The organism is Noviherbaspirillum album (assembly GCF_035916955.1).
GTDB lineage: Bacteria > Pseudomonadota > Gammaproteobacteria > Burkholderiales > Burkholderiaceae_D > Noviherbaspirillum > Noviherbaspirillum album.
The window spans coordinates 1-115,343 of the sequence record NZ_JAWIIV010000002.1 but is presented as its reverse complement, the minus strand read 5'-3'; the positions used below and the strand labels follow the sequence as shown (position 1 = coordinate 115,343).

Annotated in this window: 110 protein-coding genes and 6 pseudogenes (1 of these 116 running past the window's edge); 46 read left to right on the top strand and 70 right to left on the bottom strand. The window is 55.3% G+C overall.

Annotation, left to right across the window (positions count from 1 at the left end):
- Positions 1-586 carry the 5' portion of an LOTUS domain-containing protein gene (locus RY831_RS03345; RefSeq protein ID WP_326504917.1) on the bottom strand. 239 nt of this gene lie to the left of the window's left edge, so the window shows 586 of its 825 coding nt (coding positions 1-586); its start codon is at positions 584-586; the stop codon falls past the left edge of the window.
- 27 nt (positions 587-613) lie between these two features.
- On the bottom strand, positions 614-1,873 hold the full coding sequence (locus tag RY831_RS03340; RefSeq protein ID WP_326504916.1) for a tyrosine-type recombinase/integrase: 1,260 nt from the start codon (positions 1,871-1,873) through the stop codon (positions 614-616).
- 405 nt (positions 1,874-2,278) lie between these two features.
- Here RY831_RS03340 and RY831_RS03335 point away from each other — a divergent pair, with 405 nt between their 5' ends.
- Together RY831_RS03335 and RY831_RS03330 are read left to right on the top strand one after the other, a co-directional pair.
- Positions 2,279-2,572, top strand: a complete 294-nt coding sequence (locus tag RY831_RS03335; protein WP_326504915.1) for a hypothetical protein — start codon at positions 2,279-2,281, stop codon at positions 2,570-2,572.
- Positions 2,569-2,772, top strand: a complete 204-nt coding sequence (locus RY831_RS03330) for a hypothetical protein (RefSeq protein ID WP_326504914.1) — start codon at positions 2,569-2,571, stop codon at positions 2,770-2,772. The genes RY831_RS03335 and RY831_RS03330 overlap by 4 nt, the downstream gene beginning before the upstream one ends.
- A 49-nt stretch (positions 2,773-2,821) precedes the next feature.
- Here RY831_RS03330 and RY831_RS03325 read toward each other — a convergent pair whose 3' ends face one another.
- Positions 2,822-3,499, bottom strand: a complete 678-nt coding sequence (locus RY831_RS03325; RefSeq protein ID WP_326504913.1) for an SOS response-associated peptidase — start codon at positions 3,497-3,499, stop codon at positions 2,822-2,824.
- A gap of 629 nt (positions 3,500-4,128) precedes the next feature.
- Here RY831_RS03325 and RY831_RS03320 point away from each other — a divergent pair.
- From RY831_RS03320 to RY831_RS03305, 5 genes are all read left to right on the top strand, one after another.
- Positions 4,129-4,317, top strand: a complete 189-nt coding sequence (locus RY831_RS03320) for a hypothetical protein (RefSeq protein ID WP_326504912.1) — start codon at positions 4,129-4,131, stop codon at positions 4,315-4,317.
- Between the two features lie 55 nt (positions 4,318-4,372).
- The gene (locus RY831_RS33190) at positions 4,373-4,717 is read left to right on the top strand and encodes a helix-turn-helix domain-containing protein (RefSeq protein ID WP_367576079.1); all 345 of its coding nucleotides are present in this window, start codon (positions 4,373-4,375) and stop codon (positions 4,715-4,717) included.
- A 61-nt stretch (positions 4,718-4,778) separates the two neighbouring features.
- Positions 4,779-5,177, top strand: a complete 399-nt coding sequence (locus RY831_RS03315) for a helix-turn-helix domain-containing protein (RefSeq protein ID WP_326504911.1) — start codon at positions 4,779-4,781, stop codon at positions 5,175-5,177.
- A gap of 106 nt (positions 5,178-5,283) precedes the next feature.
- Complete coding sequence (locus RY831_RS03310; RefSeq protein WP_326504910.1) at positions 5,284-5,967, top strand: hypothetical protein; 684 nt, start codon at positions 5,284-5,286, stop codon at positions 5,965-5,967.
- A 29-nt stretch (positions 5,968-5,996) separates the two neighbouring features.
- On the top strand, positions 5,997-7,151 hold the full coding sequence (locus RY831_RS03305) for a Y-family DNA polymerase (RefSeq protein WP_326504909.1): 1,155 nt from the start codon (positions 5,997-5,999) through the stop codon (positions 7,149-7,151).
- A 119-nt stretch (positions 7,152-7,270) separates the two neighbouring features.
- On the opposite strand, the gene RY831_RS03300 is transcribed toward RY831_RS03305, so the two are convergent.
- The 6 genes from RY831_RS03300 to RY831_RS03275 form a co-directional block, all read right to left on the bottom strand.
- Positions 7,271-7,975 carry a hypothetical protein gene (locus RY831_RS03300; protein WP_326504908.1) on the bottom strand — a complete coding sequence of 235 codons (705 nt, stop codon included), beginning with the start codon at positions 7,973-7,975 and terminating at the stop codon, positions 7,271-7,273.
- On the bottom strand, positions 7,972-8,934 hold the full coding sequence (locus RY831_RS03295; RefSeq protein WP_326504907.1) for a hypothetical protein: 963 nt from the start codon (positions 8,932-8,934) through the stop codon (positions 7,972-7,974). The genes RY831_RS03300 and RY831_RS03295 overlap by 4 nt, the downstream gene beginning before the upstream one ends.
- 656 nt (positions 8,935-9,590) lie before the next feature.
- On the bottom strand, positions 9,591-10,076 hold the full coding sequence (locus RY831_RS03290) for a hypothetical protein (RefSeq protein ID WP_326504906.1): 486 nt from the start codon (positions 10,074-10,076) through the stop codon (positions 9,591-9,593).
- A gap of 101 nt (positions 10,077-10,177) precedes the next feature.
- The gene (locus tag RY831_RS03285) at positions 10,178-10,552 is read right to left on the bottom strand and encodes a hypothetical protein (protein ID WP_326504905.1); all 375 of its coding nucleotides are present in this window, start codon (positions 10,550-10,552) and stop codon (positions 10,178-10,180) included.
- Between the two features lie 123 nt (positions 10,553-10,675).
- The gene (locus RY831_RS03280) at positions 10,676-10,822 is read right to left on the bottom strand and encodes a hypothetical protein (protein ID WP_326504904.1); all 147 of its coding nucleotides are present in this window, start codon (positions 10,820-10,822) and stop codon (positions 10,676-10,678) included.
- A gap of 984 nt (positions 10,823-11,806) precedes the next feature.
- Positions 11,807-11,971 carry a hypothetical protein gene (locus RY831_RS03275; protein ID WP_326504903.1) on the bottom strand — a complete coding sequence of 55 codons (165 nt, stop codon included), beginning with the start codon at positions 11,969-11,971 and terminating at the stop codon, positions 11,807-11,809.
- Positions 11,972-12,544: 573 nt separating this feature from the next.
- On the opposite strand from RY831_RS03275, the gene RY831_RS03270 reads away from it, so the two are divergent.
- From RY831_RS03270 to RY831_RS03240, 7 genes are all read left to right on the top strand, one after another.
- Positions 12,545-12,955, top strand: a complete 411-nt coding sequence (locus RY831_RS03270; RefSeq protein WP_326504902.1) for a hypothetical protein — start codon at positions 12,545-12,547, stop codon at positions 12,953-12,955.
- A gap of 105 nt (positions 12,956-13,060) precedes the next feature.
- Positions 13,061-14,365, top strand: coding sequence for a TolC family protein (locus RY831_RS03265; RefSeq protein ID WP_326504901.1), 1,305 nt, complete (start codon positions 13,061-13,063; stop codon positions 14,363-14,365).
- The gene (locus RY831_RS03260; RefSeq protein ID WP_326504900.1) at positions 14,362-15,984 is read left to right on the top strand and encodes an efflux RND transporter periplasmic adaptor subunit; all 1,623 of its coding nucleotides are present in this window, start codon (positions 14,362-14,364) and stop codon (positions 15,982-15,984) included. The genes RY831_RS03265 and RY831_RS03260 overlap by 4 nt, the downstream gene beginning before the upstream one ends.
- Positions 15,981-19,154, top strand: coding sequence for an efflux RND transporter permease subunit (locus RY831_RS03255; RefSeq protein ID WP_326504899.1), 3,174 nt, complete (start codon positions 15,981-15,983; stop codon positions 19,152-19,154). Before RY831_RS03260 ends, RY831_RS03255 begins: the two co-directional genes overlap by 4 nt.
- 243 nt (positions 19,155-19,397) lie before the next feature.
- Positions 19,398-19,775: a copper-binding protein gene (locus RY831_RS03250; protein ID WP_326504898.1), complete on the top strand. Its 378-nt coding sequence runs from the start codon at positions 19,398-19,400 to the stop codon at positions 19,773-19,775.
- A gap of 120 nt (positions 19,776-19,895) precedes the next feature.
- Positions 19,896-20,051 (top strand): hypothetical protein, encoded by a 156-nt coding sequence (locus tag RY831_RS03245; protein WP_326505190.1) that lies wholly within the window; start codon positions 19,896-19,898, stop codon positions 20,049-20,051.
- A 23-nt stretch (positions 20,052-20,074) separates the two neighbouring features.
- On the top strand, positions 20,075-20,671 hold the full coding sequence (locus tag RY831_RS03240) for a copper chaperone PCu(A)C (RefSeq protein WP_326505179.1): 597 nt from the start codon (positions 20,075-20,077) through the stop codon (positions 20,669-20,671).
- Between the two features lie 211 nt (positions 20,672-20,882).
- Here RY831_RS03240 and RY831_RS33185 read toward each other — a convergent pair.
- Positions 20,883-21,231: pseudogene (locus RY831_RS33185) on the bottom strand (transposase); the annotation flags it as partial.
- An 872-nt stretch (positions 21,232-22,103) separates the two neighbouring features.
- On the opposite strand from RY831_RS33185, the gene RY831_RS03235 reads away from it, so the two are divergent.
- Positions 22,104-22,619: a ferric uptake regulation protein gene (locus RY831_RS03235; protein ID WP_326504897.1), complete on the top strand. Its 516-nt coding sequence runs from the start codon at positions 22,104-22,106 to the stop codon at positions 22,617-22,619.
- Position 22,620: 1 nt separating this feature from the next.
- On the opposite strand, the gene RY831_RS03230 is transcribed toward RY831_RS03235, so the two are convergent.
- Both RY831_RS03230 and RY831_RS03225 read right to left on the bottom strand, forming a co-directional pair.
- The gene (locus RY831_RS03230) at positions 22,621-23,571 is read right to left on the bottom strand and encodes a CAP domain-containing protein (RefSeq protein ID WP_326504896.1); all 951 of its coding nucleotides are present in this window, start codon (positions 23,569-23,571) and stop codon (positions 22,621-22,623) included.
- A gap of 222 nt (positions 23,572-23,793) precedes the next feature.
- Positions 23,794-24,921: a glycosyltransferase family 4 protein gene (locus tag RY831_RS03225; protein ID WP_326504895.1), complete on the bottom strand. Its 1,128-nt coding sequence runs from the start codon at positions 24,919-24,921 to the stop codon at positions 23,794-23,796.
- Between the two features lie 1,318 nt (positions 24,922-26,239).
- On the opposite strand from RY831_RS03225, the gene RY831_RS03220 reads away from it, so the two are divergent.
- A complete protein-coding gene (locus tag RY831_RS03220) occupies positions 26,240-28,246 on the top strand; it encodes a copper resistance system multicopper oxidase (protein ID WP_326505178.1) in 2,007 nt (668 codons plus the stop codon).
- Positions 28,247-28,623: 377 nt separating this feature from the next.
- Complete coding sequence (locus RY831_RS03215; RefSeq protein ID WP_326504894.1) at positions 28,624-29,394, top strand: copper resistance protein B; 771 nt, start codon at positions 28,624-28,626, stop codon at positions 29,392-29,394.
- 289 nt (positions 29,395-29,683) lie between these two features.
- Here RY831_RS03215 and RY831_RS03210 read toward each other — a convergent pair whose 3' ends face one another.
- A complete protein-coding gene (locus RY831_RS03210) occupies positions 29,684-29,902 on the bottom strand; it encodes a hypothetical protein (protein ID WP_326504893.1) in 219 nt (72 codons plus the stop codon).
- 13 nt (positions 29,903-29,915) lie between these two features.
- Between RY831_RS03210 and RY831_RS03205 the strand changes: the two genes are divergently transcribed.
- The gene (locus RY831_RS03205) at positions 29,916-30,488 is read left to right on the top strand and encodes a cupredoxin domain-containing protein (protein ID WP_326504892.1); all 573 of its coding nucleotides are present in this window, start codon (positions 29,916-29,918) and stop codon (positions 30,486-30,488) included.
- A 125-nt stretch (positions 30,489-30,613) separates the two neighbouring features.
- Here RY831_RS03205 and RY831_RS03200 read toward each other — a convergent pair whose 3' ends face one another.
- A complete protein-coding gene (locus tag RY831_RS03200) occupies positions 30,614-32,020 on the bottom strand; it encodes a heavy metal sensor histidine kinase (protein WP_326504891.1) in 1,407 nt (468 codons plus the stop codon).
- Positions 32,017-32,688 carry a heavy metal response regulator transcription factor gene (locus RY831_RS03195; RefSeq protein WP_326504890.1) on the bottom strand — a complete coding sequence of 224 codons (672 nt, stop codon included), beginning with the start codon at positions 32,686-32,688 and terminating at the stop codon, positions 32,017-32,019. Before RY831_RS03195 ends, RY831_RS03200 begins: the two co-directional genes overlap by 4 nt.
- Before the next feature lie 1,107 nt (positions 32,689-33,795).
- Here RY831_RS03195 and RY831_RS03190 point away from each other — a divergent pair.
- Positions 33,796-34,386 carry a four-helix bundle copper-binding protein gene (locus RY831_RS03190; protein WP_326504889.1) on the top strand — a complete coding sequence of 197 codons (591 nt, stop codon included), beginning with the start codon at positions 33,796-33,798 and terminating at the stop codon, positions 34,384-34,386.
- Positions 34,387-34,869: 483 nt separating this feature from the next.
- Here RY831_RS03190 and RY831_RS03185 read toward each other — a convergent pair whose 3' ends face one another.
- The 3 genes from RY831_RS03185 to RY831_RS03175 form a co-directional block, all read right to left on the bottom strand.
- Entirely contained in the window at positions 34,870-35,562 is a 693-nt protein-coding gene (locus RY831_RS03185; protein WP_326504888.1) for a copper resistance protein B, read from the bottom strand.
- Positions 35,563-35,610: 48 nt separating this feature from the next.
- On the bottom strand, positions 35,611-37,434 hold the full coding sequence (locus tag RY831_RS03180) for a copper resistance system multicopper oxidase (RefSeq protein WP_326504887.1): 1,824 nt from the start codon (positions 37,432-37,434) through the stop codon (positions 35,611-35,613).
- Positions 37,435-38,543: 1,109 nt separating this feature from the next.
- Positions 38,544-38,972, bottom strand: a complete 429-nt coding sequence (locus tag RY831_RS03175; protein WP_326504886.1) for a DUF2933 domain-containing protein — start codon at positions 38,970-38,972, stop codon at positions 38,544-38,546.
- Positions 38,973-39,456: 484 nt separating this feature from the next.
- Between RY831_RS03175 and RY831_RS03170 the strand changes: the two genes are divergently transcribed.
- Positions 39,457-39,786 carry a DUF4148 domain-containing protein gene (locus RY831_RS03170; RefSeq protein ID WP_326504885.1) on the top strand — a complete coding sequence of 110 codons (330 nt, stop codon included), beginning with the start codon at positions 39,457-39,459 and terminating at the stop codon, positions 39,784-39,786.
- 161 nt (positions 39,787-39,947) lie between these two features.
- Here the strand turns inward: RY831_RS03170 and RY831_RS03165 are convergent, their stop codons facing one another.
- Positions 39,948-40,874, bottom strand: coding sequence for an alpha/beta fold hydrolase (locus tag RY831_RS03165; RefSeq protein WP_326504884.1), 927 nt, complete (start codon positions 40,872-40,874; stop codon positions 39,948-39,950).
- Positions 40,875-41,152: 278 nt separating this feature from the next.
- On the opposite strand from RY831_RS03165, the gene RY831_RS03160 reads away from it, so the two are divergent.
- Both RY831_RS03160 and cueR read left to right on the top strand, forming a co-directional pair.
- Positions 41,153-43,588, top strand: coding sequence for a heavy metal translocating P-type ATPase (locus RY831_RS03160; RefSeq protein WP_326504883.1), 2,436 nt, complete (start codon positions 41,153-41,155; stop codon positions 43,586-43,588).
- 62 nt (positions 43,589-43,650) lie between these two features.
- On the top strand, positions 43,651-44,067 hold the full coding sequence (cueR, locus tag RY831_RS03155; RefSeq protein WP_326505177.1) for a Cu(I)-responsive transcriptional regulator: 417 nt from the start codon (positions 43,651-43,653) through the stop codon (positions 44,065-44,067).
- Between the two features lie 114 nt (positions 44,068-44,181).
- On the opposite strand, the gene RY831_RS03150 is transcribed toward cueR, so the two are convergent.
- From RY831_RS03150 to RY831_RS03080, 15 genes are all read right to left on the bottom strand, one after another.
- Entirely contained in the window at positions 44,182-44,697 is a 516-nt protein-coding gene (locus RY831_RS03150) for a protein-disulfide reductase DsbD N-terminal domain-containing protein (RefSeq protein ID WP_326504882.1), read from the bottom strand.
- Between the two features lie 68 nt (positions 44,698-44,765).
- The gene (locus RY831_RS03145) at positions 44,766-46,106 is read right to left on the bottom strand and encodes a hypothetical protein (RefSeq protein ID WP_326504881.1); all 1,341 of its coding nucleotides are present in this window, start codon (positions 46,104-46,106) and stop codon (positions 44,766-44,768) included.
- Between the two features lie 45 nt (positions 46,107-46,151).
- Positions 46,152-48,542, bottom strand: coding sequence for a heavy metal translocating P-type ATPase (locus tag RY831_RS03140; protein ID WP_326504880.1), 2,391 nt, complete (start codon positions 48,540-48,542; stop codon positions 46,152-46,154).
- 286 nt (positions 48,543-48,828) lie between these two features.
- Entirely contained in the window at positions 48,829-49,149 is a 321-nt protein-coding gene (locus RY831_RS03135) for a hypothetical protein (RefSeq protein WP_326504879.1), read from the bottom strand.
- A gap of 130 nt (positions 49,150-49,279) precedes the next feature.
- Entirely contained in the window at positions 49,280-49,618 is a 339-nt protein-coding gene (gene fdx, locus RY831_RS03130; RefSeq protein ID WP_326504878.1) for an ISC system 2Fe-2S type ferredoxin, read from the bottom strand.
- Between the two features lie 52 nt (positions 49,619-49,670).
- Positions 49,671-49,949 (bottom strand): heavy-metal-associated domain-containing protein, encoded by a 279-nt coding sequence (locus tag RY831_RS03125; protein WP_326504877.1) that lies wholly within the window; start codon positions 49,947-49,949, stop codon positions 49,671-49,673.
- An 18-nt stretch (positions 49,950-49,967) separates the two neighbouring features.
- Positions 49,968-50,714 carry a DUF305 domain-containing protein gene (locus tag RY831_RS03120; protein WP_326504876.1) on the bottom strand — a complete coding sequence of 249 codons (747 nt, stop codon included), beginning with the start codon at positions 50,712-50,714 and terminating at the stop codon, positions 49,968-49,970.
- Positions 50,715-50,805: 91 nt separating this feature from the next.
- A complete protein-coding gene (locus tag RY831_RS03115; RefSeq protein ID WP_326504875.1) occupies positions 50,806-51,438 on the bottom strand; it encodes a DUF305 domain-containing protein in 633 nt (210 codons plus the stop codon).
- A gap of 231 nt (positions 51,439-51,669) precedes the next feature.
- On the bottom strand, positions 51,670-52,017 hold the full coding sequence (locus RY831_RS03110; protein WP_326504874.1) for a copper-binding protein: 348 nt from the start codon (positions 52,015-52,017) through the stop codon (positions 51,670-51,672).
- Between the two features lie 22 nt (positions 52,018-52,039).
- Positions 52,040-52,483 (bottom strand): DUF411 domain-containing protein, encoded by a 444-nt coding sequence (locus RY831_RS03105; RefSeq protein WP_326504873.1) that lies wholly within the window; start codon positions 52,481-52,483, stop codon positions 52,040-52,042.
- 2 nt (positions 52,484-52,485) lie between these two features.
- Positions 52,486-53,004, bottom strand: a complete 519-nt coding sequence (locus tag RY831_RS03100; protein ID WP_326504872.1) for a cupredoxin domain-containing protein — start codon at positions 53,002-53,004, stop codon at positions 52,486-52,488.
- 35 nt (positions 53,005-53,039) lie between these two features.
- The gene (locus tag RY831_RS03095) at positions 53,040-54,437 is read right to left on the bottom strand and encodes a multicopper oxidase family protein (RefSeq protein WP_326504871.1); all 1,398 of its coding nucleotides are present in this window, start codon (positions 54,435-54,437) and stop codon (positions 53,040-53,042) included.
- Between the two features lie 13 nt (positions 54,438-54,450).
- Complete coding sequence (locus RY831_RS03090) at positions 54,451-55,869, bottom strand: TolC family protein (protein ID WP_326504870.1); 1,419 nt, start codon at positions 55,867-55,869, stop codon at positions 54,451-54,453.
- Between the two features lie 11 nt (positions 55,870-55,880).
- Positions 55,881-56,213 carry a hypothetical protein gene (locus RY831_RS03085; RefSeq protein ID WP_326504869.1) on the bottom strand — a complete coding sequence of 111 codons (333 nt, stop codon included), beginning with the start codon at positions 56,211-56,213 and terminating at the stop codon, positions 55,881-55,883.
- Positions 56,214-57,065: 852 nt separating this feature from the next.
- Entirely contained in the window at positions 57,066-57,395 is a 330-nt protein-coding gene (locus RY831_RS03080) for a DUF4148 domain-containing protein (RefSeq protein WP_326504868.1), read from the bottom strand.
- Positions 57,396-57,901: 506 nt separating this feature from the next.
- Between RY831_RS03080 and RY831_RS03075 the strand changes: the two genes are divergently transcribed.
- The gene (locus RY831_RS03075) at positions 57,902-58,633 is read left to right on the top strand and encodes a FadR/GntR family transcriptional regulator (protein WP_326504867.1); all 732 of its coding nucleotides are present in this window, start codon (positions 57,902-57,904) and stop codon (positions 58,631-58,633) included.
- Between the two features lie 688 nt (positions 58,634-59,321).
- A complete protein-coding gene (locus tag RY831_RS03070; RefSeq protein WP_326504866.1) occupies positions 59,322-59,954 on the top strand; it encodes a hypothetical protein in 633 nt (210 codons plus the stop codon).
- On the opposite strand, the gene RY831_RS03065 is transcribed toward RY831_RS03070, so the two are convergent.
- The 5 genes from RY831_RS03065 to RY831_RS03045 all read right to left on the bottom strand — a co-directional run bounded on the left by RY831_RS03065 (position 59,906) and on the right by RY831_RS03045 (position 64,716).
- Positions 59,906-61,072, bottom strand: a complete 1,167-nt coding sequence (locus tag RY831_RS03065) for an XRE family transcriptional regulator (RefSeq protein WP_326504865.1) — start codon at positions 61,070-61,072, stop codon at positions 59,906-59,908. The two genes, RY831_RS03070 and RY831_RS03065, sit on opposite strands and share 49 nt — an antisense overlap.
- Positions 61,073-61,405: 333 nt before the next feature.
- Positions 61,406-62,701: a type II restriction enzyme NmeDI-related protein gene (locus RY831_RS03060; protein WP_326504864.1), complete on the bottom strand. Its 1,296-nt coding sequence runs from the start codon at positions 62,699-62,701 to the stop codon at positions 61,406-61,408.
- Between the two features lie 1,160 nt (positions 62,702-63,861).
- On the bottom strand, positions 63,862-64,074 hold the full coding sequence (locus RY831_RS03055; protein ID WP_326504863.1) for a GDCCVxC domain-containing (seleno)protein: 213 nt from the start codon (positions 64,072-64,074) through the stop codon (positions 63,862-63,864).
- 5 nt (positions 64,075-64,079) lie between these two features.
- On the bottom strand, positions 64,080-64,358 hold the full coding sequence (locus RY831_RS03050) for a heavy-metal-associated domain-containing protein (protein ID WP_326504862.1): 279 nt from the start codon (positions 64,356-64,358) through the stop codon (positions 64,080-64,082).
- A 10-nt stretch (positions 64,359-64,368) separates the two neighbouring features.
- Positions 64,369-64,716, bottom strand: a complete 348-nt coding sequence (locus RY831_RS03045; protein WP_326504861.1) for a mercuric transporter MerT family protein — start codon at positions 64,714-64,716, stop codon at positions 64,369-64,371.
- A gap of 99 nt (positions 64,717-64,815) precedes the next feature.
- On the opposite strand from RY831_RS03045, the gene RY831_RS33390 reads away from it, so the two are divergent.
- The 3 genes and pseudogenes from RY831_RS33390 to RY831_RS03035 all read left to right on the top strand — a co-directional run bounded on the left by RY831_RS33390 (position 64,816) and on the right by RY831_RS03035 (position 66,162).
- Positions 64,816-64,944 carry a MerR family DNA-binding transcriptional regulator gene (locus RY831_RS33390; protein ID WP_437126206.1) on the top strand — a complete coding sequence of 43 codons (129 nt, stop codon included), beginning with the start codon at positions 64,816-64,818 and terminating at the stop codon, positions 64,942-64,944.
- Positions 64,886-65,209, top strand: coding sequence for a MerR family DNA-binding protein (locus RY831_RS03040; RefSeq protein WP_437126215.1), 324 nt, complete (start codon positions 64,886-64,888; stop codon positions 65,207-65,209). The genes RY831_RS33390 and RY831_RS03040 overlap by 59 nt, the downstream gene beginning before the upstream one ends.
- Positions 65,210-65,368: 159 nt before the next feature.
- Positions 65,369-66,162, top strand: a pseudogene (locus RY831_RS03035) (IS5 family transposase).
- 7 nt (positions 66,163-66,169) lie between these two features.
- Here RY831_RS03035 and RY831_RS03030 read toward each other — a convergent pair.
- Both RY831_RS03030 and RY831_RS03025 read right to left on the bottom strand, forming a co-directional pair.
- Positions 66,170-66,565 (bottom strand): response regulator transcription factor, encoded by a 396-nt coding sequence (locus RY831_RS03030; protein ID WP_326504860.1) that lies wholly within the window; start codon positions 66,563-66,565, stop codon positions 66,170-66,172.
- Positions 66,566-66,779: 214 nt separating this feature from the next.
- A pseudogene (locus RY831_RS03025) lies at positions 66,780-66,926 on the bottom strand (IS5/IS1182 family transposase); the annotation flags it as partial.
- Positions 66,927-67,207: 281 nt separating this feature from the next.
- Here RY831_RS03025 and RY831_RS03020 point away from each other — a divergent pair.
- From RY831_RS03020 to arsH, 7 genes are read left to right on the top strand one after another with little or no spacing between them, the layout of a single operon-like run.
- Positions 67,208-67,546, top strand: coding sequence for an ArsR/SmtB family transcription factor (locus tag RY831_RS03020; RefSeq protein WP_326505176.1), 339 nt, complete (start codon positions 67,208-67,210; stop codon positions 67,544-67,546).
- Positions 67,543-68,064, top strand: coding sequence for an ArsI/CadI family heavy metal resistance metalloenzyme (locus RY831_RS03015; RefSeq protein WP_326504859.1), 522 nt, complete (start codon positions 67,543-67,545; stop codon positions 68,062-68,064). Before RY831_RS03020 ends, RY831_RS03015 begins: the two co-directional genes overlap by 4 nt.
- A 3-nt stretch (positions 68,065-68,067) precedes the next feature.
- Positions 68,068-68,514 carry an arsenic resistance N-acetyltransferase ArsN2 gene (arsN2, locus tag RY831_RS33180; protein WP_367576076.1) on the top strand — a complete coding sequence of 149 codons (447 nt, stop codon included), beginning with the start codon at positions 68,068-68,070 and terminating at the stop codon, positions 68,512-68,514.
- Between the two features lie 8 nt (positions 68,515-68,522).
- On the top strand, positions 68,523-69,056 hold the full coding sequence (locus RY831_RS03010; RefSeq protein WP_326504858.1) for an arsenate reductase ArsC: 534 nt from the start codon (positions 68,523-68,525) through the stop codon (positions 69,054-69,056).
- 33 nt (positions 69,057-69,089) lie between these two features.
- The gene (gene arsB / locus RY831_RS03005) at positions 69,090-70,160 is read left to right on the top strand and encodes an ACR3 family arsenite efflux transporter (RefSeq protein ID WP_326504857.1); all 1,071 of its coding nucleotides are present in this window, start codon (positions 69,090-69,092) and stop codon (positions 70,158-70,160) included.
- Positions 70,161-70,164: 4 nt separating this feature from the next.
- Positions 70,165-70,596: an arsenate reductase (glutaredoxin) gene (arsC, locus tag RY831_RS03000; RefSeq protein ID WP_326504856.1), complete on the top strand. Its 432-nt coding sequence runs from the start codon at positions 70,165-70,167 to the stop codon at positions 70,594-70,596.
- On the top strand, positions 70,589-71,350 hold the full coding sequence (gene arsH / locus RY831_RS02995; protein WP_326504855.1) for an arsenical resistance protein ArsH: 762 nt from the start codon (positions 70,589-70,591) through the stop codon (positions 71,348-71,350). Before arsC ends, arsH begins: the two co-directional genes overlap by 8 nt.
- 58 nt (positions 71,351-71,408) lie before the next feature.
- Here arsH and RY831_RS02990 read toward each other — a convergent pair.
- A pseudogene (locus RY831_RS02990) lies at positions 71,409-71,606 on the bottom strand (IS3 family transposase); the annotation flags it as partial.
- On the opposite strand from RY831_RS02990, the gene RY831_RS33175 reads away from it, so the two are divergent.
- From RY831_RS33175 to RY831_RS02980, 3 genes are all read left to right on the top strand, one after another.
- On the top strand, positions 71,522-71,902 hold the full coding sequence (locus RY831_RS33175; protein WP_367576082.1) for a DUF5372 family protein: 381 nt from the start codon (positions 71,522-71,524) through the stop codon (positions 71,900-71,902). The pseudogene RY831_RS02990 and the gene RY831_RS33175 sit on opposite strands and share 85 nt — an antisense overlap.
- A gap of 210 nt (positions 71,903-72,112) precedes the next feature.
- Positions 72,113-72,574, top strand: coding sequence for a helix-turn-helix domain-containing protein (locus RY831_RS02985; RefSeq protein ID WP_326504854.1), 462 nt, complete (start codon positions 72,113-72,115; stop codon positions 72,572-72,574).
- 304 nt (positions 72,575-72,878) lie between these two features.
- Positions 72,879-74,927, top strand: a complete 2,049-nt coding sequence (locus RY831_RS02980; protein ID WP_326504853.1) for a recombinase family protein — start codon at positions 72,879-72,881, stop codon at positions 74,925-74,927.
- A 44-nt stretch (positions 74,928-74,971) separates the two neighbouring features.
- Here RY831_RS02980 and RY831_RS02975 read toward each other — a convergent pair.
- A pseudogene (locus RY831_RS02975) lies at positions 74,972-75,914 on the bottom strand (IS3 family transposase); the annotation flags it as partial.
- Positions 75,915-75,958: 44 nt separating this feature from the next.
- Here RY831_RS02975 and RY831_RS02970 point away from each other — a divergent pair.
- Both RY831_RS02970 and RY831_RS02965 read left to right on the top strand, forming a co-directional pair.
- Entirely contained in the window at positions 75,959-76,180 is a 222-nt protein-coding gene (locus tag RY831_RS02970; protein WP_326504852.1) for a hypothetical protein, read from the top strand.
- Between the two features lie 597 nt (positions 76,181-76,777).
- Positions 76,778-77,098: a hypothetical protein gene (locus tag RY831_RS02965; RefSeq protein ID WP_326504851.1), complete on the top strand. Its 321-nt coding sequence runs from the start codon at positions 76,778-76,780 to the stop codon at positions 77,096-77,098.
- Between the two features lie 251 nt (positions 77,099-77,349).
- Here the strand turns inward: RY831_RS02965 and RY831_RS02960 are convergent, their stop codons facing one another.
- Positions 77,350-78,144 carry a lysophospholipid acyltransferase family protein gene (locus RY831_RS02960; RefSeq protein WP_326504850.1) on the bottom strand — a complete coding sequence of 265 codons (795 nt, stop codon included), beginning with the start codon at positions 78,142-78,144 and terminating at the stop codon, positions 77,350-77,352.
- 345 nt (positions 78,145-78,489) lie between these two features.
- On the opposite strand from RY831_RS02960, the gene RY831_RS02955 reads away from it, so the two are divergent.
- From RY831_RS02955 to RY831_RS02940, 4 genes are all read left to right on the top strand, one after another.
- Positions 78,490-79,236 (top strand): CBS domain-containing protein, encoded by a 747-nt coding sequence (locus tag RY831_RS02955; protein WP_326504849.1) that lies wholly within the window; start codon positions 78,490-78,492, stop codon positions 79,234-79,236.
- Positions 79,237-79,736: 500 nt separating this feature from the next.
- Entirely contained in the window at positions 79,737-81,533 is a 1,797-nt protein-coding gene (locus tag RY831_RS02950; RefSeq protein WP_326504848.1) for a DUF3141 domain-containing protein, read from the top strand.
- Between the two features lie 41 nt (positions 81,534-81,574).
- On the top strand, positions 81,575-82,042 hold the full coding sequence (locus RY831_RS02945) for a hypothetical protein (RefSeq protein WP_326504847.1): 468 nt from the start codon (positions 81,575-81,577) through the stop codon (positions 82,040-82,042).
- A 470-nt stretch (positions 82,043-82,512) separates the two neighbouring features.
- Entirely contained in the window at positions 82,513-85,305 is a 2,793-nt protein-coding gene (locus RY831_RS02940; RefSeq protein WP_326504846.1) for a cation-translocating P-type ATPase, read from the top strand.
- A gap of 73 nt (positions 85,306-85,378) precedes the next feature.
- Here the strand turns inward: RY831_RS02940 and RY831_RS02935 are convergent, their stop codons facing one another.
- The 25 genes and pseudogenes from RY831_RS02935 to RY831_RS02815 all read right to left on the bottom strand — a co-directional run bounded on the left by RY831_RS02935 (position 85,379) and on the right by RY831_RS02815 (position 106,953).
- On the bottom strand, positions 85,379-85,804 hold the full coding sequence (locus RY831_RS02935; protein WP_326504845.1) for a universal stress protein: 426 nt from the start codon (positions 85,802-85,804) through the stop codon (positions 85,379-85,381).
- Between the two features lie 32 nt (positions 85,805-85,836).
- Positions 85,837-88,545, bottom strand: a complete 2,709-nt coding sequence (locus RY831_RS02930; protein ID WP_326504844.1) for a bifunctional acetate--CoA ligase family protein/GNAT family N-acetyltransferase — start codon at positions 88,543-88,545, stop codon at positions 85,837-85,839.
- A 55-nt stretch (positions 88,546-88,600) separates the two neighbouring features.
- Positions 88,601-89,656 carry an NAD(P)-dependent alcohol dehydrogenase gene (locus RY831_RS02925; protein ID WP_326504843.1) on the bottom strand — a complete coding sequence of 352 codons (1,056 nt, stop codon included), beginning with the start codon at positions 89,654-89,656 and terminating at the stop codon, positions 88,601-88,603.
- Between the two features lie 139 nt (positions 89,657-89,795).
- Positions 89,796-91,595, bottom strand: coding sequence for a DUF3141 domain-containing protein (locus RY831_RS02920; protein WP_437126205.1), 1,800 nt, complete (start codon positions 91,593-91,595; stop codon positions 89,796-89,798).
- Positions 91,596-92,437: 842 nt separating this feature from the next.
- Positions 92,438-93,142, bottom strand: a complete 705-nt coding sequence (locus RY831_RS02915) for a P-type ATPase actuator domain-containing protein (RefSeq protein ID WP_496196637.1) — start codon at positions 93,140-93,142, stop codon at positions 92,438-92,440.
- Positions 93,143-93,196: 54 nt separating this feature from the next.
- Positions 93,197-93,301 (bottom strand): annotated as a pseudogene (locus RY831_RS02910) (cation-transporting P-type ATPase); the annotation flags it as partial.
- Positions 93,302-93,412: 111 nt separating this feature from the next.
- Entirely contained in the window at positions 93,413-93,535 is a 123-nt protein-coding gene (locus RY831_RS02905; protein WP_326504842.1) for a hypothetical protein, read from the bottom strand.
- A gap of 52 nt (positions 93,536-93,587) precedes the next feature.
- Positions 93,588-94,844, bottom strand: a complete 1,257-nt coding sequence (locus tag RY831_RS02900; protein WP_326504841.1) for an MFS transporter — start codon at positions 94,842-94,844, stop codon at positions 93,588-93,590.
- Positions 94,845-94,848: 4 nt separating this feature from the next.
- Complete coding sequence (locus RY831_RS02895; RefSeq protein ID WP_326504840.1) at positions 94,849-95,373, bottom strand: hypothetical protein; 525 nt, start codon at positions 95,371-95,373, stop codon at positions 94,849-94,851.
- A 155-nt stretch (positions 95,374-95,528) separates the two neighbouring features.
- Positions 95,529-96,578 carry a YVTN family beta-propeller repeat protein gene (locus RY831_RS02890; RefSeq protein ID WP_326504839.1) on the bottom strand — a complete coding sequence of 350 codons (1,050 nt, stop codon included), beginning with the start codon at positions 96,576-96,578 and terminating at the stop codon, positions 95,529-95,531.
- 180 nt (positions 96,579-96,758) lie between these two features.
- Positions 96,759-99,260, bottom strand: coding sequence for a heavy metal translocating P-type ATPase (locus RY831_RS02885; RefSeq protein WP_326504838.1), 2,502 nt, complete (start codon positions 99,258-99,260; stop codon positions 96,759-96,761).
- A gap of 91 nt (positions 99,261-99,351) precedes the next feature.
- Positions 99,352-99,618, bottom strand: coding sequence for a DUF5676 family membrane protein (locus tag RY831_RS02880; protein ID WP_326504837.1), 267 nt, complete (start codon positions 99,616-99,618; stop codon positions 99,352-99,354).
- A 36-nt stretch (positions 99,619-99,654) separates the two neighbouring features.
- A complete protein-coding gene (locus RY831_RS02875; RefSeq protein WP_326504836.1) occupies positions 99,655-99,831 on the bottom strand; it encodes a DUF2933 domain-containing protein in 177 nt (58 codons plus the stop codon).
- Positions 99,832-99,904: 73 nt separating this feature from the next.
- A complete protein-coding gene (locus tag RY831_RS02870) occupies positions 99,905-100,159 on the bottom strand; it encodes a heavy-metal-associated domain-containing protein (protein WP_326504835.1) in 255 nt (84 codons plus the stop codon).
- 89 nt (positions 100,160-100,248) lie between these two features.
- Positions 100,249-100,542, bottom strand: a complete 294-nt coding sequence (locus RY831_RS02865) for a hypothetical protein (protein WP_326504834.1) — start codon at positions 100,540-100,542, stop codon at positions 100,249-100,251.
- A 38-nt stretch (positions 100,543-100,580) separates the two neighbouring features.
- Positions 100,581-100,832, bottom strand: a complete 252-nt coding sequence (locus RY831_RS02860; RefSeq protein WP_326504833.1) for a hypothetical protein — start codon at positions 100,830-100,832, stop codon at positions 100,581-100,583.
- A gap of 60 nt (positions 100,833-100,892) precedes the next feature.
- Positions 100,893-101,390 (bottom strand): TPM domain-containing protein, encoded by a 498-nt coding sequence (locus tag RY831_RS02855; protein WP_326504832.1) that lies wholly within the window; start codon positions 101,388-101,390, stop codon positions 100,893-100,895.
- A 2-nt stretch (positions 101,391-101,392) separates the two neighbouring features.
- Positions 101,393-102,253, bottom strand: a complete 861-nt coding sequence (locus tag RY831_RS02850) for a TPM domain-containing protein (protein WP_326504831.1) — start codon at positions 102,251-102,253, stop codon at positions 101,393-101,395.
- Positions 102,250-102,882, bottom strand: coding sequence for a LemA family protein (locus RY831_RS02845; RefSeq protein WP_326504830.1), 633 nt, complete (start codon positions 102,880-102,882; stop codon positions 102,250-102,252). Before RY831_RS02845 ends, RY831_RS02850 begins: the two co-directional genes overlap by 4 nt.
- 71 nt (positions 102,883-102,953) lie before the next feature.
- Positions 102,954-103,604: a methyltransferase family protein gene (locus RY831_RS02840; RefSeq protein WP_326505173.1), complete on the bottom strand. Its 651-nt coding sequence runs from the start codon at positions 103,602-103,604 to the stop codon at positions 102,954-102,956.
- Positions 103,604-103,867, bottom strand: coding sequence for a DUF2933 domain-containing protein (locus tag RY831_RS02835; RefSeq protein WP_326504829.1), 264 nt, complete (start codon positions 103,865-103,867; stop codon positions 103,604-103,606). The genes RY831_RS02840 and RY831_RS02835 overlap by 1 nt, the downstream gene beginning before the upstream one ends.
- A 26-nt stretch (positions 103,868-103,893) precedes the next feature.
- A complete protein-coding gene (locus RY831_RS02830; protein ID WP_326504828.1) occupies positions 103,894-104,367 on the bottom strand; it encodes a hypothetical protein in 474 nt (157 codons plus the stop codon).
- 12 nt (positions 104,368-104,379) lie between these two features.
- A complete protein-coding gene (locus tag RY831_RS02825; RefSeq protein ID WP_326504827.1) occupies positions 104,380-104,598 on the bottom strand; it encodes a hypothetical protein in 219 nt (72 codons plus the stop codon).
- A gap of 139 nt (positions 104,599-104,737) precedes the next feature.
- Entirely contained in the window at positions 104,738-106,249 is a 1,512-nt protein-coding gene (locus RY831_RS02820) for a sensor histidine kinase (RefSeq protein WP_326504826.1), read from the bottom strand.
- 5 nt (positions 106,250-106,254) lie between these two features.
- Positions 106,255-106,953: a response regulator transcription factor gene (locus RY831_RS02815; RefSeq protein WP_326504825.1), complete on the bottom strand. Its 699-nt coding sequence runs from the start codon at positions 106,951-106,953 to the stop codon at positions 106,255-106,257.
- Positions 106,954-108,471: 1,518 nt separating this feature from the next.
- On the opposite strand from RY831_RS02815, the gene RY831_RS02810 reads away from it, so the two are divergent.
- From RY831_RS02810 to RY831_RS02800, 3 genes are read left to right on the top strand one after another with little or no spacing between them, the layout of a single operon-like run.
- Complete coding sequence (locus RY831_RS02810; protein ID WP_326504824.1) at positions 108,472-110,499, top strand: hypothetical protein; 2,028 nt, start codon at positions 108,472-108,474, stop codon at positions 110,497-110,499.
- Between the two features lie 13 nt (positions 110,500-110,512).
- Positions 110,513-111,505, top strand: a complete 993-nt coding sequence (locus RY831_RS02805) for an AAA family ATPase (protein ID WP_326504823.1) — start codon at positions 110,513-110,515, stop codon at positions 111,503-111,505.
- Between the two features lie 3 nt (positions 111,506-111,508).
- Positions 111,509-113,068, top strand: a complete 1,560-nt coding sequence (locus RY831_RS02800) for a hypothetical protein (RefSeq protein WP_326504822.1) — start codon at positions 111,509-111,511, stop codon at positions 113,066-113,068.
- A gap of 1,086 nt (positions 113,069-114,154) precedes the next feature.
- Here the strand turns inward: RY831_RS02800 and RY831_RS02795 are convergent.
- Entirely contained in the window at positions 114,155-115,210 is a 1,056-nt protein-coding gene (locus tag RY831_RS02795; RefSeq protein ID WP_326504821.1) for a DNA-binding protein, read from the bottom strand.
- Positions 115,211-115,343: the final 133 nt, after the last annotated feature.

Genomic DNA, 115,343 nt, shown 5'->3' with positions numbered 1-115,343 from the left:
CTAGCGGGCTGGACTTGAGCCAGGCCAGCTCCATTAACCGTTCATGTTCACCGCTTGAGATGAGCTCCAACATGAGGCGTCGACCCTCGTCCAGGTGCCTCGCACTCTCGCGAAGGTGTTCGAGCATAGGGATCGCGTTCTCACGTTGCTGATCAAGGTAGGACAGCGCATCTTCTAGCCGTTCTTTTGAGTCAGGCTGCCAACGTGGCAGGAAGCCGTGGACGAGCTCGTTGCGAGCGTCCTTCATCAACTCCATGTCGCGCTGCAGCTTTACGATCACATCAGTCTCCGCGACAAGATGGAACTTGAAGCTCAGCCAGGCTACTGGACGATCTTCATCTGTAAGGTCGGTGCCTGCATCCTGAAGGAACTCCTTCCCATACTTCTCAACAAGAGAACCCATCATCGACCGGTTGATCGCTGTAGTTTCCTTCTGCAGCCGTTCTTGAAAGTTCTCGGGTTCCCCTTCCGCCTTATGTGTAGCGAGCACGTGCTTGAAGAGCGCCTCGATCTGCTGAAACAGCAATAGGTTTCGGCCAATGCGCCGAAGAACCTCGTCGTGGAGCGGTTTGAGATCGGAAGTCACCGTCAGCCTTAGGAGGTGATGACCATGCTATCGCTTCTGTCGGTCGCGTAGCTGGCGGATATGCGTCTCGCGGTCTTCGAGCGTCTGGTGCACATAGACAGCCTCAGTCGTCGCCGTCGACGTGTGCCGCAGCTGATCAGCCGTGATGCGAATGGGAACGCCGGACGCGGCCGCATGTGACGCCCAAGTGTGCCGAAGCCAGTGGGTCGATCCGTGCTTCAATTTGCCAAGCCATTGTTCATTCGTCAGCTCTACATGCCGGAGATACATCTCGGCGTGCTTCAGGAAGGATTTCAGTTCCCGATAGATCATCCAGTCCGTTATTGCGTCGTCCCGGTCCAACTTCGCGACGATCGGAAGGCGATCCTCACCGTGCTGAGGGCTAGGTGAAAGCCCCCGATGCGTTCTGTACCGGCGGAGTGCGGACATGGTTTCTGCATCGAGCACGACTGTTGCAGGCTTGTCGCCTTTGCCATGCACCTCCCAATACCAGACGTCGTTCGAACAAGCAATATGGCCCATCATCCCGCTTGCCAATTCCGCCCGCCGGGCAGCCGATCCATAAAGGAAATGGACGATAAAGTGAAGTCGTTCAGCGCGCGGGGCGGGCCACTTCTCGGCGGTCCAGAACGTGATCGTTCCATCTGCGTTCTGGCCGTCGGGGAGCGGGATCGGATCACCATTTTCGTCAAGAATCCATTCAAGCGATGGTAGTTGTTCAAGAAAATTCGTAAGCCACTTCCAGAGGTCCTCTTCGAAGAACCGCTTTGGAGGAAGTTTCACCCGCGCCGAATTACGATCCTTACCGCCCTTGAAGGACATCAGGACGAACGGATTGCCAGACAAGTACTGCGCGGACACCAGCCAGTTGAACATTCCCTTGAGAATAGTGAGCGCTTGGTTGCGCGAGGCATCGGACAGCGGTCCGTTGAAGATATTCCACCTGCTTGGCCAGTCTGAATGACGTACCGGATCTCCAAGCCAGCGTTCGAACTCGCGGATGTCATCCACCTTCAAGCTGGACATTGGCTTCTCACGGAAATACACCGACCAGACGAGGAGCCGATAGGCCTCACGGCGATATGAGCGTCTCGTATGGTCATTAGTGCATTTCGCTTCCAGCCAGCTTTCGATGGCGGAAACGTCGTCGTTCGCCTCGATTTGTTTTCCGCTCAAATGCGGATTGGCTCGATTTGTTCCGTAACTTCCATCAAGGGTAGCGGGAAGCTCGACCAGGTCGGCCGGTGTCGGTATAAGAAGCTCAGAACGACTCACGACGTCATTCATAGCCCATCTCCCTGTGTATGTCTGTACAGCCGCGACACCGGGCGGCAGAGTGATTCGTGTCCGTAGCGGACGGGGAGGGCGGCATCAAAAGCAGTCATTCGGTAGTTCAGGTTAGTGCGACTAGTAACAAGAATACAGCGGGAACGACCGTCATTCGAAAAAACTTCTTCCATAGCGATCGGTCCAAAAGCTATGTAAGTGCTGCACGGGGCGCGACTTCCTTTTTAGTGGTTTCCAAGTAGGCTTCTTCGTGACATCGAGCGCTAGGCCGGCGGCCGTAATTCGGAGTTGACGAGGCGCCAAGCCGTCCACAAGCCCTTGGGTGATACATGGCCTGCACTTTTTCAGAATTTTAGCCTCTCACCTGCCAAAATGATCATCAATGATGAATCAATGGAGAGATGAATGGGCTATATCAATCCGCTGCTCGATCTTCCCGCCGGTCGCGCGTTACTTGCTCTGCCAGCTGAGCAACGTGCACCACTGGAAGCGGTGCTTCGAGAGTTGCGCGAACAAGCAAATGACGAAGCTGAGCGCTCGTGGAAACGTCGCAAGGCTCCCATGGCGGCATACTGGCGGGCCGTATCGACATATGCTCGCCACACGGCCCATGCACTGAGCGAGGCGGCTCAGAGATGTAGGGTAGGGCAGAGCCAGCCAATCGACAGCACAGCAACTTCTGACGGACGCTCCCAATGACGATGCAGACATTTGTGAACGGTCAGTTGCGTGCCCTCGGTGGCTGTGTGGTCTATTCAATCATCGCTGCTGCCTTCATCGCCGGAGCGCGATGGATGCTTCCCTTGCCGTACTGGGGTCTCATGTTGCTAGGTGGCGTGACACATATCGTAGGCCGTGCGGCTTTCAACCTCGTCAAGCACGGGCCTGACCCAGACTGAGCGTCTCGTCTGATCTTTCGGCGCGCAAACGCCATCACTGCCGGAATCCTCAAGCGTCAGGCAGCGTTGGCTGCGCAGTGCTTTTGGTCTGCTTTGGAGCTTCGGCCGTGACCAGGCGATCCGCAGGATAAGGCACAAAGAAGCTGCTGGCGTCCTCAACCGCACTATGCAACCATTCGTCGTACCTTTCGGGCGGGATAATTACCAGCATGCGCTTCTCGTCGTCGGGTTTGTGCATACGCTGAAAAATCGGATGGCCGTCAGCGTTGATGGTAAGCATAGACATCGAGAGTAAAGGCAAGCCATTCGGTCCTTCTGCCTTGTATTCCCATATGCCTGCGATCCCTAACGGACTGCCATCAGCTTCCCTAATTTCATGGCGGACGGCCTTGCCGCTTTCATAGCATGGTTCGTAGATCCCGGTTGCAGGGACAATGCAAAACTGCCTCTTTTTGAATGCATTGCGAAAGGAGGGTTTGGCTGCGACCGTTTCAGTCCTCGCATTGTAAGTTTGCCGCGACAGCTTCTCCTCCGCCCAGTGCGGGACCATTCCAAACATCGCCAGGGCGCAGGCTCGATCGCCGGCTAAAGAATCCGTGCGGGGAGGGCGTATCATTGGTGCCATATAGCCCGGATAGGCTTCCGCCTTGTACTCGGTGTCCGGCGGCGCGACCGCGAACTGCTGTTCAAGTTGCACCGGCGTAGCAGGGCGATAATTCGAGCACATAGGGAGCGTCTCCTTAAGTCGGCTGCCTCGTTATTTTACTGCTAATACTCTGCTGCCTCCCGGAGACTTTCGCAAGCCTGAGCCATGAATGACCAAGCCGCGGCCGCCTGCGAACTGCAGATCACCGTCATGCGCGAAGGGCTGAAATTTGGAAGCCGAGTGCGCGGAAAGCACTAACACTTAGCCGAACAAAATCCATACAATATTGCCACCGAGGCATCGGCGACCGGTGTCGCCGTCGAGCCGCAAGGAGTCGCCATTTTCAAGCCCGCTTTCCCTCGCAAATACCGTTGGAACCCCTTACGTTCGAAGAAACGAAGCGGACTACGCCGTACGGATTGGAAGTTGAGATTCCTGCGCAAATGCTACGGCGGTGGTCGGCGCTTACGTTACATCGCCTTTGTAAGTTGGCCCCAGGCGCTGGCGGCCTTAGTGATGACCCAGGCAGCCATCGTCCAAACCATTGGCGACGAGCCCGGGACGTCATGGCTTTTCCCGGTGGCGCGGGGGGCGATTGTCTTATGGGGCATGAGTGTCTTCTATAAACGAGTACAGCGTGCGAAGCGTCTTTGGTGCATCCATATTCGCAAGATGCCATTGAGATGCCTCGCTACGAAGGGGAGCAGTTAATGAGTAACGGAACGAGGCAGTGGGCAGAGGTTTCCAATCGACGCATTCGTAACGACGTAGAGGCGTTGACGCCGGTAGAGCGTGAACACTTCGAGGAACGGGCGGGCATTCTGCAGCACTGTGGGGAATGCGAGAGAGCCGAGGCGGAGCAGCTTGCCTTGCTGCAAACACGAGCTGCATTCGCGTAAACAAAGGCCCGCCCAGTTCGCAGTCCGTCTAGGCACGGTAGGTTTAGAGGTTGACATGGCATCAATAGGAGATCGTATTAAACAGGTTCGCCTCCAGCGGGGCATGCGGCAGGGCGAACTCGCGCGAAGGGTTGGCGTTTCCCAGGCAACGCTATCCCAGCTGGAAAGTAACGGCAGCCAATCGACGAAAGTAGTAGCCAAGCTCGCAGCGGTTCTTGGGGTATCCGCATATTGGCTGTCAGAGGGGCGGGGCGATCCGCAGACGGGGGTCTCGGCGCCGGCGCAACAGCCCGTGCCAGTTCTACCATCACCTAAGGTTCTCAGGCTGGCAGAAAAGCTAGCCCGTTTGCCGCCGGAGAAGTTGGCGGCACTCTCGGTTCTTCTCGGAGTCGACTTGTGACGGTGACCAGCTCCATCCTCGGCAGCATTAGGTAGTCTGTTGGAATACGAAAGAGTGGACAATGACCGCTATGGACAGTGAAACAAGCGTCGGTGATCACCTCGATGATGCAATGAGAAAGGCTGGTTTCACCTCGCAGGCTGCGTTGAGCCGTGCTGCAGGCGTTCCCCAACCTACGATCAACAGAATCCTGAAGGGCACTGTCGGCAAGCGTGGACCGGAAACCGAGACGCTCAAGCGCCTTGCGCAAGCCTGTGGCGTAGGGTTCACCTGGTTAAATGAGGGGACAAGTCCGGAAGACCCGCGCGGCCCAACCCTGACCGATAGGCAGCTCGAGTGGTTACGTCTACTTGATGGGTTGTGCGCGGCGGATATAGAGGAGTTTAGCGGTTTGATCAGGCTCCGGCAGGCCCGCAACCTCGCAGTTATCGCCGAGCTTTGTCCCGAGAAGGCGAGGTAGCACCATATGGATAGGTGAGAGCAACCTCTCGTACATATGGCGCACGTGATTCGCCAGCCAGGGCTACACTTGGACAGAATGGTCGGATCAAACCAAATAGGAACGCATGATGGAACTATCGTCTTACCACCTACAACTCGCAATTACGGAAGCTTTACGAGCGAGCCGTGACTGGATTGAGCTCAGTCGCGATGAGATTCAGATCACGAATAGCTTGAAGTCCAGTATGTTCTGCACTCAGATAGGGAAACAACTTGCTCCTTACTTCAAGAACGGCACCACCAAAAGGCAAATTACGGTCAGTGAAGATAACGGCGAACGAGTGGGTGGAGAATGGTTACTTGATATTGTGTGGACCGAAGATGAACGTCGAGACGCAGGAGAGCATCGAGGCTTGATGCCGCGGCGCATTCGATGTGCCGTTGAATGTGAGAGCAGTACGTCGGGACATGAGTTCTTCAAGGATTTTGCGAAATTGCTGAATGTGCGTAGCAGTACCAAAATATTCCTTGGCGGCTTGAACCAACTTACGGAGGCGGCCGCGGAGGATTACATGGTAAGAAGAGTGAGGGAGGCCAGCCAATATGTCCGCGACTACGACGGTAACTCCGACGGCACAAACTGGTATATCGGCTTCTGGCCGTCACCGAAAGGCACCGTCACCTCGTCTTTATGGGACACCCTTGATAGCATGCCACACCTGACCAGGGCCAATGTCTACCACTATGACGTGCAAGAAAAGAAGTTTATGCAATACACGCCGTCCGTAGCAACAGCAGACCTGGCTTAGTGCCGATCGTCCACTTGCCGACCACTGCTATGCAAGACCTCGACGAGCCGCGTATCGCGCATCTCGATATGGACTCCTACTTTGTCTCTACTGAAATTCTGAGATATCCGGATCTCAAGGGAGTTGCTGCGGTCGTGGGTGGCGGCCGCGATCATCAGCCCAGATTAATGCCGGGCGGCTCACGGAAGTACGCACGTCTCAGAGATTATGTCGGCCGCGGCGTGGTCACTACGTCGACATATGAAGCTAGAGCATTCGGTGTCTTCTCTGGGATGGGCTTGATGAAGTCGGCCAAGCTTGCCCCCGATGCGGTACTTCTTCCTACGGATTTCGCACGTTACAAGCATTATTCAGTGCTGTTCAAAGACGCGGTTCGAGCGATAGCGCCGACAATTCAAGATATCGGCATCGATGAGATATACATTGACTTCAACGGCATACCTGGTGAAGTGCGAGCTATTGCTCAGCGCATCAAGGATGCGGTCAACGAGGCAACAGAAGGTCTGACGTGCTCAATTGGCGTCGCCCATTCGAAGCTCGTCGCTAAGATTGCAAGCGACCTGCAGAAGCCCAATGGGCTGACGATCGTACCCAATTTGGCTATCCCGGAGATGGTCTGGCCGCTGGCTGCGAGTAAGGTCAACGGAATCGGCCCGAAGGCCTATGCGAAGCTCACGAAGTTGGGCATTGAAACGATCGGCGATCTTGCCAAGGCCGACCCGGCGCTGTTGCAATCGACGTTCGGCCGGACCTATAGCGAATGGCTTCTTCGGGCCGCGAACGGGATTGATCGGCGCCCGGTGACTACAGAGCGGGATAGCAAGAGCATGTCACGTGAGACCACCTTTGGCTCAGATCTCCACCCCAAAACCGACCGCGAAAGGCTCGGGCAGATATTCACCGACCTTTGTGTACGCGTGTCTGAAGATCTAAAACGCAACGGATATGTTGGGCGTACCGTCGGGATCAAGCTGCGCTTCCAGGACTTTGAGACCGTGACGCGTGATTACACGATTCCGGATGTCACAGACAACGCCGTAGTGATTAGGCGAGCGGCAACTGAATGCTTAAAACGGGTCAAGCTATCGCAGCGGATTCGGTTGCTGGGCGTTAAAGTCTCGGGCCTTGAAAAGGCTAATGGTAATGAAGGGCATGCATCGCGACAGGCCAGTCTTTTCGATTAGTCCGGTCTTCTTTACATACCGGTTCCGATTCGGATCGCCGCTATCCAATTTGATACATCTTTGGACGCTCTTTTCTCTGGTTATCTCGCGCTGATCGGGTGCGATTGCAATGGCGATTATCAACACTGGGAAGGAGCTGCACGCCGCAAGACGCCTTCGATCATTCTCCCTACAAAGTCAATTCCTTCGGTCAATGCCATAGGGTTATCCGGCGCGTCAAATTTTCCGCCCGCATGCCGTGAATCAAGGCCAGCTGCATCGGTGTTTGCTGTGGCGGTAAAGCGGGTGCGCTCATTCTTAGAGCAAAATCCGGCTTTAGAGACCGGCATTTTTAGATACTCTTCGAGTTCCTCTAGTATTCGGTAAAGTCGCGGCCAAGTGCGAATGGGATCAGACCAGCTTAACAACGCGTTGTACAGATGCTTAGCGGTCTTTGCGGAAGACAAAAGTAATTGCGCTTGCGTTATCTCCGCGCCGGTGCCCCCGGAAAGGGTTGCGCTGGCCTTCACCCGAAACGATGCTGTCTGGATCGCCATGACGTGATGCGCCAGTCTATTTCCCGCTTCGTTTTCCCTATATAGAATACCTACCGATGGTTTGTTGATGCCATTCCAGAGCAAAGATATGCAACCGTAGAACTCATCGAGTCGTGCGAGTGCGAAATCACGAACCTCTTTCGCACTAACGAAGTGCTCGAAAGCTTGACCGGTAAGATAGACTTGGTCGCCCTCAGCAATGGCATACACATCTCCGTCTGGAAACCAGCGAGGAAATTCTTCTAAATCCATCATGGAGCCCGTCAGCGCCACCAGCCAGCGTTTCATTTATCTCTCCTTTCGGCTTCCTGAGGAACAAACGGCGTATCAACGACCTTAGTCAAATTCCCAGATTGGGAGGATACGGCTGGCAAGATAGGATGATGATGCGAGACAGCGTTCGACTGGTGCCATGCAACCCCCTGATCGTCGTTACTGAAGCAAGTGTTAATGAACTGAACGAGCCGCTGCATATCGAGTGACGAATCCGCAATGAAGTCACACGGGCGGACTCCATCCAATCCCGGTGTCGGCTGAGTCATAAGATTATGAAGTACCCAGCAGTTGTCCTGGCCGAACTTAGAAAAAGCTTTCAACGCTGCGCCCAGACGAGCAGGATCCACATCGAACTGCCATTGCGGATAACGGAAGCCACGCGACCGGTTCGGTGCTACGAGGGCATAGATTTGTTGTTTCTGCCGGCGGGTGTTGATCGTATTGTCGGATACGCCAGCATAGCTCGCAGCAGCTTGGAGCGTTAGATTCTCAGGCTTTTGCCATTCGGTCAGTGCGTAATCGACGCCACGTTGGCGTGCTGCGGCGAGAGGATCGGGACTTACTCCGCGATCGGCGGACGCGGTGCTCGCATCATGGTGGGTGCCGTCAACAGCCGAATAATGCTGAATAATCTCTTTGAGCCGACGGGAGAATGAGTCGAATTTTCCATCACGAGCTTCGCGGAACAGTTCTTCGATGACCTCGTAGTTCGGGACAGTGGATACAGCGTTTACACAGACCCGCGCGCTAATTGTCGCGCCGGCATCCCCGGACGCCAAGGCGCGACGGCTATCCGGCTTGTGCACCGGCAGCTTTCGAGCGCCAATAAGGACGTATCCGTATCGTGCGTCTGCTGCTTCTAGACCGGCATCCCCTCGTGTGGTATTGCGCCTGAGCGACTGACGAAGGGACCGCATTGGCTTGGAAGGTGAAATTACGCGTTGTGGTTTCATTCCTTCATCATAGTTCATGAGGTTCATGAGCACAAACTACTTTACCACCCGGATGCACCCGTCTTTCTAAACTTTCATCTACGATTATGCGCAGTAATCGTAGATCAATAGACTTTCTCCAAAGAAACATCGAACGCGTAGCGCGTTGCTCACGCGTCCCGCTCAGATAGGTGTGGATCGCAAGACATCTATCCTTGTCCATTATTGGGCCTGATAACGTACAAAGTGCAAGAATCGTTAGCAGCAAACTGATGGAGCAGGTATGAAATCGAAAGGCTCGTGCTCACTACTGAACGAAATTTGGCGCACCCTCGAGGCAGTATTGAATCATTTTCGCTTAATGGCTTAGGAATAGTAGAAAAGTTCGGCAGTCTGACTATTTAACCAAGTATGAGAGAAAATGGTCATGCAGCGGAATCAGTACTAGGCCTTGTTACCCGACGTAGCCCCGTAGATTGCAGGACCGGTAGGCAAAGATCGCGATTCAAGACCGTCAAGGAGGCCAGGTAATGTTTTCGAAGTGCCCTCCGGCCAGAGGGCAAACAGGCATTTAACATCGAGCCTATGAAAAAAGCCCTATAAAGGCCACTCGCTAAGACACTAGTAAGCTGTGAGCGCACTGCGTTCCGGTTATTTCACGCGCCATGCGTCGGTCATCGGAGGCTTGAAGGCGTTCAGCTTGCAGTCGATGTCTTACGCGTATAACGGCGATCCCGCCCGCGTCCCTCGGCATTGATATCGCCATTTTTCGCCAGAACGCTTAAAGCATTCGACAAGCGTTGATTCAGCTTTTTCTTGTCTTCGCTCGATGGGCGGATGCCTAGCGCAGCAACGGCTGCTTTGAAAATCTCTGAAGCCGATTGCGGAGTGTCAGTCAATAAAGACGGCCAGAAGTCCTTGCCGGTAGAAGGCAGCTTGGACTTGGCTGCCGGCGTCGTGGCTGCCTTCTGCTGGGTCCTTGCCACTTTGGGTTCCGCTTTCCGACCGACCGCCGCGCGGCCACGTTTTGTTCGTGAGTCAGTGACCGGCGCATCAATAGCGGCCAAGGTTTCCAGCACGTCCTCTAAACTTTCAACCAGCTTTGAGTAGTACATCATGCCTTGACGGGCCTGGTTTAATTCGAGCTGAATAGCCTTCGCTGCCGATCCAGTATTTGCCATGAAAGTCTCCTATCGAAATGGAAACACAGTTTAACAAGTTATGCCAGAGATTCAATTATGTAAAGCGAATAACGACAGTTCCGTCACTGTTGAAATGCAGCTCACTGTCCAGGATCGTGCAGCAATTCGCTATGGCTTTTAGCGCAAAAACGTAGTGTTTCAGGTGGATACGGTGAATGCGATTTCGTATCTGGCGGGGCGAAAGGGCGGCTTTTCATGCGCTTGCCTCTTTCCAGGCTGTCCAGCCTGGCGGGCCGGCGTGTGTCAACCGCTATGCCAGAGGTAGCCTTCGTATGATCATCGCTTCCGTCGGAAGGCACAAAAATAAAAGGCAGCGGGGACATCAATGCTTCGGCATAGCAGCGTAGGACAGAGGTGCCAATGTCCGGATTCTTCTTGACCTGTTTCGACAGGTTGGCCGTGAAATATTCACCGGTGAATAATTCCGACCGTCCGATGACGCCCTTAAGCGGCATCGGACACGCAGCACTAGGCCAACACTACTGAGCGTCCGACCGAACTATCTTTAGAGCATCGTCTTGTGAGGACTACTGCATTGCGAACGTGGTGAAAACCAAAAGGAAGGGACGGCGGGGCAGTCATACTGTAACTTTAACAGTAACAGTAACAGTAACAGTAACAGTAACAGTAACAGTAACAGTAACAGTAACAGTAATGCCAGTAACCTCCTGAAGCGAAAGCGAAAAAGGAGCCACTGGGAACAACAAATGCGCCAGAGCGCGCATCTATGACTCGGTCAACGATACCAAATTCGTTTCTTGCAGGTCCGCCAAACTGACGCAGCATTTCCCCCAGGTACTTCTCCAATACTGCGATCATTCTCGATCGCCCAGAATGAGCCGTCCTTTAATCCGTCCCTGCTGCACTGGTCGATATAGTCACGATCGAAGGCCACCCGCAGTGAGTCGATCCATGCGGTGACGTTCGGCATTCGTTCCCTGGCGTATCTGGCATTCCACAACAGATAGCGTCCGCACAGTGCGCTTGACGGCAGCACACCGGATGAGTTTTACTACCACCATCTTCCCGCCCTTCAGGAAGCGGCGTAGATGGCACGCCGGGTTACCCCATCGCGCTGCACGCTCTTGCCCTACGCATGGGGCAGTGAGCGGCGCCGTGGATAACCCTACATCTGCAAAGCCCCACTTAACGAAATCAAATTCGTGTTCAACTAAACGGGGCCACCTCTCTGGCGGAATGATCATCAACGCTTGCAGCAGCGTCTCGGCCGACTTATTAGCCTTACGGGGCCGCCTCGACTTCGGCGCATCTACCAGTGCCGCCGGTACGCTCCGCCGGCGGTACCGACTCACCCACTTATGCACGCTCTGCCGTGTCACTTGCTGGAGCAGCGCCCACTTCCACGCGCCCATTTTTGCCAAGCCCATATTCAAGCACGGCAAGCGTGCGTTTGTACACCCGCACATCATGCGTCTGATGCAAGGTCTCCGACAGCTGCCGATACTCCGCCTTTCTCAACTGTAACCCAACCATGGCAAGTCTCTTTTGCACACACCATTAGATGCAGCGGTCAAAAGTCATTCGGTTACCTGCTTAGTAAATTGTTTTCCGTTGCGATAATTTAAAGGACGGTCGCGGCAGATTTGATGCAAACCTTTGGAGCAAATATTGCCATGAGAAGAGCCTGTTAGCCATTGCACTCGCGGAGATAATCATTTCGATTAATTCAATTCAGGCATATCGCCGTATTATTCGCTCCCGAAAATCTGGTCGGCAATACCGAAGGCGATGCTCACTAAGCCTACTAAGCCGGCAACGACGCCGGAAGGGGTGGCATCAAATTTAACCGCCAGAGCGGCCAGGGAAATGGCAAGCAAGCCTAAGACAATCATTATTTTTGGTTCTTGCCGCATACCCTGCTCCAGATGGCGGTGGTATTAGACCATCTTGCTAACCGGAAAGAAATCCCATGTTCATGGGAACACACATAGAAGTCATCTGACGCCAGAGATGCATCGGAAACATGTGGAAATGCTAAAAAAAGAGATATTCAAATGCTGAATTGTATTTCTCAATGAGAAAACAAATCTGCGTTACTGCAGGGGGACATTGGTATTGGTGTTCACGATGATGGGAGCCTGATCAAGATACTAGAGACCAAAGCCGAATGAGTTGAGCAACCAGTGAAATTGATTTTTAGTATACTGATTTACTGGAGAGGAATTACGATGCCCCTTCATAGCTGAACACTAGACCTTGCAGCATGAGGCGATATGCTGACAGCCTGATTACAAGTTTGTAATGTACCACTCCTATGAAAAATTTCCGGTATAGTCGGTCACTGAATGTAAGGTGTTATAGATTCAGAAATGGACTCATATAGTTCGCCCAGTAATCAGAGCGCCATAGCGTCCTTCAGCGAAACAGGGTACCTGACAAACCATAGGTGAAATGCAGAGGCAAAAAAAGCTGTTTATTGTTGCGTAATGAAAAAACCACCGCCATCCCGATTTGTTGCTGCGCTTGTAGCGCTCTTCAGCGTACTGTTCATGCAGTTCGCTGTGGCCGCGTATGCTTGCCCGACATTACAACTCGGACGTGGCGGCGATGCAATGAGCATGGGTGCTAACGACAATACCATGCACGGCATGTCTGGCTGTGACGGCGTGGACGTTGAAAAGCCTAATCTTTGTCAGGCCGACAGTCATAAGGGAAAGCAGTCTCTCGACAAGCCGGAGCTCCCCAACGTGCCGTCCTTTGCACCGGCTCAGCTTCTGGCAGTGATAACGCCGCTTCACCTTTCTGTTCCTCCCAGTCCCGCTATTACCGCAGAGGGAACATTGGCGCGTACCACGGCGCCCCCGCTCTCCATTCGAAACTGCTGTTTCAGAATCTAATTCTTCAGATAGTGTAAATCGTCGCTGTGTCCGCATGGGCGGACTTAGTGCTATTCGTTGCTATCTGGAGATTTTATGACATCCCTTTGTACAGCGCACGCTTTAATGCGCCATGCGATTTGCGGCGTTTTTCCGCGACTCGCTCTCATTACCATTTTGATTGCCTCTTCCGGTACTGCGTTGGCAGCCGGAGCAACGCTGACGCTAGGCCAAGCGCAGCAACTGGCGGTCGAACGTTCCCGCCAACTACAGGCTAAGGAATTTGCTATTACCGCTTCGCAAGAAATGGCGGTAGCCGCAAGTCAGTTGCCTGATCCCATGTTGAAAGCCGGGGTCGATAACCTGCCGGTGAACGGAGCCGACCGTTTCCGGCTTGGTGCCGATTTTATGACGATGCGTTACGTCGGTGTCTCCCAGGAAATTACACGTGCGGAGAAACGGAAGTACCGTGCCGAGCGCTTTGAGCGGGAGTCGGACAAGGCTGCGGCAGAGAAGACGGCGACGATTGCTGAGATCCAGCGTGATACCGCACTGGCTTGGCTGGAACGGTTTTATGCCGAAGCCATGGCTGCGGTGATCGCGGAAAACGCGACGCAATCCGAGTTCGAGATTCAAGCCGCAGAAGGCGCTTACCGAGCAGGCCGCGGCAATCAGGCTGATCTCTTTGCAGCGAAAAGCGCATTGGCCACCTATCACGATCGTGCTAGTCAAGTAAACCGCCGAATCAGCAACGCAAAACTGGTCTTAGCCCGGTGGGTCGGCGCGGACGGTGGTTCGCAGCTGGCTGGCAAGCCGGCCATGGACACAGTTCGGCTCGACGCCGGCGCCCTCGATACCCAGCTTGCCCATCATCCACGTATCGCTATTCTGAATCAGCAGGAAGCCATGGCAGCGGCTGAAGCGAAGCTGGCGCAAGCCAACAAGAAGTCGGATTGGAGCGTGGAAGTCATGTATCAGCAGCGGGGCTCAGCTTACGACAACATGATCTCGTTCGGTGTGTCGGTGCCTCTGCAATGGGATCAGAAAAACCGTCAGGACCGGGAGCTTGCGGCCAAGCTCGCGATGGTGGAGCAGGTGAGGGCGGAACGCGATGACACGCTGCGCGCGCATGTGGCCGAAACGCGCGCCATGTTCAATGAGTGGGAAAACGGACGCGAGCGGCTCGCCCGTTATCACCAGGAACTGGTCCCGTTGGCCAAGGAGCGCACGCTCGCCGCGCTGGCGTCTTACCGCGGCGGCAAAGGGGGCTTGACCGATGTGCTGATGGCACGTCGCAACGAGATCGATGTGCGCCTTGAGGCGCTGCAGCTCGAAGCCGAAACGGCACGCCAATGGGCAGAGCTTAACTTCCTGTTTCCGGATAACGGCTTAAGCCATATCTCTGCAACCCAACCCAAGGAATTCAAATGAAAGCAAAAGTGATTGTGCTCGCGCTGGTGGCGGCCGGTGCGATTGGGGCCGGTGGCTATGGCTTGTATTCGGCCGGCATGGATCAAGGCATGAAAATGGCGTCGCCCGCAACGAGTGATGCTGCAACAGCAACAGCTGGTGCCGCCGGCAACACGGCGGGGGGAGGCTCTGTCGATCCGTCAAACGGGAAAAAAGTCTTGTATTGGCACGACCCGATGGTACCCGGACAAAAGTTTGACAAGCCTGGCAAGTCACCTTTCATGGACATGCAGCTCGTGCCTGTCTACGCCCAAGATGCTGGGGACGAAGGCAGCGTTTCGATTAGCCCAAGGGTGCAGCAAAACCTCGGCATACGTACGGCGGAGGTGACTAAATCGAACTTGTCACCGGCAATCGAGGCAGTCGGAAGTGTTGCCTACAACGAGCGCGACCTCGTCATGGTGCAAGCACGTAGCAACGGTTTTGTTGAGCGCCTGCACGTAAGGGCGCCGCTTGATCCGGTTCGCAAGGGACAGCCCTTGGTCCAGTTATATATTCCCGACTGGGTCGCTGCCCAAGAGGAATACCTGTCAGTAAAACGAATGAACGGTGCCGGCGCGGATACGTTTGTTGATGCGGCACGCCAGCGGATGCGCTTGGCAGGCATGACTGACGAACATATCCGTCAAGTGGAGACGACGGGAAAGGTCCAGGCCAGAATGACCTTAACCGCGCCTGTCTCGGGAGTAGTTGCAGAACTTGCGGTGCGTGAAGGCATGACTGTCATGTCGGGCGCGCCGCTGTTCCGCATTAATGGCTTGTCGACCGTGTGGGTCAACGCAGAGGTTCCGGAAAACGCCGCGGCACAGGTGCGCCCCGGCAACGTGGTCGAGGCGCGCACGCCTTCCTTGCCCGGAAGTGTATTCAAAGGAAAGATCAATGCAATTTTGCCGGAAGTCGATCCCACTACACGAACCATCAAGGCGCGCGTGGAAGTCGCCAATCCGAACAATCAGCTCGTACCCGGCATGTTCGCTACTGTTAATTTCACCCCTAATGCGCGCGAAGAAATATTGACAGTGCCTAGTGAAGCTGTGATCCAGACGGGCAAGCGCAGCGTCGTAATGATTGCGCAAGGTGACGGGAAATTCATTCCAGCCGAGGTGGAAATCGGTATCGAAACGGACGGCAAGACCGAAATACGAAAGGGACTCGAAGCAGGTCAGAAAGTCGTGGTCTCAGGGCAGTTCCTTATCGACTCGGAAGCAAGTCTGAAGGGAACCATCACGCGTATGGGCGAGGCACCCGCGGCCGAAAAGGGAGCCCAAGGCGGCAATTCGCTTCATCGTGGACAGGGCAAGGTTGAAAGCATCGACAAGGAAGAAATCGTCCTCTCGCATGAACCGATCCCCAGTTTGCAGTGGGGAGCAATGACGATGGGATTCAAGCTGCCGGCACAGGGACTGCCGAAAGGTGTCGCGGAAGGCGACAGCGTCACCTTTGAGCTTCGCCCTCTCAAGGACGGCATGTTTGAGGTGGCTTCCATTAGCCGGTCTGGCGCTGCCCCCGCGTCTGGCGCAAAAGGTGAGATGAAAGAAGGCATGAACATGCCGTCCAAGCCCGCAGGAGCCACAAAATGATTGCAAAGCTGATTCGATGGTCGATCGCTAATCGCTTCCTGGTGCTGCTGGCCACCGTCATGCTCACCGCATGGGGGGCGTGGTCGTTGATGCGTACCCCACTGGATGCGTTGCCAGACTTGTCCGACGTGCAAGTGATCATCCGTACTACCTATCCGGGCCAGGCACCACAGATTGTGGAAAACCAGGTGACGTATCCGCTCACCACGACCATGCTGTCAGTGCCGGGTGCGAAAACGGTACGTGGTTATTCTTTCTTTGGTGATTCCTTTGTCTATATCTTGTTCGAGGATGGTACCGACCCGTACTGGGCGCGCTCACGTGTATTGGAATACCTGAATCAGGTACAGTCCCGGCTACCGCCTCAGGCCAAGGCGTCACTCGGTCCGGATGCCACTGGTGTGGGCTGGGTCTATGAATATGCGTTGATTGACCGTAGCGGCAAGATGGATCTGTCACAACTGCGCGCGCTGCAGGACTGGTTTCTCAAGTATGAGCTGAAAACCGTACCCAATGTGTCCGAGGTGGCAAGCGTGGGCGGCATGGTCAGGCAATACCAGATCGTGCTCGACCCTGACAAGCTGCGCGCTTACAACATCCCGCATGGGATGGTCATTGAAGCGGTACAAAAGGCCAACCAGGAAACCGGGGGCTCGGTGCTAGAACTGGGCGAGGCAGAATACATGGTGCGCTCTTCCGGATATCTTCAATCACTGGACGATTTTCGCAAGATCCCATTGATGACCACCAATGCCGGCGTCTCCGTGCGCCTTGGTGATGTAGCGCGGATCCAGCTGGGACCGGAAATGCGACGCGGGATTGCCGAACTCAATGGTGAGGGCGAAGTCGCCGGGGGCATCATTGTCATGCGTTCCGGCAAAAATGCACTGGAAACGATCGAGGCGGTTAAGGTCAAGCTGGAAGCGCTCAAGCCCAGCTTGCCGGAAGGCGTCGAAATCGTGCCGACTTATGACCGCGCTGGGCTCATTAAAAGTGCGGTGGCCAACCTCCAGGAGAAGCTGATCGAGGAATTTATCGTCGTGGCGATTGTCTGCGCGATTTTTCTCTTTCACATTCGTTCTGCGCTGGTGGCCATCATCTCGCTACCGCTGGGCATCCTCGCTGCGTATATCGTGATGTACTACCAAGGCGTGAACGCGAACATCATGTCGCTGGGCGGTATTGCGATTGCCATTGGCGCCATGGTAGATGCCGCGGTGGTGATGATCGAGAATGCGCATAAGCATATCGAGGCATGGCACCATGCCAATCCGGAGAAGAAAATGACCGGCGACGAACAGTGGCGGGTCATTGGGGACGCATCGGCGGAAGTTGGACCTGCACTGTTCTTCTCGCTCCTCATTATCGTGTTGTCATTTATCCCAGTCTTTACACTGGAGGCACAGGAGGGGCGTCTGTTCTCGCCGTTAGCATTTACCAAGACCTATGCAATGGCAGCAGCGGCTGGCTTGGCCATTACCCTGATTCCCGTGTTGATGGGCTATCTGATCCGCGGACGTATCCCGGAGGAGCAGAAGAACCCGCTCAACCGCTTGCTCATCGCGCTTTACCGGCCTCTTCTTGAGGCAGTACTTCGCTTTCCGAAGATGACGCTCGTGGCCGCTGCAGTGATCGCTGCAGTGACGATCGTGCCGTTGACCCGACTGGGTGGCGAATTCATGCCGCCACTGAATGAAGGTGACTTGCTGTACATGCCGTCTGCATTACCGGGCTTGTCGGCCGGTAAGGTATCGGAACTCCTGCAGCAAACCGATCGCTTGATCAAAACTGTCCCGGAGGTAAAGACCGTTTTCGGCAAGGCGGGACGCGCCGAGTCGGCAACCGACCCGGCACCACTCGAAATGTTTGAAACCACGATCCAGTTCAAACCCAGGGATCAATGGCGGCCCGGCATGACACCCGACAAACTTGTGGAGGAGCTTGACCGCGTCGTCAAGGTGCCAGGGTTGTCCAATATTTGGGTGCCGCCGATTCGCAACCGGATTGACATGCTGGCAACCGGTATTAAAAGCCCGGTGGGTATCAAGGTCGCGGGTACGAACCTCCAGGAGATTGATCGAATCACCGGGGAAATCGAGCGGGTCGTGAAGGCGGTACCTGGCGTCAGCTCGGCTTTGGCCGAACGTCTCACGGGGGGGCGCTATGTCGATGTCAACATTAACCGTGATGCTGCCGCACGCTACGGACTGAACATCGCCGACGTGCAAAGCGTTGTCTCGGCGGCCATCGGCGGTGACAACATAGGCGAGACGATTGAGGGCCTGCAGCGCTTCCCGATCAACGTGCGCTATCCTCGGGAAGTGCGTGACTCGGTAGAGAAGCTGCGGCAGCTGCCGGTACTGACCGAGCGTGGTGCACAGATTCGCCTGGGTGACGTCGCCAACGTCCGGGTCAACGATGGCCCACCGATGCTACGCAGTGAAAACGCACGCTTGTCGGGCTGGATCTATGTCGACATCCGTGGTCGTGACCTGAGGTCGGTCGTGGGTGACATGCAGCAGGCTGTGGCAAAGGAAGTCAAGCTGCCTGCAGGGTATTCGTTGTCCTGGTCCGGCCAATTTGAATACCTTGAGCGTGCCGCCGCGAAGCTCAAGGTCGTTGTGCCGGCCACGCTGCTGATCATTTTCGTCTTACTGTATATGACGTTCGGCCGTTTTGATGAAGCCACGCTGATCATGGGCACGCTACCATTTGCCTTGGCTGGCGGTATCTGGCTGCTCTGGCTACTCGGACACAATATGTCAGTGGCAAGCGGCGTCGGCTTTATCGCGCTTGCCGGCGTCGCGGCCGAGTTTGGCGTCATCATGCTGCTTTATCTCAAGCATGCATGGGAAGACCGGCTCGCCCTCGGCAGGGCGGGCGAAGCCGATCTGCTTGATGCCATTCGCGAGGGTGCGGTACTGCGTGTGCGTCCCAAGGCGATGACGGTCGCAGTCATTATCGCGGGCTTAATCCCGGTCATGTACGGAACCGGAACAGGCTCGGAAATCATGCAGCGTATTGCCGCCCCAATGGTCGGCGGCATGATCACTGCGCCCTTGCTTTCCATGTTCGTGGTTCCGGCTGTCTATCTGCTGTTGCGGCGGCGGGAACTGCGTAAGGCACAACGTCATGCCCAGGAGGAGGACAAAGAACTCAAGGCAGCCTGATCGTTTTACCAGTGGCGACCGTGCGGTTGGCACGGCTTCATCAATTGCCTAGTCCATTGGCCATTACCATTATTTTCGCAAGGATATCGCAATGAAAAAACACTCAAAGCTGTGCCGAGATGATGCACAAAGCCAGCAAATAAGCGTAAATGACGATGTTTCGGTGGCTGGCGCCAAGCGATCCAGGCCTTGGCATAAATCTAATGCAGTAGCCGCCTCACCAACAATTTGAAGGAAACAACAATGAATCAATTTGCCAAGATAACACTCGCGCTCCTATTGTCCGCGTCCGGCGCGGCATTTGCCCAGTCAGGAAACATGAAAGACATGCCGATGGATTCCAAGTCACATGGCGACATGAAAGGCATGGACATGAAGGGACAGGGTTCGGACAAGCAAGGTGAACCGCATATGGCTAGCGCGACGGTCAAAAGCGCTGATGCAGCCAAAGGAACCGTAGCTCTTTCCCACGAGCCGATCCAAAGCCTCAAATGGCCCGCCATGACGATGAGTTTTTCGGTCAAGGACAAGGCGCTGTTTGAAAAGCTCTCCCCTGGCAACAAGGTGCAAGTAGAGTTTGTTAAGCAAGGGTCGGAGTACGTCGTCACATCCGTCAAGTAAGGCTTCGCAGTGCCATGTGTCGGTAGCTTTAATGTCAAGCGCTGACGCATGGCGCAGCAGTATTTCATGGTTTGCTCAGGATGACGAGGCTTTATGAACTTTATGGGCAGGTGGGTGCCGATGGAAGTGGTCAACATCACTTTCCTGCTATGGGTGATTGCCTCGGTGCCAATGCTGGGCTTTATATTTTGGAGCTTCTGGTGCCGCCGCCGCAAGCCTCGCGACCAACAGGCACAGCCAGGAGCGCGAAGACGGAAGAAGGGCGTCAAGCGTTGACCAGTTGGTCCTTACCAAGAACAGTGGTGGAGCTCAAGGAGCTCGGCCCAGAGCACACTGAATCGGCATGCCATATTGCGCGGGCACATCAACTCAAAAGAATATTCCTTGTACCACTTAACTGGCTTGGCGCCGGCCGCTGCCATGGCCCTGCTAGGGCTTTTCTGGAGCTTGGCGCCAGCGACAGACGGAGCGATTCCGGCCAAAAGCCAAGCCGTTTCGTCTCCTGCTCTCGTACGTATACCGGGACATGGGCTCGGGCAACAGTACCCGGACAGGCGGTAAGAGTGGCTTATCTCACCATTGCCAGTGCGGCTCCAGTGGCGCTCGTGGGCATAGAGACAGAGGCCGCAAAGCAGGTGCAACTACATAACATGCGCATGAATCAAGGCGTAATGGAGATGCGCGAGCACAAGGAGCTGAAGATCGCTGCGAATGGGGCGCTAGCGTTAGCGCCCGGCGGCATGCACCTGATGCTGCTAGGGCTGAAGAAGCCGCTGAAGGCAGGGGAGCAGATATCCCTTACATTCACCTTTGTAGATGAGACACACAGCGAAGTCATATTGACGGTCGATGAGCCCATCCGGCCAATCGTCCACGAAAAAAGGAAGCAGGCTTGAACGCGCTTATACATAAAGCCCTACTGTCTGGTTTTATCGTCCTGATCGCTCCTTGCACCAGGACCGAGCCGGTTGCCCAGAAATTGTCTCTGGTTGACATTACCGGTAGCCCTTGGGGCCGCGATTTTCGACTGACCGACCATCATGGTGCAGCGAGAAGCCGAAAATTCTACGCCTGAACGGTACTGTTAATTGGGGTACGGTCAGATTATTTCCCTCCATGGACCGCCCGCACGGACGAACTGTCGGTAACCACGCGCGAGAGGTCGACCGGATTGGCATTGCGTAGCTTGGTTGGCAGCACGCGATGCAGTTTGTCTCATAACCCCGGCCTTCTGCCTGTCACGCGCGCGGCGCCAACATGTCATGCCCGAGCCGCATCCCATTTCGCTGGGCAGCAACTCCCAGTGCAATCTGGATTGCTGGATGAACAGAATGCCGGTGAATACACGTCGTTCGTCCAGCCTCTTGCGCCCGGCTGACGACTTGTGCGGCGGCGGTGGCGGCAGTAAGGGCCGAACGATTTCCCATAGTTCATCATCAACCAGTTCGCGGGCCATGGCGTCTCTCCGAAGAACTTACCGGAAAAACCATTGGACCGTAGTTACTCGATTCTGTTAGACGCTCAAAAGCTTAGGGCCGGGCTCATTCCGAATCCGACACAACGAAAGAGCCTGTATGCAGCAAATTGCGCAGCCTGTCCCGGTGCAGCCTTCAGTGGCAGCGACAAGGGACCGTCAACGCTTCACAAGATGTACGACCCCCTCATCACGGAAATGCTGTGTTTCAATTGATGGTCAAGAATGAAGTGCGAGCACGTCATTGAATTTCTGAGGACATGAAACTGACACTAACTGTCACGCCCGATTTGACGGGGTTTCACCCATCCCTGCATATATTCGTGATGAACAATGCAAGGTCGAAGTAAGGTACATTCGATGTAACAGAGCGCAACCTTAACACTATCTAGGACCAGCAATGCAGTTCTATCGCGATTGGGTACCAATCGATGTAGTAGATTCCTACCTCATTCTTTGGCTATTAGTTACGTTGGCCATTCTTGGCGGACTCCTTTGGATGGAGCGCAAGCAGGTTTGGCGATGGCTAGCGAAAAGAGCGAGACAAACACCTTCGCCGCGACGGCGTGGCAAGAAGCACCGGTAACTAAGTCCGATTGCAACGGACAATGGAGCCGCAAGTCAGCAAGACATTGTGGGGTTGTTTCCACGCGTGGAATGAAAGAAGGACAGGTATAGTCCGATGTATCAGTCCCTCAACCGGTTTGGGCAAGGCGCCAATCTACCTGGCGCTAACCGGGCCTTACTTCAGCGGGATAATTGTTTGCATTACAATTGGAACCAGACGACGACGCCTGTGTTGCTATGTGACTGGCGGCCGACATGCAGGTTTCTTTCACCTGTGCAGGGTCGTGATGCAACCGACACCTTCCAGAACAATGGATATTCCAAAAGAAATTCGTGACTGCGGCCTAAGGGCAACGCTTCCAAGGGTGAGGGTGCTGCAACTGTTCCACGAAAATCCGGGTAAGCATTTCTCCGCAGATGACAACTATCATTTGCTTTCCAACGAAAACATTGACGTCGTGTTAGCGACCGTGTATCGGGTATTGCTGCAGTTCGCCGAAGCGAACATCTTGATTCGCCATACCTTCGATACAGATCGTGCTTTTTTTGAGCTTAACAAGGGCTCTCACCATGACCATATTATTTGTACCAAATGTGGCTGCGTGGAAGATTTTGTGGATGACGCTATTGAACAGCGTCAAGCGCTCATTGCCAAACAACATCGATATATTCTTCAAACGCATACGCTCACGCTCTATGGTCTCTGCGAGACTTGTACTCAGCCGGGTCATTGGGACAGGGTAGTGATCTTCCGGTGTTCCGTGCAACGGAACGGTTTGTCCAAATGCATGCACATTCGCTGAATCAGGGGCGCGTTACAAACGTCCAGAAGCGATTGATAGCGCGGTTATCAACTGAACCTCGGAATGTCACCTCGTAGGTCGTTGCTGGTGTGAGCGGCGTTAAAGGAATAATCGATGCTGCCGATTTTGGCGTGTAGGTATCCGTACTGGAGACTAATAATCGGACCGGAAGCGGGGCGCCTGCGCGCGGGTGGATGGTGAAGCTTTCGACCTGCACGGAGGCTGTGACGTTGGCGTGTACACTGATGGGATACCCGACTTCATTTTGTGAGGGTACCGGGTCGGGCAATTCATTGTCGCTCAGAAAATTCGTTGGAACCTGCTGCTGACCGTTGAAAGGGTATGTCACAACGGTTCCCGTAGCGAGCCCCCGGTTAAGCCCCACAGCGCCAAAGTTTGTGGTGAAATAGGTTGTCCCCTGTGCTGATGTCGCGGCTCCGGCTCCGGCTTCCTTAAACATCGGCTCGAAGGCCACAAAGCGATGGTAAATCGCGGCAATCAAGTCTTCAGCTGACCTGAATCCAGAGGTGTAGCTGGTACTGCTGATGATTTCCCCATACATATGGCCAGCCGTACCGAGTTCGTAACCGGCATTGGCGAGACGCTCGCTGAGCGTAGCCCCAGTAAAATTCACTGCCGTGCGTGTTTGTTCATGCGTGATGATGCTATTGGTGGCCTGGTATCTTGAATGCCCAAGAGCTGCGGTGTCAATCCGCGCGCTGCGTGTCACGCTGGATAATCCCATCTGAGTACGCCGGAAATTAAACCAGTTGAAGCCATCAGTGGCCGTGTCGCCGGTCGCTTGCGGCGCGCCCGGTTCAGAGGCAAGGACGTTCGATGAGACTGCTGTGCTGGCAGAGACTTCATCATTGCCGTTACCACCGCCGCAACCAGCAAGTCCGATGGAAAATAGAACAATAGGAATGATTTTTTTCACAATGGCAGTATGCACAGGTTAGCTCCAGACTTGCATCGGCACTTCAACGGATCTGGCCATTAGCCGCTAGCAACGATAGATGGCGGGGTATTGGCCAGCAGGGCATCAAACAGGTCGCAGTCATTCACATCAACCACGCAGGAATGTGTTTCGTCTGACTGCGACCGCAGCGGGTGGTTCAGGCCTTCGGCGACACAACGATGCGCAATCACTTCGAACTAAGACGAACCGCGGCCTTCAATGTCCGACTTTTTGAACAAAGCCGCCTGGAATGCCTGAAACTGCACGCCGACAGGCTTCAGCCATGTTCAACGCCGCCCGGTCATAGGAATACTCGCCCACGCGTTCGACACTATTGTGGGAAAACGTCCGCCATGTTTGTTCTTGAGTCAGGAGCAGAACCGCCCGGTCGATCCACTGCTCTAGATGCAGCGCACAGACATAGCCGTTCTCTCCATCCCGAATAAGTTCTCCCGCCGCACCTGCGAACGGCGTTGTAATGACTGGCAAACCCGCCGCACACGCCTCATTCGCGACCACACCCCAGACATCGCCCTGAGTGGGGAACAAGAAGATACGAGCGTTCCAATAGTAAGGAGGCAGGTCGGCGTGGGCGATGAATCCCTGGAAGTGCGCATCCACCAAGTCAGCATCGATGTCCGCGCAATGCCTAAGCAAAGCTTCTTGTTCGCCAGTGCCGACAAACAAGATACGAGTCTTACGCTGGAGTACGCGTGCGGTGCCGATTGCAACGCGAAGGGCAAACAGTGGATTTTTGATTTCTTCGATGCGCCCACAGAACACGAAATCAAACTCTCTGCGCACGGGGGCGTCTTTGGCAGCGAACAATCGGTTGTCGATGCAGAGCGGTACCTTGTAGCAGCGGTCTGACGGAACCCGATACTTGCGAAATAGCCTGAGCCCGCCATCGCTCGCGGCGAGAAACGCCTTTGATCGCGTAAAGACAAAACGCCGTATGAGGGTATGCATCGTGCTAAGGGAAAGCTCGGAGCGGTCGGTGCCGTCGGTCATTGGCACGTGTGGGATACCCTTAGCCAGCGCGTACGCAAGCGCGTACATATGCGTCGGGTTGAATCCCCCCGTAATAATGACATCAGGAGAGAACTTGCGTAAGGCCGAGATGACATCGATATTATTGTGAATGTAACGCCCACCTTTCTCGATCACCTTTTCACGAAGACAGATGTAGCCAAAATCTAGCGGAGGCAGTACCCACCGCCGGTTAGGCTCGCGAAGCGTACAAAGGATAACCTGAAGTACCACACCAGGCATTTTGGACAGAAGGCTGAATAGCGGTACACGGTATGGTGGAAGTTCATTTGTGACGATGGCAATACGAAGCATTGTCAAATTCCTGTTAGTAGACCATAAGGAAGCGCCGCTTTACATCGCCGGGGCAATGGCAGTGGTCGTCATAGAGATCCACCAGGTTGTGCAATTCTTTAACGTGGTAACGCGATGCACGAGACAATAAAAATCCCGCTCCCTCGCTTGAGATAAAAGCGGGGCGAACTATCGACTGCGCCGTTAAAAGGAAGTTGTACCCGGTGTAAGGACGCGCGATACACGCACCCTCACCGTTTAGCTAAGAGATGCTGCTCCATATCGCGCGCAAGGCGATGTGCCGGGCCGTCCAGTGGTCATAACGGCATAACGAGATCAATGAGCTTTTTTAATGCATAGGCCGTCATCACCTGAGAAGTCAGTATTGGCGGAATGATGAGCCGTACAGAAGAAGAGTGCATTCAAACAACGCCTTCTTCACTGCTGCACACACCCGGTCAACATGCAGCTGGCCGGACGTGCGGCAAATCTGAATGCGCGGCTACCACTGGGTCATGGCATTTGCTTTGAGTGGAGATCCCCAAAACGCGGGCGATAAAACGCCGCCACGACGCTAGCGTCCGCTGCGATAGGTCATGTCTTGCGAATTGCCATAGGCGCTAGGGCCGCCTCCTGTCGTCATGCTTGAACATCCCGCCACAATAAACGCAAATATTACCGCTGAGAATATTTTCATACGAATTCCAGTCACAAAGTTGATAGAGACGCTGGGCCGAAGCCCCTGAGCTTCTTCATTCTGGATCTTGAACATTACAGTCAGATGACGATGGGATTACATATTGCTAAGTTGTGCGCAAACTCTGACGAAGCATATAAACTTTTCAAGCTTTGCATCTGTCGATAGGAAGACACGCGGTCTGCATGATGCAGCATTGCACCATTGTCATAGGCCACGTGCTTGGAATGCGGATTGGAATGTGATGCACGAGGCCTGTGTGCGCATCCAAACTGCGTTCGCGTTCGACGTTAAGCAGACATTGCATAATGGAAAAGTGCTTCGCTTTGGCGCAGATGAAGCAAAAATTGCATCCACGGTTAGCGGCATGCGGGATGCGTATTCGGAGTCATAACGTTGCTTATGTTCACAAGAGAGCGCAACACCTCAGCGAATGCCATCAGTATTCTAGGCACCACGCATTGCGATTGGCGTTCGGTAGATTGGGTGTCAAAGGTCGGACGTTGTTGCGCAGCCACCCCCGCATACGCGGAGGAGAGTGAATTATGAAATAGCACGGAAGCCGGAGCGGTAGAGGTAGGGTTGAACATTAGAAGTCAATGGACGCTATTCATATTGCTTATTGGGGGATGCGTGAATCAAATGAAGAATGAGGGCGGGCTGAATCGACTGGGTCGGTCACGACGCCGTTTCGTTACGGGCCTGGCGGCAGGAGGGGCTCTGGCCGCGGTAGGACCATTCGGCCGGCTTGCATGGGCGGCCGCAGAGCCTGCAGGACTGAAGACCCTGCAGGGAACCGAATTCGACCTCACGATCGGAAGCACACCTGTCAATTTCACCGGCAAAGATCGTCATGGAACGACCGTCAATGGTGGTGTTCCCGGCCCGTTGTTGCGCATGCGTGAAGGAACGACGGTGACCTTGCGGGTGAACAACCGCCTGACCGAGGATTCGTCGATCCACTGGCATGGACTGATCCTCCCCTTTGAGATGGATGGCGTGCCAAGTTTTAGCTTTCCTGGCATTGGTCCGGGAGAGACATTCACTTATCAGTTCAAGGTTCAGCAAAGCGGCACCTATTGGTATCACAGCCATAGTCGGTTCCAAGAGCAAACAGGGGTGTACGGACCGATCGTAATCGATCCTGCAGGTCCGGATCCCATCAAGGCCGACCGCGACTACGTAGTCATGCTGAGTGATTGGACGGACGACGAGCCGGAATGGATTTTTCGCCGCTTGAAGCAGTCCTCCGACTTCTTCAACTACCAGATGCCCACAGTGGGAGATTTCTTCCAGGATATGCGGCAAATGGGTTTATCGAAGGCCTTCGAGAAGCGGCGGATGTGGGATCAGATGCGGATGAATCCTACAGATCTGGGGGACGTTTCTGGAGCGACATTTACGTACCTGACCAACGGCGTTCCCCCGGCGGGTAACTGGACGGCGATTGCTCGTCCTGGCGAACGGGTTCGGCTGCGTTTCATCAATGGTGCGGCAACGTCGATCTTCGATGTCCGAATCCCCGGTTTGAAGATGACAGTTGTTTCCACAGATGGTCAGAACGTTGAGCCGGTGACCGTCGACGAGTTTCGAATCTCGGTCGCCGAGACCTATGATGTCGTGGTCCAGATGCCGGATGACCGCGCCTACACGATTTTTGCGCAATCCATTGACCGTAGCGGCTATACCAGAGGAACGCTCGCGCCAAGGCTGGGGATGACGGCACCCGTGCCGGAAATGGACCCGAAAACATGGCTCTCCATGGTTGACATGGGCATGGGAAACATGCCGGGACATGATATGGGCGCGATGAATGTTCAAGGCAGCCCACAACCCTCGGCGGCGATGGGGCAGGCACATGCTCCAACGGCTGGCCAGCAAGCGGGTGCAGCTGGCGCTGGCGCAGCGTCGGCTCAGCAGGGGGGAAGCCACGCCACGCACGGCATGCCTGGTCATACCATGGGGAGTGCGGCGCCCACCGCAGCCCAGCCGGCCCAGTCCGGCATGGCTGGGCATGACATGTCGACCATGAATGCACAAGCCAAGCCGGCGCCAGCGCAAGGCGGGCATAACATGGCTGGCCATAATATGGGGGCCATGGCCGGCATGCAGGGACATGATATGTCCTCGATGGAAGAAATGACCATGCTGGGCACCGAACCGGGTATCGACTCCCGGTCAATGGCACCCTCGAAGTCGCTCAGTGATCCTGGACCGCGACTGCGCGATAACGGCCGTCGCGTTCTGACCTATGCCGATCTGCGCACGATTGGCGGGCCCATCGATCAACGCCCGCCATCTCGCGAAATCACCCTGCGGCTGACTGGAAATATGCAGCGTTTCATTTGGGGGTTTGACGGCAAAAAATTTCATGAAGCCGAACCGGTCTACTTCAAGTACGGGGAGCGGCTTCGGGTCAGGTTGATCAATGACTCCATGATGAATCACCCGATTCACCTGCATGGCATGTGGAGTGAGGTCGAGGATGAGAATGGCCAGTTTCAGGTGCGCAAACACACGGTCAATGTACAGCCCGGCAAGCAGCTGACGTTTCAAGTGACAGCCGACGCAATGGGTCAGTGGGCGTTTCATTGCCATCTTTTATATCATATGGAGGCGGGCATGTTCCGCAAGGTGATCGTCGCATGAGCCGCTACTTGCCAACCTATTGTGATGGTCGTCATCTGCGAGCGCCCACGCTGCCTACTGTCTGGCTAACGATCGGCTTGCTGGTCGGTACGTCCGCCAGCGTTGCGCAATCAACGATGCCTGGAATGGATCATGGATCAATGCCGGGCATGAACCATGGCGCCATGCCCGGGATGAACCACGGGCAGGCTACCCCCCCGGGGACTCCACAAAATGTGACACCGGGTCCTGCGGCGCAGCCACCGTCCGGCGGGCCAATGACACCGTCTCCATCACATGGAGCGCATCCCGGGACGTCGAATCCGCGTTCTAGCACGCCTATGCCGGCTGCGGGAGGGGAAAGTCGTCCTGCAGGGGCATCGCAGGGGATGCCTACCATGCCCATGCATGGCGAACACAACATGGCCACGCCGAGTCAACAGCAGATGCTACGTTCGTCCACCGTGCCCTCGGCGTCGCAATACAAGCGCAATCCAGACGGTTCTTACCAGATTCCTGGTTCGGAAATGGTAATGGCCGACAACGATATCTTTTACATGGTGTTGTTTGATCAGCTGGAGTATGTCAAGAGTCGGGACAGTAACGGTCTTGCCTGGGATGCTGAAGCTTGGGTTGGCCGAGACTATAGCCGCCTGTGGATCAAAACCGAGGGCGAACGGCTGGAAGGCCGGTCCGAAGGCACCATAGAAGCGCTCTGGTCTAAGCCAGTGGCGGCCTTCTGGGACGCACAGGTTGGCGTCAGGCATGACTTTGGGGCGGGGCCAAGCCGTCAATGGTTGGCATTGGCCATCCAAGGCGTCGCACCCTATTGGTTCGATGTCGAAGGAGCGCTCTACCTAGGCTCTGCCGGTCGGGTTGGCGCACGTTTCAAGACGGATTACAGTTTCCGGCTTACCCAAACGGCATTTCTCACCCCCGAAATCGAGGTCAATGCCTATAACAAGTCCGACCGCGCCCGTGGCATCGGCAGCGGCTTGTCGGATATCCAACTGGGCTTGCGGCTTCGCTACGAACTGCGCAGGGAAATCGCCCCATATATCGGGGTCACCTGGGGACGCAAGCTTGGCCGGACCGCAGATTTTGCACGCGAGGAAGGGGAGTCGCCGATTGAACGCCAGGTTGTCGCCGGCGTGCGTATCTGGTTCTAACGCGGTTTGGGGACTCCTTGTCTGCGCTGACGGCTTTCGCTTGTTGCGGCAGTCGCTAGTGACGACCTGGTCACGGGTTCCCCGTGGTTAGCCTTTCGCACGTCGTCGGCGGAAATACGGGCATTGGATCGGCATGCCGCCCGGTGCTCTGTAAGCGACAGCTTCAAGGCGTCGTACAAACCTAGCGGCGGCATGACACAACATCGATCCTGATGTGAAGAGCATAGGCCTTAAACGCCTACCAAATACCAGTCAAGTGAATACAAAAGGAGAACACTATGCAACTACCCTATTTTAAAACCTGTGTCGCCATGGCAGCCGTCATGCTAGTTGCCGGGTGTGCCAGCAGCGGACCGCAAGCGACGTCGCAGAACTCGTCCTCTGCATCGACGGCAAGTCGCGCTGGTACATCCACAACTGCTGCGTCGCCGTCCGTATCGACATCCACGACGGCTGCAGCCACCGGTATGCAGGGAATGAACCACGGGTCCGGCACCATGGCAGGCATGGATCATTCCTCCATGTCGAACATGAAGGGCATGGATCACTCTTCAATGGCCAACATGAAGGGCATGGATCACTCTTCAATGGCCAACATGAAGGGCATGGATCATTCCCAGCACATGCAGGGTGGCGGGACAAGCCATGGCGGCACTCAGTCGTCGGCTGGCGATCATTCCAAAGGGCATGGTAGCGGGGGGCACGGCTCATCAGCGGCAGGACGGCCCGGCACGGCAGCGCAGGTCACGCGGACTGTCAACGTCACCGCGCTTGATACCATGCGGTTTGATCCATCCACGCTGGCTGTGAAGGCTGGGGAGACCGTACGGTTTGTGGTGGTCAACAAGGGCAAATTGCCGCATGAATTTGTCATTGGCACGACAGAGGAACAAAAAGAGCATGAGCAAATGATGCAAAAGATGCCAGGGATGAAGCATGATGACCCCAACGCCATCACGCTGGCACCGGGAGAGACCAAGAGCCTGATCTGGCAGTTCGGCCAGAGTGCGAACGTGGAGATCGGCTGCCATATTCCTGGGCACTATCCAGCAGGGATGCTAAGCAAGGTGACGGTCAGCGGGAGCAATCGTTGACTTAGGAGGCGAGCGCAATGGGGTCTAAGGTATCCTGACCGCCCTGTAAAATGCTACAGCCGTAAGGTAGAGCCATTCGTACTCCGCGACCAATAGCTTTCATGGTCGCGGCATCGCTGACGGTATCAGGGATGGATCGGAAACAGTAGGGTAAAAGTTGTGATCTCGTTTGGCGTGCTGGAGACCATGGCTTGTCCGCCGTGAAGTTTCATGATGGACGCGACGATGGCCAAGCCGAGTCCGGTAGACGACGCGGAATGACTGCGCGCTTCATCCACCCGATAGAAGCGGTCAAACAGACGCGGCTGATGTTCGGCGGCGATGCCCTTGCCAGGGTTGCTGACGCTCACCAGCGTACTCGTAGGCTTCTGTTCAATAAATAGTCTGACCGTTCCGCCAGATGGCGTGAAGCGGATAGCGTTGGAGACCAGGTTGTTGACTGCGCGGCGGAACAGGGTTGGATCGGCATTGACGGTGGCACTACCGTCGACAGCCAAGCGGACACCGACATCTTCGGCAATCCCCTCGAAATAATCCGCGATGCGCTGCAGTTCTTCCTGGCCATCAAGAGGCTGCCGGTTGAGCGCCACCTGCGCATTGTCAGCCCGAGCAAGGAACAGCATGCTCTCAACCATGCGTGTCAGGCGTTCATATTCCTCCAGCCCGGAGCCCAGCAAGGCGACGTACTCGTCTTCGCCTCTAGGCTTGGAGAGCGCCACCTGCGTTTGCATTGTCAAGTTATACAAAGGGGTCCGCAAGTCATGTGCAAGATCTGCGGAAAATTGCGATAACCGTTGAAAACTTTCCTGAAGTCGGTCGAGCACCGCGTTAAATGATTGCACCAATGTTTGCAGTTCAGATGGGACGGCCCTGGCTTCCAGGCGCTTGTCCAGACGTCTCGCCGTAATGGAATGCGCCTGTTCGGCGACTGCTTTCACAGGCCTCAGTGAACGACGCACTACGATGAAGCCGAGCATTGCGGCACAGGCGGCCCCCGAGAGCACGGCGCCCAGAATATCTCTTAGATATTCATCGAGCAGCGACATCCGATCAGACGCAGTGCGGGCCACGATGATCTGGACTTGCGTCGCTGGATCGGCAAGCCGCCCCCATGCCGAAATCGTCGTGGCCACTCTACCAGGCGCATACTCCCACACCTTGAGTGCACTTTCGTCCGGAGTCTCATTCGCGGGAACCACCGCAATATCGGGAAGCGAAACAGCATCATTCTGGTTACGGACAAGTATTTGTCCATCGGCGGCACGCAAGAAAACGATCAGGCCATCGTGCCCGGTAGCGACATCAATAAATCTGTGCTGGTCCTGCCTGATCGCGCGCACTGATGGAGTTTCGATAAGAATATGCCGATACTGCTCGACCTTACCGATCAGTTCATGTTCATCTCGGGATTGCAGCTGATTGGCCAGCGAGCGGTACAGGTAGACACCCACCACGCTGAGCGTCAGTAATGCCGAGGCAGCAAACAGCAGCGCCAAGCGCGCAGTAAGCGAATGTGGCCAGAAGCGGGTCACCCGCGCTCCTCCAATACATAGCCCATTCCCCGCACGGTATGCACCAGCTTGTTGGGATAGGGATCATCGACCTTGCCGCGCAGGCGCCTTATCGCGACATCGACAACATTGGTATCACTATCGAAGTTCATATCCCAGACTTGCGAAGCAATCAACGATCGGGATAGCACCTCGCCCTTGCGTTTCGCCAGCAGATGTAACAGCGCAAATTCTTTTGCCGTAAGATCGATCCGCTCACCGGCGCGAGTCACGCGACGCTTGAGAACGTCGATTTCCATATCAGCAATTTTGAGCAACTCGGCGTCACGGATGGGACCGCGTCGAAGAAGAGTGCGGATGCGGGCGAGGAGTTCGGCAAAAGCAAATGGCTTGACAAGGTAGTCATCCGCACCAAGCTCCAGGCCTCTTACCCGGTCTTCGAGCTGGTCCTTTGCAGTCAGGAACAGTACCGGGGTTTCCTGTGATTTACGTAGTTCTTGGATCACCTTCCAGCCATCAAGGCCAGGAAGCATGACGTCGAGCACGATGACGTCATAGGTATCGGTTTGCGCCATATGAAGCCCATCGAGCCCATTTTGAGCCAGATCGACGATAAACCCAGACTCGGTAAGCCCTTTACGTAGATATTCCCCGGCTTTAACCTCATCTTCCACTACTAGAACGCGCATGGTTGTCCCTGTACATTGCAATCGGTTGCTGCATATTTTCACCGATAAACGAACAATCCCACATTACAAAGCTGTAATGTTGGCGTTCTGAAGAGAATGCCGCGGCCATAGGGCGCTTCCTATCGCTCGTGCACTCTGACGGAAGGGTCGCTATCAGGGGGTGGAACCTCGGCGTGGCTTTTTTTATATGCTAGACTAAAAGAATGAGCCGTTTTGCTAAGATGCTATGGATATGGATGCTCGTCCTTGTGCTACCCGCGCAAGCGATCGCGTCTGCCAGCAAGGGCTTGTGCAATCCTTCGCATCGCGTAATGGCGTCATTCCAACACGGGCAACGATTAGCGCATTCGGTTGACGGCACGATGCAGGCGCTGTTCGTTGAACAGGCCGCCATCGCAGCTTGCGACAAGGCCAGTTTCGGAGCAGGGCAGTTACAGGCTACCTCCATTGGCGACGGCATGACCTGTAGCGCATCTACGGTATGCTGCGCTGCCAGCGCCATGCCGCTAGCTCCGAGCCCATGGGCGCCCACCCTTGGGCACGTGGGCAGAGTTGGTGATGGCCCTATCTTCCTGTTTGCCAGTATCGTACTTGCCGCCCCTGAACATCCTCCGCGTCTGAGCTGAACCGAGTATCAAAGCCACTACAATTAGCTTGCCGGTTAGCATACCAACGGTGGGGAAGTGGTTGCAAGCGTTCGTAAAGGACAGCCTGTCGCTACGGAAGGTTGATGCCCACAGGAAGAAATCGAGCGCGCAGGCAGAGCCTTTGATTAGCAGCGAAAGTGGAAGACACTTGGCCTGCCACAGGTGACCAGGGTGGGTCTCTCCGAGGGTAAATAACATGCCGGAGCAATGCAAGCGTGGAGGCAAAACATCGAGATGCATCTGATGAGCGGTCCACAGTTACTGACTCCAAGGCAGACGATAAGACGGCTTGACCTATCGGGTATCGTCACGTGCGCCACCCAATGGTGGCTTGGAACGGCTAATTTGTCGACAGGGTGGCGTATCACCCCAGTACGACTACACGGGTATCTGACGGAGGATGAACAATTTCTAAGCATTCCGATCCTATTCGTCACATAACGAAATTCATGGGTCGAATATGAAGCCCGCAGCAAAGGGAGACTGTGCCGGGTCGCGAACATTCCGTCAAAAGACTGCGCCACATCGCGGGTCACCGGCGGCAGAGAAAGGCAGCATACGTATATCAGAGGCGGGGCAATTTGACCCTGTCCATTGCAACAGGGAGCTACGCAAGCATCTTCAATCCCTCTTTTTGGAGCAGATCATGACTATGTCAACCCAATCTCAAGCGCAGACTAATCCGCAAATGCATCAACACATGATGGAATGCATCCAGAACTGTCTGGACTGCGCACGCGCCTGTGAAATGTGTGCGGCTGAGTGTGTTCGAATGGATATGCCGGGTATGGCTGAATGCATTGCAGCATGCTTTGATTGCGCCGATGTCTGTTTGCTAGACGCGCGGCTAATGAGTCGCAATTCGCCGCTCCACTTCGACACGTGCGCCCTTTGCGCGCAGATCTGCAACACCTGCGGCGACATTTGTGAGCGGATGGGTGGTTCGCACTCAGGCCAGAGCGCGGCGGTGATGCAGGAGTGCGTGGCGGCATGCCGCCGTTGCGCTCAGTCATGCGAGGCCATGGCGTCGATGCGCACAGCGATGCATTAATGGAACCGTGCGGGGCACGCTGCCCCGCACACTTTTCAACCTATCGGAAATACTATGTTCTATACCGGCGGGTCGCTGCCTTCATCGATGTTGCCAATGTTGGGTGTGGTCGGTGGACTCATTCTACTGGCGCTGTTGGGCTTCTCTTACTATTTGCGCAGGCAGCATAAACGACCGAAACGCGCCGGGAAAAATTTTAGAAAGGCGCCGGCGCAACCCTCAGTCGCAATACGAAAGAAGAAAAGATAGCCCTTCTGGTCCGGCAATAAGGGGCCTTTGACGCCCCATCGTAGCCCTGCAGTAAGTCATCGCTGGTGCTATCTGGTTCATAGGGAAATCGGTCCTAAGGACGTGGCGCGCTGCGAGCATGAATATGGGCGATCTAGTTTGGCGGTTAAACAGCCAACGGCGGTTGAGCTGCGCAGACTTTTCAAAACAGTCTAACGGAAGCGATCTTGCATGGCCGGTCGTGGTCAACGTCGCTTAGAACAGCAGTCGAATGCCCAATCGTACTGACGAACTGCTGTTGCTTGCGCCTAGCGCATACCGCTTGCTGTGTGCAACCTCAATATACGGGGCAAAGGCGCGGGTGATCTCATAACGAGTATTGATTCCTACTTCATACGTTTCAACACCACGCCGCGTGTCTTCAACGCGAATGTTCGATCCCGACCAATCGGCAAACACAAAGGGACGGCAAATCAGGCGATTGGTCCAGAGCAGGTCGTACTCCGCGCGGGTACGGGCAAACACTTTGCCGTCGGAGCGCACGAACAAGGCCAGGTCGACATCGAATGCATAGGGCGCAAGGCCCCTGACTCCCAGCGCGGCATAGGTGTGCGATTCAGGCTTTCCCTGAAAGCGCAATCCGGTTTGCAGCTCCCAGAACGGGGCAAGATAGCGTCCGTATAGTGCTTGCACTTCCGCGTCATCCAGGCGACCGGCTTCCCGAGTAGCCTCGGCTTTCCAGACAAACCGGTGGTAATCGCCGCCTATCCACCCCTCCGCGCGGCCTGCTTGGATACTTTTGCTGCCACTGGCGCGGCCGGTATCAACCTCGATTCGGGTGGCCGAAAACAGCGGATTGCCTTCCATGGCCGTTGCTGACGTCACCACGAAGGATAGTGCGGCCACCGCGGCCAAATGACCTGCTCCAGAGAGGTATGCGTTTTTCATGAGTGGTTTTTTTTGCTAGCTATAAGGCAATGACGTTGCAGGGCGGGCCTATTTGACGATAACGGCTTGGACCATGCCGGTGGCCGCGTGGTAGAACAGGTGGCAATGAAACACCCATCCTCCTTGTTCATCGAATGCGGTATTCAGTGTGACCGTCTCGCCAGGAGTAACGATTACAGTATGCTTGCGTGGTAGGTATGCATCCTGGCCATTTTCCAGTGTGAAGAACGCGCCATGCAGATGCATGGGATGCTCCATCATGGTCTTGTTGGTGAGCACAAAGCGCAGTGGCTCGTCAACGCGTGCTTCGAAGAACGTAGCTTCAGAGAGTCTTTTGCCGTTGATCGTCCAGAAGTAGCGGTTCATGTCGCCGGTGAGATCCAACTGGATCGTACGTGCCTGCTCGCCCGCGTTGCGCGTTGGCTGCAGCGATCGCAAATCCTTGTAGCTCAGGCGCTCGCGCACCATGGCTGAGGCGGCGATTGCCGACACGGTAGCCGCATGGACGGACGTCGCCGCATGCGTTTCATGCGCCGTCACAGGCGCGGCCGGTGGCTGTGCATGGGACAGGTTGGCAGAAGCATGTGCTGAGTGGTCGGCGCTCGGGGCGGATGAGAGCGAAGCATGGGAACTACTGCCCGGTGGCTGTGAAGTGGCAGCAGGTGCGGCGGGCCGGCTGCCATGCTGAGCATGTTCGCCTTCACCGTGAACGCCTGCCATCTCGGACAGTTTGCGTACTGGACGCAGACCCAGCGTCGGGATAGGCGCTTCCATACCGGCTTCCGGAGCGAGCGTGCCACGTGCAAATCCGATGCGGGCCATTGTGGCTGCAAAGATCGTATAGGCACGGCGCTCCGTTGGTTGCACGATGACATCGTAGGTTTCGCCATTGCCAATACGCAGTTCGCGTACCTTGACGGGTTCCACATTCTGACCGTCAGCGGCCACTACGGTCATGTCGAGGCCGGGGAGGGAGACATCGAAGAAATTCATCGCTGCGCCATTGATGAAGCGCAGGCGCACCCGCTCGCCCGGGGCAAACAGTGCAGTCCAGTTGTCTTCGCTGCGCTGACCCTGCAGCAGGTATTGCCACTCCGGACCGCCATCACTGAAGTCAGTTGGATCCATGCGCATTCTGGCCCAGCCTAGTCGTTCCGTCCAGATTGCATGGCGCTCTTCTGCTGACGTGGCCGTCTGCAATTGCGCAAACAGTTCCGTGAGGGTTTGACGGCGGTAGTTGTAAAACCCGTCGGTCTTTTTAAGGTTGGCCAGGACGCGTGCCGGTGGGATATCGGTCCAATCCGACAACAGGATCACATAGTCGCGGTCATACTGGAAGGGCTCAGGCTGTGCAGCATCGATGATCAATGGTGCATAAAAGCCTGCCGGCTCCTGGAGGATTGCGTGGCTGTGGTACCAGTATGTGCCGCTTTGTCGCAGCTTGAACCGGTACTCGAATGACTCGCCTCCCCGCACGCCTGGAAACGTTACGCCCGGCACGCCATCCATTGCATTGGGCACGAGCAGCCCATGCCAGTGAATCGAAGTGGTTTCATCCAGGCGATTCGCCAACCTGACCGATACCTCGTCGCCTTCGCGAAAGTGCAGCAGTGGCCCAGGAATCGTCCCATTAAGAGTAACGGCTGAAGCAGGCTGCCCGGTAAAGTTGACCGGTGTGCGCGCAAGCGTCAGGTCGTAGTGCCGGCTGACAGGAATCGATTTGATATCGTCGGCGACGCGTGCGGTAGTGCCTGCTGCGGTGCGCCCGATAGGTAACGCAAACATCATCATGCCGGCAGCAGCACCACGCAGAAACGTGCGCCGCATGGGCTGTTCAAGTGTGGATTCCGAAGACATCGCATGACGTCGCATGTTGCATTCCTTTCAGTTGCTTACTGCAGCATTGTTGTAGACTTCGGAAGCAGGCGGCGGTCCGGTAACACGATGCATCCTGTGACCACTGACGGCAATGCAGCCCTACTGGAACAACTAGGCCTCCCTAGAGTCGTGCGAAGACTAATCGTCGGCAACCGAAATTTAATTGATCCAGGTCAAAAATATCAGGATGCTGCATTAACGCCACTGTGCAGCGCGTGCCCGTGGAAATGGCTTGTCAGCTCGCATTCATAATGCCGTTCTTTAGTTCGATTGAGCGTACTCGCGCAGGCAACTGGACTGGAGCTACAGGTCATGCGAACTCTGACCGATCATGCAGGAGCTCGGCAATACTTTCGTGGATACTCGCACGGGAAGACGCCGCGCTATGGGTCAATGGTCGGACCATCAGCGACGCCGGGATACATAGGCATAAAAGGATAAGCATCTTTGCCGGTAGGAGCTGTACAGCCGTGAATGGTTCTCTGGCTACGGTGTCGTTAGACGGGTCGCTCTCGATATTTTCGTGTGTGCGGTCTTCCTGTCGCTTAAGTTAATGAGATTGGTGGCTAGTCGTTCATGCGGTCGGGTGAGATTTGTATCCTCAACTCACCGGTCGGATGAGTCCTGAAAAGTGAGGCGGGTACTGCGCCGACCTCATTTCCGGGGCGCTCCAGGTCGATGTAGGCATTCGATCGCACCTGGAATCAGGCCCGCTACCTTAGAGGTGAAGTTGCCGGGACTTTTATACATAGATGCCGGTCGAGCCAACGAAATGCGAACCTATTATGGCAACGCTGAACGCCAGTGAGACCTATTCGCCCAGAAGCCTGGCACGCAAAAAGAGGGATGGCTATTCATGCCATTGTGGTAAGCCTGTACAGGCTTAGTGCTACACCGGCGGTGGTTATCGTAAGTAGCATACGCTGCCGGGTTTCCAATGCGTCAATGGGCAATATCGCCGCAGGCATCTAAAGCAACATGCATAACGCTCAACTACCAGCGGTAGGCTGGAGCCAGTATCACAGGCGCGGATCCGGTTTCGGCCGGCGCTCATGCATCGCTACCACAGCATCAGCATGGCACCTCCCTAGCACGTGTGAACTTCAATGCGTGTGTTGGTCGGAGGACTTGCCATTTGCGACCGGTTTGCTTTGCCCTGGCAGTGAGCCGCCGCCAGCTTCTGCATTCTCATGGCCGCCGTGTCCACCATGTCCGAGCAGGTGCATCAGTGGACACGCCAGAAGAATCAGGAATGGGGCAATTTCCAGCAGGTGTGCACCATGGCGCACGACCAGCCAGCTGACCGCCGCTGCCAATCCGAGCCAGAGCAACCATTGGTTGACGCGCGACCAGTTAGGGCGTGGAGCAGAAGAAGGGTGAGAGGGATTCCGGTTCATGTGGTCCTCGCGATAAGTGATAGGGCTACCGTACTGTGCTGCGATGGAGTGTAGAGAGGCCACCTTAGTATTTGATTGATCCATGTCAAATTCCTCCAACTGTGGAGCAACAGGCTCCCAAGCCGATTTATTCATGCATGTCACGCCAGCATGCTGGACATGAACCCCGTCCGCGCGGGTTGGCTGTTCAGGCACCCCTTACCGTTGGACGTCTTGCAACCGCAAGGGGGACTGCTCGAAAACGTAACTGGCCACCCGCTGTCTGCTTGCTGCACAGATGCTGCTGTGCCGCCAGCCTGTCTTCAATCATGGCATGTCGTTCCTGTTACTCGGAAGATGAGCCGCAACGTCAACGCGTGGGCGCGTCGCCCATGAGGATTTTCACTTTGTGGCATGGTACTACGCTGACGTGTTCACTCGAAGATTTTGAAATGATCACGCTACGCGAACCGTTAAGCAAGGAAGATAGCGATTGCCAATTGGTTGATGACCCAAAGCATTACGCAGTTGTAATCCGCCGGTCAGATTCGTGTTGCCCTCGGGTTTCTATACTTGCACTCATGGATCGATGCAGTAACGAAGCGATCCGGAAGTATCCCATTACCCATAGGAGTGCAAAATGAAATCGATCTCGCTGTCTGTTGCCGTTATTGTTGCTGTGCTGTCCGCTGGTGTAAGCTCCGCCGCGCTGGCCGACGATAAATGGATTGGCGATCAGGGCACAAACTGGCAAGAGCATATCCGCTCCACCAAAACACGGGCCCAGGTTCAGGAAGAACTCCGCCAAGCACAGGCCCAAGGACTCGTTCGTATCGGTGACGATTCATCCTATCCCTATCAGCCCAAGTTCGTCTCCTCGCGGAGTCGCGCGGATGTAAGGACCGAGGCGGTTCAAGCGAATCTGAGCAGCACCAGTGCTCTTAGTGAGCTCTACCGTGGCGGAAATTAAGTGCGCTGGCAGAGCATTAGGGCGTTTAGGAGTGCCATAGGTACTTTAAAGATGCAGGAGCCCGCCCTGCGCGGTTCCTGCAGTGGCGCGGAGATGCATTCCCGATATCAAGCGATTGCAAGCTCGGTATAGAAATCGTTCCGCAGAGGTTACATCGCTGGCTAGGTTGACTGGCCAGCATGCGACAGGTGCCAATCCTGGCCGGCCGGCTTCGATACAGTTTCCATGAATTCGGCGAGCGCTGCATTGAACGACTCCGGTTGCTCGACGTGGGGCAAATGTCCACAGTCGGGAATCACTACTAACTTGCCGCGCCGCAGTTGCCGCGCGGCGGCGATCCCATGGTAGCTGGGCACGACTTGATCGTCGGCGCCCCAGATCACCAATGTCGGAATCTCCAAGTCGAAAAGCCCGCCCAACAGCACCTCTCGTTGACCGGTCAGACCGAGTTGTCCTCGTACCGGGGCCACCACGCCGCCCATCACATGTCCTTGCAGACGGGCCAGACGCGATGCGTTGGCGTACCAGGACAGTGGGATACGCTGCGGCTGAGAGAAGGTGATGGACGCGAGTATCCACGTCCACTGTGTCGCACCCCACGGCGTTGTGCACCATAAACTTATCGCTTCGCCGACCATCGGGAGTGCGAGCATCACCAGCAGTGGATGTGTTTCCCGTCCGAGCGCCGCGCTGTCAACCAGACACAGGGCGACGACGCGGTCCTGCCTGGCGAGGGCAACGCGCAAAGCAATGAGACCGCCATGCGAGTTCCCCACCAGCGTCACTTGAGATAAGCCGAGCTCATCCAGAAAGGCCGCAAGAAAGTCAGAATAGAACGAGGGTGGGGTAATCGCTGACCCAAGCCTTTCACTTTCTGCGGCACCTAGCAGGTCAAGCGCATAGACGCGGTGCGAACCTGCCAGTACGGGAATGACATGCTGCCACGTCGCCCAATTCTCTTCTTGACCATGGAGAAGGATGACCGCCGGCCCGGCACCTGCCGTGACATAGTGCACATTCAGTCCTTTGACAGTTGCCCACTCTTGCCTGACATTTGGTAACGAAGTGTCCACAATGGTGCCAGTCATTACGTTTTCCCTGCACAACCGGACTAATATCGCGCATGTCGAAGAAGTTGCATTGCTTGACACGTTATTGCAGTTGATCAGGTACGTAAAGTGCAACGATATTTATCGCCAAATGTTGGTCGCGACCGAACGGTCCGACTAGCAGTTGGCGCTTACTCGGGCAGCATGGAACTTGACGCGCCGTACGTAGTTTCGGGAATAGAAAAAACACGGTATCAACCCTTGACCTTACCATCGTTGGAAGCACTATTGTTACGATAGAGTGTCAGGAGAATTTCATGGATAAGGCAGTCAACAACAAGGTCGGCATGGCGGACGTGTCTTTCAATGTGGAGGGAATGACGTGCGCCTCCTGCGTAGCGCGCGTCGAAAAGGCGTTGAAAGCTGTCCCGGGCGTCGAAATGGCATCAGTCAATCTTGCTACAGAAAAGGCGACGGTTCGCGCAGAGGCGGCAGTCGGAATGGACGTGCTTACCGGCGCCGTAAAGAAAGCCGGTTATGAGGTGCCGGACGAAGAGGTGTCGCTTGCTATTTCCGGGATGACCTGCGCATCGTGCGTTACACGCGTTGAAAAGGCGCTAAAAAAGGTGCCTGGCGTAACAAGTGCATCGGTTAACCTGGCGACGGAAAAGGCTCAAGTCAGGTCCACAGGTGTGGCAGTAGAAGCGCTTATTGCGGCGATCCAGAAAGCAGGGTATGAAGCAACATTGCATACGACAGAGCCGCCCGAAACGCCGCCAAGATCGGCCCTTCCGGGGTGGTGGCCTGTCGCACTGTCGTCTGCATTGAGCTTGCCGCTGATTACTCCGATGCTTGCGCTTCCCTTTGGCGTGAACTGGATGCTGCCCGGATGGCTCCAGCTGCTTCTTGCGACACCAGTGCAGTTTTGGCTCGGCGCGCGCTTTTACAAGGCTGGATGGAAGGCGCTGCTGGCGCGGTCTGGCAACATGGATTTATTGGTTGCCATTGGCACAAGCGCAGCTTACGGCCTGTCCGTGTACTTGTTGTTCGCCCATGGCAATCACGGCGAAATGCAGCACTTGTATTTCGAGTCCTCCGCGGTCGTTATAACGCTCGTGCTTCTGGGAAAATGGCTGGAAACCCGCGCCAAGCAACAGACGGTGGCGGCGTTGCGGGCACTGGGATCGTTGCGTGTGACGACGGCGATTGTCCGTCGAGATGGGACAGACATTGCGGTCCCGACCGCGCAGGTCAGGGTAGGCGATCTGGTCATCGTACGGCCAGGTGATCGTGTTCCGGTGGACGGTACCGTGCTCGAAGGTACAAGCCATCTCGATGAGTCGCTGCTCACCGGTGAAAGCTTACCGGTTGCCAAGGCGGCTGGCGACCCTGTGACGGGTGGCGCCGTGAATGCCGATGGCTTGCTGGTGGTGGAGGCCACCGCGGTGGGGGGCGCTACCATGCTGTCCCAGATAATTAAGCTGGTTGAAGATGCGCAAGCCGTCAAGGCACCAATCCAGCGTCTGGTTGACAAAGTCAGTGCGGTGTTCGTCCCCGTTGTGTTGTTGATCTCGGTAGTAACGCTCGTTGGCTGGGGCCTGCTGACTGGCGATTGGCAGCAGGCCTTGCTCAATGCGGTTGCCGTGCAGGTAATCGCCTGTCCGTGTGCGCTGGGGTTGGCGACACCCACTTCGATCATGGCCGGAACCGGGGTCGCGGCAAAGTATGGCATTCTGATCAAAGATGCGGAGGCGCTGGAAGTCGCTCATGCGGTTACTGCGGTCGCCTTCGACAAGACCGGCACGCTGACTGAAGGAAAACCGGCTGTGGTCGCGCTGGAATCCCCGAACCGCTCCGAACGGGAGTTATTGGAACATGCCTGGGCGGTGCAACAATACAGTGATCATCCGTTAGCCAAGGCAGTTGCTGCCGCGGCGTCAGAGCGCGGCATTGCGTTACAGGCTGCGGCGGATGCCAGGGCGCTTCCAGGACGCGGCGTACAAGCGCAGTTGGCAGGCGTCACGGTCTATCTTGGCAATAAGAGGCTGATGCAGGAACTTGGCGCACCGATTGCCGCCATGGAAGAGAGAGCCGGCGCTCACGAGAGCGCCGGCCGAACCGTCTCGTGGCTTGCAGTCAGCACTGAAACAGGCATCAAGGTGGAGGGTATACTTGCCTTTGGCGACACGTTGAAATCCACTGCGAAATTGGCTGTGGCCAGACTCGCAGACATGGGCGTGACATCGGTAATGCTGACTGGTGATAACCCAGGCAGTGCAAAGGCGGTGGCGGCGGCAGTGGGGATTCGTGAATTCCGTGCGGAAGTGCTGCCGGCCGACAAGGCCCACGTCATCGCAGACCTCAGGAAAGACGGCCGGCAAGTGGCAATGGTCGGCGACGGGATCAATGACGCGCCGGCGTTGGCGGCTGCGGATGTGGGCATCGCGATGTCGACCGGAACCGATGTGGCGATGCATACCGCCGGCATTACCCTGATGCGCGGCGATCCCGCACTCGTAGCCGCCGCAATTGATGTCTCGAAAAAGACGTACCGGAAGATTCAGCAAAACTTGTTTTGGGCATTTATCTATAACCTGGTGGGGATTCCGTTGGCTGCTTTTGGTGTGCTCAATCCGGTAATTGCAGGCGCGGCCATGGCGTTCAGCTCTGTCAGTGTTGTCAGCAATGCCCTGTTGCTGCGCCGCTGGAAGCCGCAGCCGGAGACAAACCGCGAAAGACGCGATCATTGGTGATGCAACACATCAATATGTAGAAATTGCGTCCCGGTCGGGACCAGGAAATAGAGGTGCATGCGATGAACATTGGGGAAGCTTCAAAAGCATCAGGAGTCAGTGCGAAGCTGATCCGATATTACGAAAGTATCGAGCTGATACCTCCAAGTGAGCGTACCGACGCAGGGTACCGTCGCTACACGGCGAATGACGTTCAGGTACTGCGCTTCATCAAGCGGTCCCGTGACCTTGGCTTTTCGATTGAACGCATCAAATCTCTGCTTGCGCTCTGGGACGACCGATCACGCAAGAGCGCGGAAGTCAAGAAGCTCGCCCGCCACTACATTGCGGAACTGGACCAGGATATCGAGAAACTGCAATCGATCCGAAGCCAGTTGCAGCATTTGGTTGAACACTGCCATGGAGATCATCGGCCGGACTGCCCAATTATTGAGGATCTTGCAGCGCCCCATTGGACGCCGCTTCCGAAACACCATTGATCCCGGCACTGGACAATCATTGTTGTCCCCGATTTGCTGGCTAGAGAAGCGAAAGGTAGGGCATCAGTGGAAGTGCAACTGCCAATGACCCCTCCTGCAACGGTTGCAGCGGTTTTACGGTAGGGTCAGGCTGACTTCCTTGTCGATGGGAGGGTAGCAGACTCCGGTCTTTTCGTTACAACCTTGGTATCCGGCTACCAGCGTCAGAGATTTCGCCGATGGCGCGCGGTCAAGGATGATTTCCGCCTGTGTCGGTCTCTCATAGGTTTCCATCCTGCCAAATGTGGGATCGTTCTTCACTTTCCCCGCTGGTAGCTTTACGGCTCTAATCGCTATACCCTTTGTATTCTTGAGCGCAAATCGGATTCGGTCCCGGTAGAGATAGTAGCCTGGAGCCGGTATCAATTCGGCAATCAGGGTGGTAGGGCCCGATACGGTGACTTTCAGCTGGAACGCCTTGTCAGGTTCGAGTAATTCCTCTTCTTTCGAGCTGGAGAACAAGCCCCCAAGCCGCTTCTGTACGTCCGCAGCAATTGATTGCTGGGCGAGACTATGCGATGCGGGCAGGAAGGTGACGAAGGAAAGAAACGCCGCATGCAGCCAGCGTTTGTTAGAGAGACGTAATGTCATCGTGTGTCAATCCAGATAGTGTGTACGGCGGACCTCAGGGTCAAGTGAAAGCATCAAGGACACCCCCGTCAGCAGCGGCTTTTGGCACAGCATGAAGCAGTTTGTGTCGACGCGTCAGCGCCCGACGGGGTCTCTCTGGCGACATCCAGCTCGGCGAGGCGATAGACCGGTGCAAATCCACCCCCTGGCGTACGGAAGTTTGTCGTTTGCCCTTGATACATGCGGGCTGCCATCCATGATATCTGCCCCTGATAGACGTAGCAGCGGATGTCAAATTTTAAGGATTCTACCTTGTCATCCGTCGGCGAAATGCGCTCACCCGGCGCCATGATGCGCTGAGCAACATAGTCACCCGCCAGAATGTCATGCCAGACGCGCTTGGTCAGCTTATCCCCGCGGTAAGCGGCACGACTGCCATAACCAGCGGACGGCTTAAAGAAAAGTTGACGGCGTTCTGCCCATAGGCGGTCGGCATGCGCCGGCATGACCTCCTCTGTTTTAAGGATATACTGCAATAACACGTCTTGCACTTCAGGAGGAACGCCGATGCTCGTCAGCCAATTAGCGTCGCTCAGGAGGGCCAGATTGCGCTTGTCAGCGTAGAGCGCGTGCGCTTGGGGGTGTGGGGTAAGGACCATGGCGTTTTGCAGATAGGCAGTTCGCAAGACCCCGCTTTCCGGGGCCTCCAGCATAAAGTCGGTCAACCGGTTATACACCAGGTCGACCGGCAAGTCGCCATGCATTAGCTTTCCATCACGAAGAATGAAGTCCGATGGCTCGGCAAGAATGGTCTTGATGCCATTGCGTTCGAACATCCTCTGGAATAGTAGGAATTCCGGATACAGGTACTGTTGGTGCAAATCTTTGTCAACAATAGCGAGGGTGCGCAACGGCTGTGCACGTTGCGAGCCGGCCCATTCCATGCGGAACATGTCGATCATGGATTGTTCCAGCGCCGCTGCCTGGTCTGTTGCTAATGCCATCGCCACATGATCGAGGCAACAACTGTGGTGTGCTCGCGCCATGACGGCATTGAGCATGGCTCCGCCGGCGTTCGTATTGATCTCGATGACACCAATCCGATCATCTGCGACGTGGAAGTCATAGCCGTAAAACACTCCGGTTGCACCACCGGGGTCATGGCGGGCGATATCGGGAGCATGCGCCAGCACATGCTCCCGAAAGCTGGGCAACGCGACCACGGTTTCCACTGCGGCGATGACGGCCGCCATAGTCGCCGCCTGCTTCTCCGAAATGAAAACGGGACGCGCTGAAAACAGGTAAGGGCAGCGCTCTTCAACCAAGGAAATTAGGTCGGGCGAGTCCAATTCCGAGATCAATGCCTGTTTCAACCCATCGGCATCGAGACTCACGCAAAAGCAATGACGATTTAACTGTTCACTAATCAATTGACTGCCTTTTCTACTCATTCATGGGTAATGATGGGACAACTGTCAATGCTGTCCTACCTGCGTTCCGGCGCCGCGTAAGCGTAATGCATTGGCAATAACGGAGACGGAGCTCAAGCTCATCGCGAGCGCCGCAATCATCGGAGACAACAACTGTCCCGTGAATGGGTAGAGCAGGCCAGCCGCCAGCGGGATGCCCATTGCGTTATAGATAAACGCAAAGCCCAGGTTCTGCCGCATATTTCTTACCGTGTCAACCGAGAGCACCCGCGCCCGGACGATCGCGCGCAGGTCGCCCTTGACCAGGGTGACATGGGCACTATTGATGGCAACGTCGGTCCCGGTTCCCATCGCAATGCCGACATTCGACTTCGCGAGCGCTGGTGCGTCGTTAATGCCGTCACCGGCCATCGCAACGCGTCTTCCTTCCGATTGGAACCGTTCCACCAGGGTCAGCTTGTCTTGTGGCTTGACTTCGCCATGGACCTCATCGATGCCAAGGCGTCTTGCAACCGACTTAGCCGTGGTCACACCATCACCGGTAGCCATCACCACCCTCAATCCGGCTGCCTTCAACGCGTCAACGGCTTCCGGTGTCGTCGCCTTGACCGGGTCTGACACCGCGAGCAATCCAACGAGTCGGCCATCGGCGGCAAGGTACATCACGCTGGCGCCTTCGTTGCGAAGCGCTTCGGCGCGGTCACCAAGAATACGCCAGTCGACGTTTTCCTGGTCCATCAGTGCCGTATTGCCTAATGCAAGGCGTCGTCCGGCGACTTGTCCGCGCACGCCTATTCCGCTCGACGATTCGAACGTTTCCGGCTTGTCCAGCGTCAGGCGGCGGCGGCGGGCTTCATCGACGATGGCGTGTGCCAGTGGATGTTCGCTTCCCTGGTCAATACTGGCGGCAATCTGCAGGACATCGGTATCGGTAAAGCCGGGAGCGGCGACGACCTGGTCGAAGGCCGGCTTGCCCTCTGTTAAGGTACCGGTTTTATCAACGATCAGCGTATCAATCTTGCGCATTTCCTCGATGGCCGCCGCATCCCGGAACAGGATGCCTTGCGTCGCGGCCCGACCGGTGGACGCCATAATGGACATCGGCGTGGCCAGTCCTAGCGCACAGGGACACGCAATGATGAGCACCGCGACCGCGTTGACAAAGCCATAGACCCAACTTGGTTCAGGCCCAAAGTAGCCCCAACCGAGCAATGTCAGGATAGCAATGCCGACCACGACAACGACGAAATAGCCAGCCACCACATCGGCGAGGCGCTGCATCGGTGCGCGCGATCGCTGGGCGTTGGCAACCATTTGCACAATCTGCGACAGCATGGTTTGCGAGCCAACCTTTTCTGCACGCATGACAAGACTGCCGCTGGTGTTAATGGTGGCGCCAATGAGCTTGTCACCCGCGCGCTTGGTCACGGGCCCCGGTTCGCCGGTCAACATCGATTCATCCAGTGCGCTTTCTCCCTCCTGCACTTCACCGTCGACGGGCACTTTTTCACCTGGACGCACGCGAAGCAGATCGCCGATATGTACATGGGCCAGCGGTACATCTTCCTCGGTGCCATCGGCGCGGATCCGCCGCGCGGTTTTCGGTGCGAGGCCAAGAAGCGACTTGATTGCTGCTGAGGTTTGCGAACGCGCGCGCAGCTCGAGGATCTGGCCCAGCAGCGTCAGGGAGATAATGACGGCGGCGGCTTCATAATATACGCCGACCCGCCCATGCATCTGGAATGTAGGCGGGAACAGTTCGGGCGCAATGGTCGCTACCACGCTATAGGCATAGGCCGCCCCGGTCCCGGTACCAATCAGGGTCCACATGTTCGGGCTGCGGTTTGCGAGCGATTGGCCCCACCGCACAAAAAACGGCCATCCGGCGTACAGGACCACTGGCGTACTGAGAACCAACTCGATCCAGCTTTGAGCGGGCAAACCTTGCGAAAAGATCCTGTGGCCGAACATCGCCAGTACGGTGACAATGACGGTCAGCGGCAGGGTCCACCAGAAGCGCCGACGAAAGTCGACAAGCTCCGGATTGTCTCCTTCCTCCAGGGACGGCATCATCGGTTCAAGTGCCATGCCACATTTGGGACAATTGCCGGGCGCTGGCTGCCGGATCTCCGGATGCATCGGACAGGTATAGATTGTCCCATCCGCCAATGGCTGTGCAGGTTCGGTTTTCTCCTGTTTCACATACGCAAGGGGATTGCCCTTAAACTTCTCCATGCATTTGGCACTGCAGAAATGATAGGCCGTTCCCTGATACTCGATCGTCTTGTCCGGATTGGCACTTACCTTCATCCCGCACACCGGGTCCGTGAATGGCTTCTCCGCGTTGACCGTCGAGACGGCGTCATCCTGTCCATGATGGTGCCCATGGTGACCGTGATGATCATGCTGATGGTGTCTGTCGGACTGTCTATTCATGGCCCCTCCTGTCAAACGGTGTTATTGGCGATCGAATAAATTACGGTTGTTGCCGGTAGCACTTGCGTTGCCGACAATGATGCATCCGTACCGTTCCAGCCGTTTCCTGGCGTTGCCGACGGTAAGGAGAGCCGCCGCGAGCGCGAGAGGACTCAGGTTTGCCGGCATTGCGCCCGGTATTGGCTTGCCGCATGTGGCATGGGGCGAGGCTACGACATGACAGTCCCGGGCATGCTAGCCTTCCGGGTACTAGGCACATTGGCATCCGCGGAAGGTACGGTCGCGGCTACTTACACTTGTCATCCATCATGGCCATGTGCTTTCTCCGCATTTCCGGCGACATGGATTTCATGTGCTCGTTCATCATGGCGTCCCGCTCCTCAGGAGTTTTCTTTGCCATCATGTTGTGATGCATCGTGCACATGGACTTCATATCCATCTGCCCCATCATTTCCGTGTGGCCGGCGTGCCCGGCAGAGCCGCCTTGGGACGCCTGATGGCCACCGCTGCCAGCAGCGTTCGGTTTATTTGGCGAGGCACAGGCCGCCAGGAAGCCGATCAGCATTGTCGGAACAAGATGGCGCACAATCTTCAGGTCAACATTCATGATGAAAGTCCTTAGTAAGTGGAGAATGGGCACTACGAAGTCAATCGTATGAAATAGCGCCTCCAATTTTCATGACCTAGGTCAACTTTTCCCGGAAGTGCATCCCATCTCAGCCCTTGTCGCACCCGTGCTATTCATTTTCCTTCGCATGGTTGACTGAATACCTGGGAATTTCGATCACAACGTCTTGCGAGTCCAGTCGGGCTTGGCAGGACAGACGCGACTGCTGTTCAAGCCCCCATGCCTGGTCAAGCATGTCTTCTTCGTTGTCGTCCAATAAATTAAGTGAATCGAATCCCTGCCGCACGATGACATGGCACGTGGTGCATGCGCCGACCTTGCCGCAGGCATGTTCAATGTCAACACCATGGTCGAGCAAGGCGTCACAAATGGACGTGCCGCCGACCGCTTCTAACGTTGCGCCGTCGGGCGCGTATTCGGGGTGGGGATATACCTTGATTGTAGGCATGCCGGACCTCTGTTGGCGGCACATGGTGGAGCGAAAAACACTCCACCATGGCCTACATGGTTGCGCTTGCAACGACTGGATAGCCAGCATCTGCAATGGCCGACGTCACCTTCTCGAGCGCGACGCTCGTGTCAATGCGGACCTTTTTCGCTTTCAGATCGACATCAACCTTTGCATTGCTGTCGACTGCGCGAACCGATCGGGTAACGCTGTTGGCGCATCCACCGCAGGTCATCCCTTCCACTTGAAGCTCATACATCGTGTTATCTCCATGTTGAATGAGATACCACTGTAGACCTTCCAGCGATAGGAAGGTCAAGTACTTTTTCAAGGGATTCAGGACATCGGGCTATTGCCTTGTCGATGTCGCGGTTGCGCTTGCTTGCACCCGTGCACCGGTAGTGGGTTGATAGTCACAGATCGAGAACTGCTTGCACAGCATATCCCGCATATCGTTGATTTCCCTCACCTGGCCTTGAACGATGCCTTCGCAATATTCCTTGAGCTCGTGGTGGTCAATATCGCGCTTTACTTGGCAGTCAAGGCTGGGGTGCAATGCTGCATAATGGTGGTTGCTAAAGAGTTGGAGGAAAGCCTGTTCGAACTGTGCACCGCCCGCGGTTTGTTCAAGAACCTGGATCAGTTGTTGTCCGTCGGTACGTACCGTGGGGGTATGGGTGGCACCGTACCAGTCTTTGAGCAACTTTTGTGCTTTCAGGATTTCTTCCCGCTGCATGCGGTTGGCCATGCGCGCCATCGACTTGATGTCTTCCATCCCTGCCTTGGGTGGAGTGGCGGCCGTACCCGGCGTTGGAGAAGTACCTTCCTGCGGATTGTTGACGGCCGGGTCGCGCTGGAGATCGGTGCCAGCGGCAAGCTCCGTCATGCGCAAGGCGGAGTAATGATGGTCGATGATGAAAGACAGATAGTCACGTTCAAACTGTGCGGTCTGCCCACGTCCAGGCCCGTCGGCCTGCGCAGGCGCCATCGCCAGTGCCACACTGGCCAGTGCCGTAAGCGCTATGCCCTTGATAAAGCGGCCCCCGCGAGGGCGTTGTTGAGGGCTGTTCGAATCCTGGTTGCGTTCATAAGCCATGGTGCAATTCCTTTGAAATGAGAGTCAAAACGATGCGGCCCAGGTCCTCCTTGAGCGTTTGACGCAGCTTTGTAGCTGCTCTTCTCCTGAATCACTTACCGGCGAGCTTCCATTCCTGCTTCCATTTCGACAATTGAGCGACTTCCTTCTTTTGTTCGGCGACGATCTTTTTGGCGAGGTCTTTCACTTCTTTGCGTTGCGCCTTGCTGGCGGCAGTTTGCGCCATTTTGATCGCGCCTTGATGATGGCGGCTCATGCTGTCAATGAACATTGAATCGAAGGTTTCGCCATTCGCCGCTTCCAGTTTCTCCATCGACATGCCCTTCATTGACTCCATCATGCCGGGCATCTTCATATTTAGCGCGTCGCCTTTGTCGGCGTACCACTCCTGCTTCCACTCCTTGATTTGCGCGATATCCTTTTCGTTAGACTCGATCATTTTCTTGGACATCTGTTTAAGTTCATCATGTGACGATCGCTTCTCGACAAGTTGCGCCATCTCGATGGCCATTTGATGATGTGCCGACATTGTGTCTAGGAACTGCAGATCGAATGGCGCTTTTTCGGCGCCGGGCGAGCTTTGCATCGCTGCATGATTCATTTGGCCGCCTGAATGCTGTCCGCCATGCATGCCCGCATGTGATGGCTCTTTCTTTTGCGAATAGGCAGGGGCGCTGAATGCCAGAGTGGTTGCAGCGATTGTGACGAGAGAAGCGAAACGCATAGATCCTCCTTGTACAAGATGTGAGATTCGACCGAAGTGCAAAATCGATAACATCTCGTAGGAGTACACACGACAAAATTTGTTCTCAGTTTGTCTAGTGTTTAAGCTTCTTTATTAAATCAATTTGGAGGGGATGTGAGGGCAACGGACGTGCACATGCCTGGATTGATCGATCCATTCACATGCACCAACGGAGGGATGCATTTGGATCCCTCCGCGTGACAAACGGCTTTACTGCTTGGCTTCGATTTGTGTCACTGTGAATTGGCCTCCTACTTTCTCGGCTACAAAGCTCACCTTGTCACCGGCCTTGACTTTGTCGAGCATGGCGGGATCCTTGACCTGGAACACCATCGTCATCGCAGGCATATCCAGGTTCTTCAATTCCCCATGCTTGATGGTGATTTTCTTGGCATCTTTGTCGACCTTCCGGATTTCACCTTCCGACATCGCATCGGAAGCCGCAGACGAGGCGCCCGACGAAGACGCCTGCGCTGCCGCATCCGAAGCGGCATATAGGCTGAACGGCGCAGTGGCCAGCACAGCGGTGAGAACAGCCAGATTCGCTATTTTCTTCATGGTACGTTCCTTTCGGAGTTCATCAGTTGTAATGCTTGTACACCGTGTAGCGTCCGTTAGCTTGCACCAGCAGGACGTCGTACGGATCCTTGCGCGGGCCTTCCATGCCGGGTGAGCCCAACGGCATGGCTGGAACCGCCAAACCCTTTGCGGTGGGCTTTTCCGCAACCAGTCGTTTGATTTCAGCTGCCGGCACGTGGCCTTCCAGCGCATAGCCGCCGACCAGGCCGGTATGGCATGACCCCAGGTCCTGAGGTATGCCGAACTTCTCCCGGTAGTCGGACGGGTTTGCAACATTCTGGGCCTTGACTGTAAGGCCGTTCGCCTGCAGGTGCTTCACCCATTCCGAGCAGCAGCCACAGCTCTCGCTCTTGTAGACTTCGACCACGGGGGAGGCGGCCGACACACCGAGATGCGCTGTGAGCAAACCCACCAACGCGGCCTTCAACATCAAGTGCCTTTTCATGTTTATCCTTTCGTTACTTTGATCTTCCCGATCATGCCGGCTTCGAAATGACCGGGAATCAGGCAGGCGTAATAGAAGTCGCCCGCCTTGGTGAACTGCCAAACCATTTCTTCCTTTTTGCTGGGGCCAACATGTGACATATAGGGTTCATCATGTTCCATACCCGGATTTTTCTTCATCAAATCGCCGTGCTTTTTCAGCTCGTCCATGGTGCCAAGCACCATCTCGTGCATGATCTTTCCCTTGTTGGCGACCACGAACTTGATCGTCTCGCCTTCCTTGACGGTGATGTCTGACGGGCCAAAACGCATCGTGTCGTTCATGTCGATGGTGATGGTACGAGAGACTTTCTTCGGGTCTCCCTGTTTTCCAAACGCATGCTCTTCCGTCGAGATGGGCGCGTTGGCATTGGGCTTTTTATGGGTTTCATCACCATGCGCATAGGCGATGGATGCGCCCGCCGACATGACGAGAGCCAGGAATGCTGCGGATACGGCGTTGATTGTGATTTGCTTATTCATCTGGTTTCCCTTGTATTGGAGTTTGGTAGATCGCTTTAGTGGTGGCCGCCGTTGCCGGATGGCTTACGTACGGTCATTTCAATGTTGGCGGTCTTGTTTGCCGACGGCATGGATTGCCCGCCCGCTGAGCCGCTGCGTGTGGGCGCAGGTGTTTCACCCTTCCACTCGTACGCAACGGTGCCTGCCGGGTGTTTGTACCAGCCCGGGTCCTTGTAGTCGCCCGGTTTCTGGTCTTTGCGGACCTTCACGACGGTAAACATGCCGCCCATCTCGACTCCGCCGAACGGCCCCTGACCGCTCATCATTGGGAGGGTGTTATCCGGGATGGGCATTTGCATCTCGCCCATGTCAGCCATGCCGCGCTCGCCCATGACCATGTAATCCGGTACCAGCTTGTTGATCTTCTGCGCAACACCGCGATGGTCGGCACCAATCATCGTCGGCACTTCATGCCCCATTGCATTCATCGTATGGTGCGATTTGTGGCAGTGAAACGCCCAGTCTCCAAGGTCCGTCGCATCAAACTCGATTGCGCGCATCTGGCCGACCGCGACATCGGCCGTCACTTCCGGCCAGCGGGATTCAGGACGGGTCCATCCCCCGTCAGTGCCTGTCACGACGAATTCATGGCCGTGCAAGTGAATCGGATGGTTCGTCATCGTGAGGTTGCCGAAGCGAATACGTACGCGGTCACCCTGACGCACATTCATCGAGTCGATGCCTGGGAAGACACGGCTATTGAAAGTGAACAGGTTGAAGTCTGTCATCGTGCTGGTCCGTGGCGTGTAGCTGCCCGGCTCAATGTCATAGTTACTGAGCAAGAAGACGAAGTCACGATCCACTTTCATGAAATTCTGGTTCTTAGGGTGGGTTACCCAGAAGCCCATCATGCCCATCGCCATTTGCACCATCTCGTCCGCATGCGGGTGATACATGAAGGTGCCCGGCCTTTTCGCCTCGAATTCATAGACAAAGGTTTTGCCGGACGGGATGCCAGGCTGGTTCAATCCTGTCACGCCATCCATTCCATTGGGCAGACGCTGGCCATGCCAGTGGATGCTGGTGTGCTCTGGCAGCTTGTTGGTGACAAAGATGCGTACGCGATCACCTTCAACGACTTCGATCGTCGGCCCGGGCGACTGGCCGTTATATCCCCACAGGTTAGCTTTCATACCCGGTGCCAGTTCACGAACGACCGGTTCAGCAACCAGGTGAAATTCCTTGACGCCATTGTTCATGCGCCAGGGAAGCGACCAGCCATTCAGCGTCACAACCGGGTTATAGGGGCGGCCATTGGGTGGTGCCAACGGTGCTTGTGTGGCCGCACCTTCCATGATCGGTGCCTCGGGCAGCGATGCTGCACCGACGCGGCTGACTACACCGGCGCCGACCAATGCAGTGGCGCCCCTGAAAAAATCTCTACGCGATACCATGACTAATCCTCGTTTAATGTTCAGCGGCCCCAGCCTCAGCGGGAGCAGAGCTGGAAATCTGTACGCTGCTGCCACCCGTTCCATTGATCGCGGCCTGCAGGTCCGTTTCCGCGATCCAGAAATCACGCTGCGCTTCGATAGCGGCATTGACGCTGCTTACCTGGTCGCGGGCATCTGTCAGTAGTTCAAAGACGCTTGCCAGCATCCCGTTGTACCGAAGCAGTACCTCGTCCGAAATCTTCTTGCGCAGCGGGACGACCTCGGTTTGATAATGCCTGGCTAGGTCATACGTTGTGCGGTAAGCGGAGTACGCCTCCCTTACTTGCGAACGTGCCCGGATGGCCAGATCGGCAGTGCGATTTACCGATTGCATGTACATCGCTTCTGCACGTGCCGTGCGCGCGCCGCTCCAGTCAAAGATTGGCAGTTCCAGTTCGATTTCATAGCCATTGGCCCGGGGTTCACCAGTCTCGCTGGTGTTGGCGTAACCGGCATCCAGCACATTGATGAAGCGAGTCGCCTTGGTCAATCCCAGCGCTCTTGCCGTGGCTTGGGCATCGGACTTGGCCATTTGTACGTCAAGCCGCTGTGACATGGCCAGTTGCTCCACATTAGCCATGTCGTTAGGCGCCTTCGGCAAGTCGGGCAGCCGGTCAGGGAGCTTGAATGAAGCATTAACGCCCCACAGACCCAGTAGGCGCGTCAGTTGCTCGCGAGCTGCAGTGGCGTTATGGCGTGCCCTGGCAACTTGAGCAGTAGCATCCGCAAAGAACACCTGTTCGCGTGCCTGATCTAGCTTGCTGACGTTGCCCACCCTGGCCAGGCGTTGGGACATCTCTGCGCCGGCATCGGCTGCCCCTTGCACCTGCTCCATGTAGAGCGCGGTTTGCTGCGCGGCGACGGCATTGAAGTAAGCACGGCGCGTGTCGGCGGCCAGCTGTACGGCTTGCGACGCTGTTTGCAACTTGGCTTGTTCGAAACGGCGCTTTTCAATACCGCTGCGAATTGGCATCGTCACTAATCCGATCAAATCGAACATGACACTACGCTCGATCTCGACATCATCGCCGCCGCGCATGCGACCAAAGGAGAAACTCGGGTTGCGCAAGCGTCCGGCCTGGACCAGGTCCGCTTCGGCCACGCCCAGTTCAGCAAAGGATACCTGCAGGCCCTTATTATTAAGCAATGCGATCTGCACTGCGGTATCCGGCGTCAACGGTTTCTGCAGCAACTGCCGTACCGTGTCCGATGTCGTGTTGGCCTCAGCACTAGGCTTTGAAAACTGAATTGCCTGACCGGTACGCTCCTTGGTCATGGTCGAGACCGAATCCAGCCCACCATCGTTCGAGAACGTGGCGCAACCGGTCAGAAAAACGGTCAGTACGGCCATTGCCAGTGTTGAACGGCGGGGAAATTGATATTGTTGGCTCATCGATTCTCCCCTTAATGATGTTTGCTGTGATCCATGGCACCGCCTTGCTTGGGTGCAGGGGCGTTGGCATTGGGTGAGGCCGCCGGGGCGCTGCCGGCATCCTTCATGTGCCCGGCGTGACCACCGATTCTTCCCATTTCCTCATTCGCCGACCGCCATACCTTGTCGGGTGTAGCGCTGTCGTCAGTCGACGCACGATAATTCTTGAAGGCAGACTCGTAAGTAACCGCAGCGGTCGGTGCATTGGCGTCAAGCGGGTTGGGCAGGGTTTGTTGTTGTTGTGCAGACGCTGCGACGGGTACGCATACCCATGCGGCGACGGCAAGCCATTGCTTGGATGACATTATTTTCCTCAAAATCGGCAGAACAAACGTGCGAAGGCACGCGAACATACAGGAGTGCAAGACCGAGCAAGCAGAAACGGCTTGTCGTTAGCGCTCTATGACGATTAAGCGGATAGGAGTCTAGGCGGGCGTTCCAAACCGGACGGAATAAAACCGGTAAAGGAGACCACAGGCGGGAAAACTACGGTTGTAGCGGTACTTAAAACGGGCGTCAATGAGACGGAAGGGGGCGGCGCAGTTGCGCCAATGCAGCAAGCGGCACAGGCGCTACAGTACGATGTTTTGTGCACGGGCTGCATGTCGGAGGCCAGATTGGCACTCGGCTCAGCTGCTTCGGCATCCGCCAGCACATGATTTCCCGCAGGGTGCGCATGATCATGCGGTGTGCCTTGAGCAGCGACATGGTGATGGTCCATTGCCATTGCCACAAGCGTCGGCGTGACATTATGGTGTTGCGGCCCACAAGACGCTTTGATGACGGACGCCAGGCCTTGAATCGGCATGGCGGCTATCAGTAGCCAAAGTACGAATGTCTTGAAGACGCGGGTCATGGGTTCAGTTTAGCACAAGGGGCTGCGTGATCTAAAGCAACTTTCAATGGGTTCAGTGTAAACCTTCCGGTGGTAGCAAGGTCAAGACAATTCGACAAAATGCAGCGCTTTTCCAAGTCATGCCGCAGCAAATGTTCGAAAGCATTTATCGATATTGGTTCTGTGGAAGTAAGCCCAACCATACGGACAGCCTACAGAAATCCAACGATTTAAGGGAGATGGCGCCTCTACGGCTAAAGTCCAAGAGGCTGCCAGGGAAAATGAACGAAGGGCAATACGCCCTTCATCAGCCGTGACGCTGTTAGCTGCCGAAGTAGATGGAGTCGAAAGCCGGATCTCCATTGCGATTGGCTTGAACGGCCTCAGCCCGTACCTCTGCACGTGTCCTGGTGTTGGCAGTGGCAGGCGGTTGCGGATAGTCGGCACTGTTGCTAACCCGCAGCGTTCCGTCCTTGCGGGCCTGTTCGACTTCTGCCCGTACCTCGGCGCGTGATTTGGTTGACTGTACATGTTCCAGCCAGTTACTACCACGATTTCCCAGCCATTTGTCGTCCGCAAAAGCACTGGTAGTCATTCCGCTGATCAATACCAAGCCAGTCATTGCCGAGATCATCAATTGTTTCGCTTTCATAGTGCACTCCTTAGGTAGTCAGTAGGTGGTGGACTGGTACGTCATCTCAATCCATGTCTGTAGTGTAGAAGCTACGAGGAAACAGTTAGGTGACGCTTGCATTACAACTTTGTAATGCGCAGCGCACTTGCCGATCACCGTTATGTCCACATAGGCATGCCGCTGTTGTGGTCCGCATAGCGCCACCAATGGACGCTTTGCACTGAAAGCGGTTTCGCTCTGCCTTTCTCGTCAGGTAGGAACGGGGTGATGAAACTTGCGTCTACGTAAGGGATGTCGCGCCTTCCTTGCCATGAACGGCAGGCGGTGCACTAGTGTTCCACCCTGAGCTTGCCGCTTGAAGACGGTCTGCTACTGTGAGTAGACGTAGGCCGTGGACGATATTCGCTGGTGCCGCTATCATGCGTGCAGCGACCAGACGCCTGAGTATGCCGTTCCTTGCTTCAATAGAACGCGAGTTAAGGCCGGCGTTGATTCGAACCGCATTGTGATAAGTCTCTTGAGTAATGGAATCCACATCTTCAGGCATGGCACTTGACACGCCACCCTTACCCGCGCGCCGTCCGAATTTAGCGGCGTCGGTGCAAAGTGCAATTGCCGAAGCTATCCGTAGCGGGCAATTTAAGATCGGCGAATTTCTGCCGACCGAGCATGCGTTAAGCATCATGTACGGTGTCTCCCGTCCTACCGTCCGTGAAGCCTTGGTCCGCCTACGTGCAAAAAGTCCTTATTTATCGCGCAGTGGTCACCGTACCCGCGTCGACAGGCATCCTGACCTAGACCGTTCGGCACTGACTTTTCAAGACATATCGTGCATTGAAGATTTCAAGCGGTGCTATGAATTCCGGCGCAATATCGAAGCAGGGGCAGCCAGGCATGCCGCACTAAATCGGGACGATGAGGATCTTGACAAGATCTGGCAGGCCTTCGACCGCCTGCATGGTCACGCTCTTGACGAAATGCCCGTCGACGCGGATTTCACATTTCATGTGGCGATCGCCTCGGCCTCCAGAAATCCGCTGTTTCTGACGGTACTGGAATCGATTCGAAATCAGACATTGTTCACCATGGACTTGTCACGTAAATTCTCGCGCCCACAGCAATTGCAAAGGATGAGAGCGGTCGAGGAAGAACATCGCCGCGTGGTTTCGGCCATTGCAGACAGTAAGCCGGATGCGGCTGACGCAGCGATGCGCTTCCATATCGACCAATCGACGGCACGCGTGCTTGGGAAGTAAACGTTATCGCGTTGATTGGCTCAGTCGTCGCCGAGACGAACTGTCGCGGGGCCAATCGGTGGCGGCACGGCATGGCAAGCTAAGCGAAGTAGGCGATGACAAGGAAGTCTCGCCCGTCTATGACGACGTAGTGCCGGGGAAAACCGGCCGGCATCGACGAGTAGGTTATGGGAAAACGGTCCAGCGGCACTAGGCCACCCAATATTTTTTATTTCGATAGACGGCCCTGAAGTAATAACAGCGCGTGAACCGGTGTGCGCCACTGAGTGGGACATATCGCTAAGCGTCTGGACTGCCTCTGCCATCGTGGTCGTGTTGCGGCCAGGACTGTCAACCAAAGCGCAGGTCAGAAAGGGATCGGTTACAGTCCTGTGGCAGGACATACGATAAGGCGATCGATTAACTTGGCGCGATTCTTGTGTCCATGCATACCACTGGCCGGCGCCCTTGCTTTCACGAGGGCGTCCTACTGCCTCTCTTTCGCGCATTGCCTAGACCCGACCAGGTTTTCATCGGCTTGGACCATCCAGTCGGTCCTGTTTGTCTCAACCTGCCGGATAAGGCGAGAGCGCATAGTGCCATCTTGCCGCAAGGGTCTTTGCCATCCACAGCGCACGAGCAACTGCTGACCGGCGGTTATAATGGTGTGCACCTCTACACACGCTAACACAGCGGAATCCGATCCGTAATGGCTGCTACTTGTTTCCTTCTCATCGACACCAATGCCTTTTTACGGTTGTACTTCTCACCGGTACTACCATTGCTGGGAGAGGTCATCGGCGGCTACAAGCTGATGACGCTCGAGTCTTTGGTTGGCGAGTTTTTGAGAAGCGATCGACTGAAGACGAAATATGCTTCCGTGGCTGTCGATCCCAAGCTGTCCGACCTGACGACAGCGCAAATGAAATTGCGGGGTACAACCAAATCGCGTGTTGACAAGGAAAGGCAAGAGTTGTTGCCGTATGCCCGAGCACTGGTTGACGCAGAGCGGCGCAAAGGAAACAACTTGACACCACCGACACGTGAAGACGTCGATCTACTGGCTACCGCCGTTGTTCTTAAGGGTGGATTGGCAACAGATGAAGGAGCGTTGCGGTTCGTGGCGCATGATCTGATGGAGGACCCGGATAGCTATCCGATCTCGCTATTTTCCAGTTTGGAGGTGCTGCACCTGCTTGAGGCAAACGGTCGCTTGACTGCAAATGACAGGCGCGCGACCGTACAGAAGTGGATACGTGAGGATGAACTCCTGCCGAAGAACTGGCGCAGCGATTACAAGCGGCTTTTTGATGAGCCTGTCAGCTCCATTACCGGCTCGTGAAGCTCGAGCAGGAAATGCGATAAATCGAGAGCAAGTCCAAGTTCAACGTTCAGCGCATTCGCGATAAATGCCGGCGAGCGGCCGCCTTCGCTGCGCTGCCACTGGGCGAGCGCGCGGAACACGGGGGTTTTGAAATGGTCTTCCGACTTGATCACATATTCAGCTGTCGACATCTCGCTCAATCCGAACACACTTTCCGTCACTGTAGGCACTAACGCTCGCGTCGATCGCCAGGACACCCAGAATCTCTTGTCAACCAAGCCTGTCGGCGGCTGGCCCAGGATCTCCGCAGCGCGGTCAAGTTGCTTGACAACGGTAACCACTGACAGCTCATGCCGGCCGGCGTACCGACTTGCCGCCTCCCGAGGCTGAGGGTGGGAGGTGATAAGCGCAAGTGCCTCGACTGCCGCTTCCATAGGAAATAGCAATTCTTGCGCGAAGCGCTCTGCAAAGTCCTCTCCGTCCTGGCCCTGCAGCGCATGCAGGGTGTAGCAGTGCCCAAGTTCGTGGGCGAGCCAGTAGTTGAAGTCGTCATTGCGCGCATTGAGATTGAATACCACCCAGGACGTCCTGGAATCGGGCAGGTACACGCTCAGCGCATTCTCATGGCCGTCCTTATCCTTGCCCCACAATACAGGAACGAGAAGCGAGCCAAAGTCGTGGTGGAGCCCTAATAGCTGCTCCCGCGTCAGTGGCTGGGTCATTGGAATGCCGATACGACTACGGATCTGACGCACGGCTTCGCGGATATATTCTTCTTCTACGCGCGGCGATTCAAGCACCGGAGGCGCGAATATCGGCGTTCGTTGGATGAAGGGCACGAGCTGCCGAAGGTGGTAGGCCAGGTCATTGGCCGCTTCAAATGCTTCCACGGAAACGGGGCGGTTATTGCGTGTGCGGTAGGCGACAATAGGCTCGGCCACGGCGGGCAAGAGCAACCGTTGGACTTCAAGCTGCAGAGCCTGGGCGAGGGCCTTGAGCTTGTTGGGTCGCGGAATGGACTCTCCAGAGAGCCAATTGGAGACAGATTCTTTGCTGACTTGGCATTCCTCAGCCAGAGAGACTTGATTAAGTCCCAGTTGCTGCATTGCTTTTTTAATAGTTGGAATGTTCAGCATGATTTGTTAATTCTATGCCGATATCGGCATAGAGTCAAGTTTCGTCAAGTTCGATCGATAAGCAGTCTTGACTCGTCTTAAACGCGCGCCAGTGATTAGCAATTACCGGCATGAATAAGAGTAGGCCGCCATTCTTCGTATGCGTCGTCTCCATCGGTATGCATGGTTGCGTTGAACGGAAATGACGGCGCCTTTCCATGATGCAACTCGCGGCGGTTATCAGCTGCGCCTCAATTGCACAAGGACCCTGCATGGAAGTTGCACGCGCAGGGAAGAACACCAGCAGCCGTGACAAGCCAAGCAGTGCACGGCTTCATCGAACGTAAAAAGACATCAAGTCGCTGACGAGGCAGCCATGCCGCGTCGTTGAAGTCGTTGAGAGATTTCGACTACAGGTTTTAGCCCATTCCCAAAACGAGCCATCGCGCCACGATGCTCGCGCAGTTCGCTATAGGGGAGGTAGCGGATATCAAGTTCGGATACGCGCGAAAACGCAGGCCGGCACAGTTGCAGCTCCACTTCGTCACGACGGTTATCCGGCGCCACCAGGAACAGTGTACTGTTTTTGCCAACTTCCGTACCGAGCGCGAGATCCAGCATCCGGACGATTCCCGAATAGATGGATGTGGAATGCTCCACTTCGAATGCGCCTGCCACATGATGGTCGCCCTTCGTCAGCCAGACAACGTCGATGAGTCGCACCGAGTCCATCCCCTTGGTAACCCCTTCTGGAAGCTGACCCAGGCATTTGTCACCGAGCAGGCCATCAAGATAACGGCGGCCTTTGTCGTTTGCGGCGACCCAGACATCAAACCCGAGGGCCAATCCCAGGTCTCGCAGCCAACCTTGAATTTCGGTATGGGTGGCATCGCTTTCTCGTGCCGCTTCCCATTGCTTTTGCGCAGCGGCCGATTCTTCCCTGACGCGCGCCAAGTCTGTTTCCCATGCGCACACAGCAGCGGCGTCATCAAGGCGGGGCGGGGCAGCATAACGGCCCGCCCCCACGTCAAACATCAATCCTGCAATAGCACCCAAGTCATTGGACAGCAACTTGCGATGTTCTTCATTCAGGCGAATCAAGCCTTCTCGCATTGAAAGGTAATGATCCCAACGGCCCAGCTTGACGTTGCCTCCAGTGACGGCATTGAATCCCTTCACGATGGCCGTGTTAAATGGCGGCACAAGGGTAGGATGAATAAAGTACAGCAGGTTGGCGACCGCCGGTCCAAGCCCTTTGATGGCCAACGCGTCGATGCGTTGGATACCTTCGATGATCTCTTCGGCCGTATTACAGCAGTCGCAATGATTGAGCAGCTGCGCAAATGCAGCCTGGTTTTTCGGATTCTCGTAGATATCGGGAATGCGCAGTTTCGGCTTCCAGAGGAACGCATGATCGGCCCCCTTGAAAATCTGGCGCTGTTCGGCAATTGAACCGACCAACGTCTCAAGCGAAGAGCCGCGGTAGGCATTGCCGAAGGTACCAGCCTGAATGTCTCGGACCACCTGGCCGATGCCGCGCCGGATCGAGCGGAAGTTCTTGACACGCTCCTCCCAAAGAAACCAGGTGTTATAGGTGCTATGTGTATCGGTCTTCCAATGTTCAATGAGTCTTGCGAGCGCGTCGCTCATCCACATTCCTTTTTGCTTTGGTCGTAGGCATGTATTGTAGCGATTTCTTCTTTAGTCGAAACGGCCTGATGTTGCGTTGGCAAGGAACGGCCGAGCGCCCGAACTTAGGGATCAGCCCCGTTGACAGCCGACGACTGACAGAACGATATGGGCGCAAGGTTGTTGGTTCAGTTTATATAACTTACAGCTATTGACAGGCAACGGCTATGAAATGGCGGCGCACACCATACTTGGCGAGTGCCTGAGATTTCAGTCGTCCTGTGTTCGGCGCCTGTGAGAGGGCAGATCTACTTCCTGGAATACAGCTCCCATGCCTACCTAAGGGTGCAGGACCAGGTCACGGTCTCCGGCATCGCCTCAGTACCCATACCGAGGGACGCATTCCTCATTTCCGAAACAGTGAAGACGTTGCGAAGGTCGCCCGCATTTCTTCCCGATGAGGTAGATGGAAGCATTCTTTAGCACGGACAACCGCGTTCAGGAAGGCACTGCGGTTCAGCCAAACAGGCTACACCATTGCACTGCGGGCGGACATGAATGGTAGATTCGATGCTATGCAAAAAGGCCCGCCGCGAGCAATGCTCGCCGCAGGCGATAAGGTCCAACCGGAAGGTTGGGAGGAGACATTAAGTAGATTAGTCCCTTTTTACAAAGTTCAAGGGCGTGCCACGGCTTTTTTCTTTCTACTAAACAATGCTAACGAAGGGAGCACTTTCCACTGGAGTAGGGATAACTTCAAAGTCATCGAACCCAATCTGATTCATGTAGTGATGCCCTTAGCTTGGGGTCGTTCCGCTTGGCCCACTGCTCGTCCGAGGCTCTTGCATGAGGCTATCCAACTAGCGTCTCACCTGGCATGATCGTTCTCTCCATCGGACTACTGTCTGTCTCTTTCTATCGGTTTCGTTGACAGCCATAGTTTCTGTGCGGTGCCAGCATAAAGGTGTGCAGCGCAGAACCTGATCTACTGATGGATCCAGATTTGAGCGGCAAATAGGCGCACGGGTAAACCCCCAGGTTTGGCAGCCTGGACCCGCATGGACGCCACCATGGCTGCTGTCTCGGCTCCTATCACGACAAGGTCATATTGCTTGGGCATGCACCATTTCCTTTCCGTTCGATGGTTTATCGAGTACCCGCGTCGGCAGCCTTTGGCTATGTCACCCGCAGCAGCCGCGCTGCTCCTGGATGGGCGGACACTTGACCGAGCCATAAGAGCAATACACGCAGCAGTCTCCGGCTTTCGGGCGCAACAGGGTCTTGCAGTTGCTGCATTCGTAGTAGAACTGGCAGGAATCCGTTGGCATAGTCTCCGGCTTGGCAAAGTCGCAGTACGGGCAAGTCAGTGTCGATTCAAGTGTAGCGGTCGTCATACCAGTCACTTCAGAGGAGTAGAGGGGAACCCGGCATTGGACGTTGCCTTGATCAGATCGGCAATGGTAGCCTTGTCAGTGTCATAGGTCACAGTTGCTACCTTGGTGCCGTAATCAACCTTGGCATCTTTGACGCCCGGCACATTGCCAAGCGCCTTCTTGATCGTGACGCTGCACAGCGAGCAGGTCATGTTCTGCAACTCAAGCGCTGTGGTAGCTGTTGCCGCAAAGGCGCTGGTGATGGGTAAGAGTGCGACGACGATGAGTTTAATAATGAAGCGCATGAAACTTCCTCTACAAGAATAATGGGGCGACTGTGGGCACCAGCAGGAGGCAAAGCGCCAGTACAACTACCACCCAGAAGATGATGCGCTGACGCTGCGCGATGGCTGGCGTAGCGCACGCAGCACCTGGCGCGCATGCCCCGCGGACCTGGTACAACTGGCGATAGGCCAAACCAAAGGCCAGAAGCGCGACACCGATAAAGATAGGGCGATACGGATCTAGGGCAGTCAGATTGCCGACCCACGCCCCACCAATGCCCAGCGCCAGCAACACAAGCGGCCCGACACAGCAGACCGACGCGCCAATTGCCGCCAACACACCCGCAAGAAGCGGTACCTTCGAGTTTAACTTTTCCATCCCGGAGTCCGATTGTTCACGTTGCGGATAGTATACGTTCCGTACTTGGGTACGGAATCAAGCAATTTTTGGACACGAAATGTAGATAGGAGTATTGCAATGTTGACAATAGGGCAAATGGCCAAACAATCCAACGTGAATGTCGAGACAGTCCGCTATTATCAACGCCGTGGGCTATTGCCCGAACCTGTTAAACCACCTCGGTGGACACCGGCGGTATTCGGATGAAGATGTGCGCCGGCTGCAGTTCATCAAGCGCGCGCAAGTGCTTGGCTTTACGTTGGAGGAAATCGAGAACCTATTACGACTGAACCAAGCGGTCTGTTGCAAGGAGACGCACGATTTGGCCGTGCATAAATTGACTGTCATCAACGACAAGATTGCGGACCTGCTGAAAATGCGGGAAGTGCTGTCAGAATTGGTGAACCAGTGTAATGCCGGAAATCAAGAAGGGGATTGCCCAATAATCCATTCGCTAGTACAAGGACGGTAGTACATCTTCATTACTGCGCTTTAAGCATTCCATGCATTTATTCTCTAGATTGCCACCTGGTTTATTGCCGTGGGCACCGCTCGCCAAGGAAAGGCCGTCGTTCTTAGAACGTTCGATATTTTTCTGTCCAGAGCGGGTTTGTGGTGACGTTGATCCGGAATGAGCAGAAAGCATTATCCAAGCGATATCAGTCGTGAACAGTTTGACCGTTTGTCCCTTGTATCAAAGCAGTCGCAAGGGTACCAATCCAAGGGGGCAGTTCGAACTTGTACGGCATCTTTTGCGCGATCCTATACCTGCCTAAAAAAGTGGCGACTTGGCGTGCTCTGCCATCCGACTTTTCGCCAGCGAGCTCGGTGCGTTACTACTTCGATTCCTAGACGCGCATTCCCGATGACAGTCACATGAGCCTGCTTGATCAGGCGTCAAAAAAATGTGGTGGAGCAAGAGCGCATGAGAAATGGCGGCCACCCTTGACGAGCTTTTGCATTGTGGATGCACAAAGCGTCAAGAGTACCGATACGGCCCGATACAAAGGCTATGACGCCTGCAAGAAGGTATCGGGAATCCGACATACAGTAGTCGATACACAAGGGCTACCACACGCCATAACGGTGACCATTGCCGATGCCAATGACCGCAACGGAGCCTTGCTCATATTCCTCTCCCATGACGACAACCCGACAAACGGACAGCAGGTGCTTGTCAATGGCGCCTACACCGGCGAACGGTTTGAAGATATGACACGTCAGATCCTCGATGCGACCGTACAGGTAGCCAAGCGCAATGAGTTGCACAAGTTCGAGGTGATTCCCCAACGCTGGGTATTCGAGAGGTCCTTCGCCTAGCTAGAAAAGTGCAGGAGGCTGTGGAAGAGCTACAAACGTAAACTGCATGCGAGTGCACAGTTTATCGTCCTAGCCTTTCTCGCTCTCCTGCTAAAAAGATACTGATCACTCTCTAAGCGGATTGATTGTATCCGGGCGATTTTATGGTGGCGCGCCGAACGGCATCGGCCAGTTCTTGCCCATCCACGGGTTTGACAAGGAAATCAACGGCACCGAGCGCGCGGACAGCCACTTCAATAGGCTCGCTCACCTTGCCAGTCACGAATATCGTTGGTGGAGCCCGTCCGTCCCGTTGCAAAATAGTTCGATAAAGTTCTATGCCGGACATCCCCCCGAGATCAATATCCAGCACCAGACAGCCTGTGAATTCCGGTTTGGTGGATAGATAGTCCTCGGCTGAAACGAATTCCTGTGTGACATAGCCATACATTTTCAGTACGCGAAGAAGCGCGCGGCGTACTTGAGAATCATCGTCGATGACTGTGACAAGGGCAGGAATTGAAGTCATGGCTCCTTGAATCCTTCTATAGAGTCTAACTGAGCGTTGTAAAACAGTCATTCGCACTATGGCACATATGAGCACACACTAACATGCATCGACATCAACTATGGATTCGCCTTTGTTATAGAAATTAGGGCTCTTATCCGTACAAGCTAAATAGTCATCCCAGAAAAATATGGAGCCATTAGGCTGGTGCATCAATTGATGGAAAGGAAGAGCCAAGCCGATGCAAGATTTTGCGCAGGTTGTGCCTAGCGGCACTAGGCATGGCGTTCATCGCATCACCTGTGACACCTTTGAGGAAGTTGCGGCCAAGGCGACCATCGGCCTTCATATGTCCGATTACCGGTTCAATTGCATTACGTCGCTTAAGCCGTTTTTTAGTTAAGCTGGTCACGCCTACCTTGCGGTTGTCCGCTCCACGTTGGGTAAAGACCAACGAGTATGTTGATGCGAACGCTTCCTGGGAGGAACCGGCTACTCTCCAAAGGGTATTTGAATATAGCACGGACCTATTTTGCCCTTTTGATGACTGACGTAGCGTTGAAACAGAGCAATACCAACTGGCTCCAAGAAAGTCACAAATTCCCCTTGATATCGGCAAATACTTCAACTACTATTGAATTCAATGATTCAACAGGAGTTGAAATGGAGGTGAAGAGCGTTATCGCTGCACTTGCAGCCCTTGCCCAAGAAACCCGCTTGGCTGTCTTCCGGCTGCTGGTTCAGGCGGGTCCGAGCGGCTTGGCCGCCGCGCAAATCGCTGAGGGTGTCGGCATTGCCCCGTCCTTGTTGTCCTTCCACTTGAAGGAGCTGCTGCATGCCGACTTGGTAACGCAGACTCGGGAAGGACGCTCGCTTATCTACGCGGCCAACTTCGAAGCCATGAATGGTTTGCTCGGGTTTTTGACCGAAAACTGCTGCGGCGGGAATGTCTGTTCTCCTGTCACCGTTTCCAACTGTTCCAAAGAAGGAGCTTGCTCATGAAACGCCTGCACGTACACGTCTCCGTCGACAATCTCGCCGACAGCATCAAGTTTTACTCTGGTATGTTTTACACGGAGCCCACCGTGGTGAAGACCGACTACGCCAAGTGGATGCTTGACGACCCTCGAGTAAATTTCGCCATATCCCAGCGCGGCGCACAGACTGGCCTGAACCATCTTGGCATACAGGTCGAGTCGGCTGCCGAACTCAGTGAGATGCAGTGCCGGCTCGGGGCTCTGCAGCCCGATGTGGAGAAGGAAGAAGGTGTGGCTTGCTGCTACGCCAAGTCGGATAAATATTGGGTGAATGACCCGTCAGGCATCGCTTGGGAGACTTTCCATACGCTCGACAGCATTCCGGTTTTCGGTGAGCCGGACAAGACCGCCACCCCAGCAGAGGCCGCTGCGGGCACCTCAGCATGCTGCATCCCTCTAGCCAAACCGAGTATCAAGATCTCGGCAGACGCACCGTGCTGTGTGCCCACGACCCAGAAAAGCACGACCAGCGCCTGCTGCTGAACCATGACTCCGCTTCGACTCGCCACGCCCGGAGACCTGCCGGCCGTTCTCTCTCTGCTTGAGGACGCCGGCCTACCATACCAAGACATCACGGCGAAGCATCTCGGTGATTTCCTAATCGCAGTGGGTGGCCGTTCTGTGCTTGGGATAGTTGGGCTGGAGCGGTACGGTGAAAATGCGCTCTTGCGCTCCCTCGTCGTACGGCCGGAAAGCCGTTTCACTGGACTTGGGAAACAATTAGTCGACGCCATAGAGGAGCATGCTCGGCGGGCGGGTGTTGGAACCCTGTTCCTGCTCACAACAACCGCCGCTGAGTTCTTCGCTCGCCGAGGGTACAAAGTCATCGAGCGTCGCGAGGCGCCGTCTGAACTACAGAAAACAACAGAATTTTCAAGCCTATGTCCGTCGCAGGCTGTTTGCATGCGGCGGAGCCTCAATCAGAAACCTTAGGGAAAATCATGACCGACAAAACCTTCAACGTGCTGTTTCTTTGCACGGGTAACTCCGCACGTTCCATCATGGCAGAAGCACTCGTAACTACTATGGGGCACGGGCGATTCCAAGGCTTCAGCGCTGGAAGCAAGCCCGGCGGCAAGGTCAATCCGTTTGCAATCGAACAGGTGAAAAAGACCGGTTACCCAGTCGACAACCTGCGTAGCAAGAGCTGGGATGAGTTCGCAGCACCAGGTGCACCTCACATGGATTTCATCATCACGGTTTGCGACAACGCTGCTGGGGAAGAATGCCCGATTTGGCCCGGTCATCCTGCCACGGCTCATTGGGGCTTTGAAGACCCGGCGGCCGTCGAAGGCTCGGATGAGGAAAAGCGGGAGGCCTTCGAGAAAATTTTCAAGCAAATCATGGCTCGCATGAATGCATTCGTCAGCCTGCCCTTGAAGACACTCGAAAAGAATGCAATTCAAAGCGAAATCAAGAAGATTGGTGATATGCCCGTCACTCCTGCACAAATTCGCCATACCGCCACGCCTTGAGAGGGGCGTGACACTATTAAAGTCTTTAAAAAAATGACAACGACTCACACTACTGCAGTTGCCGGCGGGGCTGCTCCGGCAATTGGATTCTTCGAACGCTACCTCACCGTCTGGGTAGCGCTTTGCATCGTAGCTGGCATCATCCTCGGCAAGGCATTTCCCTCAGTCTTTCATGGAATCGCACAGCTTGAGGTCGCCCAAGTGAATATTCCGGTTGGAATACTCATCTGGGTGATGATTATTCCGATGCTTATCAAAATCGACTTCGCCGCGCTTTCGCAGGTGAAGGGACACTGGCGCGGTATTGGCGTAACTCTCGCTATCAACTGGCTGGTAAAACCGTTTTCGATGGCATTACTCGGATGGATATTCGTCCGCCACGTATTTGCTGCATGGCTGCCAGCGGACCAACTGGACAGCTACATTGCAGGGCTCATCCTGCTTGCAGCCGCCCCGTGCACGGCAATGGTTTTCGTTTGGAGCCAACTCTGCAAAGGTGACCCGTATTTCACCTTGTCTCAGGTCGCGCTCAACGACGCCATCATGATTGTGGCGTTCGCTCCCTTGGTCGCGCTGTTGCTTGGTCTGTCTTCTATCACCGTGCCATGGGACACGTTGATTACGTCAGTTGGACTGTACATCATCGTCCCCGTCATTCTCGCCCAGCTTATTCGCAAGGCGCTCATAGCCAAGGGACCGGGTCACTTAAAACGCGCTGTCGGGAAACTCGGCCCGTTCTCTATTTCGGCGCTGCTTCTGACCCTTGTGCTCCTGTTTGCCTTCCAAGGGGAGGCCATTATCGAGCAGCCGCTGGTCATCGCCATCTTGGCAGTGCCCATCCTGATTCAGGTTTTTTTCAACTCGGGTCTTGCGTATCTCCTGAACCGAAAGTTGGGCGTCGCACATTGCGTCGCTGGCCCGTCCAGTCTCATCGGAGCGTCTAACTTTTTCGAGCTGGCAGTGGCTACGGCTATCAGCTTGTTCGGTTTCCAGTCTGGCGCCGCCTTGGCGACGGTTGTCGGCGTCCTCATCGAAGTCCCTGTAATGCTGCTAGTCGTTGGTGTCGTCAACCGCTCGCAAGCTTGGTACGAAGCAAAGGCATAATTCCATGGACATCAAGATTTACCACAATCCTAGCTGCGGCACGTCTCGTAACACCCTCGCGCTCATCCGGAATACCGGTGCCGAGCCGCAGATCATTGAGTATTTGAAAACCCCGCCAAGCCGGGAAGAACTGAAGGAACTGATTGCACAAGCCGGGTTGACGGTACGGGAAGCAATCCGGGAAAAGGGTACGCCCTATGCTGAGCTCGGCCTTGACAACCCGTTGCTGACTGAGGAGCAACTTCTGGACGCGATGCTGGCCAACCCGATTCTCATCAATCGGCCCTTTGTCGTAACCCCGGCCGGCGTACGTCTCTGCCGCCCCTCCGAGGCAGTGCTCGACATCCTTCCGTTGCCGCAGAAAGGTCCCTTCAACAAGGAAGCCGGAGAAGCTGTTATTGATGCTGAAGGCAGGAGGGTCAAAGGAAATGGATGACCTTTCCAACCTCCCCAACGTCAGTGCCCCACATCTCGACGTCCCAACGCAGGAGAAGCTCGACGCCGCGCAGGTATCTACGCATCCGCCCCGCATCCTGCTGCTATACGGTTCACAGCGTGAAAAGTCCTACAGCCGCCTTCTCACCTTGGAAGCGGAGCGGATTTTGCAGCATTTTGGCGCTGAAACGAAAGTTTTTGACCCCTATGGACTTCCTATGGTTGACAGCTGTCCAGCGGACCATCCTAAGGTTCAGGAGCTTCGAAAGCTGTCGGAGTGGTCCGAAGGGCAGGTATGGTGCAGTCCGGAGCGCCACGGTGCGATGACCGGCGTATTCAAGTCCCAAATCGATTGGCTGCCTTTGGAAATCGGAAGCATTCGGCCTACACAGGGGCGCACACTGGCCGTTATGCAGGTTTCCGGCGGTTCGCAGTCCTTCAACGCGGTTAACCAGTTGCGAGTTCTGGGACGGTGGATGCGGATGGTAACCATACCCAACCAATCGTCTGTGGCCAAGGCGTATCAGGAGTTCGACGATAACGGGCGCATGAGGCCGTCGTCCTATTACGAACGCCTGGTGGACGTCATGGAAGAACTCTACAAGTTCACCTTGCTTGTGCGGGATCGTTCGGACTACCTGACTAGCCGGTATAGTGAACGAAAGGAAGCTTTTCCGGAGCTAGCTACTAGCTTGGCAGCGGCCGCAATGAGCCACGAAGCGAGCCAGGACGAGACAAAAGACGAACTGGAATGAATTCAGAAAAGCGGTTTGCATTGACTGAGGTGTCCTGTCAATAATGGACACTCATGTTTCAGGCGGCTTGCATATACCTGAAGGCATCTGCAAACACTGCCGGTGCTACATAGCCAAGGCGAGAATGACGCCGCTGGCGGTTGTAAAAGTTCTCGATGTACTCACGAATGGCTGCCTTGGCATGGGCTCGAGTCGGATAGCGCTGATGGTGCGTCAATTCATTTTTCAGGCTGCCCCAGAAGCTCTCCATGGGGGCCTTGGAACAAGCAGTCAACTGCGCCTGTTAAGCCGGATCAAATCCGGCGTTTCCGGATAACACATCCCTATCACCCCCTCTTCGCACAGGAATTCGAGCTAGTTCTTCACGCGCAAAACTGGCATGAAGACCGGGCTTGGTTTCACGACGCCACCGGTCATCTGCGCTCCCTCCCAGCTATGTGGACCAGCTTGGTGGCCGAGGATCCTTTCAATATGGTGTCTGCTGGTCGGGCTGCATTTCGCGTCGAAGAACTGCTGGAACTGGTGAGTTTGCTCCACGAAGGCAAGTCATGATTCGGTTCTTCGGGTGTAAACTGGATTATGCCGTAAGTGATAACGCAATTACGTCCATGGCGTTACGTCGGCCAAGGGCTAGTCTTCGTCTATGCAACTATCATTACGAGCGAGAGGCTAGTAAATCTAAAGTGTCCGAGGTTGACATTGAACGATTCCGGGACATAATTGACTTTACACTGTATCGCTTCATCTTCTCTGGAGAAGCCCATGGCTGCAGACCGAGGCAAAGAACAGAAACGACGTGGATTGAAGCAACAATCGACCCTCAATCCCCATCCCGATGCTGTTACCCATGCGCTGTTCCAAGGCAACGATTTCTTCGATCCTCACGACCTGTTGCAGGTGAAGTACGAAATGCTACGTTTGGTCAGCGTCGAGAAGCGGCCGGTCAGCGAAGCCGCCAAGGCATTTGGCTTCTCCCGACCGTCGTTCTATCAAGCGCAAGTGGCCTTTGCACAAGGCGGGTTGGCCGGTCTGATTCCGCAGAAGCCTGGGCCGCGCGGCGGCCACAAATTAACGTCAGCCATTATGGAATTCCTCGTTCAGGCACGTATAGCCGAACCCTCTCTTCGCTTCGAACGATTAGCGAGTCTGGTACAAAAGACCTTCGGCGTACAGGTACATCCACGCAGCATCGAACGGCAGTTCTTACGCAAAAAAAAACCGTAATAAATTCTCCCCTGTCATTGCCTGACAGCGCATCTCGCAACGATGCATTGATCTCGCGTTACGAAGACTTGCGTCGGCAGGTCCTTGAACGTTCACGCTGCACATCCCGCGGTCAGGGGCTTGCGGTCTTGATACGTAGCGGGATGAGGATCTGGATGCAAACTTGGACTCAATGCCCTGTTGAGTTGCCAGCGCCCCCACGAGAACCTGTGGGTGATGAAGAGATGCTTCCTTCAGGAATGCGGCAAGATATAACGATGATCTTGGCAGGCATGGTCCTCTATGGTCATCAGGAGTTGAGAGTATGAACAGCGACCCACATCAAAAGGTCCAGATCGGCCACCTTAAGCGTGACGCCTATCTCTATGTGCGCCAGTCGACGTTGAGACAAGTGTTTGAGAATACGGAAAGCACCAAGCGTCAATACGCTTTGCGTCAGAGGGCTATCGCCTTAGGATGGCCTGAGGACCGAATCATTGTAATCGACAATGACCTTGGACAATCAGGCGCTTCATCAGCGGACCGTGAAGGCTTCCAGCACCTTGTTGCCGAGGTCGGTGTTGGACATGCAGGGATCGTGCTCGGGCTGGAGGTATCACGTCTCGCGCGCAATTCCACAGATTGGCATCGACTTCTTGAGATCTGCGCAATTACAGATACGCTCATCCTTGATGAAGATGGCGTTTATGATCCGGCCCACTTCAATGATCGGCTCTTGCTGGGACTGAAGGGGACTATGAGCGAGGCGGAACTGCACGTGTTGAGGGCACGATTGCAGGGGGGAATTCTGAGCAAGGCCAGGCGCGGAGAGTTGGAGATGCGTCCGCCCGTCGGGCTTGTTTACAATGCCGTAGGTGCCATCACCCTCGACCCTGATCAACAGGTGCAGCACTGTCTACGTTGGCTGTTCAGCACGTTCCGGCGTACCGGATCAGCGATGGCCACGGCGAGAATTGCCCGTCAAGAAGGATTGGCATTCCCGCGTCGGTGCGGCAAGGGAGTTCACAAAGGCGAATTGCTATGGACCGGTCTCGATCACAGCCAGGTACTACGCATCCTGCATAACCCAAGATACGCTGGCGCATTCGTTTATGGTCGCACCCATATGCGCAAAACAGTGGATGGGTCAAGCCATATGCAGCGCATGCCGCAAGATCAATGGGATACGCTGATTCCTAATGCACACGCTGGATATATTACGTGGGAAGAGTATGAATGGAACCAGAGACGCTTGCATGAAAGCGCACAGGCGATAGGCTCAGATCGGCGTCGCGGTCCGCCACGCGAAGGTCCCGCGCTACTGCAGGGATTGGTAGTCTGTGGACGCTGCGGTGGGCGCATGACGGTTCGCTACCATAGCCGCAACGAGCACCTATGTCCGGAATATGTTTGTCAACACGAAGGCATTGAGCATGCTGAACCCATTTGCCAACGTGTCTGCGGGGTTGGCATCGACCAGGCCATCGGCGAGCTACTCATTGAAGCAGTCAACCCGATGGCCCTCGAAGTGACGCTGGCGGTGCAGCACGAGCTTCAAGCACGCATGGAAGAAGCAGACCGACTACGTCACAAACAAGTCGAGCGTGCCCAGTATGAAGCCGATTTGGCTCAGCGCCGCTATATGCGTGTCGATCCTGACAATCGACTGGTTGCCGATTCCCTTGAAGCGGACTGGAATCAAAGATTGCGCTCCCTGGCTGAGGCACATGAGGAATATGGACGTCGCCATGAACAGGATAGGCGCATCCTTACCGACGAACAGCGTGCGAACATTCTGGCACTCGCCACAGACTTCCCGCATCTGTGGCGTGACCCGCGTACGCCAGATCGCGAACGTAAGCGAATGATTCGACTCCTTCTGGAAGATGTGACCTTGAATCGGGATCATCAAATCACCATGCAGATTCGTTTCAAAGGCGGTGCCCACAAGACGCTCAAGTTGCCTCTGCCAATGTCATCCTGGCAGAAAATTGTTACCCCTGCAGAAGTCGTCGCTCAAATCGATGAACTGCTTAACCACCATACGTACCTGCAAATTGCGACCATCCTTAATGAGCAAGGTATCGTCTCGGGTGCCGGCAAGCGCTTTAACCCTCATATGATTGCTCGACTTCAACGTAGCTACGGGCTCAAGTCGCGCTATGATCGGTTGAGGGAGGCTGGATTGTTAACGCTTGACGAAATGGCGGATGCGTTGCATCTCTCACCCACTCATGTGAAGATATGGAACCGCCATGGCCTGATTCGTGGACATGCTTACAGCGACAAGAACGAATGCCTGTATGAACCGCCAGGTAACAATCCACCACGAAAATCCATGGGCGTGAAATTCTCTCGGCGGCTTGCCGACTAGCAGGTCGTTACTGACCCGACTGGAGAGGTGTAGTATGAAACAAAAGCCTTGTCATGGCAGTTTCCTTTGCGTGACATAGACGCACGCATGCCGAACTGGCGTAACAACTGGCGATAGGCTTTCGCACAATATTGCGACGCGCGGTCCGAATGGTGAATCAGCCCGGCCGCGGGGCGCTTGAGTTCCTGCGTCATTCGCTCGCTCATGGCATATCCAACGATTTCGCAAGTGAACACATCCTTGACTCCGGCCACGTATAGCCAGCCCTCTTCGGTCGGCACATAAGTAATATCCACCAGCCACTGCTGGTTAGGTGCTGTCGGATCGAACCGCTGCTCCAGCAAGTTGGCTTCTACCGGCAAGTCATGTCGGGAATTCGTTGTTCTCTTGAACCGGCGCTTTTGCTTGCAGCGTAGTCCCAGTTCCCGCCGCAGCCGACCAATGCGGTCACGGCCGACAGCAAACCCCTGGTCCTTCAATTCCGGCTGCATCCGTCGTACGCCGTAGGTTTCCCGGCTTTGCCGATGCACTGCTCCGATCGCTACCTTCAGTCGCTCATCGGCCTGCTGGCGTGCACAGGGTTTGCGGTTGAGCCAGGCGTAAAAGCCGCTGCGTGATACGCCAAACACCCGGCATAGCAAGGCAATGGGGTAGTCGAGTCGCAGATGTTTCAGTTGCGCGTACCGGGCAGCGACTCCCGTGCAAAGTACGCTGCCGCTTTTTTAGCACTTCTTTTTCCATGCGTTCTGTGGCCAATTCTTTGCGAAACTTGGCGACCTCGGCTTCCAGCTCGACTACGCTCCGGCTTCCTGGCGCTGCAGTGCCTGCGCTGTTTCCACGCTTGGCAGCCATTACCCAGTTCGATAGCGTTCCCTTGGGCACGGTTAGCCGCTGCGCCGCCGCTTCCAGGGACAATCCCTGCTCCAGCACCAGCTTTACTGCTTCGGCCCGAAACTCGGGCGTGTAGCTTCTGATTTCTTTCTTCATGCCTTCTCCCATTTACTCAGTGTATCAAACGGGAGTGTCCACAAATGTCAGGCTACCTCACAGGTACAACCCAAGTTATTGTCTGGCCCAGTCTAATTGAAAAACAGAAGAGGGAAGTGCTCGATGCCACTCTGCTTACTGTCTATGGCGTGTGGCAGCGCGATGGTGCCTCAATGCACCTCATTGCCAAGAGGCTCGTTGATCACACAGCACTGCTTGGGGCGCTCAATACTTTGAGTAACAAAATTTATGGATATTTTGTATAGGCTTTCGTGCGCACTTACAAAACCCGGAAGACAAATGGAAAATCGGGCCAATTCAAGCTACATAAGAGCAAATTTTTCTTAAAGTCAAGAGTTTGCATTAATGTCCGTATAGCACCATCTTCTGTTAAATGCCAGTAAGGTAGCTGTAGCAGTTAGTTTTGAATTGCGTCAGCATAATCAGCAGCAACCATGATGCACTGGCTCCCCCAGTAGCGCTCAGTAAGCTCGTAAAGCAGATTAATACCAAACCATATTGGCGAGACAATTGTTGCGGAGAAGAGTAGATTCGTCCGACGAATCAGTATCCCGACTTTCCTACGTTTTACGTATTGCAGCGAGACATTTTCTATAGAATCGGCCATAAACGGCCTTTGAGATATATGCGAGGCGGATGCACGCCTCCGAACGCGCCATTGCGACGGCAGTCAGCGCCGAGAAGCCGAACAGTGCAGCGGGAACAGTGCAGCGGATTAAGCGATCGTTCCTAGCGTCCGCACTGTCAGAGCGTGATTGCAAGTAAGAACTTTAATATAAACATATCTATTTCTCTGGATAAGCTCATAGTGTTACGACATCCATTCCATCCGGGAGCTATCAATGAAGTCGACCATTCACCTAACCGCTGCATTTCCAGCCGTCTTGGTCATTCTCGCTTTAACAGGATGTGCATCTCGCCAAGACGCGCAGAATAGACAACACCAGGCTGACGCGGCAACTTCGACACCGACGGGGGCGTCAGGCGGTGGATCCACAGGCAACCAGATGTCGATGATGGACATGAAAACCATGTGCGACAAGCACAATAAAATGATGAGCGCGAAAACACCTGAAGAGAAGAAATCGATGGGCACGCATATGGAAACAATGTCGCCAGAGATGCGACAGAAACATATGACGATGATGGAGAAATGCAACTGATGCACGGGATAACGGCCCCATGAACGTCGCATAAATCGATGGCACTCGACGTGGTGCGAGCTCGGCGTCGCGGATATGCAGGCCAGTACGGCATACTCCGCATGCGGAGACGCGAATCAGTACCTCATCTGCCTCTGACACGGGTCGGTGCCATGCAACGATGCAGCAATTGGCCAGCGTGTTCGAGTTGCATTGCTTGCATGAGGCCGGGCTCGCCTGATCCAAAGTCATTCCAGGTTTCTTCCTATCCGTCAGGCGTTGAGGTCCGGTTCGCCAGTCATTGGCAGCATCAGCCGACGCGCTTCTTCTCGCATCGCTGCAATGGTTACATGGTCCATGCCGGCAGCATGGACGACAGGGCCGATATCCACTGCAACGGGAGCGCGGCGCGGCATCCAGGAACCAGAGCGCAATATTGTCCGTGCGCCGCCCAACGCGCCGATCACCACCGGCACCTCCGCCTTGGCTGCGGCCACGAAAGCGCCGGAGTGGAAGCGCCGCAGGCCTGCAATTGGGGTGAATTCGCCCTCCGGAAACATCACCACGTTTTCTCCGGACTTTAGTGCACCAATGATCTTTTCAATATTGGAAGACAGATGACGGGCATCCCCGGCGCGCAGCAGAAGCAAGCCAAGGGCACCCAACACCGGCCACAGCAGACCCTGCTTGCGAAACTGTTGACGCGCCGTGAACGCATATCCCGGTGATGACGGCAAGAGCGCTGTCAGGACAATGGCATCAAGAAAGCTGGTGTGATTGACGACCAGGATATGCGGTCCTGCCGGCAACCTGTCCAAGCCGTTGATCGAGAGTGGAATCCTGGTAGACCAAAAGACCAGTCTGGCAGCGGTCCGCGCAATCCGGCGACGAACGGCGACCTGTCTGGCCAGCACAATGAGCAAGCAAGCAGGCAGTGCCAGTGTAACGAAGATCGCCCACGCATAAATGCCATACGCCGCCCCGGCAATACGTCGCGTCAGATTCACGATGCGCAGTGACAGGGCTTTGCCTGCAAGATTAACTGTATTCAATCCATTCATCAGCATGACCTTCGTGGTTGCAGCTATCCGTAGCAGTCTTCAAAGTGCCCAGACTTCCTTGAAAGATCGGTCGTGCGCCTCGACATGTCGCACCATTACTTCAGCGTAGTAGGAGATCAGGCAAAAAACTTAACTCAGATCAAACAAGACGGAGTGCCGTGGCTCAATAACCTGAGCGGGCGACATTCAAGACCGCAGCGCTGACCTTCATAATCTTGATCTTGTTCAAGCGCTCAGCACAAATTAAGCAGAGGCTAAGGTGACGATCACGAAACGCCGATGCGCTCATTGAATGTGAGATTCAGGTGCGGCATGGGCAGCAGCCACCGCTAGTTCTGACAGAGGAGCATCATGAAAGCACAAGATGTGATGACCATGCAGCCAATCTGCGTCACCGATAACGCTACGTTGGAGGATGCCATTGCGCTGATGTTGCGTCATAAGATTAGTGGACTGCCTGTCTTGAACGATGCAGGACGAGTGACAGGCATGTTGACTGAAGGAGACTTGCTGCGACGCACGGAAACGCAGACCGAGCGAAAGCGGCCGCGCTGGTTGGAGTTTCTGATCGGTCCCGGAAAGCTCGCCAAGGAATTTGTACATGCGCACGGCCGGCACGTGAAGGAGGTCATGTCGACGCAAGTGATCGCGGCAGCTCCGGACACGACGTTGGATGAGGTGGTCAGGCTGATGGAAAAGCATCGCATCAAGCGCGTACCAGTCATTCGGGAAAACCAACTGGTCGGGATTGTCAGTCGTGCCAATCTTGTGCAAGCACTGGGTGCGGTGATTCATGAAATACCCGCGGCCAAATCCTCCGATAACGACATTCGCACACAACTGCTGGCAACGCTGGAGAAGACGACGTGGGCACCAACAGGCATGCTTGACATCATCGTGCGTAATGGTGTCGTGCATATCAACGGCGTCGTGACAAATGCGGAAGAAATCAATGCGTTGACGGTGGCTGCGGAAAATACCCCTGGTGTGAAAGAGGTGCGCAACGATGTGGCGTGGTGCGACCCGATGTCCGGATTGGTCATCGAGAATGAACCACCCGCTGTCCAGGCGCGTGACTCGCTGCAGCGCCAGGTCTGAGGGAAAGAGAACCCCAATGCCATTGATATTTACATCCTTATCCCGGACAAAGCTGGGTTGAACAAGGCCAACCCAAACAGCAGCCGCATGAGGACGCGCGCAATGGAACGGCCAAGTTACTGACCTTGTTCTGTCCAGGCAGTGGCGAGGTGCGTGCGCGTGGCGTCACCCATGCCACCGATGCGGTATTTCCTCCCTGGCTGCAGCGGAGCTGGCCCCGATTCTGGAACGCTTGCCCCAGCCTATGCCAATCATGGATGCCAGCGTGAATCACGCCGTGTGGAAATCTTGGCAGAGCGGATTGGAGATCCGCATTACGCTGCCAACGTTGCTGCCAGCACTTCGCCTGCTTCTGATTTTGGACAACCTGCAGGGGCACTGGACACCTGACCTAATAGGATGGCTGTTTGCACGAAGGACTGGATATTAAATAATGGTTAGCGAGTGACACGTTAGCATCAGGCAGCAACATTTACCTACAACTCCAAACTGGAATAATTATGCGAACAACTAGCAATAAGAAGCGGCTCTCGCCAGTCGCCAAACCTACGCTTGATAGACAAGATGTGCTGCCAGCCAGCCCGAAGGCTGATGCATCTTCAATCCCCGCTGTGGCCGTGACCAACCTTTCGTCGTCCTTGCCTGTCGCGTCGACTAGTTTGATCCAGGATGCCTCTCAGTACCAACTTGATTTCTTCCAGCGCAGCATCATGTTCTTCGATACGCTGCGCGAACGCGCCGATAACATGTTTGCACATGAAAGCGCCGGCATGCCGCCGCCACTGGACTTTGATTACGAAACCATTCTGGATGCACGGCATTTTGACACCCCAGCGAACTATGCACTGTTGCGCATCACGCGGTGTCGCGATCACTTTGCAAAAGAATATGTCGGCGAGGAGAAGCCACCAGTCATCATCATTGACCCCCGCGCTGGCCATGGCCCTGGCATTGGCGGCTCCAAGCATGACTCGGAAGTTGGAATATCCCTGCACGAAGGGCATCCAACGTACTTCGTCATATTTTTCCCTTTACCGTGCGAAAACCAAACCCTGGTTCATGTATTGAAGGCGTTGCGCCGTTTCGCTGATGAGGTCGCACAAAGACATGGTGGTAAATCACCGATCCTGTACGGAAACTGTCAGGCAGGGTGGGCAGCAATGCTATTGGCAGCCGATTGCGATCAATTAACCGGCCCTATCGTGTTGAACGGCTCGCCGCTTTCATACTGGTCCGGAGCGTCAGGCGTGAATCCGATGCGCCTGGCGGGAGGACTCATGGGTGGGATGTGGATGACTCATCTTTTGGCAGACCAGGGCAACGGCAGACTCGATGGTGCGTGGTTAGTCCAAAACTTCGAAAGTCTAAATCCGGCGCATACCCTATGGGAAAAAAACTACCGGCTGTTTTCGAAAGTGGACACGGAACGTGAGAGATTCATTGAGTTCGAGCGCTGGTGGAGTGGGTTTTATTTTTTGAGCCGACAGGAAATCCTGTCAATTGTCGAAAATCTGTTCATTGGAAATAAGCTTGAGCGCGGCAAGCTGCAACTTTCTGAAGGTTGCACGGTGGATTTGACGCGTATTCGTAGTCCACTGATCATCTTTGCCTCCAGTGAAGATGAAATCACGCCACCGCATCAAGCTCTTAACTGGATTCCTGCTGTCTATCCAAGTACCGCCGACCTGATAAAGGCTGGCCAGCGTATTGTGTATCTGCTCAATCACCATGTCGGTCATTTAGGCTTATTTGTCTCGGCGGACGTGGCTATGCTTGAGCATCGCGCTATTCTTGAAAGCGTTGATGAGGTTGAAGCACTGCCACCGGGCTTGTATGAAATGAAAATTATCAATCCGACCGGTGACCCGGATTCTCACAAACCACAATATGTCATCGGCTTTGAAGAGAGGCAGGTGGAGCAGATTCAGCATACCTTTCCTGAGAAGTCATTTGAAAACGTGCAAAGGCTCTCCGAGCAGAATGAAGTGTACTATCAAACATTTGTCAGTCCATGGGTGAGAGCTTTTGCCAATCCATTCAGCGCGGAAATGTTGAAATGGCTGCATCCGATGCGCGTCAGTCGCTACTTGTATTCCGAAGCACTGAATCCTTGGATGGTGCCTTTGAAGATGATGGTTCCCTTCGTCAAAGCCAATCGCGAACCGGCAAGCAAAGACAACATATTTGGAAACGCTGAACGCGCTACAAGTGCATCCATCGTGGCGGCGCTTCAAAGTTACCAGCAATCGCGAGACGCAGCGAGCGAGCGCTTGTTTGCCAAAATGTATGGCGAATGAATGTGGCCAAATTTAACTCTTGGCTTTCCCGGCAATTTTAGATGTCATTAATCATGGTTATGATGCCCCATCGATCCAAACCGTTGTCTTCAATCATTTTGACAATGGGTGGCGTCATCCTGATGGGTCTTGGTCTGTATTTCATATTCATACGGCCGCCTGTTTTACCAGAAGATCCACGCTATATGGGAACGACCTTGGAGCAAATTCAGGTAAATCTGCCCGGGCTGCTGGTGTGGCTCAAACGGGTATTCTGGGTCATGGGCGGGTTTATGTTTGCGTCTGGACTACTGACATGCCACGTCGCGGTAACAAGCTTTCGGTCTAGAACAACCGGCGCGGCATGGATAGTCGCTGGGACTGGATTGGCGTCCATTGGACTAATGTCGGTCGTGAACTTCATCATTGCGTCCGACTTTAAATGGCTTATCTTTATATTTACACTGCCCTGGGTTGTATCGCTAGCGCTTTACGCGGGCGAAGCCGACGACAGCACAAAATCAAGCTAGAAAGTGACTTTTCTGTGCGGTGACATGCCAGTATCCGTGTACGCTGATGGAAGGAGAAGTTGCGATTACAACCATACCGAAGACCTTGTCGGTGGCGACAATATCGACGGGAAAATGCCGTTCCGGATCGGTGAACCCGCAACTCACCTGCTGCTTCGGTATCAGCCTTGACGACAATGGAATGCGACAAGACCGGACGGCAGAGCTAGGGTCTGGCAACCTAATTAGACTGGGCGAAGAACGATACCCGTTCTCTTTTCTGCTCGACCCGCCCTCATTCTGGATCGCCAGACCAGACGCATGGCGAACGTAACCTAGGCAATCGTGGCGATACCTGTATTGTCCACTTATCGACAACATGTGTTTGCTAATGCACCCTTCATTGCGTCGTACGGCCTGTCTACATGGTACCGATTTCCGACGGGAAGCTGGGATGTCCTAATTTGCTAACCGTACACCCGGACCGAGAGATGACAATAACAAACACAATCGTGCATCCTTCCATCCACGAGATTGAGGAGGTCGCAAACGCTTTTGGAACAAACCTTGAAAGCGGCCTTTCGTTAGATGTGGCTTCCCGCCGGTTCACAGATGAGGGCCCTAACGAATTGCGCGCCGCCCTCCGGCAGCCAATCTGGCGACGGATACTTTCCCATTTCCAGGATCCGCTCGTCTACCTGCTGCTGGCCGCGGTGGCGATTGCGCTTTCTGCCTGGTTTATTGAAGGTCGGGTAGGGTGGCCGGTGGATGCCGTCGTCATCGGGGTGATCGTAGTCCTGAACGGGGTCCTCGGTTATATGCAGGAAGCCAAGGCCGAGAATGCAGTGGCCGCGCTGGCTCGGATGACCGCCGTTACGTCTGCAGTCATCCGGGAAGGACAGGTAATGCGCATACCCAGTGCGCAACTCGTGCGTGGCGACGTGCTTTTGCTTGGAGAGGGTGACGCCGTGGGGGCCGATGCGCGCCTGGTTCGGACTGCGTCGTTACGGGTCCAGGAAGCATCGCTCACCGGCGAGAGCGAAGCTGTGCTCAAGGACGCCGTAACACTGTCCGAACCGGTTGCGCTAGCAGATCAGATCAATATGGTCTTCAAAGGCACCGCAGTTGTTCAGGGTACCGCACGCGCCATAGTGACCGCAACCGGCATGGTGACCCAGATGGGGTCGATTGCCGGGATGCTCGAAGCCACCAAAGAGGAACTCACTCCCCTGCAGAAAGAGATCGCCCGAATCGGCCGCATGCTGGGCATAGCGGTCGTCATCATCGTTATTGTGGTGGTGGGAACTATCTTACTGATATCCGACATCCGTACCGCCGACGACGTCGTCGATGTTCTGTTGCTCGGCGTATCCCTTGCCGTGGCGGCGGTGCCCGAAGGACTTCCAGCGATCCTCTCAGTCGTGCTTGCCATCGGAGTGAGGCAGATGGCAAGGCATAACGCTATTGTCAAAAATCTATCTTCGGTGGAAACTCTGGGGTCGGCTACAGTTATCGCGTCGGACAAGACAGGCACGCTGACCCGCTCTGAGATGACCATCGAGCGCATCATGACTGTTTCGGGTGCAACCCATGTCACGGGCGTCGGTTACGCACCAGAAGGGCATGTCGAGCAGGATGGCATCGCGCTTGGCGTCGGTTCCTTGTTAGCAGAGAACATCGTCGTACTTAGCGGTGGCAGCCTGGCAAGCAACGCCGACCTGCGCAAAACGGAGAGCGGCGAATGGGAAATACAGGGCGACCCAACCGAAGCAGCATTTCTTGTCGCCGAGAAAAAGTTGGGCATCGCCGAGCGACGCAAACTGCGCTTCACACGCCTCAGTGAGATCCCGTTCACCTCCGAACGTAAGATGATGTCCACGATCGAGGTAGACCACGAGCATAACAATGAGATCGTTGTCATCACCAAGGGCGCCCCGGACGTACTTCTTCAGCGATGCACCCAAGCCCGCATTGGCGCCGATGTGGTCGAACTCGACGACGCGATCCGCAAACGCATCCTGGTTGACGTCGACACCCTTTCCGATGCCGCGCTGCGCACGCTTGCTGTGGCTTATCGGCCCGTTGCAACAGGTGAAGACCCGCAAGCTGAGGAAGTCCTGGAGCAAAAGCTTATTTTCGTGGGCACGGTAGGCATCATCGATCCGCCCCGCGAAGAAGCTGGCCAGGCTATCCGGGAGGCTCGCCGGGCCGGCATCCGGATCATCATGATTACCGGCGACCATCCGCGTACGGCGGCGCGCATTGCCACAGACCTCGGCATTGTCGAAGCCGGTGCGCCGGCGTTGACAGGACTCGAAATCGATAAGCTAGACGATGCCGCCTTCGCCGAAGCAGTTCGTACTACATCTGTTTACGCGCGAGTGGCGCCACAACACAAGCTGCGGATTGTCGATGCGTTACAAGCCGATGGGAACGTGGTTGCGATGACTGGTGACGGCGTCAATGATGCCCCGGCGCTAAAATCCGCCGACATCGGTATTGCAATGGGTGTTACCGGCACGGAGGTCACAAAGGAAGCGGCCAAGATGATTCTAGCCGACGACAATTTCGCGACGATCGTCGAGGCGGTGCGCCAAGGCCGGGGTATCTTCGACAATATCAGAAAATTCCTGCGTTACCTGCTGTCGTCGAACATGGGCGAGGTCTTAACCGTTTTCCTGGGCGTGGTAATGGGCGGCGTCATCGGTCTTACGGACGCGAGTGGGGCAGTGGCACTACCCTTGCTGGCGACGCAGATTCTCTGGATTAATCTTCTGACCGATTCAGGGCCGGCACTGGCAATGGGTGTCGACCCGCAGACCGACGACGTCATGGCACGCAAGCCGCGCCTGCTGACGGACCGGGTGATCGACGCGAAAATGTGGGCAAGCGTCATTCAGACTGGCCTGGTCATGGCGATAGTGACATTGCTGACGATCGATCTGTATTTGCCTGGGGGGCTGATAAAAGGAACCCAGAACATCGATACCGCCCGCACTGCTGGCTTTACGGTTCTGGTATTCGCACAATTGTATAACTGCTTCAACGCTCGCTCGCACACTGCAAGCGCCTTCCGCCACCTGTTTACAAATGGGTGGTTGTGGGGTGCGGTAGCATTATCATTGATGCTGCAAATCGCGGTCGTCCACCTCGCGTTTCTCAATGTTGCGTTCGGTACGGTTCCGCTGGAACTTGACCAGTGGCTGACATGCGCTGCAATTGCCAGCATCGTTTTATGGTCCAGCGAATTGCGCAAGCTATGGAGCCGTGCAATATCGGGCTGAGACTAAAAACGCGGGAGGATCCATCGGTCTTCGGGACCAAACCTCCGTGAGCCACCCTCGTCAGCGTTGACAGCTAGCGCACAATCAGTACTGGCACGCTGGCCGTTGCAAGTACCCTCGTTGGCATGGAGCCCATCCCCATGCCCTTTAGCACCCCATGACCATGGGAACCCATCACGATCATCTCAATGCCATGCTTGGCCACATAAGCTGGGACCTGCTCGGCGATGTCGCCGATCATGTAGTCGGCTTGATGAGGAATGCCTTTCTCGCGTAGTATGTTTTCGGCGGGCGCAAGCGCGGCCTTTGATTCTGCGTCGAAATAGGCATGGATGGCATCGTTACCGACAATAGATGCGGCGAGACCTCCGGGCACCTTCGGATGGATATGCAGCAGTTGCACACTTTCCTTTCCCTGGAAAAAGTCCAAGTGCGTCGCGACATAGTCGACCGCCTTGGCCGAACACGCGGAGCCATCCACAAGAATTTGAATTTTCATTGTCGCTTCCTTCATTATCGAAATATCGGCCCTTACTTCCGCTTTTGTATATCAGCGGTGTCATTACGCAAATCGAGCCGCAAGGCGGTAGTCTCACTATTGAAGTCCGGGCCAATGTCGAAACCGAATCGTTTTGCCAGTGTCAGCATACCGGCATTCTGCGTCAACGCTTCGCCCGTTATTTCCCTCGTGCCTCGGCTGCGGCAATACCGAATCAGTTTTTCCATCAACGCGGTACCCAAGCCTTGCGCCTTGACGTCGGACCGAACGACGATCGCGAACTCCGCCTGTATGTTGTCGGGATCTGCAACGACTCGCGCCACGCCGAGGGTTTCGCATCCACCATTTATCTTTTTCCTGGTTGCAATGAAGGCCATTTCGCGGTCGTAATCGATCTGCGTAAAGCGCGCCAGTTGCGATGGCTGAAGCGCGTGCATTTGGGCGAACATACGTAAGCGCACGTCTTCCGGACTTAGCGCGGAAAAGAAAGTAACATGTTCGGCTCCATCTTCGGGCTGGATCGGCCGTAGTAGCACCGGACCGCCTTGCCAGGTGATCCATTCTTCCAGTTCCTTGGGATAAGGACGGATCGCCAGACGCTCGAGACCAGTCGCCGTATCAGGCTGTCTGATCCGCACGCGGGCGTCGAGCGCAATCACTCCGCGCGCGTCGGTCAGCAGAGGATTGATATCGAGTTCGACAATCTCGGGGATATCGGAAACCAGATGGGATACCTGAATCAGGATACGGCAGACAGCATCGATGTTCGCAGCGGGACGATTGCGATAACCGGCCAACAGTTTTGAAACGCGGGTGCGGGAGATCATGTCGTGCGCCAGCACCATATTCAGCGGCGGCAGGCCGACCGTATTGTCGTCCATCACCTCTACCGCGACGCCACCCTGGCCGAACAAAATAACTGGACCGAAGACCGGATCTGTAGTCACCCCGATAATTAGCTCATGGGCCTCGGGACGTCGCGCCATTGCCTGCACGGAGAATCCCTGGAGCGTCGCTTCGGGTCGCAGCTCAGACAGGCGCCGGTGCATCGCTGTGGCTGAAGCCTGCACATCTTCAGCGGTTTCAAGGTCGAGCACTACGCCCCCGACGTCGGACTTATGCGAAATCTCCGGCGATAGGATTTTGACCGCTACCGGAAATCCGATCTCGCGCGCGGCGCTCACTGCTTGTTCTACCGTATGCGCGACTCTGGTTTCAACAACCGGAATGCCGTAGGCGGCCAGCATGGCCTTCGCTTCTGGCTCTGACAGCATGCTTCTACCCTGCGACAGGGCATCGCGCGCAACCGCTTGAGCCGCCGCGTAGCGTGGCGTGAACTCGGACGGCACGGAAGACGGAACCTGCATCATCAGTTCCTGATTACGCCGGTACTGGACAATTTGTATAAAGCCATGCACCGCATCTTCCGGCGTGTCGTAAGTCGGAATTTTCGCAACCGAAAAAATATCGCGTGCCTGCGCCACGGCATCACCGCCAAGCCAGCATGCGACAGTAGTCTGCGGGGCATCGCGTAGTAGTGGCGCCACGGCTTTAGCAATCACGGCTGAGGACACGACCGCGGTTGGCGCGTGGATGAAAAGTAGCGAATCCGCCTGTCGGTCCTGCAGCAGTACCTCGATTGATTGCCTGTAGCGTTCGACCGGTGCGTCGCCGATGATATCGATGGGATTCCCATGCGACCAGGTGGCGGGTAATATCGCATCCAGCCGTTCTAGGGTCTGCGGGCTTAGTTCTGTCAGTTTTCCTTGACTGGCGATCAGGGCATCGGTTGCCATCACACCTGGGCCGCCGCCATTAGTGACGATGGTCAGCCGCTCGCCAACGAGTGGTCGCGTATGCGCCAGAATTTCAACGGCGTCGAACAGATCCTTCGTGGAGAAAACGCGCAGCATCCCGGCACGGCGGATTGCAGCATCGTAGACCTTATCCGCGCCGGCCAGTGCCCCGGTATGCGAAGCGGCTGCTTTCGCGCCTTCAGGTGCGCGGCCTGCCTTGAGAACAATAACCGTCTTGCTGCGCGCCGCGCCGCGCGCGGCCGACATAAACTTGCGCGCGTGGCGGATATCTTCGATGTAAAGCAGAATCGCGTGTGTATCAGGGTCGCCGGCCAGATAGTCGAGCGTGTCTCCGAAATCGACATCAGCGCTATCACCGAGCGAGATGAATTTGGAGAATCCAATGCCACGCGACTTAGCCCAATCCAGCACGCCAGTGACTAGTGCGCCTGATTGAGACACGAACGCCAGCCTTCCGGGCAAGGCGCCGGTATGCGCGAAGCTCGCATTCAACCCCATTGCAGGAACCAAGAGGCCGACGCAGTTGGCCCCGAGAATTCTAAGCAGATAGGGTTGCGCTGCAGTCAGCATGGCATCCTTCATGCTGACCCCTTCCCGATCTTTTACTGCTCCCAATCCGGCGGTAATGACAATCGCTGCGCGAGTGCCGCGTTCCCCCAAGGCCGTGACGATATCCGGAATCGTCGCCGGAGGCGTGCAGATTACAGCCAGATCGGGCGCTGTAGGCAAACTTGCTACCGTCGGATACACGTGAAGCCCCTCAAGTGTTTCATACTTCGGATTGACCGGCATGATCACGCCGGCAAATCCTCCTCCAAGCAGGTTATGCAAGACAGTGACGCCGACGCTGTGCGGTTTATTGGACGCGCCGATCAGCGCGACCGAGTTGGGACTGAAAAGATGCTGCAGATTGCGGACGCTCATGCATGGCCTCTGGATGGTAGGAACAACATTGACGGCGCATATCTCGTTGCTGGAATCAGGGCGTGATTGCGATTTTCAATACACCGTCCCGCTGGTTTGCGAATAATTCATAGGCTTGTTCGATCTGATCCAGCTTGAAGCGATGCGTCACCATGGGTTTCAAATCAACGCGGCCGGAAGCAACCACATTCATGAGCCTGCGCATGCGCTCCTTGCCACCAGGGCAAAGCGTGGTGATGATCTTGTGATCGCCCAGGCCTGCGGCAAAAGCGTCGAGGGGCATTGAAATCTTGCCTGAGTAAACGCCGAGGCTGGAAAGCGTGCCACCCGGTTTAAGCGCACGCAGGCAATTCTCAAAGGTCTGCTGAGTGCCCAGCGCCTCAATGGCGACATCGACGCCGCGCCCGTTGGTCAGTCGCATGATCTCGGTCAGCGGATCTGTCTTCGTATAGTCGATGATTGCATCGGCGCCTAGCTTTTTTGCCACCTCAAGCCGTGCGCTCACGCCATCGACCGCGATAATCAGACTTGCACCCTTCAATTTTGCGCCGGCAGTAGCGCACAAGCCTATCGGCCCCTGCGCAAAAATTACGACCGCGTCGCCGATTTTAATTTCGCCATTCTCCGCACCGCCAAAACCGGTGCTCATGATGTCTGGACACATCAGCACCTGTTCATCCGTGAGTCCGTCCGGAATCGGCTCGAGATTAGACATCGCATGCGGTACCAGCAAATATTCCGCTTGGCATCCGTCTATCGTATTGCCGAAGCGCCAGCCACCGGCCGCTTTTCCGCCGCATTGCGATTGGTGCCCATCGAGGCATGAATGACACTGTCCGCACGGTGTAATTGCACCAACGATGACCCGTTGTCCCAGCAAATAGCCGGTCATGCCTGGACCAAGTTCCGCAATTACACCCACCGGCTCATGGCCGATCGTGCGGCCTGCTTCGACCGGAAATTCGCCCTTGAGTATATGCACATCAGTGCCGCAGATCGTAGTGGTGGTGATTTTGATTAACGCTTCGCCAGCTCCGGCAACCGGTATCGGCTTGTCGTCAAGCACAATCTTGCCTGGATGGAGGAATACTGCTGCTTTCATAGTGCGCATCGCCGCTCCCTTAGAATCCCGCATGACCAAAAATCCATATAGCCGACTGTGTATGTGAACGTTTTTGGACTCAACCCTCCGTCCCTGGCCAATGCATACGTGAACTCGTTCGGCCGCTTGCAATCAACCTTCATCCAGTTCACTTAACTCCATACAGTGTTGAAAATAGCTGTTCGCTGGCGCTATCTCTGGATTTTCTATAGCTGTCCAACGTTCTTGAAATCGATGCGCCGGCCTCTCCCTCCATTGCTACGAACTCGTTGGTTTCGTCGACAGGAAGGCGTACAATTGCGATGAAAGGCGCAAACATTTTCAACGGCCACATCCAGGGGTTGAGTTTTTCGGAAAACATCTTAGTGCCGATGCGCATAGGGTGCAGGCGTTTCAGAATTTCCGCACTCCAGGGATTGGCGAACGCAGTAATCCATGGACTGATCGTAGTCTTGTACAGCAACTCGTTCCATTCAGATACGGCTTGCACTTTTTCAAACGATCGCTCCGGATATGCATAGTTAATCTGTTCGACCTCGCGTTCTTCAAAGCTCACTGTGTACTGCGGCTTGCGGCAATCGGGATCGCCAGTCGGGTTGCTGATCTTCATCTCGTACAAACCTGGCTGAAGTGCGTCTAAGTCGCCGATACTTTCCAGTATCGCGCGGTGTTCCAATTTCGCCACGCTGGCCGACACAAAAATGCCTAAATGACCGACATGGGTGTTGAGGAGATAGACAATGCGTTGTCCTGCGTTCTTCAGATCAGCGGTGGTCGGGTAGACAGTCGGAATCCAGTTGAGCGCTTGGTGCGGCGGCGTGATGTTGTCGCTGCTGGACGCAAAGATCACAATCGGATTGCGAATGCGCGTTAAGTCGATATAGCAGTCAGTGCAAATTTTCATCGTCCCGCGCTCAAGCTTGTTGCCGATAAAAAGGTCTTCAATGATCGATAAAATCTCCTCCCTGCTCAGGAAGTGATAGCCGGTCCACCAGCGCTCAAATTCGAGGAAGCGTTCACGCTCGGTATCGATATGCGCGAATACGTTGTAGTTCTTGTCCCATAGCGTATTGGCCGGATTCAGGTTTTCAAAGTTTTGCACCAGCCAAGCGCCATCGAGCCGGCCGTTCCCCAGATCCGCCAACCAGTGTGCTAGCCAGCTTCCGCCCATTAAACCTCCGCCCAATCGCATCGGATTGGCATCCGACGCGCCAGCCCAGTACGAAAGGGGGGAACCGTTTAATACCGTCACTCCGCTCAAGCCTTCGCAATCTGCGGCGAGCAGCATCGAGGCCCATCCCGCTTGGCAGTTCCCGTATAGGACCGGTGCCTTCCCGTGATGCCGGTTGCTCACTTCCTCAACAAAGCGCCGCAGTGCATGCAATACGTCGGCTAGCGTCTGGTTCGGACTTGGCAACGGAAAGAAGATCACGAAATAGGTTGCATGTCCTTCATGCAGCGCCATGCCGACTTCAGAGTCGCGCTTGAAGCCGCCGAGTCCAGGGCCATGTCCGGCACGGGGGTCGATAATGATCACGGGCGGCTTGTTGTCATCGACGCAATCCTCGGCACGATCATCATCGCAGCGCGTGATGCGCAGCAGTGCGTAATTTGCAGGCATCTCGAAGCGTCTCGCGTCGAGTACCGTTTCATATTCGAATGCGAGCGGCGGTGGCATGCCTGCTTCGTCGTGCGCCATCATATTGTTAGCCCGTTCACGCAATATGTCGAGGAACAGTACGCTGCGCTGCCACCGATCGATCTGGTAGAGAAATGCCTGCTCGAGGAACGACACCGGTGCGGCACTGGATGGCATGGGTGTTTCCACATGCGGTACCTCGACCGGTTGCGGTACTGGCTGGGACACCGGAGTAGGATACTTCATCGTCTCGGCTGCAAACTTCTCCCTTTTCACCTTCATAACAATGGGTAAATTGTCAGTATGCATAATGAAACCTCATGAAATGGAAAACGGCCATATGGAATACCTCTGATAACCAACATTCGCGGAGTTGCAGCTGCTCACTTGTCAAGTATGTCTGCGACGGCACAACCGGATTCGGAGGGGGCAGGCTTGTTTTTCTTAACACCCGACCAGCTAGATCAAAAGTGGAACCGTCGACAGAGCAATAGATGCCGCTATCCAGTTTGTACCGAAGTCTGCGGACATCAAATGCAAACGAAAAGCAATACGCAAGCTAGATCTGTGTAGATTCCTATCTCATCGCGAGATTTAGGAATCACAGGACAATCCTCGGCGCTCAATAGATGCACGGACCATGTATGGGTGGCTTGAAAGTAGGGCAGTGGTGACTCACTTTCCGAACTGTCAATTTGTGCTGTTTGATCAGCTTTTTCGCGTCAACAAAGGCTCAGCGTAAAAACGCTGCCTGCTTCGGATAGCTTGTGCCCTTAACCTATAGAAATCACCGATCGCAGATTTAACTGTATCGCCGAAATGTCACGAAACTATCACGGCAATCTAATTGCCAAGATCGTACGCTATCGATAACGCTGCTTGAAGTTAAACACTTCAGTGGTGATGAGGCGCTCTCTGTTTAGCGCCATGTTGGTGGTGGCCGCCCGAGGCAAATGAGGGGGCGTAATTAGCAGAAGCGCCTCACTTGTCGCCTCCATTTGGGAACAGCACCTCTTGCGCGAAGCGTTCGGAAAAATCCTGACGCTTATAGGTGCCGATTCCGCGGGAAGGTTCCGCCATTGCACCCGATCCTCAGCGCGTGGGCAAGAGCCTTCAGCTTATTGGTGATCCCTCCCGGAATTAGTACCGTGCTAAGGTAGAGTTTTCGGCTCCTTTGACCGTACCCCAAGCGAGAGCACCACCGACAAAATTGCCGGCAATCCTTCAGGCACGGCCGCTACCGCCAAGGACACGCCGAGCAGCAAGACGGGGATGACGTCGGCGACGCTGCGGATTTTAGACATCAGCAAGATGGTTCCCACCATCACCACGGCAATGATGACGATCGCGATGCCCAGCATGCGCCCGATGCGCCCGACTTCCTTTTCCAGCGGCGTCGGCTCCTCGGTGGTGGCGTCGAGCATTGCGGCGATCGAGCCCATCTCGGTGGCCATCGCGCTTGCTGTAACCACGGCGCGACCGACGCCTTGCGCGATAACCGTGCCCTTGAAGACCATGTTGAGCCGGTCGCCGAGCGACGCCGCCTTTGGCAGCCTGGCGGCGTCTTTGAGCACGGCTTCGCTCTCACCCGTCAGCGAGGCTTCTTGCACGCGCAGGGACGTGGCCTGAACTAGACGTGCATCCGCGCCGACGGCGTCGCCCTCGCACAACACCAGCATGTCCCCATACACCAGATCGGAACTGGGTACCCGTAGCACTTGACCGTCACGCAGGACCGAGGCGGTCGCTGCGGTCATTTTAGCCAAGGCCGCGACAGCGGTCTCTGCCTTGGCGTCCTGCACAAAGCCCAGAATACCGTTGAGCAGGACGACCGTCGCGATGACTATCGCATCCACAGGCCAGCCGGCCAAGCCTTCGATCACCCAGGCGACGAGCGCGATGACGACCGCAGTCAGCAAGAGGTAGACGAGGGGATCCTGGAAGTGCGACAAGACGCGACGCCAAGCGGGCTGCCGCAGGGCAGAGCGGAGTTCATTGGGGCCATCCTGCTGAAATCGGTTCGTGACTTACTTTGGCATCGTTTCCTGCGCCTTCTGATGCTGCACCATCTGCGCCATCATCATCGCGCCACCCATGCTGTGCATCGCCTTCATGTTTTCCTGCATCTACAGCACCTGTTTGTCCACGCCCATCGACGGCTTGGCTGGAGCCGACTTTTCTCGCGCTGATACGATAGGCGCCGGCAGGGCGCAGGCAACGATTACGGCAAATACTATTGAGGTTTTCATGGTGGTCTTTCCTTCAGGGTTGGAAAATGTGTGGTACGCGCTTTAAGCTCGTTCATGCTGACAACCGACGTAATGTCGCATGGGGAACCACTAGCAGATGGGGCAACCCAAGGCTCAACACGAAGCCCAGTGCGGCCAGTGCTGCGGTCAGGATGAAGGGGGCTCCCGGCAAGGCGGCGAGATTGTATAGGAGCCCCCCCACCGTAGAACCCAGAGTGACGCCGAGACTGGCGGCGGCCGTCTGCTTGCCGAGTTCCCAACCCTGCGCGCTGCCTGCCTTGGCCGATATCCAGTACGTCAGGATCGGCGACAGGATGCCGGCGCTGGCTGCGACCGCACCGATCACGACCAGCATTAACGTAAAATCAGACGCCTGAGGTACGAGGAACAAGCCGACGGCCAGCACGGCCAGCGCGGGCGCAATGAGCCAGCGGGTTTTTTCCGACTTGAACCAGGGCGAAAATACGATTGCCTGCAGCACAAACATGACCAGGCTGCATTCGGTGAACATCAGCGCGATCTGGTACGGGCTTAAGCCTAGTTCCTGCTTGCCGCGCAAGACAAGCCCGATCTCGAAAACCCCGATGCCGATCGAGACGATAAAGGTGAGGGTAAGCAGCTTCGGCACCAACCATGTCGTTTTTTCGGCCGAGGCACCCGTAGTCTTCTGTGACCGATTGAGGCTTTTGCCACTTGGCACGACAAACACGATAGCAGAAGCCACGATAAGGGCGAGCAGTGCGGTCGTCGTCAGCGGGACCGCAACCGATCCCGCCAGCCTGGTAATGGCAAATAACTCGGTAGCAAAGCGGGTAATGAACACGCTTAGCATCGGCCCGAGCAGGAAACCGGCAATGCCGGCCATGCTGACGAACGCCAGCCGACGGGCGCGCGCCTGTTCTGTCGTAGCGAAGCCACCGATCACCGCCGCAGCAACCGGGGTCACCGCTGCAGCGAACATGCCGCTCAAGAAGCGCTCAGCGTAAACTGCGGCGAGACTCTCGATGAACGAGAAAACCAGCATGGTCAGGCCAAAGCCGAGAAGGCCAAATAGCAGCACGCCACGCGGACCATGTCGATCGGATAGTCGCCCCCACATGGGAGCAAACAGAAAAAGCGAGAGGGTATAGATGGCGGTCAGTAGACCCGTGTGCCGGGAAATTTGCGCGGCTCCTCCTTCCTCCCCCAGTAGCCGCTCGATCAGGTAAGGCAGAAGTGGCAGTACCACGCCAAAGCCGACTGACACCGTGAAAACTGCCAGCATGAGCGCAGCCGTAGTGGCGCGGCGATAATTTCCTGAACTCTTCATGTCGTTACTCACCTGGCGCATTCACATTGGTCTGGGGATCCGTTGCGATGGCATATTCCGCCATCTTGCCAACCACGTAGCTTACGAGCCCAAGCAACCAAGCAACTGCCGGTATCAAAAGGAGCCATTTGAAGCCCGAGTCCGGCACGAAGTTGGTATAGCTCATGGTTGCCACCGTGAGCAACCCTACAAGGCCGAGTGCAGTCCCTGTTCCTGCGATGCATTGCTTAACCGCGCGCATACTCACAAAGACTATCAAGACCCCACCCCCAGCCATAAACCCGCCCATCACGGTGAATACGTTTCGCAGCCATGACGCCAGGTTAGGCACGAATGTCTCAACCTGAATCGCGCTCAACCCCAGATAGCGCAAATCCTCGGGCAATAGCGCCGGTCGCGCAAACATAAAATATCCGCCCAGCCCAATCAGCCAGATGCCGCATACGAGAAAAATTGATTTCGAGAACCGGAGTAGAACGATTGGCGCCTTCATAAGACGTAATCCCATATAACAAAGATGATTTTTCATTTCAATAGCTCAGACGGAATGGCGGCTTTTCCTATCCGAGATGGTCGCCGGAAAATTCGGCAAAATCCGCAATCTCGATAGTCGATTCGCTCTCTGAATTCAATGCTCTTTATCCACATTTTTCGCGCGTCCGTAAACGATCTGTCCGCCACCAGTCAAGGCATCACGCTGATGCCGTTCGGGCTGCGGCCAACCGGTACTGTGGCGATGACCTTGCGTTCACCGATATCGAGAACGGAGACCGTGTTCGCATAGGTGTTGGTTACGAAGGCATGGCGTCCATCGCGATCTACCACTATCCCGTGTGCGCCACGCTCAGTTTCGATCGTCGCGGTGACCTTGGAGGTTGCGACGACGACGATGCTAACGCTGGTGCCAGGCTTCCCGCGGGTGCCTTGATTGGCGACTAGCAGGAGTTTGCTGTCGGGTGTGGCATATATTTGAATCGGCACCGACCCGACTTTCACCCTGCGGATTACTTTGCGGCTTACTGGATCAACGACCGCAAGCTGGTTTTCCTCTGACAGCGATACGAAGCCAAGCCTGCCATCAGGAGTGAAGGCCACCTGAGCCGGGCCTTTGCCGACGGGGATTTGGGCGATTTGCTTTTGTGTCTGGATATCGATCACCGAGATCGTGCCGCCTTTGAGATTGGCGACCCACGCTTGTTTGTTGTCCGGACTGATACGAATACCGTGCGGAGAGGCGCCGACCGGAATTGTCTTGACGACCCGTTGCACCGAGATGTCCACTACGCTGACGGTGTTTTCGCCACCGTTGGTGACATATGCGAGGCGGCCTTCCTGGGCCACGACGACGTGAGCGGGATGCATGCCAACCGGTATTTTGGCGATCACTGTATCGGTAGCGGTATCGATGGCCCAGACCGCTCCAGCGTCCGCCAGCGTTCCGTGCTCGGACTTTGGCATTCCTTCGTGTTCCGGCCTCTCGGACGCCTTGTCATGCTCGCCGTCATTGGTGACCCACAGCAGTTTGCCGTCGGGCGCAACCTGCACGTTGTGCGGGTTTTTGCCGACAGGGATACTGCCAGTCTTTTTGAAGGATGCCGTGTCAATGACGCTGACCGTGCTCGATTCTTCATCGGCAACGTAGACCTTTCCCCCGGCAGCAAAGGCAGGTCCGGCGGAAACCAAGAAGGCGATCTGCGCGACGGCGATCAAGCTCATAATTCGGTTAGCATTCATGGCATTCAAACTTCTAAAGAGTAACTCCGAAAATTCACTTTGCTTTGTCGTACACACGAAGGTCTGCTAGGCGGTATCGAACGGAGAGTTGGTCCAATGAACTGCACCAAATGTTGTTGGTCGAGGTGGCCCCACATGACCCGGGCCGCGACGCCGCATCAGCGGTGCGTAACGGATTGCTCATGCTGATGCTTTCGCCGCAAGCTTCGCGTTGGCTAACGGTGCCTCCGGAGATCGCGCTTTCCTGATTCCCGCAAGTTTGGTGCGCTTGAGCATCAGCGCATTGAGCGCCACGATCAGGGTGCTGCCGGACATCGACAGCGCTGCAACCTCCGGACTCAGCACGAATGGGTACAAGACGCCTGCTGCAAGCGGAAACGCAATCACGTTGTAGCCCACGGCCCACCAAAGATTCTGGTGCATCTTGCGCACCGTTGCGCGCGACAACTCGATCGCGCCGACAATATCATACGGGTCGCTCTTCATCAGCACGACATCGGCACTTTCCATCGCGACGTCGGTGCCGGCGCCGATGGCAAATCCGACGTTGGCCTGGGTCAGGGCCGGCGCGTCGTTGACGCCATCGCCAACCATCCCGACTTTCTTGCCCTTGGCCTGCAGTTCCTTTACTTTCTCCGCCTTTTGGCCTGGCAGCACGTCGGCCAACACGGTATCGATGCCGAGGTCCGCGGCGATGCGCCTGGCCGTGGCCGCGTTGTCGCCGGTTAGCATCACCACTTCGATCCTGCGTTCGCGCAGTTTTGCCACCGCTGCCCTGGAGCTTGGCCTGATCGCATCGGCAATGGCGATCAGGCCAATCACGCGACCTGCCTGGGACACATGGACCACGGTGCGTCCGTCTCCCTGCAAGCGGGTGGCGTCGGTTTCCATCCGACCGAGTACGAGCTTTTGCGTATCCATCAGCAGCCGGTTGCCAAGGAACACCGTGCCGCCAGCAGTTTCGGCGCGCGCGCCCATGCCGTCCAGGCTTTCGAAGCCTGTCGGCGCCACGATGGTGAGGTGCGCCGCGCGGCGCACCACCCCAACGTGGCGCCGACAGGCGTCGAAAGCCTGGACGGCTTGGGCGCGCGCGCCCATGCCGGCCCGGCGTTCGCAGCCAGGCGGCGCCACGATGGTGAGGGGCGCCGCGCCGCGCACGATCGCCTGGGCCAGTGGATGGTCGGACCCTTGCTCGACGGCGGCGGCGGCGGCCAGTACCACGTCCTCGGTGGAGCCGTCCGCCACGACGATCCCCACCACCTCCGGCTGGCCAACAGTAAGCGTGCCCGTCTTGTCGAACACGATGACATCAAGCTTGGTAGCGTCTTCAAGCGCCGAGGCATTCTTGAACAGAATGCCGTTCATCGCGCCCAGGCCAGTACTCACCATGACTGCCATCGGCGTCGCGAGTCCCAGCGCATCGGGACAGGCGATCACGAAGACGGTAATGGTCAGCGTCACTGCTAACAGCAGCGACTCTCCGATCACCCAGAACCACACCGCAAAGGTCGCTAGTCCGATCACGATCGCGACAATCACCAGCCATTGCGCGGCCTTATCCGCCAGCAGTTGCGCCGGCGCCTTGGAGTTTTGCGCGTCCTGCACCAGTTTTACGATCTGCGCCAGCGCCGATTCAGCGCCGACCTTGGTCGCCTTGTAGCGGAAGCTGCCGCTCTTGTTGATGGTAGCACCGATCACTGTTGCACCCGGCCCCTTCTGGACTGGCATCGACTCGCCGGTGAGCATGGACTCATCGACCAGTGATTCGCCACTCTCCACTGTGCCATCGACCGGAATCCTATTGCCGGGACGGATCACCACAATCTCTCCCGCCAGCACATCCGCCGTTGGAACTTCTAGCTCGGCGCCATTGCGGATCACATTGGCCATCGCCGGTGTGAGATCCATTAGCGCCTTGATTGCGGACGAGGCACCCGCACGGGCGCGCATTTCCAGCCAGTGCCCGAGCAGGATGAAAACCAGCAGGACGGCTGCGGCTTCGAAGAACTGTCCGCCGCCCTTGAAAAAGAAAGTGCTGGCAACGCTGAACAGATATCCGGTACCCACACTTAGAACGATCAGCGCCGCCATGCCCAGGACGCCGTTCTTAAGCGCGCGCCAAGCGGAAACGAAGAACGGCCAGCTGGGATAGACAATGGCGAGGGACCCGAAGGCAAACAGCCACAGGCCAAGGTCGACACCGAATGGCGGCACCGGCGGCTCGAAAAGATCTCCCATCGGTGCGTAAACAAAGATCGGCACGGTGAAAATCAGGCAGATCCAGAAACGGTTGCGCATGTCGCGCACCATGGCTTGCAAGTCCATGCCGTCATGGCCCATCTCATGCGCCATATCCGCTGGCATGGCCGGCTGTGCGCCCGCTGCGGCGTGACCCTTGTGACCCTCATGGCTCTTTTGGTCGCCGACCGTGGGAGCCATCGGCGCGTCCGGTACCGCTTTGTGCTTTCGTCCGTCACCTGCGGACTGCTTCCCGCGTTGGTGCACGAGTGCCTTGATATCGGCGGCGTCGAGTAGGGTTTCGTCGTAGCGCACTGTGGCGCTTCCTGCTGCGTGATTCACCCTGGCGCTTTCGATACCCGGGACTTCGCCAATTCGTTTTTCCACTTCGCCCACGCTCAATGCCGACAGCATGTCGCGCACTTCAATAACGTTCGTTTTCATCGCATTGCCCTGGTAGTCTTAATCTCTGACATGTTTCGTTACATTTCCGATCACTTCGCAAGTCCATGGGCACTTCGGCCGCACTTGTTGCTCATGACGTTGCGCTCATGCACTTTCGATGCAAAATATTGTGAATAGGCACGTAGACGAGACCTGCATAGGCGCCATAGAGGAAACTTTCGATCAGCCCAACGAAAAAGCCGCGCCAACTGAACCATTCGAACCCGGGCAAGACTTGGATGAGAAGCGAGTGCATGTAGAGGCTCGACGGCGTCAACATGGCGAAAACGACACAAAATACGAATGTAAACGTGGTCCATATCGCTAATGACCAAGTCACAATTTTTATATTCAGCATATCGTTGCCTCTCTAAAAAAACCAATGCCTACCATATCAATGGTGATGCCCCGACCCTTGTTTCGAAGTGCGTTGCACATCGTCTTTTCTTGCAGGTTTTTTGTCATGCTTGTCATCGCCGTGGCCACCGTGACCGCCATGGCCGAATAGATGCATAGCGATCATAGCGACGGCGAACAGCACCCAAACCCAGTTTTGTGAAATCCATTCCATGATTTGCTCCTATTATCGATCGGCGATCTCAGTGTATTCATGCAATCTCGCTCCTCGTAGTGGCTGATGCGAGTTAGCCGCAGCAGCCACCATTGGATTGCTGAGCGTGAGTGGCGTTAGTCAAATCCACGTCATAGCCCGCGTCTTTCACGGCTGAATTCAGTTGGTCGGGTTCTGTCTGATGCTCGTCGTAACGCACTGCCGCCTCGCCAGACGAGAGCGACACAACTACCTCATGAACGCCGGTAATTGCGTTCAGCCCGTACGCTACTTTGCTGGTGCATCCGCCGCAAGTCATGCCGGTTACTTTCAAAGTTTCAGTTTGCATGGTGATGCCTCGTTACATAGCGTTAAATTAAAACGACATGGTGGATGTTATTGACCCCCTAGGATTGGCTGGGTCATAATCAAGAGATTTCAATGCGAGGGAATGGCACCCGAGCCTGATCTCTTTTCGTCTCCCGTCTGAGCTTTGACGTTCTCGTGCAGATCAATGCGTGTTGGATTGCTCAACTTGAGGATCGCTTTGGCTCTCGCCATTTCATCCGCGGAACCGTGTGCTACAACAAGATATCCGTCAGTCTTGACGGCTTCCTCGTACTGGATGACGCTGTCCTTCGGAATGCCGATGCAGAGGAGCGCCCCACCAAGCGCACTCAACCCACCGACCAGGATCGCACCCTCGACAGCGGCAACGACCATGGTGGCCAAGTGGCCAAGCACCATGACGGGCCCGATTACAGGAATGGTCAAAAATATCCCGCCGAAGAACAGGCCCCAAAGCCCCCCCAAAATGCGCCGTTCTTACCCCAGAACTTGATGCGATCACCTATGTTGTAAAAACCCACAACTTTCTCCTCGGAATGGAAACCTTTTCCGATAATACTGAAATGGGTCATTTCGACGCCGCCGCCGGCAAGTTTGCGGATGGCGTCATCTGCATTCCGATGGTGTGCGAATACAGCGACCACGGCGTCCTGCTGTTCAATTTGATTCTTCATGTTGGGTCCTTTGTTGAAAGATCGATTGCAAAATGAGTAAAAGAGCCGCGCTTTTCCGATTTACAGAACCACTGGCTTATCCGGTAATTCATTCCGGCCACCGCCGAATGCGGGATAATGCTTCAGCAGATGCTGTGTCACCGCTTGAATGCCGCTGACTACACCGCCTTCGTAATTCTTCTGTCTAAATGCTGTTTCCATCTTGCGGCAAATGCTTTCCCATTCTCGCGAGCCCGCCTTCGCGTGTATCCCGCGATCGGCAACAATCTCCACGTCCCGGTCGGCGAGCAATAAATAAATCAACACGCCGTTATTGTGTTCGGTGTCCCATATCCGCAATTGCGCAAATACGTCGATGGCACGTTCTCGCGCGGACTGCTCCCTGATGAGTGGTGCGGTATCCAGAGCACCTTCCACGACGAAGCGGATTTCCCCAAGGTGCGCGGTCTCGCTCGCTTTGATCGCTTGCTCGATTGCCCTCAAGGTTTGGTGCGGAAAAGTTCGGTTGACCTGCCAGTGGGTCATCACTAGATGTCTGGTAATGCGTTTGATATTCATCGTTACCATCTCCCCGACGCGCCGCCGCCGCCAAAGCCGCCACCGCCACCGCTGAATCCGCCACGGCCAAGACCACCTCGGCCGGATCCGCCATGATGGCCGCCGATGCCGTATCCACCCATTGCGCCCATCCCCCCACTAAGCAGGGTAAACAAGAGCGCAATCACACCCGCGCCCAACGCAGTGGATAGTGCGCCGGCAAACAACCAGGCCACAACAGCCACCGCCCCGCCAGTGACGAGCGCACCGGGAAATCTGCCCAGCACGGAACGCAATATCCCGCCCACCGCGAGCACAAGAATAAAAATGAGCGGGACATACTGACCGATGTCAGCAATGGCGCCGGCGGGCCTTCCTTTAGGTTCCGGTAACGGTTCGCCGTCAATTACGCGGATGATCTGGTCGACCCCCGCAGTGATGCCGCCATTGAAATCCCCTTGCTTGAAGCGCGGCGTAATCGTCTCGCTGATAATGCGCTTGCTGGTAGCGTCATTGAGCACGCCTTCGAGACCGTAGCCCACCTCGATGCGCAGCGCGCGGTCGTTCTTGGCGACGACCAGGATCGCACCGTCATCCACTTTCTTGCGCCCCAGTTTCCATTGCTCCGCGACGCGCAACGCATATTGTTCGATCGTCTCCGGTGCGCTGGTCGGAACAATCAGGACCGCAAGCTGACTGCCTTTCCTTGCTTCAAACGCTTGTAGTGTCTGTTCGAGGCCGGCCATTTGCTCTGTGGTGAGTGTGGCGGTCTGGTCGGTGACGCGCCCGGTCAAGGGCGGTACCGCGACTTGCGCTCCAGCGATGAAAGGCCAGAAAAGCGTGAACGCAAGCAATGCCGCTCTTGCCATGCTCGTCGTCTTCATTTGGCCGCTCCTGGCGTCGCGCCCGCAGGTTTGACCGGCGTCACCACGAAATCTACTTTGGGCGGCGTAGAGATTTCCTTTTCGTTTTCTACCGCGAAGTTGGGCTTCGGTTTGTATCCCATTGCCATCGCTGTCAGATTGGAAGGAAAGGAGCGCACCGTCACGTTGAATGCCTGCACCGACGTTATATAGCGGTTGCGCGCCACTGTGATGCGGTTCTCGGTGCCTTCCAGTTGCGCCTGCAAATCGCGGAAGTTGGTGTCGGCTTTCAGATTCGGATAATTTTCACTCACTGCCAACAGCCTCGACAGCGCGCCGGACAACGCCCCTTGCGCCGCCTGGAATCTGGCAAACGCGGCAGGATCATTCAGCACTTCCGGCGTCACTTGCATCGAAGTCGCCGCCGCCCGCGCTTGCGTCACCTGCGTCAGGACATCCTTTTCATGCGCTGCGTATCCTTTGACGGTATTGACCAAATTGGGGATCAGGTCGGCGCGCCGCTGATATTGGTTCACAACCTCGGACCAGCTCGCCTTGATTTGCTCGTCGTTGCTCTGCAATGTGTTGTAGCCACAGCCGCTCAGGCTTAAGGTAACCACCATCGCCAGGGCACCCCATAATTTACGCATTTGATTTCTCCAACATGGTGAAGCGTGTCAATAAAGGGTTGTTGATAGAGTGGAGCAGGAGCCGTGTCGCGTTACGCGTGCGCGATCCTCCGTAAGAGAGGAAAGAACGCCGGCGTATTCGCTTCGTAGCGGATATAGGCGGCGCCGAATTCCACCCGCGCGTTCCGCTCTTCATGCCGCGCAAGACGCACGTACATGAATACCATAATCGGGAACATGATCAGCGTGAGCAGAGTTGGCCACTGCAGCAGAAAACCAAACATGATCAGAATGAAGGCTACGTATTGCGGGTGCCGCATGCGCGCATACCAGCCTGCCGTCGCCAGTCGATGCTCGCTCTGGGCTTTGTACAGCACACGCCATGCGGACGACAGCATGATGAAGCCGAAAAATATAAAAATATTGCTCAACAAATGGAATGGCCCAAAATGTGGGTTCGCTTTCCAGCCAAACATCATTTCCAGCAAATGACCGGAATCGTGGGATAACCAGTCGACACCGGGAAATTGTGTGGTGAGCCATGGCATCAGAAAATAGATCGTTAGCGGAAATCCGTACATTTCAGTAAACAGGGCGACCAGGAAGGCGGAAAAGGCACTGAAGGAACGCCAGTCGCGTGCGTTTTTCGGCTTGGCAAAGCTGAACGCGAAAATAATGAAAATCGCAGAATTGATAATGACCAGCGACCAGAGTCCATAGCCGGATGCGGTATCGTGTTGCATCATGCATCTCCTTTCATGTCGTTGTTATCGCGCTTGCCGTGATCATGCCCGCCTTGGCCGCCATGCATGAACATGTGCATCAGGGGGCAGGCCAGCAGAAATAGAAAAGGCAGGTAATACAGGGCTCCGCCGAGATGCGCACGATGTTCCGTGAACAGAAAATATGCGGCGACAATCAGGAATCCGACGAGCACCAGTTTGGCTTTGGAACGCGTGCTTTGGCTGTGATTGCCTTCCCGCTCATGTTGATGTTCGTTCGTCATATTGTTCACCTGTGTTCGTATGTTAATCAGCGGCTGACGCCATGGCGATATTCGAACTCGACCGGTACCGGGGTATGGTCCGTCGGCCTTCTGATTGCCAGTGTGATTCGATAAGGGGAGTCGTTAGGCGGCATGTTGAAGTAATTCCCGTAACTGATCGTGTTATTGATCTTCATTACGTCTAACGTTTTAGTTTCCTGGCTCAACCCAAGCTGCGTCACCGTTGCGCTGACTGCCGCGCCGGGGATGGGTTCCGAAGTTTTGGCGTCATACAAAGTGACTACCAGATGGTGGGTTCCCCGTGCCAAACGCGTTTTCCCATGCATGCTCTCTGCTCCATGTTGTTTCACATGCGCCTGCACGGCTTCGGCGGGAACCACGCCGTAGTACAATTCGATTCCATTCGCAGTCTTATGTAAGGCACTGTCAGCGCCCCACGAAAACGCCGACGCGATGGCAAGAATCAGCATGCCGACTATGCGAAATAAGTGAGCAATCATGATCGTTTCCCTTTACTTTTCTTCTCGTTCAGTTTCAAGCTGCCAACGGGCGGTTTGGGGACATGAAGAGTCATCCAGATCATTGCGGCAGTGCATGCCACGACCAATGTGATCAAGCCGGCGCTTGTCCAGCTCCATCCCCAATAAAAGAAGACGCTGACGCTCAACAAGACTGCCAGAATTGGACATAGCCAAAGCCAGCGATGCATCACATTCTCCTATGCTTTCCATACCAGGATTCCCTTGTTCTTGAGTAAGTCCGAGAGGAGGCCGCAGAGCTTTCACGCTGCCACGCTTTGCAGCATGGGCGCAAGAAGTCACGGGATTATCACGAGGGAGAAAATGAGAGGACGCGGGAAGAGCAAAGCTGTTATGCCAGAAATTGTTCCCGTGCGCAGGGTGTTTTTCCACTATCCATGCTGGGCAGTGAAAAGCGAAACAGCGCCCCCCCTCCCGGTGCGTTGGTGGCTTCCACACTTTCGCCATGCAGGTCGATAATGCGATTCACAATGGATAGACCGATACCAGCATGAACAACCGCCTCCTCACGCGCGCTGCTGCCTCGGTAAAATCTCTCGAAAATATGCGGCAGGTCCGATGCCGAGATGCCGCTGCCGCTGTCGATCACTGACACCCAAACCTTTTTATCGATGTTTTGCAAGCACACTTGAACCGACCCGCCAACCGGCGTATGACCTAGCGCGTTATCGATCAGGTTGCTTAATGCCCTTTCGATCAAGCCTAAATCCGCGCATACGAAGGGCAGCCTGTCATGCGCCCGCGCCACGAGTCGAATGTTTTTCTTCTGCGCCTGGAGTGCAAATTTTTGTACGACGTCATGCACGACCTCATCGATCCTGAACATTTCATGTTGTACTTCGATCTGGCCGGAGTCGAGCTTGCCCAGATAAACGAGGGTGCTGACAAGGTGACTTAGCGACTTGGCCTGAGTCAATGCGATTTGCAGATATTGCTGACGTTCTTGCTGCGTAAGAGTTTCATTCTTGAGTGACAGGGTGTCCAGATATCCTTGTATCGAAGCAAGTGGCGTACGCAGGTCATGGGACGCGTTGGCAATGAACTCGCGACGGCTCGAATCGGCTCGCGCGGTCTCACGCATTTGCGTTTGAATTTGTTCCGCCATGCGATAGAAGGCCACACTGATCGCATCGATTTCATCACCTGATGCGGCGGGTTTTTTTCTGTCGGTCAATCCGTCTCTGAAGTTATTTTTCCGGAATCCATCCATAGTCGATGCAAGTTGCTCTAGAGGGCGCACTACAAAGTGTAACGATAGCAACCCGCCAGCCAGCGCCAATATGACACTCGCACCGATTAGCCATGCGGCTTCACGCGTAATATAGGCAAGACGCAAACCTTGGGCAGATTCGTCATCTTCTTCGTTATGAATCGTGACGTATAGATACTGCTCCGGCCGGGTGTTGCCCTGCAATTGAGCCGCCGAGAAAATTTGCTGGCGATGGCTATTCGCCGGATCGTCGCCGAGGATCGGAAGGTGCGGTTTGGACTGCAGGATTTGCTTGATTGGCTGCAGCGAAACGCGGTTCGAAGCCAATGACAGTTGATCGGGATAATGCGACAACACCAGGCCGTCCCGATCAAGAATGTATACATGAAATTGCGGATTCGCGGTCACAAGATGCGCAAACGCCGCAGTAACCGCGTTGGGATCGATCCAGCCTGAAGGTGTCCAGCCTGCCAGTTCAGCGAAACGCGTTGCGATGCCGACGTGGAATCTTTGCTGGATATCTTGATGGTAGACGGCATGCGAATACCGCATGATCATCACGAAAATCAGGCTCATCAACAGGCCGAATAAGAGTAGGATCGCGACCAACTTGCGGAAAATGGTATTGAACACGCTACTCAGTGACAGCGAAAATCAGGCATCCTGTAGCCGACACCCCACACGGTCACGATATATTCCGGTTCGCCATGATTTTTTTCGATCTTGGCGCGCAGGCGGTTGATATGAGAATTGACCGTATGTTCATAGCCGTCGAAGCCATTGCCCCATACCGCATCCAGTAGTTGTTGCCGGGTAAAAACCTGTCCTGGATGGCGGGCCAGGTAACGCAAAAGATCGAACTCTTTTGCCGTCAAATCAATCGGTTTTTCGCTGAGATGAACCAGGCGCTGATCCCCATCGATTGATAAGTCCTTCAGATGCAGCACGCCCTCCCGGTTTGGCTGACCGGCTTCATACAACGCATCGTTGCGCCGGAAAATAGCGCGAACCCGGGCCAGAAATTCCGGAATGCTAAACGGCTTGGTCATGTAGTCGTCTACCCCCGTATCAAGCCCGTGGATCCGCTCGTTTTCCATGGACCTAGCGGTGAGCATCAGAATCGGAGAGTGATTTCCGCACCGGCGTGCCTCGCGGCAGATATCGATGCCGCTGATGCCAGGCAGCATCCAGTCGAGCACTATCAAATCGTAGGGTTGATTCTTGGCGTGCGCCAGTCCACCCGCGCCATCCTGCGCCATAGTCACTTGACAGTCCATGTCCCGCAGGTGCAAGGCGACAAGATTACGAATATCTTGATGATCTTCGACTACCAACACTTGCCGTATCATTGATCGCACCCCCTATGTAAAGGCAATGCTACGCGTTAGATTTCAATAGGGCTAACATCAGAGATCGACGTATTTGATTCAGGTCAAATACACTCTGCACTACCCAATATCACGCCAACAGCGCGGTGAAATTGCATTTCGCCGCACCCATTGCTGAAATATGACGCTAGCCTTCCTCGTTTAGCCGAGAGGTGCATCCCAAAAATGCATTTCTGCAGGGCAGCGGGACAAATCAGTGCGTTACACATTCATCATGGTGGATGTGCTCCGTGATAGTCGCAGGCCCGATCAAGATCGGACATTCCGGTCGATGATCGCCGTTGCAGGCATGCGCCAGATGACGCGGTGTGGCCTCTTCACGCTAACGTAAATGTAAAATTAAAATACCCGGTCTTGGTATTCCTGCTCTCCGGGCATTTTAAAACCTCATATGCGCAAGAGTCCCCATAATAGATCTTTCCAGTCCAAAAAGCTCACCGAGAATGAGCTTGCCAACAAACTTAGTTAGTCGCGTCTGAAGTACTGATACAAGCCTGTATTGATGCGGGTTAGCGGGAAACTTTAGGGATTTGAGTTCGCCAGAAATGGAGTACACGGCAACGATTTTCTGATGGAATCATGGCTCCGAAAGAGTTCCTTCTGGGCAAGATTCAGCCCCTGCGCCCCGTTTGGTCCCTTGTTATTGGTGTCGGAAGCCGTTCGGTGAAGTAAAACTGCCTACGAACAACTTTCGCAAGTCATTGATTTAGTTGCCCTCCGCCTCTCTTCCTGGGCACATTTGCTTCACTAAAGTTTGAAGTAAATCTGTCAATTCCCGAATCTCTCTCCTACACTCTGTCCATCCGCAATGCGGCTTGGAGTAGCGATTGTGACGAACCTGCGGTTCCCTAAGGCAATAAGCAACTTCAGGCCTTACAAGAGCCATCGCTACGATGTGTTTGGCCCGAAGGTCAACCGTACTCTCACCCTATTTAATCCGCCAGCGCTCAACACATGGCTTCAATTGGAAGCTGACCCGCTCGTTCAGTCCTACTGCGAGCGCCCGGTTGTTATCCCTGATACTGCGCCCAAACAGGTCGTAGACTTCTGGGTTGCCTATTCAGATCGCGAGGAACTCTGGCTACTCCAATCCGGCAAAGCTTGCCCGCAGCCGGATGACCCCGCAAAGACGTGGCCCGCGTTCTCCGCATGGTCCGCTTCGCAGCGCCTGTTCGTCCGTCATGTCAGGCCCTTGGATCGCTCCACACATACGCACTTCCTTGACAACTGGGGACGCATTGTGCGCATGCTGTCCGCCAACCGCCGTTACCTAACGACGCCGCTATAGAAGCGCATACTGGACGTCATGACCAAGCCACAATCCTTGGCGTCCCTGATGCAGATCTATCCAAACGAGGATCCTGTTCTTGTTCAAACCGCTACGTTCAGTCTAGTTTATACGGGTAGATTGCATTTCGTCGATATCGACTCGCACTCACTGGGCCCTGCGTCGATGCTGGTGACTGCATGAAAACCCATGTTTTCGGCAAAGTCAGTTTCAGTCGCGACTCGTTTCCGGACGAGTTACGGGACCTATCCACCTGGCCGTCGGTCGACGTCTCAGCACTAGGCGCCGACGATCGAACCATCTTTCTCTCACGCCGGCAGGCCATAGAGCTGTACATCGAGAACCCGCAGCTTTCCCTTGCCGGCATCAAAGTCGCCACCGGGATCGATCCGAAGACAATCTACCGCCTGCTCGATCGGTGCCTTACCACACATGCTGATGGTCGCATTTACGGGATGCGAGCTGCTATTCCGTATGCTCGACTGAAACAATACGAGCGGATGCACGCGCTTGACAGCGCTGATCAGTTGAGCGGGCGCGGTCTGGCAGGCGCGTTTTCCTTGCTGCTGCAGCGGCAACCTGCCTTGGAAAAGCTACTTCAACGTTATATCAAGCAGCGCGGTCGTCACCATGGCAAAGCACGCCGCGCACGCAAGGCACTAGCCCGCATTCACAAGGCATTTCTGGAAAAATGTCGGGCGGTCGGCATCGGGTCGCACGAGTACCCGTTCAATCAAGCCATGGCGGGTCTACGCTCTCTAGCTGCTTACTTGCACAAGGCTGAAAGCCGCGCACTCATCCTGACTCACGACAATACAACACTGCCCGAGGGGGCAGACTCCGACCAGCCGGATCCACACAGGCCGCCACCTGCAACCCGGGCCTTTGAAGTTGTCGAGTTTGATGGTCACAAAATCGATCTGCGAGTAACTGTCCGGGTCATGGATCCGCTCGGTTTCGAGACGCTGTTGGAACTGAGTCGCATCTGGATCCTGATTTTGCTCGACGTGGCCAGCCGTGCTGTCATCGGCTACAAACTTGCCCTATCCAAGGAATACAACAAGGACGACGTTGCCAGCGCGCTGCAGGCAGCGTTAATACCGTTTCGGCCACGCCACTACAAGATCCCGGACCTAACGATGCGCGCCGGAGGCGGCTTTCCATCGGCGGTCCTGCCACAAACGCGTTATGCCTGCTGGGAATGGTTTCGCTTTGACGGTGCCAAATCTCACCTTGCTGTTGATACGCTCACTCGCCTCAACCAGATTGTTGGATGCTGGCCGGACAATGGGCCGGCCGCTGAGCCGAACGAGCGTCCTTTCATTGAGTGCTTCTTTCATCTCCTTGCACGTAATTTCGCACACCGGTTGCCTGGCACAACCGGAAGCAGCCCAGAATCGATCGAGCGCCTGCTAAACGACCCTCATGGAAACATCAGCCTGCTTGTCGAGCTCGAGGAACTCGAGGACATGGTCGAAGTGCTCCTAGGCGACTACAACGGCACTTCCCACAGCGGCATCTCCAACCGGACGCCTCTTGAAGCGATGGCACAGCTTCTCGCACGCGATACTGGCTTTTTGCGTACGCTACCGCGAGCTGCTCAACAAAACCTTTGCCTGCTACAAGAAGCGCGGATCAAACCCATCAAAGGCGATAACGTAGGGGACCGGCCTCATATCAATTTCCAGGATGTACGCTACACCAGCCCCATCCTGTCGGGCAGCCCTGCACTGATTGGTAAGCGACTGCGCGTGTATTTCGACGTACGCGATATCCGTACCGTGAAAGCGTTCTTTGAGGACGGCACCGAGCTTGGTGTCCTGACGGCAGCGCGCCCGTGGTGCTACACGCCGCATTCGCTGCGCGTGCGGCAGGAGATATTCCGACTCAAGCGTGCTGGCAAGCTCCAGTACCGCGAAGGCGACGACCCCGTGGAGTGCTGGGGAAAATACAAGCGTCAACAGGCAAGTACCAGCAAACGTGCGGCCACCGATCTGGCGAAAGCGAAATCGAATCGCAACGCGCTGGCAAACGAAGGCGCGGTAACAGCAGTCACCGCGTTGCAAGCAGACTCGGTAGGACTGCCGGGTAACGAGTTACATTCGCAGGATACGGTGCCGAAGTTAAAGAAACAGAACGAACCCGTCGCAGATGCCGTACCACCGGTAGCGCGGATATTGAAAATCAGGCGCACCATCACTTTCTAACTGGGAGGATACGTTGGCTGATACCTATCATCGTCCTGTGGCGCTTGACCGTCATCCTGTTGTCGAGCAAAAGTACATCGTGCCGACTCCGTCCATTGAGGATATGTACTTGCGTGTCAAAAAACTGGTCCGTCTGCGCACACCTGGTGGCATCGTCTTTGCTCACCCTCGCTTCGGCAAGACCTATGGTGTGCGATACGTGATGCGTGTTTTGCGGGAAGACTACCCGAAGGCAGTCATTCTCAGTTTTGGCTGCCAAAAGAAAAAGTCGAAATCGGAGGATGCGTTCTTTTCCTTGCTTTTGGAAGCAGTAGGTCACCCAGGTGCGTTAAACGGCAGCATCCCGAAGAAGCGGACCCGGCTTAATGAGCGAATAATGGAACTCGTCAATCGTTCCGGGTACAACTGGTTCATCATGTTTGCTGACGAAGCACAGCGGCTGGACGTCATCGAGTATGAATGGCTTCGCGACGTTCATGATGAGCTTGAGCGGCATGGCATCCGAATGATTACCCTGCTTGTTGGACAGCCGCAGCTGCTCAATCAGAAGAGTGCATTTCGTCTGAGTCGTGAGACGCAAATCGTGTCGCGCTTTATGATCGACGAACTGCAGTTCCACGGCCTGTTGTCGGCGGATGATCTGGCGACCTGCCTGGCTGGATATGACGAAGCCTGCTTTCCCGTCAAAAGCGACTGGCCGTACACTCGTTTCTTCCTTCCAGCTGCCTATAGCACTGGATTTCGTCTGGTCGACCAGGCAGCGGTGTTATGGGATGCTTTCGAGGACGCCCATGATGATGCTGGATTTGCCTATAGCCTGGAGATTCCGATGCAGTACTTCGCCCGTTCGGTTGAAATCGCACTCGGCGAGAGTTCCGAGCAAGACGATTATGGTTTCCGAATCACGCCCACGACCTGGAACTTGGCAATCAAGGAATCGAATTTTGTCGCGGCGCAGGAGGAATTGCGTATGGTGATGAGTGATGACCTGGCGGCACAGGCCTGAAAGATGAAGGTCGCGCGAATCCTTCTCGATGAACCGCTTCCACTTGAAAAGAGTTGGTGTTGGCGCGACGACTGGGTGCACGGCTTTGATTCTGTCTATGCGTTGCTCTCCAAGTTTGCGATGCTCAATGCACTCAATGCAGTGGAGCTTGCCCAGCTTTTCATTCGCCGGGATTGCGGTAAAAAGACAGCGATCGTCCGGTCACCGGCCGTGGATTTGCGTTACAGCGCGTTGTTCGATCTGACGCAGCTGGCACGCCTGTTGCGCCTGGAGACGCCACAGATCCACCAAGCATTTTTGCCAGAGCAGCTTGCAAACGGCCGACGCCGGTTCCGGGACATCCTTTGCTGGTGTCCGGAATGTGCACGAAGCGGCTTCCATTCATCAGCGTTTCAGTTGGAATTTGTACGGTCTTGCCCGGTGCACGGCAATCCCATTCGAATGTGTTGCCAGACATGCGGCACAGCTATTCCCTACCAGTTGCAGGTAGCGGTCTTTGCCCAGCCCTTCGGCTGTCCGACATGCCATGCAGATCTCGCACCAGCATTTCGCAATCCTAAGGACCGATTGCTGGCAGCGCTACCGCCGATGACGAGCTGGATTTCGGATCTTGCGGTGTTGTGCGCATTTGACGACCTTACCATGCCAATTCGGCAGGACATCAACCGCCAGCGATCCCGCGCCGGACTGGCGACAGTCCTATTTGCCATTAGTAATTGGCGGCGACCCGCATCCGACTACTCAGCCTTCATTGATAGCGTTTGGCATGTGGTGGAGAGAAAACAAGGAAATGCGCATCTGTCAGGTCCCCGCGTCCCACTGGTGGTCGCTAGCAAGGGACTATCCGAGTTGCCTATTCGATGTAAGCTACAGCGTGCGACACGCCGACTTCCGGGCATACGGCGGACGAAAGTATCGATGTCCGCAACAAAGGATGCATGGGACGAACAACTTCGCCTCAGTAACCTAGTTTATGGGGCGGTTCGCCGCCACCTGTGGCGTCATCTGCTAAAACAACATCAGTCCTGTATAACGTCAGCGGCAAAGCATCTTGATTGGCGTCTGGAAGGAGTCAGCACCGCAGCGATATGTCCTGTAGCGGAGGCCTTTCTACGCTGGCGCATGCACTGGGAAGGTGTCGGCACGCCGTCAGGCCTGCGCGCTCCGCAAATGACCATGCCCTCAGGATTGGCAGGATGGATCGGTACTCATGCACCCATTTGCCCTTTGTGCTGGACGCGTACCGCAGAACAATGGGTCTCCGACCATGTGTTGGGGCGACATGCCATTGCAACATTCAGAACCTTTCTGGAAAGTGCATTGGCACATCAACGTGGTGGCCGCATTACGTGGCATAGTGTGATTGTTAGCACACACCATCTGCCATACTGGGCCATTGTCGGTCGTGACACCGCTGCTGATCCGGTAACATTGTTCAGTGAATATGGATGCGCCTCTGTATTGCTTGCGCTGATTCAGGAAATGCCAAAAACAGTGGAGCATCAGCAACGGCACCTCAATGCGTTATATGGCATACAACGCACCGCGACTGAAGGATCATGACCTCACTCCGCGCTTAAGCTCCTGCAGAATGGCAATGCCCGCTTTGTTACTGCGAAGGTCCATTCGAATGCCTGGAATCGTTCCAGGTCGTGATATCTCAGTTTCTTCTATAGTTAGGATTTACGTCCACGTACCTTGGCTCGGCCAGTTACGACAATCAGCTGAAATCGCGCGGCTTATATAAATCTGTTCGCATTTGCCTGGCATGCACACACCACAGTATGGGCATTCAATCAATCCCGTAGCACGCCACCCACCAAATGCGCGACTGAATTGTTCTACTTCAAAAATATGGGTACAAGCCGGGTTAGAACACTTCTCTAAGTGAACCGACATCATGTCTCCTCAGCCGCTGTTTACTCGATCACCATAGTCCCATCGCGAGAAATAGCAAGCACTACGCCATGTGACGATTGTCCGCTTCAGCACTACCAACGTCGTCTTCCAGGTTGACCAGCGGATTAAGAAAATCCGCATAAGATTGAGAGACATGAATTTCCAATCTATGGCCCACACGGCATTCTTGTACCGTGTGCAACACGGACCGCGACGGCTAGATAAATTCGGCTTCGGCAATCTTTTTTCGTATATGTCTGGTAGTGGACGGTATCTTCATGCTCTAGAAGCTATATTGGTAGTAGGTTGCCAACTACCACCCTAGAGCCATGCAGTTACTTCCAAATCTCAGACCAATAATTGACCACATTGAAGCTTTCCGCTATTGGTTCAATTATCGAATGCCGGATTGGACTATTGCCGGTCCGTTTGTTGAGGGCGAGCTAACCATACAGCAACATGTTACGTTTGCGCTTCACTATCAAGGTCGCTTGGTTGGTACTTTTACGTCCCCTTTAGACGCACTCCAGTACATCGGGAATGATGCAATACTTGCCGAGTATCTGTCCCTCACCAATGAAACAGGGTCGTCTTCTAATGAGGTCCCGTCGTACCACTAGCAAGAGCCTTGGAGTTGTCATTGGCAGGGCCTCAGGTTGGTCTAGGTGCTCAAAAGAAGCTGAACGGCGAAAGGACGTCGGTTTGCTTCAGCCTACAACAGGAAGGGGCAGTAGGAGCGATTGATCGACCTTAGTCAGGCGAACTTTGTGGATTCGTTGTCACCAATGATGTTTGAGCATCTTTCATTACATACTGACGAAGTTCGTCTGCGATAACCCGTTGTGTATCAAGTTTCGCTTGGGTAATCACTAATTCCAGTTCCAGTTCCCGATGACGGGCCGCCAACGTGTCGGATAGAGCCGTCGCCGCCGTCAAGCGCTCCATCACAGATTTGATTTGCTGATCTCTGTCCTGTAATTGAGCGGCCAGCATGGCAGCGCGCTGTTCGACGCCCTGCAAGCTCTCCACTTTTTGTTCCAACTGTCGGATCTGTGCCTGCGTATCGTACAGCCCCTTCTGCGCATGGCTCAAATCCGATACCAGCCGCACGCCGTCCTGATTCAAGCGTGTCACTTCTTCTTGTTTGACGACAACCGCTTGCTGAGCCAGCCGCAGTTCGGCCTGCAGCTGATGGACCTGATGCTCGTGCCGTCGCTGCTCCTGCTCTCGCTGTTCCTTCGTCGATTGCCGGTAATGTTCGAGCGCCTCGCGGGCATGGCGGTGCTTATCTTCCAGAGACTGTAGATGCAGATCGTTTTCCGCAAGCCGCTCCTTCAAGTCAACGGCATGCTGTTCAGCGGTGTGGCGGAGGACTGTTTCCCGCTGCAGGGTTTCACGGGTATGAGCGTTGGTAGCCTGTTCGTCAGCCAAAGATTGTTCGAGGCGCTGAGCTCGTGCCTGCCACTGTTCGGCTTCCTGCTGCGCTGCAGCCAATGCCTCGGCATGACGCCGTTCCATAGTCTCTTGCTCAGCGCGTACTGTATTGATTTGTAGGGTGGCTTCTTCCTGGAGTTGCGTGGCCAGACGTCCCACAAGGTCCTGCAACGCTTCGCTGATGGTTGCTCCGATTTCCTTGGGCCCGCCATCTTCATCCTCAAGCTCCTTCAGGTACTTGTGAATAGTGGTTTTGGAGCCAGTATTGCCGAGCGCAATACGCACGGCGTCGACCGACGGGTGGACGCGCTGTGCAAGCAAGGCATCGCGTGCGCGCTTGACATCGATTTTATAAATGCCGGATCTAGCCATCTGGAAATACTCCGTGAATAGCGTACTAAATTACGTATGATTCATAACGTGGTATTTTAACGCAGAAATACCGAAGAAGATGGCTTGAAATTGATTTAGAATAATAGGGAGTTATCCATTATGATGGACTCGA

Excerpts from the sequence above, each read along its gene's own strand:
- RY831_RS03265 (WP_326504901.1), top strand. The coding sequence starts at position 13,061 with ATGCGCCATGCGATTTGCGGCGTTTTTCCGCGACTCGCTCTCATTACC.
- RY831_RS02840 (WP_326505173.1), bottom strand. The coding sequence starts at position 103,604 with ATGCAACACGATACCGCATCCGGCTATGGACTCTGGTCGCTGGTCATT.
- RY831_RS03090 (WP_326504870.1), bottom strand. The coding sequence starts at position 55,869 with ATGAGCCAACAATATCAATTTCCCCGCCGTTCAACACTGGCAATGGCC.
- RY831_RS03225 (WP_326504895.1), bottom strand. The coding sequence starts at position 24,921 with ATGCTTCGTATTGCCATCGTCACAAATGAACTTCCACCATACCGTGTA.
- RY831_RS03315 (WP_326504911.1), top strand. The coding sequence starts at position 4,779 with ATGACCGCTATGGACAGTGAAACAAGCGTCGGTGATCACCTCGATGAT.
- RY831_RS03065 (WP_326504865.1), bottom strand. The coding sequence starts at position 61,072 with ATGCTGAACATTCCAACTATTAAAAAAGCAATGCAGCAACTGGGACTT.
- cueR (WP_326505177.1), top strand. The coding sequence starts at position 43,651 with ATGAACATTGGGGAAGCTTCAAAAGCATCAGGAGTCAGTGCGAAGCTG.
- RY831_RS02980 (WP_326504853.1), top strand. The coding sequence starts at position 72,879 with ATGAACAGCGACCCACATCAAAAGGTCCAGATCGGCCACCTTAAGCGT.
- RY831_RS02795 (WP_326504821.1), bottom strand. The coding sequence starts at position 115,210 with ATGGCTAGATCCGGCATTTATAAAATCGATGTCAAGCGCGCACGCGAT.
- RY831_RS03275 (WP_326504903.1), bottom strand. The coding sequence starts at position 11,971 with ATGCGGCAAGAACCAAAAATAATGATTGTCTTAGGCTTGCTTGCCATT.
- RY831_RS03095 (WP_326504871.1), bottom strand. The coding sequence starts at position 54,437 with ATGGTATCGCGTAGAGATTTTTTCAGGGGCGCCACTGCATTGGTCGGC.
- RY831_RS03280 (WP_326504904.1), bottom strand. The coding sequence starts at position 10,822 with ATGCGCGCTCTGGCGCATTTGTTGTTCCCAGTGGCTCCTTTTTCGCTT.
- RY831_RS02850 (WP_326504831.1), bottom strand. The coding sequence starts at position 102,253 with ATGAAGACGACGAGCATGGCAAGAGCGGCATTGCTTGCGTTCACGCTT.
- RY831_RS03290 (WP_326504906.1), bottom strand. The coding sequence starts at position 10,076 with ATGGCAAATACTGGATCGGCAGCGAAGGCTATTCAGCTCGAATTAAAC.
- RY831_RS02970 (WP_326504852.1), top strand. The coding sequence starts at position 75,959 with ATGTCAGGCTACCTCACAGGTACAACCCAAGTTATTGTCTGGCCCAGT.
- RY831_RS03085 (WP_326504869.1), bottom strand. The coding sequence starts at position 56,213 with ATGTCATCCAAGCAATGGCTTGCCGTCGCCGCATGGGTATGCGTACCC.
- RY831_RS02945 (WP_326504847.1), top strand. The coding sequence starts at position 81,575 with ATGTCATTAATCATGGTTATGATGCCCCATCGATCCAAACCGTTGTCT.
- RY831_RS03015 (WP_326504859.1), top strand. The coding sequence starts at position 67,543 with ATGAAACGCCTGCACGTACACGTCTCCGTCGACAATCTCGCCGACAGC.
- RY831_RS02965 (WP_326504851.1), top strand. The coding sequence starts at position 76,778 with ATGAAGTCGACCATTCACCTAACCGCTGCATTTCCAGCCGTCTTGGTC.
- RY831_RS02875 (WP_326504836.1), bottom strand. The coding sequence starts at position 99,831 with ATGGAATGGATTTCACAAAACTGGGTTTGGGTGCTGTTCGCCGTCGCT.
- RY831_RS03045 (WP_326504861.1), bottom strand. The coding sequence starts at position 64,716 with ATGGAAAAGTTAAACTCGAAGGTACCGCTTCTTGCGGGTGTGTTGGCG.
- RY831_RS02870 (WP_326504835.1), bottom strand. The coding sequence starts at position 100,159 with ATGCAAACTGAAACTTTGAAAGTAACCGGCATGACTTGCGGCGGATGC.
- RY831_RS03060 (WP_326504864.1), bottom strand. The coding sequence starts at position 62,701 with ATGAGCGACGCGCTCGCAAGACTCATTGAACATTGGAAGACCGATACA.
- RY831_RS03180 (WP_326504887.1), bottom strand. The coding sequence starts at position 37,434 with ATGCGACGTCATGCGATGTCTTCGGAATCCACACTTGAACAGCCCATG.
- RY831_RS03210 (WP_326504893.1), bottom strand. The coding sequence starts at position 29,902 with ATGCCTGCCATGGTGCCGGACCCGTGGTTCATTCCCTGCATACCGGTG.
- RY831_RS03330 (WP_326504914.1), top strand. The coding sequence starts at position 2,569 with ATGACGATGCAGACATTTGTGAACGGTCAGTTGCGTGCCCTCGGTGGC.
- RY831_RS03300 (WP_326504908.1), bottom strand. The coding sequence starts at position 7,975 with ATGAAACGCTGGCTGGTGGCGCTGACGGGCTCCATGATGGATTTAGAA.
- RY831_RS03195 (WP_326504890.1), bottom strand. The coding sequence starts at position 32,688 with ATGCGCGTTCTAGTAGTGGAAGATGAGGTTAAAGCCGGGGAATATCTA.
- RY831_RS03295 (WP_326504907.1), bottom strand. The coding sequence starts at position 8,934 with ATGAACTATGATGAAGGAATGAAACCACAACGCGTAATTTCACCTTCC.
- RY831_RS02930 (WP_326504844.1), bottom strand. The coding sequence starts at position 88,545 with ATGAGCGTCCGCAATCTGCAGCATCTTTTCAGTCCCAACTCGGTCGCG.
- RY831_RS03260 (WP_326504900.1), top strand. The coding sequence starts at position 14,362 with ATGAAAGCAAAAGTGATTGTGCTCGCGCTGGTGGCGGCCGGTGCGATT.
- RY831_RS03250 (WP_326504898.1), top strand. The coding sequence starts at position 19,398 with ATGAATCAATTTGCCAAGATAACACTCGCGCTCCTATTGTCCGCGTCC.
- RY831_RS03140 (WP_326504880.1), bottom strand. The coding sequence starts at position 48,542 with ATGAATAGACAGTCCGACAGACACCATCAGCATGATCATCACGGTCAC.
- RY831_RS02900 (WP_326504841.1), bottom strand. The coding sequence starts at position 94,844 with ATGAAGAGTTCAGGAAATTATCGCCGCGCCACTACGGCTGCGCTCATG.
- RY831_RS03115 (WP_326504875.1), bottom strand. The coding sequence starts at position 51,438 with ATGCGTTTCGCTTCTCTCGTCACAATCGCTGCAACCACTCTGGCATTC.
- RY831_RS03255 (WP_326504899.1), top strand. The coding sequence starts at position 15,981 with ATGATTGCAAAGCTGATTCGATGGTCGATCGCTAATCGCTTCCTGGTG.
- RY831_RS03175 (WP_326504886.1), bottom strand. The coding sequence starts at position 38,972 with ATGAATAAATCGGCTTGGGAGCCTGTTGCTCCACAGTTGGAGGAATTT.
- RY831_RS03050 (WP_326504862.1), bottom strand. The coding sequence starts at position 64,358 with ATGCGCTTCATTATTAAACTCATCGTCGTCGCACTCTTACCCATCACC.
- RY831_RS02835 (WP_326504829.1), bottom strand. The coding sequence starts at position 103,867 with ATGACGAACGAACATCAACATGAGCGGGAAGGCAATCACAGCCAAAGC.
- RY831_RS02955 (WP_326504849.1), top strand. The coding sequence starts at position 78,490 with ATGAAAGCACAAGATGTGATGACCATGCAGCCAATCTGCGTCACCGAT.
- RY831_RS03105 (WP_326504873.1), bottom strand. The coding sequence starts at position 52,483 with ATGAAAAGGCACTTGATGTTGAAGGCCGCGTTGGTGGGTTTGCTCACA.
- RY831_RS02925 (WP_326504843.1), bottom strand. The coding sequence starts at position 89,656 with ATGCGCACTATGAAAGCAGCAGTATTCCTCCATCCAGGCAAGATTGTG.
- RY831_RS02860 (WP_326504833.1), bottom strand. The coding sequence starts at position 100,832 with ATGAAGAATCAAATTGAACAGCAGGACGCCGTGGTCGCTGTATTCGCA.
- RY831_RS03080 (WP_326504868.1), bottom strand. The coding sequence starts at position 57,395 with ATGAAAGCGAAACAATTGATGATCTCGGCAATGACTGGCTTGGTATTG.
- arsB (WP_326504857.1), top strand. The coding sequence starts at position 69,090 with ATGACAACGACTCACACTACTGCAGTTGCCGGCGGGGCTGCTCCGGCA.
- RY831_RS02880 (WP_326504837.1), bottom strand. The coding sequence starts at position 99,618 with ATGCTGAATATAAAAATTGTGACTTGGTCATTAGCGATATGGACCACG.
- RY831_RS03185 (WP_326504888.1), bottom strand. The coding sequence starts at position 35,562 with ATGAAAAACGCATACCTCTCTGGAGCAGGTCATTTGGCCGCGGTGGCC.
- RY831_RS02960 (WP_326504850.1), bottom strand. The coding sequence starts at position 78,144 with ATGCTGATGAATGGATTGAATACAGTTAATCTTGCAGGCAAAGCCCTG.
- RY831_RS03160 (WP_326504883.1), top strand. The coding sequence starts at position 41,153 with ATGGATAAGGCAGTCAACAACAAGGTCGGCATGGCGGACGTGTCTTTC.
- RY831_RS33390 (WP_437126206.1), top strand. The coding sequence starts at position 64,816 with ATGTTGACAATAGGGCAAATGGCCAAACAATCCAACGTGAATGTCGAG.
- RY831_RS03020 (WP_326505176.1), top strand. The coding sequence starts at position 67,208 with ATGGAGGTGAAGAGCGTTATCGCTGCACTTGCAGCCCTTGCCCAAGAA.
- RY831_RS03055 (WP_326504863.1), bottom strand. The coding sequence starts at position 64,074 with ATGACGACCGCTACACTTGAATCGACACTGACTTGCCCGTACTGCGAC.
- RY831_RS03335 (WP_326504915.1), top strand. The coding sequence starts at position 2,279 with ATGGGCTATATCAATCCGCTGCTCGATCTTCCCGCCGGTCGCGCGTTA.
- RY831_RS02830 (WP_326504828.1), bottom strand. The coding sequence starts at position 104,367 with ATGATTGCTCACTTATTTCGCATAGTCGGCATGCTGATTCTTGCCATC.
- RY831_RS03165 (WP_326504884.1), bottom strand. The coding sequence starts at position 40,874 with ATGACTGGCACCATTGTGGACACTTCGTTACCAAATGTCAGGCAAGAG.
- RY831_RS03340 (WP_326504916.1), bottom strand. The coding sequence starts at position 1,873 with ATGAATGACGTCGTGAGTCGTTCTGAGCTTCTTATACCGACACCGGCC.
- RY831_RS02895 (WP_326504840.1), bottom strand. The coding sequence starts at position 95,373 with ATGAAAAATCATCTTTGTTATATGGGATTACGTCTTATGAAGGCGCCA.
- RY831_RS02885 (WP_326504838.1), bottom strand. The coding sequence starts at position 99,260 with ATGAAAACGAACGTTATTGAAGTGCGCGACATGCTGTCGGCATTGAGC.
- RY831_RS03190 (WP_326504889.1), top strand. The coding sequence starts at position 33,796 with ATGAAGCCCGCAGCAAAGGGAGACTGTGCCGGGTCGCGAACATTCCGT.
- arsH (WP_326504855.1), top strand. The coding sequence starts at position 70,589 with ATGGATGACCTTTCCAACCTCCCCAACGTCAGTGCCCCACATCTCGAC.
- RY831_RS02935 (WP_326504845.1), bottom strand. The coding sequence starts at position 85,804 with ATGAAAATTCAAATTCTTGTGGATGGCTCCGCGTGTTCGGCCAAGGCG.
- RY831_RS03205 (WP_326504892.1), top strand. The coding sequence starts at position 29,916 with ATGTCGAACATGAAGGGCATGGATCACTCTTCAATGGCCAACATGAAG.
- RY831_RS03245 (WP_326505190.1), top strand. The coding sequence starts at position 19,896 with ATGGAAGTGGTCAACATCACTTTCCTGCTATGGGTGATTGCCTCGGTG.
- RY831_RS33190 (WP_367576079.1), top strand. The coding sequence starts at position 4,373 with ATGGCATCAATAGGAGATCGTATTAAACAGGTTCGCCTCCAGCGGGGC.
- RY831_RS02905 (WP_326504842.1), bottom strand. The coding sequence starts at position 93,535 with ATGAAAACCTCAATAGTATTTGCCGTAATCGTTGCCTGCGCCCTGCCG.
- RY831_RS03170 (WP_326504885.1), top strand. The coding sequence starts at position 39,457 with ATGAAATCGATCTCGCTGTCTGTTGCCGTTATTGTTGCTGTGCTGTCC.
- RY831_RS02855 (WP_326504832.1), bottom strand. The coding sequence starts at position 101,390 with ATGAATATCAAACGCATTACCAGACATCTAGTGATGACCCACTGGCAG.
- RY831_RS02940 (WP_326504846.1), top strand. The coding sequence starts at position 82,513 with ATGACAATAACAAACACAATCGTGCATCCTTCCATCCACGAGATTGAG.
- arsN2 (WP_367576076.1), top strand. The coding sequence starts at position 68,068 with ATGACTCCGCTTCGACTCGCCACGCCCGGAGACCTGCCGGCCGTTCTC.
- RY831_RS03235 (WP_326504897.1), top strand. The coding sequence starts at position 22,104 with ATGCAACCGACACCTTCCAGAACAATGGATATTCCAAAAGAAATTCGT.
- RY831_RS02825 (WP_326504827.1), bottom strand. The coding sequence starts at position 104,598 with ATGGAAAGCATAGGAGAATGTGATGCATCGCTGGCTTTGGCTATGTCC.
- RY831_RS02800 (WP_326504822.1), top strand. The coding sequence starts at position 111,509 with ATGAAGGTCGCGCGAATCCTTCTCGATGAACCGCTTCCACTTGAAAAG.
- RY831_RS03285 (WP_326504905.1), bottom strand. The coding sequence starts at position 10,552 with ATGCCGCTTAAGGGCGTCATCGGACGGTCGGAATTATTCACCGGTGAA.
- RY831_RS03100 (WP_326504872.1), bottom strand. The coding sequence starts at position 53,004 with ATGAATAAGCAAATCACAATCAACGCCGTATCCGCAGCATTCCTGGCT.
- RY831_RS03310 (WP_326504910.1), top strand. The coding sequence starts at position 5,284 with ATGATGGAACTATCGTCTTACCACCTACAACTCGCAATTACGGAAGCT.
- RY831_RS03120 (WP_326504876.1), bottom strand. The coding sequence starts at position 50,714 with ATGGCTTATGAACGCAACCAGGATTCGAACAGCCCTCAACAACGCCCT.
- fdx (WP_326504878.1), bottom strand. The coding sequence starts at position 49,618 with ATGCCTACAATCAAGGTATATCCCCACCCCGAATACGCGCCCGACGGC.
- RY831_RS03010 (WP_326504858.1), top strand. The coding sequence starts at position 68,523 with ATGACCGACAAAACCTTCAACGTGCTGTTTCTTTGCACGGGTAACTCC.
- RY831_RS03320 (WP_326504912.1), top strand. The coding sequence starts at position 4,129 with ATGAGTAACGGAACGAGGCAGTGGGCAGAGGTTTCCAATCGACGCATT.
- RY831_RS03075 (WP_326504867.1), top strand. The coding sequence starts at position 57,902 with ATGGAATCCACATCTTCAGGCATGGCACTTGACACGCCACCCTTACCC.
- arsC (WP_326504856.1), top strand. The coding sequence starts at position 70,165 with ATGGACATCAAGATTTACCACAATCCTAGCTGCGGCACGTCTCGTAAC.
- RY831_RS02920 (WP_437126205.1), bottom strand. The coding sequence starts at position 91,595 with ATGCATACTGACAATTTACCCATTGTTATGAAGGTGAAAAGGGAGAAG.
- RY831_RS03135 (WP_326504879.1), bottom strand. The coding sequence starts at position 49,149 with ATGAATGTTGACCTGAAGATTGTGCGCCATCTTGTTCCGACAATGCTG.
- RY831_RS03325 (WP_326504913.1), bottom strand. The coding sequence starts at position 3,499 with ATGTGCTCGAATTATCGCCCTGCTACGCCGGTGCAACTTGAACAGCAG.
- RY831_RS02985 (WP_326504854.1), top strand. The coding sequence starts at position 72,113 with ATGGCTGCAGACCGAGGCAAAGAACAGAAACGACGTGGATTGAAGCAA.
- RY831_RS03220 (WP_326505178.1), top strand. The coding sequence starts at position 26,240 with ATGAAGAATGAGGGCGGGCTGAATCGACTGGGTCGGTCACGACGCCGT.
- RY831_RS03270 (WP_326504902.1), top strand. The coding sequence starts at position 12,545 with ATGAAAAAACCACCGCCATCCCGATTTGTTGCTGCGCTTGTAGCGCTC.
- RY831_RS03110 (WP_326504874.1), bottom strand. The coding sequence starts at position 52,017 with ATGAAGAAAATAGCGAATCTGGCTGTTCTCACCGCTGTGCTGGCCACT.
- RY831_RS03215 (WP_326504894.1), top strand. The coding sequence starts at position 28,624 with ATGCCCATGCATGGCGAACACAACATGGCCACGCCGAGTCAACAGCAG.
- RY831_RS02845 (WP_326504830.1), bottom strand. The coding sequence starts at position 102,882 with ATGCGTAAATTATGGGGTGCCCTGGCGATGGTGGTTACCTTAAGCCTG.
- RY831_RS03150 (WP_326504882.1), bottom strand. The coding sequence starts at position 44,697 with ATGACATTACGTCTCTCTAACAAACGCTGGCTGCATGCGGCGTTTCTT.
- RY831_RS03305 (WP_326504909.1), top strand. The coding sequence starts at position 5,997 with ATGCAAGACCTCGACGAGCCGCGTATCGCGCATCTCGATATGGACTCC.
- RY831_RS03030 (WP_326504860.1), bottom strand. The coding sequence starts at position 66,565 with ATGACTTCAATTCCTGCCCTTGTCACAGTCATCGACGATGATTCTCAA.
- RY831_RS02890 (WP_326504839.1), bottom strand. The coding sequence starts at position 96,578 with ATGAATGCTAACCGAATTATGAGCTTGATCGCCGTCGCGCAGATCGCC.
- RY831_RS02810 (WP_326504824.1), top strand. The coding sequence starts at position 108,472 with ATGAAAACCCATGTTTTCGGCAAAGTCAGTTTCAGTCGCGACTCGTTT.
- RY831_RS03070 (WP_326504866.1), top strand. The coding sequence starts at position 59,322 with ATGGCTGCTACTTGTTTCCTTCTCATCGACACCAATGCCTTTTTACGG.
- RY831_RS02950 (WP_326504848.1), top strand. The coding sequence starts at position 79,737 with ATGCGAACAACTAGCAATAAGAAGCGGCTCTCGCCAGTCGCCAAACCT.